Origin of the sequence: Bacillus yunxiaonensis (assembly GCF_037104695.1) — a bacterium.
GTDB lineage: Bacteria > Bacillota > Bacilli > Bacillales > Bacillaceae_G > Bacillus_A > Bacillus_A yunxiaonensis.
The window spans coordinates 1-87069 of the sequence record NZ_JBAWSV010000013.1 but is presented as its reverse complement, the minus strand read 5'-3'; the positions used below and the strand labels follow the sequence as shown (position 1 = coordinate 87069).

At 37.0% G+C, this 87069-nt stretch carries 81 protein-coding genes, 22 tRNA genes, 2 rRNA genes and 1 pseudogene; 23 read left to right on the top strand and 83 right to left on the bottom strand.

The genetic code is table 11. The features are described from left to right. The 15 genes from WAX78_RS24035 to WAX78_RS23965 all read right to left on the bottom strand — a co-directional run. Positions 1 to 124, bottom strand: a 16S ribosomal RNA gene (locus WAX78_RS24035); the annotation flags it as partial. A gap of 74 nt (positions 125 to 198) precedes the next feature. Continuing rightward, a tRNA-Gly gene (locus WAX78_RS24030) sits at positions 199 to 269 on the bottom strand. 1 nt (position 270) lies between these two features. Next, positions 271 to 347: transfer RNA gene (locus WAX78_RS24025), tRNA-Pro, on the bottom strand. A 4-nt stretch (positions 348 to 351) separates the two neighbouring features. Then, a tRNA-Arg gene (locus WAX78_RS24020) sits at positions 352 to 428 on the bottom strand. Between the two features lie 84 nt (positions 429 to 512). Next, positions 513 to 598: transfer RNA gene (locus tag WAX78_RS24015), tRNA-Leu, on the bottom strand. A 3-nt stretch (positions 599 to 601) separates the two neighbouring features. Beyond that, a tRNA-Leu gene (locus tag WAX78_RS24010) sits at positions 602 to 682 on the bottom strand. A 13-nt stretch (positions 683 to 695) separates the two neighbouring features. Beyond that, positions 696 to 768, bottom strand: a tRNA-Lys gene (locus WAX78_RS24005). A 5-nt stretch (positions 769 to 773) separates the two neighbouring features. Further along, positions 774 to 848 (bottom strand) — tRNA-Gln (locus WAX78_RS24000). A gap of 132 nt (positions 849 to 980) precedes the next feature. Continuing rightward, positions 981 to 1056 (bottom strand) — tRNA-Asp (locus WAX78_RS23995). 3 nt (positions 1057 to 1059) lie between these two features. After that, positions 1060 to 1136 (bottom strand) — tRNA-Met (locus WAX78_RS23990). Positions 1137 to 1148: 12 nt separating this feature from the next. Next, positions 1149 to 1224 (bottom strand) — tRNA-Val (locus WAX78_RS23985). Between the two features lie 4 nt (positions 1225 to 1228). After that, a tRNA-Glu gene (locus WAX78_RS23980) sits at positions 1229 to 1303 on the bottom strand. 7 nt (positions 1304 to 1310) lie between these two features. Beyond that, positions 1311 to 1401 (bottom strand) — tRNA-Ser (locus tag WAX78_RS23975). Between the two features lie 8 nt (positions 1402 to 1409). Next, positions 1410 to 1484, bottom strand: a tRNA-Asn gene (locus WAX78_RS23970). Between the two features lie 105 nt (positions 1485 to 1589). Further along, a complete protein-coding gene (locus WAX78_RS23965; protein ID WP_336484542.1) occupies positions 1590 to 2054 on the bottom strand; it encodes a SprT family protein in 465 nt (154 codons plus the stop codon). 107 nt (positions 2055 to 2161) lie between these two features. Between WAX78_RS23965 and cmpA the strand changes: the two genes are divergently transcribed. Beyond that, on the top strand, positions 2162 to 2281 hold the full coding sequence (gene cmpA / locus WAX78_RS23960) for a cortex morphogenetic protein CmpA (RefSeq protein WP_154709412.1): 120 nt from the start codon (positions 2162 to 2164) through the stop codon (positions 2279 to 2281). Positions 2282 to 2363: 82 nt separating this feature from the next. Here cmpA and WAX78_RS23955 read toward each other — a convergent pair whose 3' ends face one another. The 6 genes from WAX78_RS23955 to acpS all read right to left on the bottom strand — a co-directional run bounded on the left by WAX78_RS23955 (position 2364) and on the right by acpS (position 8396). Next, positions 2364 to 4532, bottom strand: a complete 2169-nt coding sequence (locus tag WAX78_RS23955; protein ID WP_336484541.1) for a Tex family protein — start codon at positions 4530 to 4532, stop codon at positions 2364 to 2366. Positions 4533 to 4597: 65 nt separating this feature from the next. Continuing rightward, on the bottom strand, positions 4598 to 4948 hold the full coding sequence (ndoA, locus tag WAX78_RS23950) for a type II toxin-antitoxin system endoribonuclease NdoA (RefSeq protein WP_020063273.1): 351 nt from the start codon (positions 4946 to 4948) through the stop codon (positions 4598 to 4600). Positions 4949 to 4952: 4 nt separating this feature from the next. Then, positions 4953 to 5240 carry an antitoxin EndoAI gene (locus tag WAX78_RS23945; RefSeq protein WP_000004571.1) on the bottom strand — a complete coding sequence of 96 codons (288 nt, stop codon included), beginning with the start codon at positions 5238 to 5240 and terminating at the stop codon, positions 4953 to 4955. A 247-nt stretch (positions 5241 to 5487) separates the two neighbouring features. Then, positions 5488 to 6657, bottom strand: a complete 1170-nt coding sequence (gene alr, locus WAX78_RS23940) for an alanine racemase (protein WP_336484540.1) — start codon at positions 6655 to 6657, stop codon at positions 5488 to 5490. Between the two features lie 275 nt (positions 6658 to 6932). After that, positions 6933 to 7880: a LolA family protein gene (locus WAX78_RS23935; protein WP_336484545.1), complete on the bottom strand. Its 948-nt coding sequence runs from the start codon at positions 7878 to 7880 to the stop codon at positions 6933 to 6935. A 156-nt stretch (positions 7881 to 8036) separates the two neighbouring features. After that, the gene (gene acpS, locus WAX78_RS23930) at positions 8037 to 8396 is read right to left on the bottom strand and encodes a holo-ACP synthase (RefSeq protein ID WP_336484539.1); all 360 of its coding nucleotides are present in this window, start codon (positions 8394 to 8396) and stop codon (positions 8037 to 8039) included. An 88-nt stretch (positions 8397 to 8484) separates the two neighbouring features. On the opposite strand from acpS, the gene WAX78_RS23925 reads away from it, so the two are divergent. Beyond that, positions 8485 to 9042, top strand: coding sequence for a rhomboid family protein (locus WAX78_RS23925; RefSeq protein ID WP_336484538.1), 558 nt, complete (start codon positions 8485 to 8487; stop codon positions 9040 to 9042). A 12-nt stretch (positions 9043 to 9054) separates the two neighbouring features. Here the strand turns inward: WAX78_RS23925 and uvsE are convergent, their stop codons facing one another. The 11 genes from uvsE to WAX78_RS23870 all read right to left on the bottom strand — a co-directional run bounded on the left by uvsE (position 9055) and on the right by WAX78_RS23870 (position 22248). Then, positions 9055 to 10017 (bottom strand): UV DNA damage repair endonuclease UvsE, encoded by a 963-nt coding sequence (gene uvsE / locus WAX78_RS23920; RefSeq protein ID WP_336484537.1) that lies wholly within the window; start codon positions 10015 to 10017, stop codon positions 9055 to 9057. Positions 10018 to 10121: 104 nt separating this feature from the next. After that, entirely contained in the window at positions 10122 to 11681 is a 1560-nt protein-coding gene (locus WAX78_RS23915) for a DEAD/DEAH box helicase (protein ID WP_336484536.1), read from the bottom strand. A gap of 655 nt (positions 11682 to 12336) precedes the next feature. Then, positions 12337 to 13713, bottom strand: coding sequence for a UDP-N-acetylmuramoyl-tripeptide--D-alanyl-D-alanine ligase (locus tag WAX78_RS23910; RefSeq protein WP_336484535.1), 1377 nt, complete (start codon positions 13711 to 13713; stop codon positions 12337 to 12339). 61 nt (positions 13714 to 13774) lie between these two features. Continuing rightward, positions 13775 to 14863: a D-alanine--D-alanine ligase gene (locus WAX78_RS23905; protein WP_336484544.1), complete on the bottom strand. Its 1089-nt coding sequence runs from the start codon at positions 14861 to 14863 to the stop codon at positions 13775 to 13777. Between the two features lie 156 nt (positions 14864 to 15019). Beyond that, complete coding sequence (locus WAX78_RS23900; RefSeq protein WP_336484534.1) at positions 15020 to 16294, bottom strand: MDR family MFS transporter; 1275 nt, start codon at positions 16292 to 16294, stop codon at positions 15020 to 15022. Positions 16295 to 16398: 104 nt separating this feature from the next. Beyond that, positions 16399 to 17814 carry an amino acid permease gene (locus tag WAX78_RS23895; protein ID WP_336484533.1) on the bottom strand — a complete coding sequence of 472 codons (1416 nt, stop codon included), beginning with the start codon at positions 17812 to 17814 and terminating at the stop codon, positions 16399 to 16401. A gap of 306 nt (positions 17815 to 18120) precedes the next feature. Then, entirely contained in the window at positions 18121 to 19290 is a 1170-nt protein-coding gene (locus tag WAX78_RS23890; RefSeq protein WP_336484532.1) for a homogentisate 1,2-dioxygenase, read from the bottom strand. Continuing rightward, the gene (locus tag WAX78_RS23885) at positions 19256 to 20212 is read right to left on the bottom strand and encodes a fumarylacetoacetate hydrolase family protein (protein WP_336484531.1); all 957 of its coding nucleotides are present in this window, start codon (positions 20210 to 20212) and stop codon (positions 19256 to 19258) included. Before WAX78_RS23885 ends, WAX78_RS23890 begins: the two co-directional genes overlap by 35 nt. A 181-nt stretch (positions 20213 to 20393) precedes the next feature. After that, complete coding sequence (gene hppD / locus WAX78_RS23880; protein ID WP_336484530.1) at positions 20394 to 21512, bottom strand: 4-hydroxyphenylpyruvate dioxygenase; 1119 nt, start codon at positions 21510 to 21512, stop codon at positions 20394 to 20396. Positions 21513 to 21939: 427 nt separating this feature from the next. After that, positions 21940 to 22053 (bottom strand): DUF3948 family protein, encoded by a 114-nt coding sequence (locus tag WAX78_RS23875; protein WP_413789236.1) that lies wholly within the window; start codon positions 22051 to 22053, stop codon positions 21940 to 21942. 84 nt (positions 22054 to 22137) lie between these two features. Next, a complete protein-coding gene (locus WAX78_RS23870) occupies positions 22138 to 22248 on the bottom strand; it encodes a DUF3948 family protein (RefSeq protein WP_336484529.1) in 111 nt (36 codons plus the stop codon). Between the two features lie 328 nt (positions 22249 to 22576). Here WAX78_RS23870 and WAX78_RS23865 point away from each other — a divergent pair, with 328 nt between their 5' ends. Then, positions 22577 to 23446: a Cof-type HAD-IIB family hydrolase gene (locus tag WAX78_RS23865; protein WP_413789235.1), complete on the top strand. Its 870-nt coding sequence runs from the start codon at positions 22577 to 22579 to the stop codon at positions 23444 to 23446. Positions 23447 to 23500: 54 nt separating this feature from the next. Here WAX78_RS23865 and WAX78_RS23860 read toward each other — a convergent pair whose 3' ends face one another. From WAX78_RS23860 to WAX78_RS23830, 7 genes are all read right to left on the bottom strand, one after another. Further along, on the bottom strand, positions 23501 to 25426 hold the full coding sequence (locus tag WAX78_RS23860; RefSeq protein WP_336484527.1) for an N-acetylmuramoyl-L-alanine amidase: 1926 nt from the start codon (positions 25424 to 25426) through the stop codon (positions 23501 to 23503). Between the two features lie 218 nt (positions 25427 to 25644). Next, positions 25645 to 26610, bottom strand: coding sequence for an ABC transporter ATP-binding protein (locus tag WAX78_RS23855; RefSeq protein WP_336484526.1), 966 nt, complete (start codon positions 26608 to 26610; stop codon positions 25645 to 25647). After that, positions 26607 to 27587 (bottom strand): ABC transporter ATP-binding protein, encoded by a 981-nt coding sequence (locus WAX78_RS23850; protein WP_336484525.1) that lies wholly within the window; start codon positions 27585 to 27587, stop codon positions 26607 to 26609. Before WAX78_RS23850 ends, WAX78_RS23855 begins: the two co-directional genes overlap by 4 nt. 10 nt (positions 27588 to 27597) lie before the next feature. Continuing rightward, positions 27598 to 28521 (bottom strand): oligopeptide ABC transporter permease, encoded by a 924-nt coding sequence (gene opp4C, locus WAX78_RS23845; protein ID WP_336484524.1) that lies wholly within the window; start codon positions 28519 to 28521, stop codon positions 27598 to 27600. A gap of 13 nt (positions 28522 to 28534) precedes the next feature. Continuing rightward, on the bottom strand, positions 28535 to 29491 hold the full coding sequence (locus tag WAX78_RS23840; protein ID WP_336484523.1) for an ABC transporter permease: 957 nt from the start codon (positions 29489 to 29491) through the stop codon (positions 28535 to 28537). 107 nt (positions 29492 to 29598) lie between these two features. Continuing rightward, positions 29599 to 31323, bottom strand: a complete 1725-nt coding sequence (locus WAX78_RS23835; RefSeq protein WP_336484522.1) for an ABC transporter substrate-binding protein — start codon at positions 31321 to 31323, stop codon at positions 29599 to 29601. 428 nt (positions 31324 to 31751) lie between these two features. Beyond that, positions 31752 to 31889, bottom strand: a complete 138-nt coding sequence (locus tag WAX78_RS23830) for a hypothetical protein (protein ID WP_336484521.1) — start codon at positions 31887 to 31889, stop codon at positions 31752 to 31754. 291 nt (positions 31890 to 32180) lie between these two features. On the opposite strand from WAX78_RS23830, the gene WAX78_RS23825 reads away from it, so the two are divergent. After that, positions 32181 to 32381 carry a hypothetical protein gene (locus WAX78_RS23825; protein ID WP_336484520.1) on the top strand — a complete coding sequence of 67 codons (201 nt, stop codon included), beginning with the start codon at positions 32181 to 32183 and terminating at the stop codon, positions 32379 to 32381. A 16-nt stretch (positions 32382 to 32397) separates the two neighbouring features. Here WAX78_RS23825 and WAX78_RS23820 read toward each other — a convergent pair whose 3' ends face one another. The 8 genes from WAX78_RS23820 to WAX78_RS23785 form a co-directional block, all read right to left on the bottom strand. Next, positions 32398 to 33543, bottom strand: a complete 1146-nt coding sequence (locus WAX78_RS23820) for an ABC transporter permease (RefSeq protein WP_336484519.1) — start codon at positions 33541 to 33543, stop codon at positions 32398 to 32400. Positions 33544 to 33555: 12 nt separating this feature from the next. Further along, a complete protein-coding gene (locus WAX78_RS23815; RefSeq protein WP_336484518.1) occupies positions 33556 to 34752 on the bottom strand; it encodes an ABC transporter permease in 1197 nt (398 codons plus the stop codon). A gap of 12 nt (positions 34753 to 34764) precedes the next feature. Next, positions 34765 to 35697, bottom strand: a complete 933-nt coding sequence (locus WAX78_RS23810) for an ABC transporter ATP-binding protein (protein ID WP_336484517.1) — start codon at positions 35695 to 35697, stop codon at positions 34765 to 34767. Between the two features lie 138 nt (positions 35698 to 35835). Then, positions 35836 to 36498, bottom strand: coding sequence for a response regulator transcription factor (locus WAX78_RS23805; protein WP_336484516.1), 663 nt, complete (start codon positions 36496 to 36498; stop codon positions 35836 to 35838). Beyond that, complete coding sequence (locus WAX78_RS23800) at positions 36495 to 37688, bottom strand: sensor histidine kinase (RefSeq protein ID WP_336484515.1); 1194 nt, start codon at positions 37686 to 37688, stop codon at positions 36495 to 36497. The genes WAX78_RS23805 and WAX78_RS23800 overlap by 4 nt, the downstream gene beginning before the upstream one ends. 234 nt (positions 37689 to 37922) lie before the next feature. Further along, positions 37923 to 39812, bottom strand: coding sequence for a ribosomal protection-like ABC-F family protein (abc-f, locus tag WAX78_RS23795; RefSeq protein WP_336484514.1), 1890 nt, complete (start codon positions 39810 to 39812; stop codon positions 37923 to 37925). Positions 39813 to 39944: 132 nt separating this feature from the next. Further along, complete coding sequence (locus WAX78_RS23790; protein ID WP_098309333.1) at positions 39945 to 40079, bottom strand: RAxF-45 family protein; 135 nt, start codon at positions 40077 to 40079, stop codon at positions 39945 to 39947. A gap of 299 nt (positions 40080 to 40378) precedes the next feature. Then, positions 40379 to 40582, bottom strand: coding sequence for a hypothetical protein (locus WAX78_RS23785; RefSeq protein ID WP_336484513.1), 204 nt, complete (start codon positions 40580 to 40582; stop codon positions 40379 to 40381). Between the two features lie 92 nt (positions 40583 to 40674). Between WAX78_RS23785 and WAX78_RS23780 the strand changes: the two genes are divergently transcribed. Continuing rightward, entirely contained in the window at positions 40675 to 40980 is a 306-nt protein-coding gene (locus WAX78_RS23780) for a YciI family protein (protein WP_336484512.1), read from the top strand. Between the two features lie 31 nt (positions 40981 to 41011). Beyond that, complete coding sequence (locus WAX78_RS23775; protein WP_336484511.1) at positions 41012 to 41779, top strand: DUF4931 domain-containing protein; 768 nt, start codon at positions 41012 to 41014, stop codon at positions 41777 to 41779. 18 nt (positions 41780 to 41797) lie between these two features. Here the strand turns inward: WAX78_RS23775 and WAX78_RS23770 are convergent, their stop codons facing one another. The 4 genes from WAX78_RS23770 to WAX78_RS23755 form a co-directional block, all read right to left on the bottom strand. Then, the gene (locus WAX78_RS23770) at positions 41798 to 42331 is read right to left on the bottom strand and encodes a transglycosylase SLT domain-containing protein (RefSeq protein ID WP_336484510.1); all 534 of its coding nucleotides are present in this window, start codon (positions 42329 to 42331) and stop codon (positions 41798 to 41800) included. A gap of 164 nt (positions 42332 to 42495) precedes the next feature. Beyond that, on the bottom strand, positions 42496 to 43254 hold the full coding sequence (locus WAX78_RS23765) for a TatD family hydrolase (protein WP_336484509.1): 759 nt from the start codon (positions 43252 to 43254) through the stop codon (positions 42496 to 42498). A 768-nt stretch (positions 43255 to 44022) separates the two neighbouring features. Next, positions 44023 to 44631 (bottom strand): lysophospholipid acyltransferase family protein, encoded by a 609-nt coding sequence (locus WAX78_RS23760; RefSeq protein ID WP_336484508.1) that lies wholly within the window; start codon positions 44629 to 44631, stop codon positions 44023 to 44025. A gap of 227 nt (positions 44632 to 44858) precedes the next feature. After that, positions 44859 to 45788, bottom strand: coding sequence for a helix-turn-helix transcriptional regulator (locus WAX78_RS23755; RefSeq protein WP_336484507.1), 930 nt, complete (start codon positions 45786 to 45788; stop codon positions 44859 to 44861). 164 nt (positions 45789 to 45952) lie between these two features. On the opposite strand from WAX78_RS23755, the gene modA reads away from it, so the two are divergent. The 3 genes from modA (at position 45953) to WAX78_RS23740 (ending at position 48025) form a co-directional block, all read left to right on the top strand. Then, positions 45953 to 46753, top strand: a complete 801-nt coding sequence (gene modA, locus WAX78_RS23750) for a molybdate ABC transporter substrate-binding protein (RefSeq protein ID WP_336484506.1) — start codon at positions 45953 to 45955, stop codon at positions 46751 to 46753. Between the two features lie 8 nt (positions 46754 to 46761). Then, positions 46762 to 47436, top strand: a complete 675-nt coding sequence (gene modB, locus WAX78_RS23745) for a molybdate ABC transporter permease subunit (RefSeq protein WP_336484505.1) — start codon at positions 46762 to 46764, stop codon at positions 47434 to 47436. A gap of 100 nt (positions 47437 to 47536) precedes the next feature. Then, positions 47537 to 48025 (top strand): NUDIX hydrolase, encoded by a 489-nt coding sequence (locus tag WAX78_RS23740; RefSeq protein WP_336484504.1) that lies wholly within the window; start codon positions 47537 to 47539, stop codon positions 48023 to 48025. Between the two features lie 23 nt (positions 48026 to 48048). Here the strand turns inward: WAX78_RS23740 and WAX78_RS23735 are convergent, their stop codons facing one another. Continuing rightward, positions 48049 to 48591, bottom strand: coding sequence for a GNAT family N-acetyltransferase (locus WAX78_RS23735; RefSeq protein WP_336484503.1), 543 nt, complete (start codon positions 48589 to 48591; stop codon positions 48049 to 48051). A 381-nt stretch (positions 48592 to 48972) separates the two neighbouring features. On the opposite strand from WAX78_RS23735, the gene WAX78_RS23730 reads away from it, so the two are divergent. The 3 genes from WAX78_RS23730 (at position 48973) to WAX78_RS23720 (ending at position 51598) form a co-directional block, all read left to right on the top strand. Next, entirely contained in the window at positions 48973 to 49824 is an 852-nt protein-coding gene (locus WAX78_RS23730) for a GRP family sugar transporter (protein ID WP_336484502.1), read from the top strand. Between the two features lie 135 nt (positions 49825 to 49959). Next, a complete protein-coding gene (proC, locus tag WAX78_RS23725; protein ID WP_336484501.1) occupies positions 49960 to 50763 on the top strand; it encodes a pyrroline-5-carboxylate reductase in 804 nt (267 codons plus the stop codon). Position 50764: 1 nt separating this feature from the next. Beyond that, positions 50765 to 51598: an aldo/keto reductase gene (locus tag WAX78_RS23720; RefSeq protein WP_336484500.1), complete on the top strand. Its 834-nt coding sequence runs from the start codon at positions 50765 to 50767 to the stop codon at positions 51596 to 51598. Between the two features lie 163 nt (positions 51599 to 51761). Here the strand turns inward: WAX78_RS23720 and WAX78_RS23715 are convergent, their stop codons facing one another. Next, positions 51762 to 52901 carry a YhgE/Pip domain-containing protein gene (locus WAX78_RS23715; RefSeq protein WP_336484499.1) on the bottom strand — a complete coding sequence of 380 codons (1140 nt, stop codon included), beginning with the start codon at positions 52899 to 52901 and terminating at the stop codon, positions 51762 to 51764. Between the two features lie 53 nt (positions 52902 to 52954). Further along, positions 52955 to 53536: a TetR/AcrR family transcriptional regulator gene (locus WAX78_RS23710; protein WP_336484498.1), complete on the bottom strand. Its 582-nt coding sequence runs from the start codon at positions 53534 to 53536 to the stop codon at positions 52955 to 52957. A gap of 182 nt (positions 53537 to 53718) precedes the next feature. Between WAX78_RS23710 and WAX78_RS23705 the strand changes: the two genes are divergently transcribed. Both WAX78_RS23705 and WAX78_RS23700 read left to right on the top strand, forming a co-directional pair. Further along, positions 53719 to 54180 (top strand): YusW family protein, encoded by a 462-nt coding sequence (locus WAX78_RS23705; protein WP_336484497.1) that lies wholly within the window; start codon positions 53719 to 53721, stop codon positions 54178 to 54180. A 305-nt stretch (positions 54181 to 54485) separates the two neighbouring features. Then, a complete protein-coding gene (locus WAX78_RS23700) occupies positions 54486 to 56312 on the top strand; it encodes a glucosaminidase domain-containing protein (protein WP_336484496.1) in 1827 nt (608 codons plus the stop codon). Between the two features lie 86 nt (positions 56313 to 56398). Here WAX78_RS23700 and WAX78_RS23695 read toward each other — a convergent pair whose 3' ends face one another. From WAX78_RS23695 to WAX78_RS23685, 3 genes are all read right to left on the bottom strand, one after another. Continuing rightward, positions 56399 to 56623: a hypothetical protein gene (locus tag WAX78_RS23695; protein ID WP_336484495.1), complete on the bottom strand. Its 225-nt coding sequence runs from the start codon at positions 56621 to 56623 to the stop codon at positions 56399 to 56401. 1 nt (position 56624) lies between these two features. Further along, positions 56625 to 56948, bottom strand: a complete 324-nt coding sequence (locus tag WAX78_RS23690) for a YbjQ family protein (RefSeq protein ID WP_336484494.1) — start codon at positions 56946 to 56948, stop codon at positions 56625 to 56627. A gap of 196 nt (positions 56949 to 57144) precedes the next feature. Further along, on the bottom strand, positions 57145 to 57669 hold the full coding sequence (locus tag WAX78_RS23685; RefSeq protein ID WP_336484493.1) for a hypothetical protein: 525 nt from the start codon (positions 57667 to 57669) through the stop codon (positions 57145 to 57147). 237 nt (positions 57670 to 57906) lie between these two features. Between WAX78_RS23685 and WAX78_RS25290 the strand changes: the two are divergent. Continuing rightward, a pseudogene (locus tag WAX78_RS25290) lies at positions 57907 to 58005 on the top strand (glycosyltransferase); the annotation flags it as partial. A 71-nt stretch (positions 58006 to 58076) separates the two neighbouring features. Here the strand turns inward: WAX78_RS25290 and WAX78_RS23680 are convergent. The 4 genes from WAX78_RS23680 to WAX78_RS23665 all read right to left on the bottom strand — a co-directional run bounded on the left by WAX78_RS23680 (position 58077) and on the right by WAX78_RS23665 (position 62567). Further along, positions 58077 to 58700 (bottom strand): hypothetical protein, encoded by a 624-nt coding sequence (locus WAX78_RS23680; RefSeq protein ID WP_413789234.1) that lies wholly within the window; start codon positions 58698 to 58700, stop codon positions 58077 to 58079. A gap of 174 nt (positions 58701 to 58874) precedes the next feature. After that, positions 58875 to 60155 (bottom strand): C4-dicarboxylate transporter DctP, encoded by a 1281-nt coding sequence (gene dctP, locus WAX78_RS23675; protein WP_336484491.1) that lies wholly within the window; start codon positions 60153 to 60155, stop codon positions 58875 to 58877. A 122-nt stretch (positions 60156 to 60277) separates the two neighbouring features. Next, on the bottom strand, positions 60278 to 60976 hold the full coding sequence (locus tag WAX78_RS23670) for a response regulator (RefSeq protein WP_336484490.1): 699 nt from the start codon (positions 60974 to 60976) through the stop codon (positions 60278 to 60280). Next, the gene (locus tag WAX78_RS23665) at positions 60966 to 62567 is read right to left on the bottom strand and encodes a sensor histidine kinase (protein ID WP_336484489.1); all 1602 of its coding nucleotides are present in this window, start codon (positions 62565 to 62567) and stop codon (positions 60966 to 60968) included. The genes WAX78_RS23670 and WAX78_RS23665 overlap by 11 nt, the downstream gene beginning before the upstream one ends. A gap of 88 nt (positions 62568 to 62655) precedes the next feature. Here WAX78_RS23665 and WAX78_RS23660 point away from each other — a divergent pair, with 88 nt between their 5' ends. The 4 genes from WAX78_RS23660 (at position 62656) to WAX78_RS23645 (ending at position 66710) form a co-directional block, all read left to right on the top strand. Then, a complete protein-coding gene (locus WAX78_RS23660) occupies positions 62656 to 63723 on the top strand; it encodes a TRAP transporter substrate-binding protein (protein WP_336484488.1) in 1068 nt (355 codons plus the stop codon). Between the two features lie 400 nt (positions 63724 to 64123). Continuing rightward, positions 64124 to 64273: a six-cysteine ranthipeptide SCIFF gene (gene scfA / locus WAX78_RS23655; RefSeq protein WP_079999468.1), complete on the top strand. Its 150-nt coding sequence runs from the start codon at positions 64124 to 64126 to the stop codon at positions 64271 to 64273. 162 nt (positions 64274 to 64435) lie between these two features. Further along, positions 64436 to 65842, top strand: coding sequence for a thioether cross-link-forming SCIFF peptide maturase (gene scfB / locus WAX78_RS23650; protein ID WP_336484487.1), 1407 nt, complete (start codon positions 64436 to 64438; stop codon positions 65840 to 65842). Between the two features lie 361 nt (positions 65843 to 66203). Beyond that, positions 66204 to 66710, top strand: a complete 507-nt coding sequence (locus tag WAX78_RS23645) for a mismatch-specific DNA-glycosylase (RefSeq protein ID WP_336484486.1) — start codon at positions 66204 to 66206, stop codon at positions 66708 to 66710. A 121-nt stretch (positions 66711 to 66831) separates the two neighbouring features. Here the strand turns inward: WAX78_RS23645 and WAX78_RS23640 are convergent, their stop codons facing one another. Then, on the bottom strand, positions 66832 to 67689 hold the full coding sequence (locus WAX78_RS23640; RefSeq protein ID WP_336484485.1) for a putative protein N(5)-glutamine methyltransferase: 858 nt from the start codon (positions 67687 to 67689) through the stop codon (positions 66832 to 66834). Positions 67690 to 68010: 321 nt separating this feature from the next. On the opposite strand from WAX78_RS23640, the gene WAX78_RS23635 reads away from it, so the two are divergent. Further along, positions 68011 to 68934 (top strand): NAD(P)-dependent alcohol dehydrogenase, encoded by a 924-nt coding sequence (locus tag WAX78_RS23635; RefSeq protein WP_336484484.1) that lies wholly within the window; start codon positions 68011 to 68013, stop codon positions 68932 to 68934. A 334-nt stretch (positions 68935 to 69268) separates the two neighbouring features. Here WAX78_RS23635 and WAX78_RS23630 read toward each other — a convergent pair whose 3' ends face one another. The 3 genes from WAX78_RS23630 to WAX78_RS23620 all read right to left on the bottom strand — a co-directional run bounded on the left by WAX78_RS23630 (position 69269) and on the right by WAX78_RS23620 (position 71890). Continuing rightward, entirely contained in the window at positions 69269 to 69649 is a 381-nt protein-coding gene (locus tag WAX78_RS23630; protein ID WP_336484483.1) for a VOC family protein, read from the bottom strand. Positions 69650 to 69905: 256 nt separating this feature from the next. Continuing rightward, on the bottom strand, positions 69906 to 70271 hold the full coding sequence (locus tag WAX78_RS23625; protein WP_336484482.1) for a VOC family protein: 366 nt from the start codon (positions 70269 to 70271) through the stop codon (positions 69906 to 69908). 437 nt (positions 70272 to 70708) lie between these two features. Continuing rightward, positions 70709 to 71890, bottom strand: coding sequence for an FAD-dependent monooxygenase (locus tag WAX78_RS23620; RefSeq protein ID WP_336484481.1), 1182 nt, complete (start codon positions 71888 to 71890; stop codon positions 70709 to 70711). A gap of 353 nt (positions 71891 to 72243) precedes the next feature. On the opposite strand from WAX78_RS23620, the gene WAX78_RS23615 reads away from it, so the two are divergent. Then, positions 72244 to 73680 (top strand): APC family permease, encoded by a 1437-nt coding sequence (locus WAX78_RS23615; protein ID WP_336484480.1) that lies wholly within the window; start codon positions 72244 to 72246, stop codon positions 73678 to 73680. 522 nt (positions 73681 to 74202) lie between these two features. Continuing rightward, positions 74203 to 75582, top strand: a complete 1380-nt coding sequence (locus WAX78_RS23610) for a catalase (RefSeq protein WP_336484479.1) — start codon at positions 74203 to 74205, stop codon at positions 75580 to 75582. Between the two features lie 79 nt (positions 75583 to 75661). On the opposite strand, the gene WAX78_RS23605 is transcribed toward WAX78_RS23610, so the two are convergent. Further along, positions 75662 to 76033, bottom strand: coding sequence for an iron chaperone (locus tag WAX78_RS23605; protein WP_336484478.1), 372 nt, complete (start codon positions 76031 to 76033; stop codon positions 75662 to 75664). Between the two features lie 207 nt (positions 76034 to 76240). Then, the gene (locus WAX78_RS23600; RefSeq protein ID WP_336484477.1) at positions 76241 to 76384 is read right to left on the bottom strand and encodes an SDR family NAD(P)-dependent oxidoreductase; all 144 of its coding nucleotides are present in this window, start codon (positions 76382 to 76384) and stop codon (positions 76241 to 76243) included. A gap of 269 nt (positions 76385 to 76653) precedes the next feature. Between WAX78_RS23600 and WAX78_RS23595 the strand changes: the two genes are divergently transcribed. Then, a complete protein-coding gene (locus tag WAX78_RS23595) occupies positions 76654 to 77100 on the top strand; it encodes an AraC family transcriptional regulator (RefSeq protein ID WP_336484476.1) in 447 nt (148 codons plus the stop codon). A 250-nt stretch (positions 77101 to 77350) separates the two neighbouring features. Here WAX78_RS23595 and glmS read toward each other — a convergent pair whose 3' ends face one another. The 16 genes from glmS to rrf form a co-directional block, all read right to left on the bottom strand. Then, positions 77351 to 79153, bottom strand: a complete 1803-nt coding sequence (glmS, locus tag WAX78_RS23590) for a glutamine--fructose-6-phosphate transaminase (isomerizing) (protein WP_336484475.1) — start codon at positions 79151 to 79153, stop codon at positions 77351 to 77353. A gap of 483 nt (positions 79154 to 79636) precedes the next feature. Then, positions 79637 to 80983 carry a phosphoglucosamine mutase gene (gene glmM, locus WAX78_RS23585; RefSeq protein WP_336484474.1) on the bottom strand — a complete coding sequence of 449 codons (1347 nt, stop codon included), beginning with the start codon at positions 80981 to 80983 and terminating at the stop codon, positions 79637 to 79639. Positions 80984 to 80985: 2 nt separating this feature from the next. Next, complete coding sequence (locus WAX78_RS23580) at positions 80986 to 82302, bottom strand: CdaR family protein (protein ID WP_336484473.1); 1317 nt, start codon at positions 82300 to 82302, stop codon at positions 80986 to 80988. After that, positions 82295 to 83119, bottom strand: a complete 825-nt coding sequence (cdaA, locus tag WAX78_RS23575) for a diadenylate cyclase CdaA (protein ID WP_336484472.1) — start codon at positions 83117 to 83119, stop codon at positions 82295 to 82297. The genes WAX78_RS23580 and cdaA overlap by 8 nt, the downstream gene beginning before the upstream one ends. A 204-nt stretch (positions 83120 to 83323) precedes the next feature. Continuing rightward, entirely contained in the window at positions 83324 to 84217 is an 894-nt protein-coding gene (gene rocF / locus WAX78_RS23570; protein WP_336484471.1) for an arginase, read from the bottom strand. A 160-nt stretch (positions 84218 to 84377) separates the two neighbouring features. Continuing rightward, complete coding sequence (locus WAX78_RS23565) at positions 84378 to 85529, bottom strand: glycerate kinase (RefSeq protein WP_336484470.1); 1152 nt, start codon at positions 85527 to 85529, stop codon at positions 84378 to 84380. A 449-nt stretch (positions 85530 to 85978) separates the two neighbouring features. Beyond that, a tRNA-Ala gene (locus WAX78_RS23560) sits at positions 85979 to 86051 on the bottom strand. 10 nt (positions 86052 to 86061) lie between these two features. Then, positions 86062 to 86133, bottom strand: a tRNA-Gly gene (locus WAX78_RS23555). 5 nt (positions 86134 to 86138) lie between these two features. Beyond that, positions 86139 to 86214, bottom strand: a tRNA-Lys gene (locus WAX78_RS23550). Positions 86215 to 86219: 5 nt separating this feature from the next. Next, a tRNA-Gln gene (locus WAX78_RS23545) sits at positions 86220 to 86294 on the bottom strand. A gap of 67 nt (positions 86295 to 86361) precedes the next feature. After that, positions 86362 to 86445, bottom strand: a tRNA-Tyr gene (locus WAX78_RS23540). A gap of 15 nt (positions 86446 to 86460) precedes the next feature. Further along, positions 86461 to 86536 (bottom strand) — tRNA-Val (locus WAX78_RS23535). A 5-nt stretch (positions 86537 to 86541) separates the two neighbouring features. Further along, positions 86542 to 86616: transfer RNA gene (locus WAX78_RS23530), tRNA-Glu, on the bottom strand. 23 nt (positions 86617 to 86639) lie between these two features. Beyond that, positions 86640 to 86712: transfer RNA gene (locus WAX78_RS23525), tRNA-Thr, on the bottom strand. Between the two features lie 3 nt (positions 86713 to 86715). Continuing rightward, a tRNA-Asn gene (locus tag WAX78_RS23520) sits at positions 86716 to 86790 on the bottom strand. Between the two features lie 9 nt (positions 86791 to 86799). Continuing rightward, positions 86800 to 86915 (bottom strand): 5S ribosomal RNA (gene rrf, locus WAX78_RS23515). Positions 86916 to 87069 lie beyond the last annotated feature (154 nt).

Below are 87069 nucleotides of genomic sequence, written 5' to 3'. Positions count from 1 at the left end.
TACGTGTTACTCACCCGTCCGCCGCTAACTTCTTAAGAGCAAGCTCTTAATCGGTTCGCTCGACTTGCATGTATTAGGCACGCCGCCAGCGTTCATCCTGAGCCAGGATCAAACTCTCCAATAAAGTGTTTGTCTAGCATCATAAATAAAAATTGACGTTTCACGTTGTTTGTTTCGTTCAGTTTTCAAAGAACTAAAAGCGGGTGAAGAGAATCGAACTCTCGACCAGAGCTTGGAAGGCTCTTGTTTTACCACTAAACTACACCCGCGTGGTCGGGAAGACAGGATTCGAACCTGCGACCCCCTGGTCCCAAACCAGGTGCTCTACCAAGCTGAGCCACTTCCCGTAATTGGCGCGCCCGAGAGGACTCGAACCCCTAACCTTTTGATCCGTAGTCAAACGCTCTATCCAATTGAGCTACGGGCGCTTAATGTATGTTGTTTGTTTTTTGCGACTTTATTAATATACCATGGTGGTAAGATTAATGCAAGTGTTTTTTTATTTCTTTTTTTGGTGCGGCCGAGAGGACTTGAACCTCCACGGGGTTGCCCCCACTAGGCCCTCAACCTAGCGCGTCTGCCATTCCGCCACGACCGCATATGCGGGTGAAGGGAGTCGAACCCCCACGCCAAAGGCGCCAGATCCTAAGTCTGGTGCGTCTGCCAATTCCGCCACACCCGCGAAATGAAATAAATGAGCCATGAAGGACTCGAACCTTCGACCCTCTGATTAAAAGTCAGATGCTCTACCAACTGAGCTAATGGCTCGTAAATGGCTGGGCTAGCTGGATTCGAACCAGCGCATGACGGAGTCAAAGTCCGTTGCCTTACCGCTTGGCTATAGCCCATCGATTTAATCGAATAAATTAACATCTTTGAGGATATCACTTAAATTCGCTTCACAAGATTTTTTAGTGAAGAAATACATTTTATCATACCCTCTAACAAAAAAAACAACTTCCATCTATTAGAAGTTTAAATGGCGGTCCCGACCGGGGTCGAACCGGCGATCTCCTGCGTGACAGGCAGGCATGTTAACCACTACACCACGGGACCATTTGGTTGCGGGGACAGGATTTGAACCTGCGACCTTCGGGTTATGAGCCCGACGAGCTACCGGACTGCTCCACCCCGCGATAATATTTATATGGTGGAGGATGACGGGATCGAACCGCCGACCCCCTGCTTGTAAGGCAGGTGCTCTCCCAGCTGAGCTAATCCTCCGAAGTGGTGACCCGTACGGGATTCGAACCCGTGTTACCGCCGTGAAAGGGCGGTGTCTTAACCACTTGACCAACGGGCCAAAATTATGGCAGAGAAGAAGGGATTCGAACCCTCGCACCGCGTAAGCGATCTACTCCCTTAGCAGGGGAGCCCCTTGAGCCACTTGGGTACTTCTCTATATTATATGGCTCCGCAGGTAGGACTCGAACCTACGACCGATCGGTTAACAGCCGATAGCTCTACCACTGAGCTACTGCGGAATAAGAAAGACATTTTTTATCTTATAAAAAAGCATCTTATAAGTCAAGCACTTCTTACAATATCTTGTAGCGAGCTGACATGTTTATACTATACTGGATTGATTTTTAACTGTCAAGGTGTTTTTCCATCTCTTTCAAACGTCCTTTACACTTTCCACAAACATAGCGATTTGTATTTATTCTTCTCCTTCTTATGTATTGGAAACCACACGATAAACAAATATATATGTATTGTTTTTTCTCTTTCCTCTCATCAGGAATCCTTTTACAAAAACGCGGCGCATCTACCTTATTCAACAACTCACGAAAATCCCTGTCCCTATGTTGATACCCTTTCCCCATAAGATGCAAATGATAATGACAAAGCTCATGCTTAATTACTGCAATTAATTCCTTTTCTCCATACGCTACATAATAATGATAATTCAGTTCTATATTATGAGTACTTAATATATATCGTCCACCTGTCGTACGTAAACGTTTATTAAATATCGCCTTATGCAAAAAAGGTCTCGCGAATTTTTTTATCGATACTTCCTCCACTAATCTCTGAATATCTATCTCATGCATCCTTATCTCTCCTACCCACTAAAATAAATCTACACGTCTTGTTTGTCTCATGCATACATTAAATAGTACATATACCCATCCTCATTTCTGTAAAAGGAGGGATTCATATGCCAGCATGGCTTCGTAAACAAATGCGGCGTGCTTATTATGAAAAAAACCGCTATCAAATCAAACTACTTAACGAATGTTGGTTTTTTTATAAAAAAAGCAATACCCTTAGTAAATAAAGGGAGCGGAACACCCTCCACTCCCTTTTCATGTTAACTCTCAGCGCAGACCGAAAAGGCCACAATGATTCCTTTTACTTCATTACTCTATTGGTAACATAGATAAAGCGACACGTCCTTTTTTCATATCAACTTCATCAACCCACACTTTTAAAATTTGCCCCACAGACACGATATCTAATGGATGCTTTACAAACTGCTTACTCATTTTTGAAATATGAACTAATCCATCTTGCTTCACACCAATATCAACAAAAGCACCAAAATCGACCACATTACGAACCGTACCTTCCAATTCCATGCCTCGTTTTAAATCTTCTAGTTTTAAAATACCTTTTTTAAGAAGCGGCTTCGGTAATTCATCACGTAGATCTCGCTCCGGACGAATAAGAGCATCAATAATATCTCGCAATGTCGGTTCACCAATGTTTGTTTGCTCTGATAACAAAGGAATTTCTACTTCTTCTAAACGCTTCTGCAAATGAAGTTGTCCAACATCTGCAATAGATAACCCTAAGCTTTTCAATAACAGTTCTACATTCTTATATTGCTCCGGATGAATACTTGTTCGATCAAGTGGGTTTTCACCTTCTACAACGCGTAAAAAGCCGATACATTGTTCATATGTCTTCGCACCTAATCGTGGTATATCTTTCAGTTCAGCACGTTTTGTAAATTTCCCGCTCTCTTCACGTTTTTTTACAATGTTTTTCGCAACTGTTTTCGATAGGCCAGAAACATATTGTAATAATGAAATAGAAGCAGTATTTACGTTTACCCCAACTTGGTTTACAGCCGTTTCAACAACAAATGTTAATGATTCATTCAACTGTTTTTGTGATACATCATGTTGATATTGACCTACACCAACAGACTTTGGATCAATCTTTACTAATTCTGCAAGCGGATCTTGCAAACGTCTTCCAATAGACACCGCACTTCTTTCTTCAACTTGCAAATCAGGAAACTCTTCCCTTGCTAGGTCTGATGCTGAATATACACTCGCACCAGCTTCATTGACAATAATATAAAATACATCGCGTGTGACTGCTTGTAATACATCTACTACAAATTCTTCCGTTTCACGAGAAGCTGTACCATTTCCGATAGCAATTACTTCTACTTCATACTTTTCTAAAATTGAAATACATTTCTTTTTCGCTTCTTCATATTTCCGAACAGGCGGATGCGGATAAATAACATCGATATGAAGCACTTTACCCGTATCATCTACAACAGCAAGTTTACATCCCGTACGATATGCTGGATCTACAGCTAATACAACCTTCCCTTTCATCGGCGGTTGTAATAATAAATTCCTTAAGTTCTCTGAAAAAATATGAATCGCTTGTTCTTCCGCTACCTCTGTTAACTCTTTACGAATTTCTCTTTCAATAGACGGTTGAATTAAACGCTTATAACCATCTTCAATAGCTTCCTGTACATAAGAAGTACTTGGCGCGTATGATTTATGAATTACTTTTTTATGTAAAAACTGAAGAATTTCTTCAACTGGGGGAACGATTGCCACTTTTAAAACTTCCTCTTTTTCACCGCGATTCATAGCTAATACACGGTGAGGTACAACTTTTTGTACCGGCTCTTCATAGCTATAATACATTTCGTATACATTCTTTTCATCTTTTTCTTCATCTTTTACAACTGCTGAAATGGTTCCTTTTCTAAAAGTAGCATTCCGAATCCAACTGCGATAAGATGCTTCGTCAGACACGTATTCTGCGATAATATCTTTTGCACCTTGTAACGCTTCTTCTGGTGAATGAACTTCCTTCTCTTCATTTACGAATACTTTTGCTCTTTCCAACGCATCATCCTTCGCAAACGTTAATAGCCAATCCGCTAAAGGTTCTAACCCTTTCTCTTTTGCAATTGTTGCTTTTGTTCTTCGTTTTTCTTTATATGGACGATATAGATCTTCTACTTCTTGTAGTTTTGTTGCAGATACAATGTTACGACGCAGCTCTTCTGTAAGCTTTCCTTTTTCTTGAATCAAACGCAACACTTCTTCTTTACGATTTTCAAGCTGAGTGATATACTGCCATCTTTCTAAAATCGAACGAATTTGTACTTCATCTAATGAGTTTGTCCATTCTTTCCGATAACGAGCAATAAATGGAACTGTATTACCCTCCTCTGTTAATTGAATAACATGGCGTACTTGCTTCTCTGAAAAATTCAATTCTTTCGCTAACATTTTCATTAATTCTTGGCGGTCATCTACCATTTCCATTTGCAACAAAACCTCCTTAATAATAAAAAAAGTTGCTCTTAAAAGAGAGCAACTTCAATGTTGAACTAAAAATCTATCAGTCCTAAACTAATTTGCAGAGCTTCATCTACACGATTCATCATCAAATCGTCTAACTGAGTGATTTTGTCCGTTAAGCGCTGCTTATCGATTGTTCGAATCTGTTCGAGCAAGATAACAGAATCTCTCTCAAATCCATACTTTTTTGCATCAATCTCCACATGAGTAGGCAATTTCGCTTTCTGGATCTGCGCAGTAATGGCCGCCACAATCACAGTAGGACTAAAACGATTCCCAATGTCATTTTGAATGACCAGAACCGGACGAACGCCTCCTTGCTCAGAACCAACAACTGGGGAAAGGTCTGCAAAATACACGTCGCCGCGTTTTACAATCAAAGGATTACCCCCCGCTAACTAAGCGTTCTACTGTATGAGCTGCTTCATACTCCGCTAAGAAAGCTTCAGATGCAATACCAAGATTAATTTTTCCCATTTCAATGTACCCACGTCGCATTGATTCATGCTGGTAGCGCTTCTTTGTTTTATGTTGGCGCAATAGCAATTGTGTTGCCTGACAAATAAGCTCATGGCGATTCTTATTCTCTTGTTTTCCAATTCCGTCTAATTCTGTTACCACTTGTTTTGGCAACCGAACAACGATTTCAGTAGTTACACTTGATTCGGACACAAAAATACACCTCCACCGTCAACTACACACACACATATATATATGACACCTATTGTAATAATAACATTGTATGAAGCCTGTTGCAAAGACTTCCTGATTTCTTGTTTTATGTTTTCCAATTTGGAAATAAAACATTCACTTCCTTGTACTTTTCTATGTTCTTCTTCCAAATTGAGTTTCTCAGCTTGTCAAAAAGGAACATACTCACCTTATTATAAGTGTACACTCGAACTACGAAAGTCTCATCTTATATGTCATTTAAATAATTTACAACCTCTATAACTTTTCCATTTTTCACATATACACGCGGAACACGAAAACTGATTGTTGCAATAATTTCATAGTTAATTGTCTCCGAATACTCCGCAACCTCAGTAGCACTAATATGCTCATCATTTTGTCTTCCAATTAGAGTAACTTTTGTTCCAAGCGGCACTTCATATGGTACACGAATCATCAGCATATCCATTGTAACCCTGCCTACAATCGGCACCCTTATACCATTCACAAGTACTTTGAAACCCTGTAACCTACGTAACCAACCGTCTGCATATCCAACAGGCAATGTTGCGATCCATTCTTCTGTTTCCGTTTGATAAGTAACGTTATAACTAATTCCAGCACCTTTTGTTACCTGTTTCATATGCACAACGGTTGTATGCCAAGATAACGCAGGAGTAAGCTTAATCGATAAAAAAGGGTGAATTTGTATAGATGGGGTCAATCCATACATTGCAATCCCTATTCTGACAGCGTTAAAAGTAACACTTTGAAAACGTAAAGTTGCCGCACTATTAGCTGTATGAATAAGTTTTGGGGTCAATCCAAATTCTTTTAGCCAACTTAGTTGTTCTAAAAACATATTATACTGTTTATCAAAATAGGCTGTCTCCACTTTATCGGCTGTTGAAAAATGAGTGTAAACTCCTTCTAGCTTAAAAAAAGGGGCATCTTGTAAACTCTTTAGAAACTCTTTCAATTCACCTTTTTCACGAATTCCAATTCTACCCATTCCGCTATCGAAGCTAAGGTGAAAATGAAATAAACAAGAAGAATTCCAAGCCTTTTTCGCTATTTCTATCCACTCTTTTTGAAACACAGTTAATGTAACGTCATTCTCCGCTGCCTCATTAACGTCTTCTGGGCGTGAAGGACCTAATACTAAAATAGGCGCTTTAATTCCAGCTCTTCTTAAGACAAGAGCTTCATCCAAGAATGCAACAGCTAGTCTTGTGGCCCCTGCTGCTAACGCTGTATTTGCAACTTGCACTGATCCATGACCATATGCATTTGCTTTCACAACAGCAAAAATTTCCACATTTTTCGGAATGATGGATTTAATACGAGTCAAATTATTATAAATTGCATCTAAGTTTACCTCTACCCACGTATCACGATAAAATGGCGATTTTTCCATCTAGAAAAAACACTTCCTTTATACGATATGCAAAGCTTATTCTTTTATATTCACTTTTTTTCTTCCCATTATTCCATCAAATTAAGCGCCACTCTCATCAGCAAATGTTACACATCAAAATACCATTTATTAAATCGTGACAAAGTGAAACCTCTATTAGTGGGGGTTTTCTTCATCCCCCACTAATGGAAAGCTCTCACCAATCATGGGCTTACTGCCCGCAAATAGCGGGATAAAAAACGTGGTGTACACTGTAGTCACCACGTCTTAGTCGTTTACTTCACTTGTTTTTGAGTCACAGAGCGCGCTACCATTAACAACTCATCTTGTTTCAAACCTTTTGATACAAGCATATATTCGACTCCATTATGTGACCATGTAACAGAATCTTTTGCTAATGCACCAATTGCAAACCCTAAATCAACAGGTTCCCCGCTCATATTTTGTAGTGCAATAGTTGGTGCTACCTTCGCTTTTTCTTGTATTAATGTAAAACTCTTTTTATCGCCAGTGTACGTAAGAATATTACGCTTACCACTGTCTGTCTTAAATTCTTTCTCCTCTTTTAAAGTCATACCTTGCGGCGTATCACTTGGGTATAACACAGCAAACGGCTTCTCTCCTTGTGCTGTCGTTTGTATATCGACTTGCGCTCTAGACATATTTTGCTTCGTATCGAACGCACCTTTATCAAATTTTGTATCAAACTTTACTTTAGAAAAATCTACCTGCACAAGAATATTTTGATCATTGTCCATCAATTTCACCGAGACAGGCGTTAAATCTTTTTTATTAAATGTAATTTGTTGCTTCGGCAACATATTTTGATGATGATAGTTTGTTTTTGTTTCAAACACATAATATTTGTCTGTTTTCTTAAACGAGCGGTCCTTATCATTCAAAATATCCCTTACAAGTGATTCATATAAATATGCTTGGCTGCTGTTTTGCGGCCAATCACTTTGAAAACGAAAACTTTTATTTAAAGACGGGGTAAGAACGAATACACCTTCATCATTTCTTAAAATAATCTGGCTTTGATCTTTCTTTGCATTTTTCAGGTTCACTCGATAATACGAGGGTTTCTTATACCAAACCTCAACATCATATACTTGCGGTTCATTTCCCGTTTTAATCGTTAACTTCGCTTCTGCTTGATAACTTTTCATATCTTTTACTCTTTTATTCAAATCTTGCACAACATCTTCATTCTTCTTCTCCATACAGCCCGCTAACAGAAAAACGGTTAACAAACCGACAATAAACAAACCTAGCCGCCTTTTCATATGTTCAGCCCCTTTGCCTCGATAAGTAAGTGGAAGAAAACCTCTTCCTTAACGCTACTCAAATATATGAGACAAATATATGAAATATGCAGACTAGCTTGACGGGCTTTCTAAAATGACTTGCGCCACCGCAAACTCTCGGCTATGGCTAATCGAAAGATGGATAGTATGATTTGTATTTGCAAGTAAAATAGGTTTTCCTCTTTCATCATTTGTGATTTCAATATGCAAAAAACTAACCTCTTTTCCAATTCCGGTACCAAGCGCTTTCGAATATGCTTCTTTTGCCGCAAAGCGTCCTGCAACAAATTCACTACGCCGCTTTCCTTTTAACGAACATGCTACTTGGCGCTCTTTTTCTGTTAAAATACGCTCTATAAATTTCGGTTGCCCTTCTATCATCTTTTCAATTCTTTCAATTTCAATAATATCGATTCCAATTCCTACAATCATATCCTTACGTTCCTTCCTTCTATTTTCTTTCTCATTTTCATATTGTAAGAATAACAGACAATCCGTTAACAGCAAAAGGAGTGAGGATATGAATACTCCATTAAAATACTCATTAACTTCTTTTCCTCCGATTACTACTGCATTACTTTTCATACAACTTGTTTTACTATTATTAGGGAATAAGATACTATCGATTGGAATCGCCTGTAATGAGTGTATCGCTGCAGGGGAATGGTGGCGAATTATTTCTTCATTATTTATCCATACAACATTTTCTCATTTTCTATCCAATAGTATTTGCTGCTTAGCACTCGGTTTTTCATTAGAAAAACAACTGCGTAGCATTCGATTTTCACTTGTGTTTCTTATATCTGGAGTCACTGGAAATATCATCTCTTACTTTATACTGCCAATTCAGTATGCTCACACAGGAGCTTCAGGTGCTATTTTTGGATTATTAGGTCTGCAGCTTTATATATTCTATATGCAATACCACCCTACTAGAAAAAAAGAAGCTCTTCTCTTTATTATTATTTTATCCATTCTTCTAGCGTTTACATTTCTCGACAAAGCAACAAACCCAATCAGCCATCTCTTCGGATTACTCACGGGTGCTTGCTTAGGTCCATTACTCATAAAAAAATAGATGGTGCATCGCTTACTTTACAAAAAAGCTTGCACCATCTACTATCTCTATCTCAGCCTTATCTTTCATATCTCTCATCAACTGAAAGAGCGCCTCGTCTTTTTGTTTTGCCTCTATCATACAATGTACTTCTGAGACACTATCTTTTATATGCTGCAAAAAAGAAAAAAATTGATCGGGATTAATAAAATCCGCATGTGCTCTTAGATCATTTCCTCCCCTTGGACTAGAAATATGCATTTTAATTGGCAACGGAGATTGCTCCCACGTTCGCACAACACGTTCCCAATCAGTCACCCACTCTTCAAAGTCGTGATTCACCATATGATGATGCAAATCAAAAACTACTGGGATTCCAAGTTTTTCACCTAAATACAGCACTTCTTTTAAAGAAAATGTTGTATCATCATTTTCTAACATAATCATCTTTTGAATCCCCACTGGAACAAGAGACCAATTCTCAATAAATTGTTCTAACGCTTTCTCTTTATCCTCATAAGCTCCCCCAACATGCAAAACACAGCGATGCGTTCTATCAATCCCCATTCCTTTGAGCAATTTTCCATGCATCTGCAATGTTTTAATGGATTGCTTTAAAATCGGAGGATGTAATGAATTTAACACAACAAAATGATCAGGATGAAAGTCAATTCGCATTTCTTGGCGTTTTGCATACTCTCCAAGCCGTTTTAAATTTTCTCTTAACGGCTTTATATAATCCCATTCTAACAACGCCTCATGATTCGCCAAAGGAATTAACTTCGAACTTAAACGAAAAAACGAGACATCATGCCCATAATTATGTTTTAACAACCGAAGACAATTCTCTAAATTAGAATTAGAAATCCTTTCTAATTTTCTAATTGCCGCTTCCCGGTCCTGTATTCGCCGAAACTGCGCGTACGTCATTGTTTGCGAAGGAGAAGCATTCTTTAAATGGACACTCATTGCAACATACCCAAGCTTTACAAGCATTCCATTTCCTCTTTTCCAATACAAGTTTCTATGTAGTATACCCAACTAAAAAAACAAAAAAGACAGCCTTTATGAAAAAGACTGTCTCTCTTCTATGAATTTAATTAAGCTTGTGGCTTACGGCTTGTGTGCTTTCTTTCGCCACCGCGTCCTCTAGGAGCTCCAGAACGACCTTCACGACCTTCACGTCCTTGACCTTCTCCTTTACGACCTCCACGATTGCGGTTACCATCGCGGTTACCATCGCGATTACGACCGCCTTCACGATTACGGTTACCATCGCGGTATCCACCTCTTCCATTTCCACTTCCGTTTCCGTTTCTCTTTCTAGAACGATCTTTTGAAACTACAGGTGGTTCTGATGTTAAAGAAACTGGCGTTGCATCCGGCTCTTTTGTCATCATTTTTAAAGCAGCTGCTACAACCGCTACAGAATCATGCTCTTCTAACAGCTCTTCTGCAATACGTTTGTAGTATGATAAGTTTTCACTTTCAATCGTGCTTTGAAGTTTTTCAGCGATTAAACGTTGTTGTCCTTCTAAAGCTTCATCTAACGTTGGCGGAGTCATACGATCCATTTTACGTTTTGTTGTACGTTCAATATTTTTTAATTGACCCGTTTCACGCGGTGTTACAAACAGCATCGCAAGACCTGTTTTACCTGCACGGCCCGTACGACCGATGCGGTGTACGTATGATTCTGGATCTTGTGGAATATCGAAGTTATATACATGCGTTACACCTGAAATATCAAGACCACGCGCTGCTACGTCTGTTGCAACAAGAACTTCGATTGAACCTTCTTTAAATTTACGTAATACAGAAAGACGCTTCGCTTGAGTTAAATCACCATGAATGCCTTCTGCTGCATAACCACGTAAGTTTAATGCTTCTGATAATTCGTCAACGCGACGTTTTGTACGACCGAACACGATTGCAAGCTCTGGAGATTGAATATCTAATAAGCGTGTTAACACGTCAAATTTCTTTTTCTCTTGCACTTCTACATAGAACTGCTGAATGTTTGGCATTGTTACTTCTTTAGCTTTAACCTTAATATGTTTAGGCTCGCTCATGAAGCGTTCAGCAATACGACGGATTGGGTCTGGCATTGTTGCTGAGAATAATAATGTTTGGTGTGTTTCAGGCACATCCGTTAAAATTGCTTCAATATCTTCAATGAAGCCCATGTTTAACATTTCATCTGCTTCGTCAAGAACAACTGTCTCTACGTTTTGCAGGCGAAGTGTTTTACGTTTAATATGATCTAAAATACGTCCTGGCGTACCCACGATAATGTGTGGACCTTTTTTCAATGCACGGATTTGACGGTTAATATCTTGACCGCCATAGATTGGTAAAATGCGAACGCGCTTATGCTGACCAATTTTGTATAGCTCTTCACCTACTTGAATTGCTAACTCACGAGTTGGCGCGATAACGATACCTTGAACAGTATCTTGATTTGTATTTACTTTTTCTAATAATGGTAATCCAAATGCAGCTGTTTTTCCTGTACCTGTTTGAGCTTGACCAATGATGTCATCACCTTGTAAGGCTACTGGAATTGTTTCTGCCTGAATTGGTGTTGCCTCTTCAAATCCCATGCTTTCAACAGACTTTAACAAAGAACTGCTTAATCCTAATTCTCGAAATGTTGTCAATGTTACTTCTCCTTTTCTATCTAAAATAGCCCAGATTATTCCTTCTTCTAATATTCACAGGATATACAAGTAAGGTTGGACTAAGTCTTCTTCAGACAAAATACGTCATTAACGAAAAATTGCCTGACAATTATAATAAAAACTAGCTTTTGAAAACTGAATGTAGAAAGTCGCAACAAAAATATGCGCCATATAAGACATTCAAACGTAAAGCTAGACAAAAGTAGTCCCTAAAAAATTTACCGACGGGATAGAGGGGTTAGGCGGAAATCACTCCCAACTCCACTAACGCCAAGCGCCGAGCAAAAATGCCTGGCACGCTAGAAACCCCCACTTCAAACAATTATAACTTTCAAGTGGTGGGAGCATTTTCCTAACTATCCATTCAAAAAAGACATTTTCCGTATTTGCGGAAAATGCCCTTTCCCTTATGTTCACGTATATAAACGGGCCTACATTTATCACAAAAATACTCTACAACGTTATTACACCCTATCAATTATAAGTTTTGTATGTGTAAAAAGCAAACCCAACTCTTCCCTTATTTTGCATATAGACTTTTCTATCCTTGTTCTAACTTTTCATTCCCTTGTTGTAAGCGCTTCTTTATTTTATCCCTTATTAACGGGCAATAAGCCACCTACTAATAGAAGTTTCACTTTATCATCGCAATAACTTCTTCTAATTTCATTCCACGAGATGCTTTTACTAATACAACGTCTTTCACATCAACGACTTCTTTTAAATCTTTAACAAGTTCTTCTTTATTGTCATAAGCTTTTACGCGTTCACTAGAAAAATTAATTCTTGCACCTTCTGCCATTTGTGCCCCAAGCGTACCGTAAGTAAATACATATGCAATACGAGCTGGATCAATTAATTTTCCAACTTCATAATGAAACTGTACTTCTTGGTCACCAAGTTCTAGCATATCGCCAAGTACAAGGATTTTTTTAGAAAATCCATTTAGTTCATTCATTAAATGGAACGCCGCTTCCATCGCTGTCGGACTTGCGTTATATGCATCATTAATAATCGTTAATCCTGCATCTGTTTTTAAAACTTCCATACGCATGCCTGTCATTTTCAAATTCATTAAACCTTGTTTCATTTCTTCCCATGTTACGCCGAAAAATTCAGCAACCGCCATTGATGCTAATGCATTATATACATTATGCTTCCCAAGAACGGGTAAATAAAATACTACATTTTGTGCTTGATTCATCGTAAATTGTGTACCTGTCGCTTCTACTTTTACAGATACCGGGTGATAATCGTTCGCTCTTGCATCACCAAACGTGATTGTCTTTGCTTGTAAGTTCATACTCGGTACACGTGTAGTTAACAACGGTTCATCCCCGTTATAAACAAATACACCAGTATCCTGTAAACCTGTGACAATTTCTAGCTTCGCTTCTGAAATTGCATCACGAGAACCCAAATCCATTAAATGTGCTTCTCCAATATTTGTAATAATTGCCGCATCAGGACGAGCCAGCTTTGACAAAAATTCAATTTCCCCGCGGCTTGACATACCCATCTCTAATACAGCCATTTCTGTATCTTCTTCTAAATTTAAAATCGTCAAAGGAAGTCCAATATGGTTATTAAAATTCCCTTCTGTTTTTTGCACTTTAAATTTCGCTCCAAGTAAGCTTGTCACAATATCCTTCGTTGACGTTTTCCCGTTACTACCTGTTACACCAACCACTTTCACGTTTAACTGGTCGCGATAGCTCTTCGCCAATGTTTGCAGCGCTTGTAATGTATCTTCTACAAAAATAACCGGTAAATTTGCTGGCGGGTTTGGTACACCTTTCTTCCAAAGTGTTGCAACTGCACCACCTTCTATTGCTTTCTCCACAAAAGCATGACCATCGAAACGTTCTCCTTGAATTGGGATATATAAGTTTCCTTTTTCAACCTTTCTTGTATCAATGGAAACACCTTTTATAGCTACGTCATTCCACTGCTCTGCTAAGCTACTTCCACATACCATTTGCTCAATTTGCTTCATTATTCTTTGTATCATACAAAAACACTCCTTACATGGAAGAAACACTATTCATTTGAATAGTGCTTCTCCTTTCTTGTTAGATTGTATATTTAATTTTTTGTTTTTCATCGTGACGCTCAATTGCTAGACGTACTAGCTCTTGAATAAGCTCTGGATACGGCAATCCCGTATTTCCCCATAAAAGAGGGAACATACTAAAAGGTGTGAATCCTGGCATTGTATTTACTTCATTAATAAATACATCGCCATCTTTCGTTAAGAAGAAATCTGCACGCGTTAATCCCGCACCATCTAAAGATTGAAATGCACGAATCGCATACTCTTTAATCTTCTCATATTCCGCCTCTGTAATTTCAGCAGGAATAACCATTGCTGTATCGCCATCAATGTATTTTGATTTATAGTCATAGAATTCTTTTTTCGCCACAATTTCGCCTACAACAGAACATTTCGGTTCATCGTTTCCTAATACACCAATTTCCACTTCACGACCGATAATATTCTCTTCTACGATAATTTTACGATCGAATTGGAACGCTTCTTCAAATGCATTCTCTAACTCATCACGATTTTTGCATTTATTAATTCCAACGCTTGAGCCAAGATTTGCTGGTTTCACAAAACATGGATAGCCTAATGTTTCTTCAACTTTTTCATACGCTGTTGTGCGATCTTTTTCCCATACACTGCGAATAAACGAAACATATTTTGCTTGTGGCAATCCCGCTTCTGCGAAAACATTTTTCATAATAACTTTATCCATACCTGCAGCCGATGCTAACACACCGTTTCCTACATATGGAATATTCATAAGTTCTAACAAGCCTTGTACTGTTCCATCTTCACCATTCGGTCCATGTAATAACGGGAAGATGACATCGATTGCATTCTCTTTATCAGAAGCTGCCATCGGCATAATTTCTGAACTTAATGATAAAGGAGAAATTGCATTTTCTTCTCCATTCAATTGCAATTCTTGAACGCTTTTTACTTCACCTTCAATACGCTCACCGCGCACCCATTGTCCTTGTTCAGTAATATAAATTGGATGAACCTCAAATTTTTCTTGATCTAACGCTTTGCTAACAGCAAGAGCCGTTTGTAAAGAAACTTGATGCTCCGCTGATTTTCCACCATATAATAAACCTAATTTAATTTTCATAATGAAATCACCCTAATCGTCTGTTTTCATTTTTCTATTGTAGCACTTTTTACGAAAATAGGTAGTTCCTATTTAAAATAACCAGGCTGACGAAACATTTTTTCTAGTTATATACCTAATAATATGAAAAAAGGAACCTATTCGTGTATGATGAAAACCCTATGACGTTTGTTTCACCACATTATCCTTTTGTCTTTGTTCTACAAGTCGATCTAATGATATGTAAACAAGTCCTGCTATCACACATCCAATCCCTAAAATCGTAAATAAAACGTGCCCCAACAAACGATCAAGTAAAACACCACCCAGTAAAGGCCCGAACGCATTGCCTGTAATCCATTGTAAGCTAGCTGCGCCCATATACGTGCCTCGTAAATGTTCTGGTGCTAAATTTGCTACAAACGTCATTTGCACAGGAGACATGACCATTTCTCCTAATGTATAAATTGCATATACAATTAATAATGTAATAAGAACTACAGTAGCATTCGTCCCTGCCCCTCCAAACCACTTCGGAAGCCAACCAATGGCAAGAAGACCTATCCCAAACAACCAAGCACCATACAGCATCGTTTTCCCTACCGGTTTATCTGTCGCCCATTTCGAAATTTGAAATTGAAACAAAACTACCAAAAGTCCATTTACTGCCATTAAATAAGGAAACGGATTATCGGTTCCAAATATCCCTTTCATTTCATTATCAAAATGAAGTGGAAGCATACCCTCTGTTTGCGAAAATCCCATCGAAATAACAATTCCTGCTAATAAATAGGTTAGTAAAATTTTATCTTGAAACACAACTTTCCATACAGATTGTCTCGTTTCCTCTCCCTCACTCATTTGTTTTACTGCACCTTTTGGCATTGTTTCTTTAATAAGCAGTAAAACTAGCAGCGCATAGAATAACATAGAGGATGATGCGATAATAAAAATAACAGTTTTAGAAAGAAGTGCAACCGAAGCACCTAGAATCGGCCCAATTGCCGCTCCAATATTATGCCCCATCCGCAGCAAGCCATATGCTTCTGTTCGCTTTTCAGGTTCTGTTACATCTGCTACCATCGCGGAGGCCGCCGGGTGAAACAGCGAATTACTAAGCCCTAAACAAATAGATAGAATAGCATACGGTATGAAACCATCTATAAATAAGAAACCAAGCATTAAAACCGCATTGCTGGCCATTGAAAATATCATAATTGGCTTTCGTCCATAAATATCTGCAATTCGTCCACCTATAAGGGAACCAAAACTTGCTGCAATAGGAGACAGCGCCATAATAATTCCCACTTCTAGTAGTGAATCCACTTTATCCTTTAAATATAATGCAAAAAACGGCATTAACATCATCATCGCAATTCCGTTTAATGTTTCACCAATAAATCGAATCCAAACATTACGATCCATTCCCTTTAACTCTTGCCATGTCTTCTTCACATTTCCACCCCTTTTATCACCCACCATTCATCTTATATTAATTTTAGAAAAATGTAAATTTTCAAAATAAAAAAGCCGTTCTTTTGGTAAGAACGGCTTTTTACTTATAAATTCACAGTTTTTTTATCATCTTTTTCTTTATTTAATGCACTATGCTTTTTGCTATATAAGAAATAGACTATAACTCCAATCGCCAACCAAATACCAAAACATTCCCATGTAATCGCTGGTAATTGAAGCATTAAGTATAGACAAAAAATCACTGCTAACGCTGGTAAAAACGGTACAAGCGGCGCTTTAAAGGCACGCGGTAAATCCGGATGTGTTTTTCTCATTACAATAACTGCTATTGCAACAAGTACGAATGCAGATAGAGTTCCGATATTCACAAGGTGAGCCAATACACTTAGATCAACAAGCCCTGAAATAAGAGCTGCTACAATACCTGTTATCCAAGTATTTAAAAATGGCGTTTTAAACGTCGGATGTACTTTCGAAAAACGTTTCGGTAATAGACCATCACGGCTCATCGCATACGATACACGCACTTGACCATACATCATAACTAACATAACGGTTGTAATCCCTGTAATAGCACCTACCGAAATAACACCAGCCAAACCATCTTGTCCAATAAATTGAAGCGCAAATGCTACTGGATCTGATCTATCCAATTGCCCAAACGGTACAATACCTGTCAAAACAAGAGAAACAGCAATATATAGGACTGTACAAATTAATAGAGATGCGATAATACCGATCGGTAAATCACGCTGCGGACGTTTTACTTCCTCCGCTGCTGTTGAAACAGCATCAAAACCAATAAAAGCAAAGAATACTGTCGCTGCACCTACCATTACACCATTAAAACCAAACGGCATAAACGGTGTCCAGTTTTCTGGTTTTACGTATTTAAACCCAGCGAAGATGAATAATAGTACAACGGCTAATTTAATGAATACCATAATGTTATTTACACGGGCACTTTCACGGACACCTCGTGATAAAAGAATAGTCATAATTAAAATAATAAGAACAGCTGGTAAATCAATAATTCCGCCTTTTCCTGCTCCTGGAGCAGAAGCTAAAATCGTTGGAATATGAATTCCGAATCCATTTAATAAAGACTGAAAATAGGCTGACCATCCATTAGCAACAGCTGATGTCGCTAATAAGTATTCAAGCATTAAATCCCATCCAATTAAAAAGGCAAATACTTCTCCCATCGTTGCATATGTATACGTATACACACTACCAGATACCGGTACACTGGAAGCAAATTCAGCATAACAAAAGGCAGCAAAGGCACAAGCTAGTGCAGCTAATGCAAACGATAAAATAACGGCAGGCCCAGAATGTTTCGCAGCAACTACCCCTGTCAGCACGAAGATCCCTGTTCCGACAATTGCTCCTACTCCTAACAGAGTTAAGTCTAATGCCCCTAATGTTCTATTTAATTTTTTCTCACTTCCTTCTTGTAACAGTTGTGTCAGTGGCTTTTTTTGAAAGATTTGCTTCATACTCTGCACCTCAACATTTTATAATTTTCTGAAAATTTTAATATTTATTTTTATTGTACTTATTACATCTTTTTTCGTCAATAACTTCTGTCGAATTTAATGGAAAAATCATATTTTTACATGAAATAAAAATTTTGCACGAAACAGATTGCGGTAAGTTACCATACTAATCGTTATAGTAAAATAGAGGTAAGCAGATCCTATAGTTATATTTTTATATCATTTTATAGGTATTTTTGGTATTTTATATAATGTCGATTCTTTTATTAGAACAAGCACACTCATAAATGAGCGTGCTTGTTTTGTTTATACAGTATATGAGCCTCGTTCTAGCCAACTATACATATATTGTCCATCTTCCATCTCATGTGCATGTTTTATCACACGTAGCGGACGGAATGTATCAATCATAACTGCTAGTTCGATTGTTTCTTTTTTACCAAGACTAGCTTCTGTTTTCCCAGGATGCGGTCCATGTGGAATACCGCTTGGATGAAGTGTAATGGAACCTTCCTCCACACCTTTTCTACTCATAAAATTGCCTTCTACATAATAAAGGACCTCATCACTATTTACATTACTATGATAATACGGTGCCGGAATTGCTTCTGGATGATAGTCATATAGACGCGGAACGAATGAACAAACGACAAAGTTATGTCCCTCAAATGTTTGGTGTACTGGCGGCGGCTGATGGATACGCCCTGTAATAGGTTCAAAATCCTCAATATTGAATACCCATGGATATAAATGACCATCCCATCCAACAACATCTAACGGATGATGCCGCAAAACATGCTTATGCATATAGCCTCTAGACTTTGTCATCACAACAAAGTCACCTTTTTCATCATGCGTTTCTAACGTTTGTGGTCCACGAATATCACGCTCACAAAATGGACTATGTTCTAATAATTGTCCATACTCATTGCGATAATTACGCGGTGTGGTAATTTGGCTATTTGCCTCAACAACGAGGAATTTCGATTCTCCAGCTTCAGGGATTACACGGTAAATCGTACCGATTGGAATGATAATATAATCTCCTTTTCGATAATGAATCGTACCGAACATCGTCTCAATTTTCCCAGATCCATAATGAACAAATAGCATTTCATCTCCATCGCCATTGCGATAAAAATAGTCCATTTTCTCCGTCGGATTGACAACCCCGATTAGTAGATCTTCATTTCCTAATAGAAAATTCCTTCCGTTCACGGCATCTCCTGTTTTTCTATATTCTTTCGTACGAAAATGACGATGCGCTAACGCCGCGTCTTCTTCATACTGCAAATGACAAGATTCAGCTAAAGAAGCATGACCGACTTCAGTTGGCATGTAATGATGATACAAAATAGATTGCGTACCAGAAAAACCTTTCGTCCCCATTACTTGCTCACGATAAAGCGACCCGTCTTGTTTACGAAATTGTACATGTCGTTTACGAGGAAGTTCCCCCATGCGACGATAATACATGCTCATCCCCCGCTTTCTTTTCTGCTTTTACCGTATTACGCAATGTTCCTAAGCTAGTAATCTTTAACTCTACCACATCACCAGCTTTAAGCCATTTCTCTGTTCCCAGCTCTAAAATACAGCCGCTTCCAACCGTACCAGAACCAAGTATATCCCCTGGGTACAACGTAACATCTTGAGATGCTCTTTCAATCATTTCAGCAAACGTATAATAGATATCTTGAAAATTACCTTTTGACCATTGTTCTCCATTAACATGAGCTGTCATTTCTAATTTGTAACGATCGTCACTTTGATATACGTCTAATTCATCTTTCGTCACAATATACGGCCCAAGTGAAGTAGCAAAGTCTTTTCCTTTTGCTGGTCCAAGTCCAACCTTCATTTCATGCGCCTGTAAATCTCTAGCGCTCCAATCATTCATAATGCAGTAGCCAAAAATATATTCATGAGCTTGTTCACGCGAGATATTTTTACCCTCTTTACCAATGACACATGCAATCTCTAACTCATAGTCAAGTTTCTTTGTTGCGCTCGGGCACAAAATAGCTTCTTCCGGCCCAATAACAGCACGATGATTCGTAAAATAAAAAACCGGAATATCATACCATTCTGGAACAACATCTAAACCGCGGCGGCCACGCGCTGTTTTTACATGTTGTTCAAAAGCATAGAAATCACGAATACTCCCTGGATTTGGTAAAGGTGCACAAAGCTGTACATCCGTAATATGATAAGCACCGCTCGTTGGTGTGCCCATCTTACGAATTATTTCCATATATTCATCTGATTTCTCTAAAAAAGAAATCATTGTAGAGGGAAGTATCCCCCCACTTGCTATATGCATATCAATAACCTTGTCACCTTCAAGCCAACCGGCTCTCATTTCTTGTGAAGGAAGACGAAATGTAATAAACTTCATCGTTTTCTCTCCTCGCTTTGAAAGTAAAATCGCGGGCGGAAGGAGTATCTCTCCTAACCGTTATCCCGCTCTAACAGACAGCATAATGCCTATCTATTTCCTGACAGGCCAAAGAAGATAGATCTCAATACGAGTCCGTTTGATTCAACTAGCCATCAACTTGGAATCACTAAGTTTCACCTTATAGATTTCCTCGACGCGCCTGTTCTCTTTCAATCGATTCAAATAATGCTTTAAAGTTTCCTTCACCAAATCCCCTTGAGCCTTTACGTTGAATAATCTCAATAAATAAAGTTGGACGATCCACAATTGGTTTTGTGAAAATTTGTAATAAGTAACCTTCCTCATCACGATCCACAAGGACTTTCAGCTCTTTTAATTTTTCAATTTCCTCATCAATTTGACCAACACGTGCCGTTAATTCTTCATAATACGTATCTGGCGTATCTAAAAATTCCACACCATTTGCACGAAGTGCAGAAACAGTTTTTACAATATCATTTGTTAATAATGCAAGATGCTGTACACCCGCTCCGTTATAGAACTCTAAATACTCTTGGATTTGTGATTTTCTTTTCCCTTCTGCTGGTTCATTGATTGGAAACTTAATACGACTTCCGTTTGTCATTACTTTCGACATTAAAGCAGAATATTCCGTACTAATATCATCATCGTCAAAATGAATCATTTGTTTAAAGCCCATTACATTTTCATAATAACTTACCCATTCTTCCATTTTTTCAACGTTACCCACAACATGGTCAACAGCAATTAGTCCTGTTTCTTCAAAAGGAATAGTAGATTCTAGTGGTTCATATCCTGGCATAAACACACCTTTATAACTTTTACGTTCTACAAGCGTGTGAATTGTATCACCATATGTGCCAATAACTGCCTTTTTAATTGTTCCATGTTCATCAGATAGCACTTCCGGCGGAGCAATCGCAACTGCACCGCGTTTTACAGCCTCTGCATATGCTTTCTCTACATCTTCTACAAGAAGTGCCACATCTTTTACACCATCGCCGTGCAGCTTCACGAACTCAGCAATACGGCTATTCGTGTTTAAAGCACCTGACACAACAAAACGCATATTTTTTTGTACAAGCACATAAGATACTTTATCTCGGTTTCCTGTTTCCAAACCGGAATATGCGGCTATACGGAAACCAAATGCTCTTGCAAGATAATAGCTTGTTTGTTTTGCATTACCAACATAAAATTCTAAATGATCAACATCACGTACTGGGAAAAAATCCTCCATTTGTGCTGCTAAAGTGTCCATAGATTTTTGTTCCATACTTTCCTCATCTCCCTGTAATATAATTTTCCAATTATTTCTCCCAAAAACGAAAACGCTTCCAAATATCAGTAAAAAATAATTGCAGACCAATTATTTTTTGTCAATTTTAAATTTTCTATTTTTTCCGCCAAATACCTCCCTTTTTCTTACATAGAAAATTCGACTTTTTTCTGTTTTTTCTCTCTATATTATATAAAGTGAAACTTCCATCAGTTCCTCTTTACTGATGGTTAGTTGAATCAACCGGTCCTTACAGGCAGTTTTCCTTCATGAAATATCCCGTACATAATGCCTGTTAGAGCGGGATAAGGTAAAATTTCTATTAATTGCTCTTTACTGATAACTCAACGAAAACACAAAGAGGGACTTCGTTTTTTTCGAAGTCCCTCTTTCCATTCACGTTCAAATTCACATAGAGTTTAAATTATACTAAAGCATTTGAAAGAAACATGATAAGTGCTGTTAATGCTGTTGCTACTCCTGCCGATCCTAATAAATCCATTTTTGTTAATCCTAACACTTCTTTATTTTCCATCATTCTCATTCTCCTTTTAATAGACTTATATATAACTTGCACTTTGTAATAGTTTTCCGTTCTACTATGTACAAAAATTAATATGAATTATACTAACACGCTTGCAAAAAATACGATAAGCGCTGTTAATGCTGTTGCCATTCCTGCTGATCCTAGTAAATCCATTTTTGTTAATTGTAATACTTCTTTATTTTCCATTACTCTCATTCTCCTTTTTATAGATCTTTATATTAAATTCCCAAGAAATAATTTATTTATAGTTTTTAACTTAATGTCATATTCAATCATATAATGTAACGTTTGTAACATTAATGTAACATAACTTTTTTGTTTAAGCAATAGTTCGTATAAAATTATTTATGTTTTTTTCAACAAATATGGAGTGCAGATAGACGATACCTCTCATATTTTGATCATCTCAAACATATTAAATGGTCAAAATAAATGAGGATATTTATGTAACAACAATGTAACAGTTTCGATATAGCATTTAATTTAGTATGATTGAAACAAAGAGGTGATCAGCTTGAAATTAATTGCACTTGATATGGATGGTACGCTCTTATCATCCAATCTAGAAATCTCCCAGGAAAATTTAGAGGCAATACGCAATGCTGAAGAAGCAGGACATATCGTTATGATTTGTTCTGGTAGAGCAAAAGAGGATATTTTAAAACTGCTCGAGCAATACCGCTTATCTCTTCCTCTAGGAGCTAGTAATGGAGCAGTGGTATATGCTGATGGAAAAGTAATTCATTCGCGCACTTTACAAAAAGAAAAGGTATATGAGATTGCGAAAAAGCTCGAAGTTGCGGGATTTCCGTATAAACTCTATACAAATAAGGGTGTATATGCGCCGTATAATTGGAAAGAACAAGTAACAAAATCTTTTCAACTAAACAAAGATTCCCTTGATGTTACCATTGAAGAAATTGAACGAATTAGCGAGAAGCAACTAAAAGCTAATTTAATTACAACTTTCCAAAGTATTGAAGATGTAGTATTTGACTCAACCATTGAAATTTCAAAATTTTTCATCCTTACATTCCATAAAGAGGAGCGTACACAATTGCTACAATCTTTAGAGAAAGATGCAGCAATTATGGTGACAGCTTCCGCTCCAACAAACTTAGAGATTATGGACAAACATGGCCATAAAGGCAATGGATTGCAAGAAATGGCAAAATATTTTCACATTCCTTTAGAAGATACTGTTGCTATTGGAGATAACTTTAATGATGTCCCAATGTTAGAGGTGGCAGGTTTATCAATAGCGATGGGAAATGCAGAAACCGATGTCAAACAACTATGTGACATTGTAACAGCGACAAATGATGAAAATGGCGTAGCTTATGCAATTAAGCAGCACATTTTACAAAAAGTAAAACAAGAATAATAGAAAAGGAGAAACCATTAAACTGGTTTCTCCTTTTCTCATAATATATATGATTTATTTAGAAAAATAATTTTGAATTCCTTCAAAAATAGATTGTGAAAGTGTATTTTGATAACTATCAGAAGTTAATTTTAATCTCTCTTCTGTATTAGATAGGAATCCTGTTTCTACTAAAATAGGTGGTGCTTGATTATCCGATTGTAATACGCGAAGTTCTGGACGCTCTACCACTTTTCTATCAGTAGCATTTGTGTTTGCAATTAAAGACTTCTGCACAGCACTTGCTAATGCATAAGCTTGAGTATTTTTTGGATGGTTAGGATTATATAATGTTTCAATCCCTTTTGCAGTTGTAGCGTCTGCAGAATTCACATGAATACTTACGAAAATATCAGCTTTATTATCGTTTGAAATACGAACGCGATCTGCCAATGGAATGAAGACATCTGTTGCACGTGTCATAACCACATTTACACCGCTCTGCGCTAATACTTTTTGTAACTTTAAGCTTACTGACAATGCAATATCCTTTTCATATGTACTTCCATATAATGTTCCAGAGTCATATCCACCATGTCCAGCGTCTACAACAATTGTTTTTCCGAATAAAATTGGATTTTCAATCCAAGTACCATTCGTAGCAAAGTAATACCACTTTCCATCTACTTCAATCCAACCTGTTTTCATTGTTCCATCTGCTTGGAAATAATACCATGCACTTCCGTATTGTAACCAACCTGTTTTCATTGCTCCATTACTTTGCAGATAGTACCATGTATTCCCGGATTGAAGCCAACCTGTTTGCATGGCACCGTTACCTTGTAAATAGTACCATGTATCCCCTAGTTGTAACCAACCTGTTTTCATTGCTCCATCTGCTTGCAGATAGTACCATGTATTCCCTAGTTGCAGCCAACCTGTTTTCATTGTTCCATCTGCTTGTAGATAATACCATGTATCCCCTAGTTGCAACCAACCTGTTTTCATTGTGCCGTCTGCTTGGAAATAGTACTTCTTATTACCATCTACAATCCAACCTGTCTGCCTAACACCAGTATTGTCCAAATAGTATGTTACACCGTTAACCTTTACAAAGCCTGTTTGCATCACACCATTTGAATCAAAGTAATACCATTTATTATCTTGTTGGAACCAACCTGTTTGCACTTGACCATTTTCTAGTAAGTAATACTTTTTATCACCGTCTACTACCCAACCTGTTTTTAACGTTCCATCTGGATTAAGATAGTATTTCTTATCTCCATCTACAATCAAACCTGTTTTCATTGTTCCATCTGCTTGGAAATAATATTTTTTGTCACCTTCAGTCAGCCAACCTGTTTTCATTACACCATTAGTTTGTAGATAATACTTTTTATCGCCATCTACAAGCCAGCCAATTTTCATTGCTCCGTTACTCTGCAAGTAATACCATACAGATCCGTCTTTTAACCAGCCTGTTTTCATTGCTCCATTACTTTGCAGATAGTACCATGTACTTCCTTCTTGTAACCAGCCTGTTTTCATTGCTCCACTATCTTGTAGGTAGTACCATGTATCTCCTAATTGCAACCAACCTGTTTTCATCGCACCGCTATCCTGTAGATAGTACCATGCGGTTCCTAATTGCAACCAGCCTGTTTTCATTACACCATTACTTTGCAGATAGTACCATGTACTTCCTTCTTGTAACCAACCGGTATAAAACTTACCGTCTTTGTCCACGTAGTACCAGTTACCATCCTTTTTCATCCAGCCACTTTGTTGCTTTGATGCTTGTAGTACTACATTCCCCTGCGTTTGGCTTATTGATGTCTCATTCAAAGTCCCTTGTGTACTTCCCGTGCTTGCTGGTCCTGTCGAGTTCTCTATTGGTTGTTGTTCAGTTGATAGTTTCACTTGCTGTGTTTCTGCTAAACTATGTATTGGACTTATAACATAACTTAACGTCAAAGCCACAGCCATGGCTTTTTTTAGCATATACTTTTCACCTTACTCCCTTTCATAGAAATATAATCAAATAGTCACAATATTTATTGTAACAAGGTGGTCAAAAAATACAATATTCATCAAATTTATAAAAAGATTCAGAAAAAATATTATATCTTTTTATGTATACAGCAACTATATTTGCATAACGTATTCCATCTTCATACATCATAAACCCTCACTTCATAATGAAGTGAGGGTTTATTCCCTTATACATGATGGCACGAAATATAATGCTCACTACCAACATTCCGAAATTCCGGTACCTCTTTCTTACAAATATCTGTCGCAAACGGACAACGTGTATGAAACCGACAACCTGCAGGTGGATTTGCTGGACTTGGAATATCACCTTGTAAAATAATCCGTTCCCGCTTTATAGCTGGATCCGGAATAGGAACCGCAGACAACAGCGCCTTCGTATATGGATGGAGCGGATTTGCAAATAATTCATCACGCGGTGCTGTTTCTACAATCGTTCCTAAATACATAATCCCAATTTTCGTACATAAATGCTCAACTACACTTAAATCATGGGAAATAAATAAATACGATAGTCCTTTTTTTCGCTGCAGTTCACTAAACAAGTTAATAATTTGCGCTTGAATCGATACATCAAGAGCCGCAACTGGTTCGTCTGCTACGATGAAATCTGGATTTAGTGCCATCGCTCTTGCAATAACAATACGCTGACGTTGCCCTCCAGAGAATTCATGTGGATAACGATCGATATGATACGATGCTAAACCACACAACTCTAATACCTCTAGTACTTTCTCACGAACATTTTCCTTCGTCGCAAGGCCATGTGCAAGTAATGGTTCACCAATTGCATCACCAATTCGCATTCTCGGGTTTAATGAACTGAACGGATCTTGGAATACGAGTTGCATGTTTGGACGAAGTTGCTGTAATTCCTTCTTAGACAACTTATGTACATCTTGTCCTTGAAACTTCACTTCACCTTCTGTTTTATCAACTAAACGAAGAATCGTTTTGCCAATTGTCGTTTTACCGCTACCAGACTCACCGACAAGACCAAATACCTCGCCTTTATTAATAGTGAAACTTACACCGTCAACTGCTTTTACATGGCCTACTGTTCTACCAAAGATACCACCTGAAATCGGAAAATATGTTTTTAAGTCTTTTACTTCTAATAATGGTTCACTCATTGCCCTGCACGCTCCTCATATAACCAACAAGCTACTTTATGAGTCCCTTCATGCCCTTGAAGTTGTGGTGTTTGCGTTTGGCAAATTTCCATGCAATGCTCACAACGATCGCTAAAATAGCAAAATTCTCCCAATCCTACTAGATTTGGTACTTGCCCTGGAATCGAATATAACCGATCTTTCCGCTGGCCCATAACAGGCTTTGATTTTAGTAACCCTTGTGTATATGGATGCTTTGGATTTTTAAACAACTCTAGTACAGGCGCTTCCTCAATCACTTTACCACCGTACATAACAACTACATAATCTGCCATTTCTGCCACAACACCTAAATCATGTGTAATTAATAGAATAGAAGTGTTAAACTCTCCTTTTACTTGTCTTAGTAAATCTAGTATTTGCGCTTGAATCGTAACATCAAGCGCTGTTGTTGGCTCATCCGCAATTAATAGCTTAGGGTTACAACTTAAAGCTATGGCAATCATAATTCGTTGCAGCATTCCGCCACTTAGCTGATGTGGATAAGAATGAACAATTTCATCCGCACGCGCGATGCCTACTTTACGGATTAATTTAATTGCCCTTTTATATGCTTCTTTTTTACTAATAATTTCATGCTCCATCAATGCTTCTACAAGCTGTTCTCCTACTGTAAATACCGGATTAAGCGAAGTCATTGGCTCTTGAAAAATCATTGCCATTTCATTTCCTCTTAGTTTCCGAATCTCTTTTTCATCCATTTCTAGTAGGCTGCGATTTTCAAATAAAATATCTCCATCGACCACTTCTCCTGAATCCGCAATTAACCCCATAATAGAAAGGGCTGTTACACTCTTTCCGCATCCAGACTCACCGACAACACAAACCGTTTCTCCTTCTCTTACAGAAAAACTAACATGGTTAACCGCTTTTACAGTTCCTTCCTCTGTATGAAAGTGTGTCTGTAAATCCTTTAGTTCTACCAATGTTTTACTCATGATTTCTCACCTACCGCTTCAATTTTGGATCTAATGCGTCTCGAAGCGCATCACCAAGTAAATTAATAGATACAACTGTCAAGAAAATCGCAAAACCAGGCGGTATCCAAAGCCATGGGCGTTTTTGAAAATCAATTAATGAATTTGCTGCATTAATCATATTCCCCCACGATGGTGTGGGCGGCACAACACCTAATCCTAAATAACTTAACGCTGACTCACTTAAAATAGCTCCTGCTATATTTAATGTTGCGACAACAATTAAAAGCGGAATGGTATTTGGAATTAAATGATATAAAATTTTCCGATAATCTTTTAATCCTAATACCTCCGCCGCTTGCATAAATGCTTGCTCACGAAGAGTTAAAATTTGACCACGCACAAGTCTTGCAAGACCTGGCCATCCAACTAAACTTAGCATAATCATCACAACATAAATCCGATATTCAGACGGCAATTTCCATTCTGATAAAATTGCACCCATAATGATAAGTAACGGCAATCCAGGAATAGACATTAGCACATCTGCAATACGCATAATAAGATGATCAACCACACCTCGATAAAATCCTGAAATAGCTCCTAATAGCGTGCCGATTATAACAGATAAAAACATGGATGCGAGACCAATTGTTAATGAAATTCGCCCCGCTAACATTAATCGAGTTAAAATGTCTCTTCCAAGTTGATCTGTACCAAGCCAATGCGAAAATGTTGGCGGCTTATTAATTTGGCCCACTTGCACAGTTCCTGAAACATAAGGAGAAAAAAATGGGCTGATAAAGGAAAATACAAGCATAAAAATTAAACTATAAAGACCGAATACTGCCAGTTTATTTTTCTTTAATCTGCTATATGCTTGACGCCACGGGGAAGCTGATTTTATCCTTTTCTTTTGCAGATTCTTGTTTGTACTCTGTGTTACGCTCTCCATGTTATCTCCCTCCTCATTTCAATCGAATCCGCGGATCTACAACTGCATACAATATATCCGCTAGAAAGTTTCCGATAATAGTTAAGAAAGAAAGAAACATTGTGAATGCCATTAACACAGGATAATCGCGGAAACTTAATGCTTCTAATTGAATATGGCCAACACCTGGCCAGTTAAAAATTTGTTCGATAATAATTGCCCCTGAAAATAATCCCGGCAGTTCAAAAGCAAGTAATGTAATCGCTGGTAAAATTGCATTTTTCAAAGCGTGTTTATAGATAACAACCTTTTCTTTCAATCCTTTTGCTCTTGCAGTTCGAATATAGTCTTGGCGCACAACTTCCAGCATGCTTGTTCTAAAATAACGAGTTAATGATCCTATCCCAAGAAGAGTCAAAATAAATACAGGTAAAATCATATGTCTTATAACTTCCCATATATATGTAAAACCTGTCGAGTTACTTCCGATATCAATCATTCCACCAATTGGTAATAATTTCAAATCAACAGCAAACACTTTAATCATAAATAAACCAATAAAAAACGATGGAAACGACATTGCTGCAAATACACCAAGTGTAACAAGCCCATCAAACAGTGAATATTGCTTTGTTGCAGAAATAACGCCGATAATAAGTGCAATTAACCATGTGAAAAATAAAGCTGCAGCTGCAACAATAAACGAGTTCCAAATAAACTTATTCAATAAGGATGTAACAGACTCTTGGTATTGTAATGAGAAACCAAAGTTCCCTGTTATTGCATTTCCAAACCAATGAAAATAACGTTCGATAATCGGTTTATTTAATCCGTATAATTCCCTTAGCTCTTGTGCCCTCTCTGGTGTTAACTTCGGATTTGAATCCACGTAGTCACCAGGAAGCAGTGCAAATAAGAAAAAGATAATAATAGAGGCCCCAAGTAAGGTCGGAATCATCTGGAAAAATCTACGAATGATATACGTCTTCACCGTTCCGTCTCTCCAATCTTATATACTTAAAAATAGAAGAACATTTTCCCAACAGCATCCGCTTGCTTACTGTATGAAAAAATGCCTTCTATCACGTTTATATATCTTTATTCTTCAATAGATAAAGCAGGTAAGTTTGAGATGATGCTATCGTATTTTTCTGGATCGATACCTTTTACGTGAGCATTGTGTGCATACAGAAGTTTACGATAGCTTAATAAAATAACCGGTGGATCATCATTTAATTCTTTATAAAGTTCTTTATAAATCGGCTTACGTTTCTCAATATCTACCGTTTCTAATCCTTTTTTAATAAGTTCATCTACTTTTGCATTTTTATATCCTGAACTATTGTTCGGACTTGTAGATAAGTAGTCAGCTACTGGTTCACTTGGATCAGAGATACCTGGTGTTGCGACGGCTGCTAAGTCATACTCTCCTTTGTGTAATTTTGCAACTAATGTGTTAAAATCCATCATCTCTGGGTTAAATTCCACACCTAATGCTTTATAGTTTTCTTTCGCGATTGGAATAAATACCTCTTCCTGTTTTCTTCCACTTGCAGCGTAATAACTTAATTTTAATTTTTGTCCATCTTTTTCACGAATACCGTCAGAACCAACTTTCCATCCTGCTTCGTCTAATAATTTCTTCGCTTTTTCTAAATCATATTCGTATTTGTTTATACCTTCATCTGTATACGCCCAAGAAACTGGTGAAATTGGTACATTAGCTACAGATCCATATCCTTGGAAGAATGTATCAACATATTTTTTACGATCCAATCCGTAGATCAATGCTTGACGCACCTTTTTATCTTGTAAATATGGCTTTTTACTGTTCATATCAATATAGGAGAATGAACTAGATGTTTCGAGATTGATATTAGCAAAGCCCAAGCTTTTTAATTGTTCAACATTGTCTCCATTTGCAGCAAATCCATCGTAATCTGTTTCACCTGTTTGGAACAATTGGAAGTTTGTATCAGCAGTTGTAATCTTATAAATAAAGTTTTTTACTTTTGGCTTACCAGCATAATAGTTCTCATTTGCTACGAAACGAACTTCTTGACCCGGAACATACTGCTCAAATTTATAAGGACCAGCCGCAATCGGTTTACCATATAGATCTTTCAAATAATTTAAATTTGTGTTTTGCTTATAATCTTTTCCATAATATGCTTTTGACAGAACAGGTCCACCAAGATGCAATAGCGCTTGAGAATTTACTTTTTCTGTCGTAATTTTAATCGTTTGTGGATCAACAACTTTAATACCTTCAATTGATGTCGCTGTTCCATCTTTATACGCTTTTCCACCTTTAACCGCAAACTGTAAAATATCTTCGTCACCTTCATACGCTTTATCGTGTAGTAATGTCAATGTGAACGCAACATCGTCTGCTGTTAATGGTGAACCGTCGCTAAATTTTAAGTTTTTACGTAAGTGGAATGTATATGTTAATTGATCGGAAGATACATCCCATTTCTCTGCAAGATCCGGGACTGGCTTTCCTTGTTTATCAGTTGTGACAAGTGAAGCAAAGATAACTGATGTTACATTTCCATCCCAACCATTTTCTTGGAAGTATGGCAAGAAAACCCCACCTGGCTTAGAAATACCTGCAATAATCGTATCTTTTCGCTGTTTTGCTTTTTCTGGATTTTTTGATTTATCAGTTGCTGCGATCTTTTCTACTTTCGCTTCTTTTAAATCTTGTTGTTTTACAGGCTCTGAAGATGCCTTTTCTTCCTGACCACATGCTGTTAATAGAAGCGAACTACTCAGTAAAACCGAAAATACTCCCAACCATTTCTTTGATTTTCCCTTCATTGTCCCCACCTTAACTTTCTCTAGAATATTACACCTCATGAACTACCTTTCTAATTTTCCTTCTTCCATGTATGTCTCCCTAAAACACACATTATATTCCATCATAAAAGTCGGGTTTTATTTTATAAAAACATACTTTTCATGAGGGGTAACTACCTTATTCCGACTTTTCCTATATACTTTATGTACATTAGCTTATATCCGTTTCTTTATTTTGTCAATTCTTTCTATATCATATTTTTCCAAAGACTTATTGAATTGTTATTTTTGATAAAGTGAAACTTCCATCAGTGGGGGTTTTTTCATCCCCCACTGATGGCTAGAACCAATCGGGCTTTTACTGGCAGTTATCCCCCACTTATATTCTTCGATTTTCTCTGAATCTTGAGGTGGGGGTCTTACTGCCCGCGAATAGCGGGATAAACTATTTAAAATTCCATCAGTTCACCTTTTACTTTTAGTACGTTTACTTTTTCATTTGAACTTGCTTCCTTTTGCCCGCATGATGTTAATAGAAAAGAAGTACTAAGAAATGTAGCAAGGGCAGCTGTAAGTTTATTATTCATTTCTCCCCATCCTAACCTATGTATTCTACAGTACAAATTCTATATATCCTTCCTCCTTTCTCACTAAACCTATAATTCATACAAAAATAGTATGAATTAAGTCCCATATTATCCTTTTCACATTTATATGTAAACAATTTACAAAGTAGTACAAAACGCTTTTAACATATAAAACGCTTTCAAGCATAACTATTTTTCTATCAACATACAAAAATCTCACTTGAAAATTTATTCTATTTCTTATAAAACGAGCATACGATAATAACAGATTCTTAATAAAGGGGAGAAAACATGGACAAGTTATTCCTATATGTTTTGAACTATATTTGTTTAATGCTCGTTATTTTAGGAGCATTACTCTTATTCCCGTTCTTCCCGACGTTCGTCCTCTTTTTAGTGTTTCTCTTCATGTTCGGGATTGCTATTATCATTTCACTTGGGTCATCGGAAGAACAACAAAAAGAAAGCAGAATTCAGCGTGCAAAGCTGTAAATTCTGCTTTCTTTTTTCAATCATAACGTATTCTTGTTAAACCGATGACAAAGAATATACCAGCAAAAAGAAGTAACACTCCAACATATCCTGTTATATCTGCCAGTGCTCCTCCCTTAGCAATTAATTCCGTAAAACCACGCATTGCCCATGTTTGCGGGACAAAGTTAGCAATCTTTTGCATAAACTCCGGTTCTATTTCAATTGGCCAATACAGTCCACTAATCATACAAGTCGAAATAATGACGATGTTTCCTAATGCTGATTGTTGTTCTGTCGTTTTCACAACACTTGCTAACAATAAAGCTAAACCAATTACAGCAAGTAGTAGCACCGAGACAAGAACGATAAGCCCTAACATATCTCCCCACTGTACACCAAATAATAGATTTGTTAATATCATAAGTGTTCCAAATTGAAACCAACCAATTAGGAAGAATGAAAAAATATATCCAGCTAATACTTGGGCTCTTGTAACAGGTGTTTCCAACAAGCGATGCCACACACCCACTTGCTTTGCTTTTAAAATGGTTCCTGTTGCACTGAGCATAACAATCATTACAAATAAAATTGAAAATCCTGCTGCTCTAGCTGATACACCGCTGATCTCTTTCTGCCCCGTTACAATAGATTCTTTTTGAACATGAACAGATTCCGCTTTTGCATGAATGTTGTCATACATTATCTCCCAAGACTTCCCGCTATTTTGACTCCATTCATTTGCCCCTTTTACTTCTATTTCCATTTTTTTTAATGTAGTCTCCAACGCTTGTTCTACAGAAGCACCTCCTGTAAAATCGGCGCTAGATTGAAACCGAACTTTTGCATTTTCTCCATCTAGTATATGCTTTTGAAAGCCCTTCGCAATCGTTACAATACCGGAGGCTTTTTTATTTTCAATTTTCTTCATTGCCTCTTCATATGATCCTTTTTCCACACTTACAAGATCGCTATGCGTTAAGGATTCGTAATAGGAAGCCGATAATTTTGATTGATCCTCATCAATTAAAATTATTTTCACCTTATCATTACCACTTCCACCTAGAAGTCCGCCAAAAATTAACGTAAAAACAATTGGCATACCTAACATAAGAAAATAATTTTGTGGCTTCATCAATATTTGTTTTAACTCTAGTGAACAAATCGCCCAAATTTTTTTCACTGCTCTCTCCTCCTATCTAGTACGTAACCGTAATGTTCCAATGATAACGGAAAGTATGCCAGCACTAGATAAACTTAAAATAATTGGTAATAACATATTCCAAGACGTTCCTGACATAATATCTAGGAAACTCGTAAGTGCCCATTTATTTGGCGCAACATTAGCAACCTTTTGTAATGTATCTGGAAATACATAAATTGGTAACATAGAACCTCCTAATATCGCTAACAGTTGAATACCAATGCCCCCCATAACATCTGCTGTTTTTTCATCTCGAATAAATGCAGCAATCAACATCGATAAGCCCGATACACAAATTGCATAGGAAATTCCTACTACAGTAAGCTGCGCAATATCATCACCCCAATTGACACCAAATGCATAATGGGTTGCAATGACAAACACGCCAAATTGAATACACGCAAATAGTAAGGTTCCGAAAAATTTACCTAACAAAACAGAATAGGAACTTGTCGGTGTCGTTAATAACCTCGCTAACGTTTCTGTTCTTTGTTCCCCTACAATTGATTTTGCGCCAACTGTTACGTTATATAGTAGAAACATAACTAACATCGCTGCAGCATAATATTGCATAGCAGTAACTGTCTTCTTGCCAATTGTACCTGTTTCAATTCCACTTTTATTTGAAGTTGCAATAGCTTGTAAATCGGTTCCGACATTCTTTGCTACTTCTTGCACATTGCCTTGCTGAGATTGCGCTAAATCAGTTACCACACTCTTTGTAGTAAAGGCTGTTGTTTGCACCCGTTCAAAAAAGGAACGAATCAATGAATCTGCAATCTTTGCTTGTATGTCTTTTGCAGGATCAGTAAGCAGTTCAACTTCTTTGAGTTTCCCCTCTTGTATATGCTCACTCCACTGCTTCGGGATAATAATCCCAACATCAATTTTTTTCTCCTTCAACATCTCTTCTAAGTCAGTTCGTGAGGAGACTTTCTTAACTTTCACATCATCTTTTATTTCTTTTGCCTCTAATACATCTGTTCGAAACATATTAGTAAATGTGTCTTCATCTTCTTGGTAGTATCCAATTACCGTTTTTGGTAATCCACCCTCATTTAAGAAACCACTTAAAGCTGATCCTAAAATAGCTGTTAATAAAAGCGGCATAAGTAGCATCATCATAAAGCCGCGCCGATCTGTAAATCGTATCTTAAAATCTTTCCATGCGATAATAAAACTTTTCATACTCTCTCCCCCCTAATCACGAAGTGAACGACCCGTTAATTGTAAAAAGAGCGCTTCTAAATTCGGTTCTTGTACTTCAAGCTTCACAATTTGCACCCGATTGCCGACAACCTCTGAAACTACCATACCAACTGCATCACCATTAATGAGAGCAATATCAATGGTATTAGAATCCTCATCGACTACAATACGTTCTACAACAGGGAGTGCTTGTAATTTCTGCAATAATTCTTGATTGTAACGATTAACCTGTAGCCTCACCATAAAACCATCTGTAAGACGATTGCATAGTTCGCTTTTCGTTCCAAGCGCAATTACCTTGCCATGATCTACAATTGCAATGCGTTCACATAAATATTCAACTTCCTCCATGTAATGACTTGTATAAATAACTGTCATTCCCTTTTCATTTAACCTTTTCACCGTTTCTAAAATATGATTCCGTGATTGCGGATCAATCCCGACTGTTGGTTCATCCATAATTAATAGCTCAGGTTCATGCATAAGTGCTACACCAATATTTATGCGGCGTTTCATACCACCTGAAAATGTTTCAATTTTATCTTTAGCGCGGTCTTCTAGACCAACATATGTTAGCACCTCATCTGCACGCTTCTTCGCCGTTGCTCCGCTAAGGCCGTACATTTTCCCCCAGAAAATTAAATTTTCTTTAGCTGAAAGTGTAGGATATAAAGCAATATCTTGTGGAACAACACCAATTTTTTGTTTCGCTTCCATCGGATACTCTTTCACAGATTTCCCTCCAACACGTATATCCCCGCTATCATATGGAAAGAGCCCGCAAATCATGGAGATTGTTGTTGATTTTCCTGCACCATTTGGACCAAGTAATCCAAAAGTTTCCCCTTTCTCAATCGAAAATGATACGCCTTTCACAACCTCTTTTTTCCCAAAGGATTTTGTAATATGATCTACGACTAACATGTCGATTCAACCCCTTTAATGTAATCTCATTCTGATTGTAAAAGAATTCCATCGCATTTCCATCTCTCTTTAGATAGAAAATACATAATAAAAAAGCAGCATTATCTGCTGCTTTTTCATACTTATCTATGCCAAAAGTCATATGTAAGCTGTCACACCATATCGCACAGCAAAAATAGCTGCTTGTGTTCGATCGCGAAGCTCCAATTTACTAATAATATTGGAGACATGATTTTTTACCGTTCCTTCTGTAATAAATAACTTCTCCGCAATTTCTTTATTATTTAATCCATATCCTAGTTCCCGCAACACTTCTATTTCTCTCTCTGTTAACTGTCCTATTTGTTCTGGAACACGTTGCTCAGCAATACTATCTACTTTCGTTCTCTTTAATTCTTTCACAATTTGAGCGGTTATATCTTGCGGAAGTACAACTCCGCCTGCATGTGCAGTCAATATTGCCTGCACAATTGTATCTGTCGCCATATCTTTTAATAAATAGCCGCTTGCTCCTTGTTCAAGTGCTTCAAAAATAAGTTCACTATCATTAAACGTGGTCAACATCAGTACTTTTATGTTAGGAAACTGTTCCTTTATTAAACGTGTTCCCTCTACACCATTTGTATGAGGCATGCGAATATCCATTAAGATAATTTCAGGCTGAAATTCCTCAGCTTTTTGCACAGCTTCCATCCCGTTATTTGCAGTTCCAACCACTTCAAGCTCTGGGCGTAAATTTAATAACATCGCTAATCCATCACGAACTAACGACTGATCGTCAACAATCATAATTCGAATCATACCGTTCCCCCTATTACCCACGTCTTTTCTCGAAGTGGGAACTCCACTTTTAATTGAAACCCTTTCTCTTTTTCACTTTCAAACCGAATCATGCCCCCGCGTTCTTCTACACGTTCTTTCATATTAATAAGTCCAAAACCAGGATTCACTTCATTTACACCTGTTCCATCATCAGAAATAGATAAATGCACTTTTCCATCCAAACAAGAAAGCATGATTTCGCATGTAGCTGCCTTACCATGACGTTTTGCATTTGTTAATGACTCCTGCATAATACGCAATATTGTTGGATGGAGTGACAACGGAATGGTGACTGGATCACCATGTAATTTAAATGTCGTTCTCACATTTGTTACCTTCGAAAATTCACTTAACATCCTCCTAATATTACCAACTAAATCCCCTGCATTCTCTTCTTCTTTCAAAGTTCGAACCGATGCCCTTACTTCTTGTAAGGATTTCCTTGCTAACTCATGACATGTTTGCAAAACCGCTCCAGTTTGATCTGATTTCTGTTTCAACAACTCCTCAGCAAGCTGTAATTGAACAAGTAATGCCGTCATATTATGACCGACTGTATCATGAATTTCACGTGCAATATCATTTCTTTCTTTAACTGCCGTTAACTCTTCTACTTCTTTTGCATATAGCCGCAATTGCTCATGTGCTTCTTGAAGTGCTGCATGTGATGAATTCAATTTTTCATACTGTTCATCTACTGTTTGGCGAGCTAACATTAATTTTTTAATTAGCCCTCCACTAAGAGCACTAAATACAACGAACATAAATGTTATAATATTCCCCCAAATTTCAAGCTCTCCAAAATATTGATACGAATATATTAAAATAGCAAACCAGCATATAAAGAAAAAACCTATAAAAAAGCGAACTATAACTTTCGATTGAATATTAACAAATAAAATTACTGCATCTACACCAAATAAGATTAAATACAGGTCTACCTTTGGAAATAAAAATCCAAATATAACTGTTACAATTCCATTAGATAATAATATAAAAAATATCCGCCGCTCCCTGTTATGCGACATCATAAGTAAAAAATGATTCACAGCATAAATCAAACAGGCAGTGCCAACAAATATTTGTAGTCCTAGTACTCCATGTGGAACCTGCAGAGCATACACAATACAAATGAGAACAATCGTAAGTAGCCGGGCATATCCTAGCATACAGTTTCACCTCGTATTCAAACAAAATATACAAATTTCATATTCTCCCCCTCTTTATGAACCTCCTTTTTAGAAATAAAAAAAACGATAATCAAAACATCTTAATAATATACTAAAAGGAAGTTAATAACAATAAATGTAAAACACTGCGAAACTTTCATTAATGCAGATCTTACCGCCTATTAATGCGGAATGAATACACACGAACTAAAAAAGCTGGCATACACCAGCTTTTTAATTCTTCATATCCATACTATTCTCTAAATCCTCATATAATTTTGTTCTTAATAATTCTTTTTGCTCTTTTTCATTATATAGGCTCTCCAACTCTACAACATTTGTCGTTTCAGACATTTTGCATTCTAACTCGTATATACTTTTCTCCACACTTATAAGCTGCTCTTCCAAATTTATAATGCCTTTATCTATAGGTATTTGTTTTGACACAGCTACTATTTTTTCCTTTTGTACAACAGTAACAGTTTGTTGTTCTTTTTCTCTTCTCTCCTGCCACTTCTCGCGTGCCCAAGCATAATTCCCAGCAAATCCATACACTGTTTGATTATCAATCCAATACGTTTTCGCAAACAATTTATTTAAGAAATAACGGTCATGGGATACAGCCAGAATCGTTCCATTATACTGTTCAAGCGCTTCTTCTAATACTTCTCTCGATTCAATATCAAGATGGTTTGTCGGTTCATCGAGTACAAGAAAATTAATATCTTGATGCATAAGCTGCGCTAACCGCAAACGCATTCGCTCGCCCCCGCTTAATTGATTCACCTTTTTAAATACAGCTGGTCCGTAGAATAAAAAGCGAGCAAGTATATGGCGGGCTTCTCCTTCTGTTACTGCTATCTGTTCTCGAAACATTTCTAACACCGTTTGTTTACCGTTAACGATCATATGTTGAGACAAATAGCCTAGCTTTACTCCACTCCCGATACGAATTTTACCCACATCTGGATTCATTTCTTGTAGTAATAAATTCAATAATGTTGTCTTTCCTGTGCCATTACGTCCAACAATCGCAACTCGCTCTTGAAAACGAACATGTAATTCTACATTTTGAAATAAAATACGTTCACCAAAATTCTTTCCGACTTCTTTCATGATAACAACATCTTTCCCACTGCGTTCTTGCCCTTCAAACTGAAGCCCCATTTGCTTATGCTCTAAGACAGGCTTCTTCAATTTTTCCATACGCTCTAAAGCACGTTCCATATTGCGGGCGCGTTTATGCAATCCTTCATTAGGCGGATTCGCCTGGTTAGCCCACTCCCTAAGTCTTTTGATTGCCTCTTTCATTTTCTTTATTTTCTTTTGCTGCTCTTGATACGCTTGGAACTCTTGCAGTAATCTTTCTTCTTTCTTCTTTACAAACTGTGAATAGTTCGTATGATATACATGCAATTCTCCATCTTCTAAATCAAAAATCTTCGTTACGACTTCATCTAAAAAATAACGGTCATGTGAAATCACAACAACTGTCCCACCGTATTCCTTTAAAAATTGCTCAAGCCATTCCACCGCGAATAAATCTAAATGATTTGTCGGCTCATCGAGAAATAATAAGTCTGGCTTCTTAAGGAGCATATAAGCTAGGCTTACTTTCGTCTGTTCACCACCGCTTAGCTCTATAAAACTTCGCGGAAATAATTCTGTTATTTGCAGTCCATTAGCGACTTTCATGATATTCGCTTCGACTTCATAACCACCTAAAAAGGAAAACTGCTCCTGTATTTCTCCGTACTCCGTCATCATTTTTTCCGTAACACTCGCCTCATGCTCTTCTGCCATCTTCTGTTCGAGTTCACGCATCTTCCTTTCTAATGCTTGCTCTTTCGCAAATGCAGAACGTAATACATCATATACAGTCATCCCTTCAGTAAATTTCGGAATTTGGGCAACATGACCAATACGCGTACCTTTCTTCATATGAATAGCACCGCCATCCACATGTTCTATTCCCGTTAACAGTTGAAAAATTGTTGTTTTACCACTACCGTTACGACCAACTAAACCAATGCGGTCGCCTTCCTTTATCTCAAACGATATATTTTCAAATATAATATTTCCACCAAATGTCTTCGCTATATTGTTTACACTACAAATCATCATCTGTTCCGTACTCCTTTCAACGTAAAAAAGCCATGAGTAAAGAACCTTACCCACGGCTTTTATTTCAAAATAGAAAAGGGAACCACCATAGTTCCCTTTTCACACGTTTCTATAAAATGGGTGAAGAGACCTCTATCGTTCAATAGTTGTTATGAAATTGCTAAAAAAGGGCATACGTATCCCGTTAGCAACTACACGATGAAAAATTGCACGACAAATGTAGATAAAATCTAAAAATTGCGTGCGTACAACTATAGAACGATTCATCTCTTTCACCTCTTTCGTACGGAATTTTATACTTACCATTTTATTATACTCTCCTAAAATACGTTTGGATAGTCATTTTTCTGAAAATAATGTAAATAGACACATTCATACATAAAAGACAGCTGTGGTTCAAAAATAAAAGGAGGCATAGCACATGATAGATATTGTAAAAACTGTTATTCAAATTTTAGTTGATGCAAAACCAATTGTTGATGAAATTAACAATTCATGAAAAGACGACGAAAAAAGTAAAGACGAGATATCCTAAATTAGGCAGGGTATCTCGTCTTTGTTTTGCTCTACCACAAATTGCTGTTGTACAATTTTTTGTAATATGCATGATTCTCCATAAGTTTCTCATACGTACCTACACCGGTAATATTCCCATCCTCTACTACAAGAATTTGATCCACTTGTAGTATTGTTGATAAGCGATATGCGATGACAAACCTCGTTTTATTGGAAACGACACATTTCTTTCTTCTTTCATATGATAATTCCATTCTCTAATTTTTCCCTAATCCCACTATAAAGGATTTAAAATGACTTTTCACGAATATGTACTAGTTGGAATATGGCAAATAGGGGGAGAAATATGTTTTTAACAATGGTAAATTATATCCAACCACTTGAAGTTGTAGAGCATTATCTGGAGGAGCATATTCAATTTTTAGATAAATACTATGATCTAAACAAGTTTATATTTTCAGGGCGCCGTAACCCTCGCGTTGGTGGAATCATTTTAATGAATGCTGTATCTGAACAAGAGGTAGAAACAATTATTGCAGAAGATCCTTTTTATATTCATAACATTGCTCGTTATGAAATTATTGAATTTACACCAACAAAATACGCAGACCCTTTTCAAATATTCATTAACGATACGCCAAATATAGGATAATTCATATACATACGGTTACAGGGGGAGAAAAATGGAGACACAACAACAGCTATTCTTTTTAAATCAGATTGGACAACAAAAGCCAAACAGCATGCAAAATAAAGAAACAGCTTGCCCATTTTGCGATCAAACACAACTAAGCAATATTTTAGAAACGGATGAAACAATTATTTGGCTAAAAAATAAATATCCGACATTACAAAATACATTACAAACGGTCATTATCGAAACTGATAATTGTCACGATCATATTGCAACCTATACACAAAAGCATATGCGAAAGCTTATCCGATTTTCAGTTAAGCACTGGTTATCATTAGAAGAAAGCGGAAAATTCCAATCTGCCATTTTATATAAAAACCATGGACCGCTATCAGGGGGAACAATCCACCATGCACATATGCAAATTATTGGTATGGAGCAAGTCGACTATCGACAAAATGTAAGAACAGAGCATTTCCAAGGAATCCTTGTAAGCAAAGAATACGGAATTGAACTAAATATTTCTACTCATCCAATTATCGGTTTTACAGAGTTTAACATTATAATAGAAAATATGAATCAAATTGATCTGATGGCCGACTATATTCAAAAAACTGTACGCTACGTATTACACGATTTTCATAAGGGGTGTAATAGCTATAACATGTTTTTTTACAAACTAGATAGACAAGTTATATGCAAAATTGTTCCTCGTTTCGTTGTTTCACCGTTATACGTTGGCTACAACATTCCTCAAGTTTCTACACAATTACAGGGAGTAAAAGAACAGTTAAGGACATATTTTATAGAAAAATAGAGTAGGTCATCATACAACCTACTCTTTCATAACACCTTTATTTTTATAATACACATCCTCTAACCCGATGTTGTAATTCATATTTTTATCCGTCCACTCCGTTCCAAGATTACCAGGCCAGCCGGATGTATTCGCTGTATATTTTAGTAACTCAAATTCTGTTAAACCCTTCTGTATACCTCTTTTATACCCTTTTGCCAAATGAGGCATGGCAATTTGAGCATTTGTTCGCGGATCTTTTAATTGCTCATCTGTTACATGCTCAGGAGCAATTCCACCACCGCGATGCAATTGAAATAGCCCAAATGATGTTCCATGATCGCCAACGGCTCTTGGATTTAGACGACTCTCATGCTCGGCAATTGTAAGAGGTATCCATTCTGGGAGATTATATTTCTTAGCCTCTTCGCTAATAATTTGTTTCATCTGTTTTGCTTCTTCTGAATCAACATAGCTTGGTTGATTTATAGCTCTTTCCATTCCTTTTGATTCGCCCCGAAAAAACATATATATTCCCACAACTGCTAAGAACCCTATAAAGAACTTCTTCACGTATCTTACCTCTTCTTTCGCTGAAATTTGTCCCCTTTCAGCCTTACATATATACAATTGCTTCATTATCTATCATACCAAGAATATTCAATACCGACATCCTTCTGAGGTCTGATTTTGTGATGCAGAAGATACGAAACATACATGAAAAAGTAATATTCCTATTATATTTTATAAAATTGAACTGTATTTTTATAAATAGTTTCCGCTGCATCTTCAAGTGCTAATCCTTTTACTTCACTCACACTCTTTAACACTTGCAAAATCATATGCGGATGCGTCATTTCATCATTAAATTTCCACGGCCCATCCGTTTCTACCATAATGTGCGATAATGGATAAAAAGCAACAATATCCTTAATTTTTTCTTTGTATACAATGTCAGGTGTAATAGAGATATAATACCCATTCTCTATCATTCTCTCCATCGTTTGTTGACTCCCCTTAAACCAATGAAAGTGAGCTCGGCGTATTTGATAAGATTCAAGTAAATCACAAACAACCTCTGCGTCGGAATACACAGCGTGTAATACAATTGGCAAATCATATTTTCGAGCCAAGTATATGAACCTTTCTAGTATTTCAATATATGGTTTCAATAACAAATTTGGATTTTCTTGTCGTAAATAATAGGGTAAACCAACTTCTCCAATCGCTACAATGTTATGTGCTTCTTTTTCAATTAGTTGATAAATTTTTTCACATTGTTTGAAATCAATGTCCTGCTCAGGATGATATCCAAGAGCTGGATATATAAACGAATAGTTCTTTGCTAACTCCAACGTTTGTTGACAAGAATGATAATTCATGGAAACAGCAATCATTCCTGTGATTTCCTTCGCCTTTTGTATATCTTTAATTAACTGTGTTTGCTCTTCTTTTTTATATTGATCCAAGTGTATATGACTATCGATCCATCTCATTTCTATCACCTCTTTCTCTTATTTTAATATAATTTTCTAAAGTTCTAAAAGGTATGTATAATAAAAAAACAAGAAGGCTATCCTTCTTGTTCATCTATCTATTAAACAATGAAATTGGTAATCACATCAAAAATCCCAATACATGCAATCGCAACGCCAAAGTAGCTAAAACACTCTACAAATGAAAACTTAACTACTTCTTCTTTTTGCATCCCTCTTGTCTCCCTTCTATAATCTCCCTAACTTCTTGTATTTGTTTTCATTATGAGCGAAATATGACAAAAGAGCCATCGAATTTACTTACGTTAACCTTACATTTTTGTAAGGTTTTAAAAAAATAGCCCCATCTCTCTTGAGATGAGGCTTACAATTAGTTGGTTGTTAATCCTTTTCATCACATCATTGTTTCAGACAGAAAGACATATTTCATTCTTTCTGCCTTTATTGTAAGCAATACTACTAAGTACAACCATCGAATTACATTACACGTACCTTACAAAAATGTAATGCTACTGTAAGCTAATTCGATAGTTATAACTCCTCCTATTTCGTACAATTAAGTCAGAAACAAAGCATCTAAAAACTGTTTTTACTATATTAAACAAGTAAGGAGAGATTCTAATGGACTCGCTAACAGTGCGGCTCTTCTTACAGCATGAATTTATACTACCGCAATGAGTCTTATATAATTTTGTGTTCCCCTTTCCCCTTATATAGATAAAACCGAAAAGACGACCTTTTATGCCAGGTCGTCTTTTCCCATTTTCCTTATGCTATTTTACCCTCTTGTAACGCTTCTTTTAACTGTGCAAACGTCTCATTTAATTTTTCTGTCATTAGTTGCATCACTTCTTTACGATCCATCTGCGATGCTTGCTCCACTTTAATCGGATCACCAAAAATTAACTGCGCCCTTTTTCCACGAAACAAGTCTTTTAAATTATTAGGCCCAATGTATGCAGCTGGAACTAACGGAACATTAGAGCGAAGGGCAATCGTAACAGCGCCAGCTTTCAGTGAAGTCGCTTCTGCAGATCTCGTTCCGCTCGGAAAAATCCCAACAACTTTTCCTTCTTTTAATAACCTAGATGGAATTTTCAGTGTACTTGGCCCTGGATTTTCACGATCAACCGGGAAGGCATTTACATTCTTAAAAAACCAATTCCCAAATTTACTTTGAAACAATTCTTTTTTCGCCATGTAATGAATTTTCGTTGGTAACATTCCCGTTGCTAGCATTACAACGTCCATCCAGCTTGTATGCGTACAAGCTACAACATACGCTCCGTCTTGCGGTAATTTTTCTTTTCCATATACTTCTACTTTTCCGAAAGTTTTAAATATATATTTCAACGACCTTGTAATGAATGTATACATTCGATCTGTTCCTTTCTACAATTCAATTTTTTATAACTGTATCTACTTTCAATTATAACACTAAGTATTAATAGTTAGTAATAAAAATAAGTGACAAATTTTAAAATGTTATCCATAATTCCTTACGAACAATGAAATCTTATCCCCCGATTCTTATGCTAGAACAAAAAAGTATCCCTTAATATACATATAAAAAGTGCTGCTTGTAGGATGACAAGCAGCTCTTTTTAATTTGTTTCATACATAATTTTACCTGTTTTACTTATATCATAACCACCAATAGCACGCAGTTCATTTTGAAATTCAGAAGACTGTAATACTTTTTTTACTGTTTCAATCAACGCAGTATTTTCTTCTGTTTTTAAAATCACTAAATCATAACGTTCTTGTATAAGTGGAGCAAAATCTATATTTACAATTTGCGCTACCTTTTCTGTCCCTATCCCTACATCCGCTTTTCCATTCGCTACTTGAGAAGCAACGCCAATATGGTTGGACTCTTCCCAGTCATACCCGACAATACTCTTTTTAGATATTCCATTTATGCGCAATTGTTCATCAATAAGGACACGAATACCAGATCCTCTTTCCCTATTTACAAATTGAATGGATGCATCACATAAATCATGTAATGTCTTTATGCGTTTCGGATTTCCTTTTTGCACATAAAAACCGGATGTTCTTGATAATAAATTAATAACAATACAAGGTTGTCCAACTAAAATTCGTTTCACATACGGAATGTTGTATTCTCCTGTATCTCCATCGAACAAATGGAGACTTACAATATCTCCTTTTCCTTGATACATTTGAATTAAACTTGCTAAGCTCCCTTGATATGCCCTTAGTATATTAGGAGCTTTCAAATGATTTTCTAGATGTTTGGTTAACATATCTAGAGACAGATCTTGCCCGCTAATAATACAAGAATGGGATTTGTTCGTTTGATTTATTACCTGTATAGATGATGAATCAGCTTGTATCTTCCCTGTTTTCATCTCTGTAATATATCGCTCTAAATCACTCGCATCAATACGCATTTGCCTACCAACTCGATAAGAGGGCAAATCACCTTTTTTAATCAAATCATACACTGTTAATTTCGATACTTTTAATCGTTTCGCTACTTCTTCTGTTGTGTAGGAATGATGATCCATAAGCCGATTCCTCGCTTTCTGCCTTCATTGTAACAAAAACAACAGTTTTTCTTCTATTTATTTTTACTATCGTGAGAAAAATCACAACATATCTAATTATAACTATTTATAATTAGATATAATTAGTTATAATTAAAAAGGGATGAAAGAAAGGAGAAATGAAGATGAACAAGCACATATTTCGTTTTATTTGCAGTATTTTACTCGTGCTACTTCTCGTAATAAGTACGGGATGTACAAACACAAGTAAACAAGAAAAAACGACTGCTAAAAAAGAAAACATTGAACTTACCATTTCTGCTGCAGCTAGTTTACAAGACGCACTAAAAGACATTCAAACACAATATGAAAAGAAAGAACCAAATGTAAAGTTGTCATTTAATTTTGGAAGTTCTGGCGCTCTTCAGCAACAAATTGAACAAGGAGCTCCTGTCGATCTATTTTTCTCGGCCGCAGAAGACAAATTCCAAACACTTGTGAGCAAAGGAATCATTGATCAAAAAGAAGGAAAAAATCTACTCGGCAATGAGTTAGTATTAGTTGTCCCAAAAGATAGTAACATAAAAGATTTTCAAACATTAAAAGAAGAACAAGTGGCAAAAATTGCATTAGGTACACCTGAATCTGTTCCAGCAGGCAAATACGCTAAAGAGGCCCTTACTCACCTAAATCTTTGGGACAATCTCCAAAGTAAAATGGTATACACAAAAGATGTACGCCAAGTATTAACATATGTGGAAACAGGAAGCGTTAATGCAGGGATTGTTTATAAAACAGATGCACTTATTTCTAAGAAAGTAAAAATCGCTAACACAGCACCAACAAATTCACACGAACCAATTCACTATCCACTAGGTGTTATAAAAGCAACGAAACATAAAAAAGAGGCAACCGCTTTTTATGAATATTTACAGTCTAAAGACGCTATAGCGATCTTTAAAAAATATGGTTTTACAGTGCTGTAGTAATCATTATGATATTTGATGCATTTTGGTCGCCTATCATTCTTTCACTAAAAGTTGCTGCACTTGCCACTATAATCGTGATGGTGTTTGGAACAATTATTGGACGTGTTCTAGCTCGTTCGTCAAAACGCTATAAAGTTTTATTAGAAACATTTTTCTTATTGCCAATGGTACTCCCGCCTACTGTAATTGGATTTTTTCTTGTTATTATCTTTGGAAAAAACAGTCCCATTGGCCAGTGGATAGAAACTTTGTTTCAACAATCTATTATGTTCACATATTGGGCCGCTGTTATCGCTTCAACTGTGGTTGCATTTCCACTTATGTACCAATCAGCAAAAACAGGGTTTATCATAGCTAATGAACAAATTGAAGATGGTGCTAGAGACCTCGGAGCAACTGAAATACAAGTGTTCTTATATGTAACATTACCACTTGCTTTCCCTTCTCTACTTGGCGGAATGATTTTAAGTTTCGTACGTGCCCTAGGAGAATTTGGTGCAACGCTTATGTTTGCTGGAAACATTCCTGGTAAAACACAAACAATTCCAACTGCAATCTACATGGCAATTGATGCGAGTAACATGTCACTTGCGTGGGCACTCGTTCTCACAACTGTTGGTATGTCGCTTATCTTTCTGTTATTCATTCAGCTTATAAACAAAAAAGTAATATCTTCCTAAGGGCAGCTTTCGACAAAGCTGCTCTTTTTTGATTATTTCCCGCGAAATGAGATGAAAATACGACTTCCTTGTAGAATTATAGAAGAAAAGGAGGAATTTCATGTTTAATCAAACACTTTGTTTTATAAGAAAAGATGATGAAATATTAATGCTAAATCGAGAGAAAGCACCACTGCAAGGCCTTTGGAATGGTGTTGGAGGTAAAATGGAAGAAAACGAAACACCAATGGCATGCATTCTACGTGAGATTGAAGAAGAAACCGGGCTACAATTAACAAACCAAGAAGTTACCTATAAAGGAACGTTATCATGGAAAACTGACAATGCAAATTTCAGTGGATTATACCTTTTTACCGCAAATCTCCCAGCTCATATTTCTTATCACACTCCGAAAAAAGTGGTTGAAGGAATTTTAGATTGGAAACACATTTCTTGGATTTTATCTAAAGAAAATAGAGGAGTAAACTCTTTAACAAAACAATTTTTACCGACGGTTTTACAAGAAGAAGGCGTATATGACCATACTTCTGTTTTCCACAATAATCAGCTTGTGCACTACGAACAAAAGGAACATGTAAATGTAAAATAGCCTCTTTAGCGGAGGCTATTTTGCTATATATTTCGGCAGTACCTACAAGATACAGCCGGTTCTTCTTCTGTACTTCCTTGACTCGGACGTTCAAACTGTTTTACAAATCCTTTTGCTTCATAAAAGGGTATTCCTTTTTTATTCCCTTCGGCAACCGACACCCACTGCTCTAAAATCCCTTTTTCTTTTTGAATTTCTGTAAAATAATCTACTAACAATGTCCCAATCCCTTCTCTTCTTCGGTTCGGATCTAAATATAAGACAAAAATTTCTCCTCGCTTTTCACCTGTCGTTCCTCCGCCAATCGCTCCAACAACTTTTTCGTTTTCCAATGCGACGAACCATCCATACCAATTTTCATTATCTGTCAGCACTTCCTTATGAATACGCTCATGATTATAGTACTCTTCAATTACACGATCGATATATTCTTGACTATGTAAACCATCATATGTCGCTAACCATCCATCTGTACAAACCTTCGCAATCCCTTCAACATGACTTTCGTTTGCTCTTACAGCTTGAATTTTACCTATTCCCTTCTCTTGAATTGCATGAAATTCCAAATCTCCCCCCCCTTTTTAATTAAGTCTCTAAATTAATTATACAGAATATTCCATCACCATTCAAAACTCTAGTCCCCTTTGAACCTATCTACCTTTTCATACCTTTATAAAATATTAAAATTTTTCACATTCATAGAAATATACATTCTATTTGAATTTACTTTCTAAACGAGATACTTTCCTGTTATTATATGAGGGTGCAAAAAAAGGAATAAATGAAAACGCATTTATATAATGATAGTGCTCTTCTTATTCACAGCACTACTTCATAGATGTGGAGTCATGTTTTAACAATCGGTAATCCTCTACTTCTTAAGTAGGAAATTACCGATTGTTAGAACGGAATGCATTTTATTGATATAACAAGAAGGGAGTCTTGTAATGGACATTTTATTAGCACTTCTTCCTGCATTAGCATGGGGAAATATTTTATTAATAAGTGTAAAAATGGGCGGTGGTGCATATAGCCAAACGGTAGGTATGACAATTGGTGCTCTAGTCTTCGCAACAATTATGTATGCATTTACAACACCTGCATTATCCTTAACTATATTAATTGTTGGCTTTATTTCAGGTTTATTTTGGGCTTTAGGGCAAGTCAATCAATTAAAAACAGTTCAAACAATAGGCGTTTCAACAACTGTTACCATTTCAACAGGTATGCAGCTTGTAGCTACTACTATCTTTGGGGTTATCGCATTTCATGAATGGACAACAACTACTACAATCATTCTGGGAACGATTGCAATCCTTTTAATTGTGATTGGTGTTGTTTTTACTTCTTTAGATGATAAAGAAAATGCACAGCCACCTGGACAACTAAAAAAAGGAATCGTTACTCTAATTACCTCTACTTTTGGTTACCTTGTATATGTAGTCATTATTCGCTGGTACAACGTTGATGGCTGGTCTGCTATTTTACCTCAAGCAGTTGGTATGTTCGTTGGAGCTGTTATACTAACAGCTAAACATAAACCATTTAACAAATATGCAATTCGTAATATCTTATCTGGTTTATTATGGGGTACAGGTAACTTATTCTTATTCCTTTCTCAACCAAAAGTTGGTGTTGCAACAAGTTTCTCGTTATCCCAAACTGGAATCATTATCTCAACATTTGGTGCAATCATCTTCTTGGGTGAAAAGAAAACAAAACGCCAAATGGTATTTATCGCACTTGGTAGTGCATTAATTATTGGCGGTGCAGTTCTTCTTGGTATGACAAAGTCTTAATGATATATCCTAGTTTCGGAAATGATACTTTCTGAGACTAGGATTTTTTTATGCTCAAGTCTTTTCTTTTTACAATTATCTTTCATCAATGTTATCGTTTTGTTACTACATTTCCTATAGGAAGGATTAAAGGATATGCAAAAGAAACAACGAATTTTATTTATTGGTGCCGGACGTATGGCAGAAGCAATATTTACTGGTCTACTTAAGACGAGTAAAGAATACATCGAAGAAATTATTGTATCCAATCGAAGCGATACAGAAAAACTCAAGCAATTAGAGCAACGATATGGCGTATCAACTACAAATGATTGGAAACAGTACATCAAAGTTGTGGATACCATCGTTTTAGCAATGCCACCAGCTGCACATGAACAGTTATTAGCGGAATTATCTCCTCTTCTAACTCATCAGTTTGTAGTGACTGTTGCTGCTGGAATTGGCCCATCTTACTTAGAAGAAAAACTTCCTCAAGGTACACCAGTTGCCTGGATTATGCCAAATACAGCTGCGACGATTGGACAGTCTATCTCCTTATATACGATGGGACATTCCGTAAGTGAAGAACAGCAAGAAACACTGCAACTGCTTTTAAAAGGCATTGGTACATCACAACTTTGCACAGAAGAAGAAATTCATCAACTAACTGCTGTTACTGGCAGTGCACCAGCCTTCCTTTACCACTTTGCTGAAGGTCTAATTGAGGCAACAAAAAGTTATGGAATTAATGAAGCAACAGCAAAACATCTTGTCATTCAAATGATTGCAGGTTCTGCTGCTATGCTCGAGCAAGAACAAGATCCAGCTATGCTGCGTGAACAAGTGACAACGCCAGGTGGCTCAACTGCAGAAGGTTTAAAAGTTTTATATGAGCATAATTTCTCAAAGATCCTTCACCAAGCAATTGAAGCAACAAATAAAAAAGCTAGGGGGAATTAAAGTGAAATTAACGAGCTTACAAGATTGCACAACTTTACATAATGGTGTGAAAATGCCATGGTTTGGTTTAGGTGTCTTTAAAGTAGAAGACGGCTCAGAAGTTATTCATTCTGTAAAAACAGCGATTAAAAATGGCTACCGCAGCATCGATACAGCTGCTGTATACAAAAATGAAGAGGGTGTTGGGCAAGCCATTCGTGAAAGCAACGTACCTCGCGAAGAACTATTTATTACTTCAAAAGTATGGAATAGTGATCAAGGTTATGAATCTACGCTACAAGCTTTCGAAACAAGTCTACAAAAGCTTGGCTTAGAGTACCTAGATTTATACTTAGTACATTGGCCTGTAAAAGGTAAATATAAAGAAACGTGGAAAGCATTAGAAAAGCTTTATAAAGATGGTCGTGTTCGTGCTATTGGTGTAAGTAACTTCCAAGTTCACCATTTACAAGACGTATTAGAAGATGCGGAGATCAAACCAATGATTAACCAAGTAGAATATCACCCGCGCTTAACGCAAGAAGAACTGCATACTTTTTGTAAAGAACATGGCGTTCAATTAGAAGCATGGTCACCATTAATGCAAGGCCAATTACTTGACCATCCAACATTACAGAAAATCGCAGCAAAGTATAACAAATCAACTGCACAAATCATTTTACGCTGGGATCTGCAAAATGAAGTTGTGACAATTCCAAAATCCGTAAAAGAGAATCGCATTATTGAAAATGCAGACATCTTTGATTTTGAATTAACTACTGAAGATATGAAAGCAATTCAATCTCTAAACGAAAATCACCGTGTTGGGCCAGATCCGGATAATTTTAACTTTTAGAAAGAAAGCCACTATATATACATAGTGGCTTTCTTCTCTTTAAAAAACTGAATACAACTTACTTGTTTACTCATTGTATCTATGATGCTTTAACAAAAACGGATACCCTTTTCTTTATCCCGCATTAACGGGCAGTAAGACCCCCACTGATGGAAGTTTCACTTTATGCTTCTTTTATCACACGTCTCTTCCCTTTTAATACAAATGATATTCCTATCGCAATTAGCGCTACAATTTGTGTAATGATAATTATAAATAATAGAGAAATAATATTTTCTTTTAAATTTCCGCCGCCAAATATTATTGTATAATAGCCATTCGCAGCGTATGTTGCGGGTAATAATTCACCGATTGTTTGGTATGTTTTGGATAACATTGCATGTGGAACCATAACACCAGAGCTTACAAGTTGTAATGAAAGCGAAATAATATTAAAAAGCATGCCTGCATTTCCAAATAAGGTAATAAACATTTGTGTTAATGATAGGAAAGCAAAAAAGACAATTGCTTGAAATATCCATACATTCCATACTGTTTCTTGCACTTCAATTTGAAATGCTTTCATTAAACCAATTGTAATGCATGCAAGTAGGATCGATACCGCGGTGTTAATTACTTGTCGCGATAAGTAATTAACACCGCTGCCTCCTACCTGTTTTGCCACTTTAGATAATTCCATACTCATAATCATCGCTCCTACAAATGAAGCTAACACAATCATAAGCGGTACCATGTTTACAGAAAATCCTTTTGCATCATTTACTTTATGAATCGTAAATCCAACTGAGTCTTCAGTTAAGCCTTTTATTGCTTCTACGCTTCCTGGTCCCATGGCTTGTAATTTTCCAGCAACTGCTTGCTGTTTATAATTTGATACTTCCTTATTTACATTGTCACGAACTTGTTTCGCGACTCCTTCCATCATCTGCTTTGCCATCATAGCGTTTGCTTGGTTAATATGAAAGGTTAAATCTGTTTTCCCTTTTTCGCTTACATCCTTTGAAAAAGAAGTCGGAATTTCAATAATCATATCGTATGCATGTGCATTCATTTCTTCTTTTGCTTTTTCCATAGATTTTTCTTCGGTTACTTGAAAAGGTAGGTTCTTCTGTAAACCTTCTGCTACTTTACTTCCCATGTTCGTATCCTGATTCACAACAGCAATGTGCATTTGATCCGCTCTTTCATTTACTCCATCATACGCTGTAAGCCAGACGCAAAAGAAAATAAGCTGGAATGCTAATGCCACTACAATCCCTATATATGTACCCGGTATTTTTAAAAATTGTTTCAATGTATTCATCTTTTCACCCTTCCGCAAGCAAGTACACACTTGCTTTTAATTTTAAATAAATACTAGGGTCTTAATGCCCTAGCATATAAGGTTATATTATTTTCAATAAAATTCTCATCATTGATCTCTATAAGTCGATTTTCAAAACGCAATTTGGATAGAAAATAACCAAAATTAATCCATATAAAATTCATTACTTGTGCTTCAATATTTGTATGAATAATTTTTCCTTCTTGCTGCATCTTTTCAAAATAAATCATCAATTCTTCTTTTAATCCTTTTGGTATCTTAGAAATTTCATCATCTAATTCGGGAAATTCCCCTGCTTCACGTATACCAATAGAAATTATGTCTTTCGCTTCATTCAAAAATTTATGATAGTGCCTTGCTAAATTCTTCAAATCCGCTTCTAATTCCCACACAATTTCTGTTTGTAAAAACTGTTTTAAATGCGGCACATATGAAAATTCATAAACAGCTGCTTCAATGATGCCCTTTTTATTTTTAAAATTACGAAATATCGTTACTTCATTTACACCAGCACGCATCGCGATTTCTTTCGTCGTTGCTGCTTTATATCCTCTTTCTTTCACTAACTCAATTGCTGCTTGAATAATTTTGTCTGCTGTCTTTGAGCGCGCCATACAATCCTCTCTTCCTTATGCAAGTGATCACTTACATTTAGATTATATAAGTTTTCTAATTATTGTCAATCCAATTTTTCTTTATGCTTCATTTCCTTATTACAAAAAACATTACTTTTTCTTACATAAAAAGATAAAAATTGGAAAAGCTTTTATTGAAAACTACTAAGGAGGCATACAAAATGAAAATCTTATTTTCAATTCTTTTAGCATTCATGCTAGTACCTGCAATGACAGGATGTACAACACCAAAACAGGATCCAACTACTAATAAGAAAACGACAGAAGGAACAAAAGATGCAGTAAATCAGGATTTAAAATTAAGTTTTAATGAATTCGATTTAAAGGCAAATTATCAAGATACAAAGAAAGACTACGAAGCAGACTATAAACAGAAAAAAGCAACTGACAAACCAGAAGCAAAAGTAGACGATAGTAAAACAAATGAAAGATTGGCTGGAGATGAAGCAATGAATAAATTGGCTCCACTCTTACAACAGCTTAAATTTGATAAGGACACAAAAGACCAAGATGTCGTTAATCAAATAGTGGATGTATTCCAACTCGATAAAGATTATCAAAAATTCGACTTAAAAGTTGTCTTTACAGATGGAACGAAAAAAGAATATAAAATGCCAAAATAAAGTGAAACTTCCTTCTGGGAACGATTTTTTCCCAGAGGGTTAGTTAAACCAATCGGGTTTTTACGGGATAAAAAGCTGACGCTCCAAGTCAGCTTTTTATTTTTCATATGCCTCACTTAACTACCTCATTTTTATATTTACATTTTCCTAGATAGGCATTTCATTATTATCTAAATATAAAATTATTTTAATATCATTCTATTAAATATCCACAATATTGCATTTGTTTTTTCCTCCTTCCTTGTTACAATAGTAGTTAGGTTAATATGAAACTAAAAAACTACTAAAAGGAGTATTAGTAAAATATGTTTAAAAAAGCTACAGCAATTATTCTAGCATCTAGTATAATTTCTATTCCTATAACAGGTTTAGCTGAAACCGTAACAACTTACAATAAGACAACTACAACAAATGAAAATGCGACTTCTACAACACAGACTGGATGGGTTCAACAAGATGGAAAATGGTATTACTTCAATCCAGATGGCACTGTAAAAAAAGGTTGGTTACAAAATAATAATAACTGGTATTACTTCAATTCAAGCGGAGTGATGCAAACTGGATGGTTCTCGGATGGTAGCACTTGGTATTTTTTCAATTCTAGTGGTGCTATGCAAACCGGTTGGCTTCTTGACGGGAAAAATTGGTATTACCTCAATTCTAATGGAGCAATAAAAACAGGATGGCTTCTTGATAATAATAATTGGTACTATCTAAATCCAAATGGAACAATGAAAACTGGTTGGTTATTAGACGGAGATAAGAAATATTATCTTGACCAAAGCGGTGTGCTAAAAAATGGTTGGCTACAAATAGATAATAAATGGTATCATTTTGACAATTCAGGTATCCTTCAAACTGGATTTATAACAGTGAACGGAAAAACTTATTATTTCGATAATAATGGCGTAATGAAAACAGGTTGGTTACAACAAGGAAATAACCGATATTACTTCCAAAATGACGGGGCAATGAAAATCGGTTGGCTTCTTGATAATAATAATTGGTATTACCTCAATTCTAAAGGAATAATGCAAACGGGATGGCTACAAATAGATAGCACCTGGTATTATTTGCAAAATGATGGTGTGATGCAAACTGGATGGTTCTCGGATGGTAGCGCTTGGTATTATTTAAATTCTAGTGGAGCGCTGCAAACTGGATGGTCATCCATAAATGGAAGCTGGTATTACCTGCAAAGCAACGGTGCAATGAAGACAGGATGGCTGCAAGAAGGAAATACATGGTACTATTTACAGTCAAATGGTGTGATGCAAACTGGATTTGCTTCAATTAACGGAACGACGTACTACTTTGACAATAGCGGTGTTTGGATTCCTGAAAATGACATTTCCGCTACATCATACATAAATCTTGATTTAACATATGCTTCAAATGTTACTGGAGCAGAAATTGATGCAGATATTAAAAAATATCATCCAGATAGTCCATTGATTGGGCATGGAAATGACTTTGTTGCGGCTCAAGCTAAGCATGGTGTTAATGCTCTTTATTTAGCTGCACACGCTATCTTAGAGTCGGGATATGGTCAATCTGAAATTTCATATCGCAAGCATAACCTATTTGGATTACGTGCTTACGATTCTGATCCATTTAAATATGCGAAATATTTACCAACTTTCGGTGATAGCATTTCTTATAATGCCAATTATGTAAGAGAAAAATATTTAGAAGCAAGCGGACCTTACTTCAATGGTCCAACATTACAAGGTATGAATGTAATGTATGCAACAGACCCAGATTGGTCTCCTAAAATTGCAAAGATTATGGAACGTATTAAACCTTTCAATAAACAAGACTATTTATATGCAAAAAAATTACCAAAGAACACAAGTACCTTAAACGTGGACGCATTATCTAGTGATATTCCATACAAAACATATTCACAAGGAACAACAGCAACTGCCAAACTACCTGCTTTCTATTACGTTGTACCATATCCATTTGATGGGGTAATCAAAAGTCAACCTGTGACAGAAAACTATCAAGGTACATTAGCAGCGGGCACACCTGTATTTGTTTATCGTGAAGATCCAAACGGATGGATTGAATTCTCTCTTACAATGACGGGAGAGAAATATTGGGCATTAAAAACTGGATTAAATATGTAAAACCAAAACAGCTCTTTTAGCTTCCGTCTAAAAGAGCTGTTTTTATGCAGTAAAAGTTATTTCTATCGATTTCATATAATAATAAACTAACATTTTTTATGAAACCTTTTTCCGTTCATTTCGTTATAGTATACTTCATATTTCTCTCTCGTAATTGGATCAAAATATATTTCTTCTGTAAACAAATACCCATTTGGTACTTCTGTGCCATGATTATCTTGTAATCTTTTATCTTTTCTTTTAGAAATCATTAAAATAATAAGAAAAATAACCAGCTGTACACAAAAATATATGAAAATGCCTTTCCACATACTATTCAACCTTTTCTACAATAACAGCTGTACCATATGCTACAATTTCGCTCATATTATGACTAAGACTTCCAGAATCAAAACGAACCATAATAATTGCATTTGCCCCCATTGCTGCAGCATTTTCAATCATACGATCTAACGCATATTTCCTTGCATCCTCAAGCATTTCTGTATACTGTGAAATCTCTCCGCCAAATAAACCTTTGAGTCCAGCCATAATATCTTTTCCTAAACCTCTTGCCCGTACTGTTAACCCAAACACAGTTCCTAATGTCTTTTTTACTTCATAACCTGGCACACTTTCCGTTGTTACAACAATCATTTCGTTCAACTCCTTTAAAAATATTATTATTATCAATAATGATAATAATATATGCAAAGAATGTCAAATATTCTATTATTCCATATCAATTTTTTTACAAAAGAACACAAAAAACCCTTACCTTGATTTCTTCAAATCTCACGGTAAGGGTTTTACTGCTGTTACATGGTCAAAATAGCTTTGCTTGTAAACAAAGTTATTTCGCTCCCTGCTCTTCTTTTTTAAAACGATCATAATAATTAACTGCTGTAGAAAAATGTACTTCAACATCACGAATTAACGAAGAATTTTCTTCTTTCGCTAATTGTGCTAATTTTTTCATCGCCTGTTCTGTTTCATTTAAAAAACCTACATACTCGTCGTTTTCTCTTTCTTTTGATTTTGGAACCCGAATTTCTTTACGCACACTCTCAATATCTGCTAACGTACTTTCTGTTACCTTTTGTACGTCTTCTTTAAACTTCGGAGATTTTAATGTCCCTTGAGATCCATCTTTAGCTTCTTTCCAAATATCCATAGCCTGATTTACTTCGTCATTAATTTTTTTCTCATATTGACTATGTACAGAATTATACACTTTCACATCTTCTGGATTGTCTTCTTTATGATCTATTTGTTCTACTTTTTCTTTCGTTTCTTTTTTTGCTTCTTTATTACTAGTACATCCTGTTAATAGTAATGCACTACTAAGCAGAATCGCACCCCAAGCTTTTTGTTTCATTTCAAACTACTCCTTTTATCCGCTGTATTTCTTCTATATATTATATGACAATAAGTAAAAAATTACATGTTTCCAGTATCTTTTGTATCTATGGCGATTTCTATTTCACAATATTGTCACTTTATCTACACTACTTATACTAAAAACCTATACATCTACTACCATACAACAGGATGAAACGTTCTTTTTTTAGAAGTTACAAATAAGGCAGTAATAAGGATTAAACAGGATTAGAATGCGGATATTATCGCCTTTGATAAAGATGAAGACCATATTATAATAATGGCCGACACACTTACAGAAGGCATTATAAAACAATTCCCAAATAAGTTTTAAAAGCTGATTTATTTGTTTCTAACAGTATAAAACTCCTTCAGAAGTATGAAGGAGTTTTATACTGTTAGAAGTCAATACTTAAATTGCGGCTCTGTTTGCAGATAATAGCCATTTCTCACATGCCCTATCCAGTTGGCAAAGAATTCTCTCCATGAAACACTATTAAAAAATGCGTCTACAGATTGTGTTTCAGAATTCCAGTCTAATATTAAAAATGGAGCATTTCCTAACTGCCAAATTCCCCTAGCAACATCCGTTCCGGTTTCTCGAATTAATAATAATGGTAACCCATATTGATAGCCCATCGATGGTTCAATTTGTGAAAAAGGAGTACCTTCCCAAAATGGTGTTTGAGGTTCAAACGCTCCTACATTTGTTTTTAATCCTTGAACAAAAAATCTTTGAAAATTGACCGCTACCAATCCATAACTAGATAATACCATTCTTCGTATACTTGTTAATGGTGTTTCAGGATATAGATCACTTCGAGGGATTGTACGAGGAAACAGAAGAGCTTGTTCAATTTCTAAAATAAGCCGCTCCAAAAATTGCTGTTGCAATTGATTCAGAGTATTTACTGTACTTAAAAATACAGGAATTCGAAAAGCTTGATCCATCGCTTGTTGTAATTTTGCAGAAGTGTATACACCTTCATCAGTATTTATATAAGGGCCGTTCGTCGTATTTTCTTCCATCTGCATCTCCCCTTTCATTTCGCTAATCAGTATATGTAATTCTATAGAGAAGGATTGGACAACTTTACAAAAAAACTACCCACCAATTATAGTGGGTAGTTCCTTCATGACCTTTGGTTATTTACCTTTTACCATTGTATTCTTCATTACCTTTAAAACAAACGCTTCCAACTCTTATGCACTAATTTCCTTCGTCTCTTTCAATACTTTCATCCCAGAAACTGCTTCTGCATATTTCACTTCATCAAATTCGTTTTCACTCTTTGCAACAATTATTGTAGCAATCCCGTTTCCAATTAGGTTTACAATGGCTCTTCCTTCACTCATGAAGCGATCGACTCCAAGAAGTAATGCTAATCCTTCTAAAGGAATAACCTTTAATGCTGCTAACGTAGATGCTAATACAATAAATCCACTTCCTGTCACACCTGCAGCCCCTTTAGACGTTAACATAAGCACTAAAATAATTGTAACTTGCTGTCCAATTGTTAAATCGACACCAAATACTTGTGCTAAAAAGACAACTGCCATGGATAAATAAATAGACGTACCATCAAGATTGAAAGAATAACCTGTTGGAATAACAAGACCAACAACAGATTTTGAACATCCATATTGCTCCATCTTATTCATCATTCTTGGCAGTACAGATTCAGAAGAACTTGTTCCTAATACGATTAATATTTCATCCCGAATAAACTTTAAATAATTCCATAAACTAAATCCATATATCTTACAAATAATATTTAAAACAACAAAAACGAATAGGAACATCGTTATATATACCGACATCATTAGTTTCCCAAGTGGTAAAAGTGAAGCAAGTCCAAAGTAACCGATTGTATATGCCATAGCACCAAATGCTCCGATTGGTGCAGCTTTCATTACATAACCAATAATGTTAAAGAATACGTGTGAAAGTTTATCTAAGAAATCAATCACTGATTTTCCTTTTTCTCCAAGAGCCGCTAGCCCTATACCAAATAAAATTGAGAAGAATAATACTTGTAAAATATCACCTTTTGCAAACGCATCAACCATATTAGAAGGAACTATATGGGTTACAAAATCAATCCAGTTAATGCCATGTCCCCCGCCTTGTGTATATTTTGATACGTCTCCCTTTGCAAGTTCATTAAAATTAAGGCCTTCCCCTGGCTTCATAATATTTACAACAATTAAACCAACAATAAGTGCAAATGTAGTCACAACCTCAAAATAAATAAGAGCTTTTCCACCGACCTTACCAACCTTTTTCATATCTCCCATTTTGGCGATACCGAGTACAATTGTTAAGAAAATAATCGGTGCAATTACCATTTTTACAGCGTTAATAAATGTATCGCCTAATGGCTTCATTTGTTTACCGACACTTGGCCAAAGTAATCCAACTAACACACCAAGTACAATAGCCGCTAATACTTGAAAGGTTAAATTTTTAAAGAGTCGTTTCACCTTTCTTCCCCCTCCTCTAATTTTATAAACTTTTCTACCTCTTTGTTTCTAACATAATGATAGCGTTTACATGAGAAAGAGAGAAGTTTATGGTCATAACGAATATTTTGTTCATTTTGGTCTTAGTTTTTCGTTTCGTGAAACACATAACGGTTAATTGGTCTTCCAATTCCACCATATTGAACTGCCAAATGAATTACGCCCCTTTTTTCTAAATAATCTAAGTAGCGCCGAGCCGTCACTCTAGCTATACCAATTGCACGAGCCACTTCTTCAGCAGAACGAGGTTCTTCTTGCTTTTTTACATACGTTACAATTTCATTTAATGTAAATTCGTTCAAACCTTTTGGCAAACTGCTCACAGTTTTCTCAGAACGCCCAGAATATAGTAATAAATCTAGTTGCTCCTGCGAAATAACTCCAGAATCTCTCAAACTGGTTCTATATTGACGGTACTTCTCTAACGCTTGCTGAATACGATACAACTTAAAAGGCTTAATAATATAGTCTAGTGCTCCATTTTGAAGCATGAGTTTAATTGTTTCCCTATCTTTAGCAGCAGACACAACAATTACATCCGTTTCTAATTCTTGCTTTCGAAATTCCTGCAGTACTTTAATACCGTCCTTTTTAGGCATAAAGATATCCAAAATAACAAGATCTGGATTCATTTTTTTGACAAAACAAATCCCCTCCTCACCATCGCTTGCAACAGCTATTACTTGAAACCCTTCTACTCTTCTTATAAACTCTTTATTCACTTCCTGAACCATTGGATCATCTTCTATCAACACTACTTTAAATTCCTCTTTACATGCCATACAATTCCGCCTCCATCTCCATTGGAAAAGTAATGATAAAAGAAGTTCCTTCATCTTGAAAAGATGAAATCCTAATTTCCCCTCTTCCCTTTTCAACAATTTGTTTTACTAGAAAAAGACCATAACCTGTCCCGCTACGCTTATTCACCGTAAACCCTTTTTCATATACCCTTGGTAAATACTCTTCTTTTATTCCGCAGCCATTATCTTCAATTAATATTGCACATACGTCCTCTGACTGCTCGATACTAATATCAATTCTTTTATTCTCAATCTCAATTTGTTCAAATGATCCAAATGCATTTTCTATTAAATTACCTAATAATACAACAAAATCGTGTTGATCTAATTGGTACGGAAAAGCTTCCAAATAACTATTTTGATCAATAAGGACCTGAATTCCGAGCTCTTTTCCTCTACTAATTTTACTTAAAAGAAGACCTGCAACGGCATCATTTTTAATTGTCTCATTTAAAAAATTTGTTACACTTTCCTGTTCTTCTGAAGTGTTATATGCAAGTTGTAATGCCTTGTCAGATTTACCAAGCTGAATTAACCCTGCTATTGTATGAAGTTTATTCATATGCTCATGGCTTTGCACACGCAATGCCTCTACAAAGTTCTTCACACCAGTTAATTCCTCCGCAAGCTTTGTTACTTCAGTACGATCTTGGAAAATTGCTACAGCTCCAATTAATTCATTACCCTTCTTAATAGGGATACGATTACTTAAAATAACCTGTCCGCTGACTTTTATCTCTTCATTGTACACTGCCTGATTTTTCTCCACGATTTCTGGAAGCCTTGTATCCTGTAACACTTTACGAATAGGCTTTCCTACAACATCTCCCTCTACATGAAAAACCTGCTTTGCTTTCTCGTTGAAAACCGTAATAATTTCTTGATTATCAATTGCAATCACACCCTCATTCATTGAATGGAAGGTTGCTGTCCTTTCTTCAAGTATCCGTTTAATTTCATATGGCTCTAACTGAAACATTTGCTTTTTTATATGGTTGGCAAGCATCAATGAACCTATCAATCCAAATATTAAAGTTAGTATGACTATAAAAAGAATTTCTCCTCGTAATTCAACCATAATCCCCCAAAAGCTTGGTATTTTATTTCCCACAACGACAACACCAATTTGGTTTAAGTTTTGATCTTTAATAGGCATAAACGCACGAATTACAGTACCTATATCTCCCTTTGCTTTTGAAAAATAAATATGCTCTGCAAATGCTGGTTCTTCATCCGCTCCTTTGGAAGGTTTCCCGATCATTTCTTTCACGGGATGCGAATATCGAATTCGTTCCATATTCATAACTACAATATAATCTGTTTCATTAATTACTCTGATCTTTTCAATAACAGAATTTAATGTAATCCATCCATTTGCTTCTTGAAGAGCCCTCTTTACATCTGACATTTCTGCTACCGTTCGCGCTGTATTCATAGATCTAATTCTTAATTCTTTTTCTTCTTTTTGTTGAATATTTGCGATTATAATTCCTCCGCCGATCATAAGTGAAAATATAACTACCGCATAAGAAAGAATCGTAATTTTCCACCGGATCGGTAATTTTCTCACTTTTGGTCCTCCTTCCCTCTAAAAGCATCTTTACGAATAGAAATCTTCTCGGTATGCTTACAATAACGACCTCAAAAGGAGGACTAAGATGAAAAAAGCAGCTACTTTTATACTCCTTTTCATCACTTTAATTGCAAGCACTTTATTTATTAAATATCAAGGTTATTTTTCTCAAAATAAACTCTCATATGATGATGACCAAGAAGGACTAAAAGACCAAATCGTCTTTAAATTTAGCCATGTTGTAGCAGAAAACACACCAAAAGGACGTGCTGCCAACAAATTTGCTGAACTCGTTGATGAAAAATCAAATGGTAAAATAAAAATAGAGGTCTTCCCTAACGGAAGCTTATATTCTGATATAGAAGAATTTCATGCTTTACAATCTGGGCAAGTACAAATTATTGCTCCCTCTACATCAAAACTTGGAGCATTCTCCTCTGGATGGGGCGTACTTGATTTGCCATTTGCTTTTTCAAGTTATGAAGCCTTACAGGAAGGCTTAAACGGAAAAATTGGGGACCAATTACTTCAATCCTTACAAAAAGATGGAATAAAAGGGCTTGCCCACTGGTCTAACGGCTTTAAACAAATCACTTCAAATAAAGGACCCATTTATACACCCGAAGATATAAAGGGACAATCTTTTCGCATCATGCAAAGTGATGTAATCAAATCCCAATTTGATTTGTTAAAAGTTCACACATATCCTGATTCATTTAACTCTACATATCAATTAATTGAATCAGGAAAAGTTGATGGCGAAGAAAATACCATTTCAAATATCTACTCTAAAAAATTCTATAACGTTCAAAACTATTTGACAATTACTAACCATGGGTATTTAGGATATGCTGTCATGATGAATCAAAAAACCTGGGACAAACAAACGAAAAAAACAAAGCAAATATTAATGGAAGCAATGGAAGAAACAACTGCTTGGAATGATCAACAATCCATTCAAATGAACACAGAACAGCTTGAACTCATTAAACAAAACTCATCAATTCAAATTCATGAATTAAACGACGAACAACGCAAAGAGTGGGAAAAGACACTATCACCTATATACGACAAACTTGCTCCTACGATTGGAGAGAATTTGGTGAAGGAGTTGAAAGAATTACAACGGAAATACGACACACAGGTTCCATAATAGCAAAACACATAAATATTCAAAGATAGATGCAAAAAAATCCGTCTTTTCTTAAGATAATACCTTCGGCTATCTTAAGAAAGGACGGATTTACTATTATAATAGGGAATCCTAAATCATAATTACATGCGAACGTTTCGCTTTCTCGAAACTCTTTAAATGGTGATGAAGGAAAAGTAGAAGCGAAATCAAATGGCTGTTCCACAGTATCGAGACATCAGGAATGATTGACGTGAATCCATAGTGTTGTTAAAATTATTATTGGAATTAATGTGAAAGGATTCACAAGGTTTAATCATTATTGTGAAATTATTCACAATTACTACCTCTAAATGTGAAATACTTCACAATATTTAACTCTTATTTCTTCAAAAAACATTTTAAAAAGGAGTTATACGTTATGAAAAGAATCGTAACACTGAGCACTCGTAAACTGACGGATACTGTAAAGCACGGTGGATGCGGTGCATGCCAAACATCTTGCCAATCAGCTTGTAAAACGTCTTGCGGAGTTGCCAATCAGAAGTGTGAAAACACAATGAACAGATAGGAAATAAGAAATGTACCGCCCAACTGCTTACAGATGGGCGGCCATTTTTTCCCACTATTCGAGAACAATAATTTCCCACTCAATTCAACTAACCATCACTGGAGAGTAAAAACTCACTGATGGAGTTTTACTTTATGAATAAAAGGAGTTTGATTATTAAGTATGATTCATCAATATAAATTAAATGGATATAACATCGTGCTCGATACCTATAGTGGATCGGTGCATGTTGTCGACGACCTCGCCTATGAAATCATCGCGCTTTACGAGAATACTCCTGCGGAAGAAATCGTGACAATGATGCTAGAAAAGTACAAACATGATTCTAACATCTCCGAGGGGGACATTCGAGAAACAATGGCGGATGTCGAAGAGCTAAAAAATGATGGACAACTCTTTACTGAGGATGAATTTAAGGACCTCTCGATTGATTTGAGAAATCGTCAAACTTATGTAAAGGCACTTTGTCTCAATGTCGCGCATACCTGTAACCTATCATGCGAATACTGCTTCGCCAGCCAGGGAAAATACAACGGAAACAGAGCAATCATGAGCTATGAGGTTGGACAAAGAGCTATTGATTACCTATTGGAAAACTCTGGTCATCATCGAAACCTCGACGTCGACTTCTTCGGTGGAGAACCACTCATGGCATGGAAGGTTGTCAAACAGATTGTCGCTTACGCAAGAAGCAAAGAAAAAGAGTACAAAAAGACTTTTCGCTTCACCTTCACTACGAATGGCATGATGCTGAACGATGAGGTCACCGATTTCTTGAACGAGGAAATGTACAATGTCGTACTAAGTCTTGATGGAAGAAAAGAGGTTCATGATCACCTTCGCAAAACAGTCACTGGAAAAGGAAGCTACGATTATATCGTTCCGAAATTCCAGGAATTCATCGAAAAGCGTGGAGACAAAGAATACTACGTACGTGGAACCTACACTCGCAACAATGTCGATTTTACTAATGACATTTTTCATATCGCAGACCTTGGTTTCGATAAACTCTCAATGGAACCCGTCATCTGCGATCCAAGTGAACCATATGCCCTCACTGAGAAGGACCTCCCGGAGATTTACAACCAGTACGAAATTCTCGCCAAGGAAATACTGGAGCGCGAGGAAAAAGGCAATGGCTTTACCTTCTACCATTACATGCTTGACCTCTCAGAAGGCCCTTGCATTCAAAAAAGAATTTCCGGCTGTGGCTCAGGAACCGAATATCTCGCTGTCACACCATGGGGCGAGCTCTTCCCTTGCCACCAATTCGTTGGAGATGAAGAGTACAGCATGGGAAACATCTGGGATGGAATCACAAAACCAGAAACGCAATGCCAATTTAAAGAAAGCAACTGCTACTCGAAGAAAGAATGCCAAGACTGCTGGGCGAAACTCTACTGCAGTGGCGGCTGCCCTGCCAACGCGCTGCACGCAACCGGCTCCCTCAAGGGAACTTACGACTTCAGTTGTGACATCTTCTGCAAGAGAATCGAATGTTCTATGATGGTTAAAGTAGCCGAATCTATCAGAGCTATGGAACAAGGTGAACAGGCAATAGCTGAATAAACATAAAGATGCAAAAAGAGGCTGGGACATGAATCAGAAAAAAATCTGGATTATGCTCAGCCTTTTTGAAAATGTTTCAATGTCTTTGTTTAAATTTAAGAATTTACATCTGATATGTCTATCCTTAGAACAACTTAAATCTATCTCTAAAAACAAGAATGATAAAAACACTTTTTCAGCCTATAACTTTTTTAACGGCCAGAAGTATCATGAACTTTGTCCATTTTTAATTCACTTAAACTTCCCCTTTACATCTTTCTATAGGAAATTTAACCCAACAAATTAAGAAGAAACTGAAAAGGTTGTGGTAAAATAAAAAAACTTTATCAGTTGGTATTCCATATAAGGAGGCAATTTAATCTTGAACCCAGTTAATGATCATATTAAAAAAGGTTTAAAAATTTTGTTTGTCGGCTTTAATCCAAGTATTCGTTCAAGTGAAACAGGGCATCACTTCGCCAATCCTAATAATCGTTTTTGGAGAATTCTTCATGAAGCGGGACTAACACCAAGAAAATATGATGCTTCGGAAGACTACAAATTATTGGATTTGGATATGGGTCTTACAAACATAGTAGCAAGACCAACTAAGGCAGCAGATGAGATTACCAAAGGAGAATATAAAGAAGGAAAAGAAATTTTAAAACAGAAAATTACACAGTTAAAGCCCGAAGTAGTCTGTTTTGTTGGGAAAGGCGTTTATCAAGAATATAGCGGTCAAAAGGTAGCTCCATGGGGACAGCAGCTTGAGCCAGTCATAACTGGAACAATTGATTTTGTTGCCCCCTCCTCAAGCGGATTAGTAAGAATAAGGCTTGAAGAAATTGTGAAGATCTATAAGCAACTGGCTCAATTAGTATGTAAGTAAGACACCGGTAGGTATTTAGTACCGTCGTTTTTTTGCAATAAAGTAAAACCCCCATCAGTGGGGGTTTTCTTCATCCTCCACCTATCTTCTTCGCCTTTCTCTGAATCTTGAGGTGGGAGTCTTACTGCCCGTTAGTATCCGATAAACAGGCGGGCCTAGTTCCGATGACAACGGTGGCATCCAGTTCATTAGAATGGGCCACCTGCGGTATCAACCCATTATGAGCAAAGATCTCGACAGTTTGCTTTGCCTGCCGTTCACTAGTCTCGATCAGCAAATGGCCGCCAGGTGCCAGCCAATCTGGCGCTGCGGCCGCCACCCGTCGCTGAACATTAAGCCCGTCCACACCTCCGTCGAGTGCCACACGCGCCTCATGTATGCGAGCCTCTGGGGGTAGTATCCTAATCATCCCAGTAGGTACGTAAGGTACGTTGGCGACCAGGATATCGACGCGGCCCCGCAGTGTGGCAGGCAACGGCTCGTAGAGGTCACCTTCATACACGTGACCACCGGTGGCAGCGACGTTGCGCAAGGCACACTGCACCGCGGCGGGGTCAATGTCGGAGGAATATAGCTCAATCCGTTCCTGCGCTGCCGCCAGCGCCGCGCCCAACGCGCCCGAGCCGCAGCACAAGTCAACCACGACGGCTCCTGGCCGTGTGAGGGCGGCAGCCTGGCGGACGAGAAACTCTGTGCGGCGACGAGGTACAAAAACGCCCGGGTCCACCGCTATCCGCAGACCGCAAAACTCAGTCCAGCCGATAATATGTTCAAGGGGCAAACCAGCTACTCGTCGGTCTACCATGGCGTCGAGATCCTCCGGTGTCCTGGCCGTAGAAATGAGTAACCGTGCCTCATCTTCGGCGAAAACACAGCCAGCAGCTCGAAGCTTAGTAACGATGTCTGTACAAACGATATCTCCATGACAACCGCCACAATTGACTTTCTCGAAGCTCAAAGATGCTTTCCTTGATTCCATCAATTCCCCTCATTCCCCTCTTCATAATCTGTCCGTTAGTTTAATAAATTAAATTGCAGTTCAGTCTAATTGGAGCTGAAATTTTTCTTATTACCCTTTACAAAAAAAACACACCAAAAGAGATGTCATTATGATATCTCTTTTGGTGTGTTTTAAATGACTTTATTGCCGATTGACATGACTGTGTAACTTTGAAATAACCTTTGATTCAATTAATCTTAATAACCTTGATAAAAGAATAACAGAGAAAGCATGTTTTGAAAACAGATTCAATATTATGAGATGAAAATGATTAAATGAAAGAAATTAAGGAGGATCGTTATGAAAGCAATTGTATGTACAAAATACGGATCACCCGATGTTCTTCAGCTCAAAGAGGTAGAAAAACCTACCCCCAAGGACAATGAGGTATTGGTAAAAATTCATGCAACAACAGTAACCTCTGGAGACTGTCGAATTCGAAGTTTCAATAGTCCTATCTTGTACTGGATCCCCATGCGAATAATCTTAGGTCTTAGAAAACCAAGAAAACCTATATTGGGGGTGGAATTAGCCGGAGAAATCGAAGTAATAGGCAAAAATGTAAAACAATTCAAGACAGGTGACCGAGTTTTTGCACTAACTGGGATGAATGTAGGTGCTTATGCTGAGTACACATGTATACCTGAAGATGGATTGATGGCAATAAAACCGGACAATGTGACTTATGAGGAAGCTGCTGCCGTTCCTTTTGGAGGAACTTCAGCATTACATTTTCTTAGAAAAGCAAATATCCAGAACGGACAAAAGGTTCTTATCTATGGGGCTTCTGGAGCAGTAGGGACTTCCGCGATACAGCTTGCCAAATACTTTGGGGCAGAAGTTACCGGGGTATGCAGTACTACAAATTTAGAATTGGTGAAATCTTTAGGAGCTGCTAAGGTATTTGATTACACTAAAGAAGATTTTACGAAAAAAGGAGAGCTTTATGATATCATCTTTGATGCAGTTGGAAAAAACTCAAAATCTAATTGCAAGAAAGCACTAACTTCGAACGGGACATACGTGTCAGTTGAAGGGATGATAGCAAGGGTACGTACTGAAGATTTAATTTTCCTCAAAGAGCTTATCGAGACAGAGAAAATAAAATCGGTCATAGATAGAAGCTATCCGCTGGAACAAATTCCCGAAGCTCATAGATATGTAGAAAAAGGACACAAAAAGGGAAATGTAGTAATAACTTTGGATCATAATAACAAAACCTAACAAAGCTCTGCACTCGACCGCTATTCGCTGTGCTTCATAGCGTCAGGAAAGTTTGGTCGTTATGTGTTCAATAATGCATATTGATTGTAAATATAAACATATCCTTCACTTATAAGAAACCCTTGTAGTATTAGTCTACTAGTATTGCCAACAACCTGTTCCGCGACCTTCTTAAATCCACTGTTCAACTTCAGATGTTCTTCTTCTTTTGAACATAAAAACACCCCTTTAGACAGTCATATCTAAAGGGGGAGAACATCGTAACTTTATTGTCACTCAACATGAAAACGACTAAAATTCGTTTTCATGTTTGTTTCTCCTATAATTTTGTGATCTACTTCTTTTCCATGACTGCAAAATAATTGTTTTCATTATCAGCAAAGTTAAATACTCTACCCGAAGGCATACTTACAATTTCTCCGACTGTAATTTTTTTATCCGCAAAGTCTTTATATAACTTATCAAGATCTTCCGTAAAAAACATCATCGAAGGTGTACCAAGATTTAATTCGGGCTGCATTTTAGCAATTAATTCTTTATCGTGAAGAACGATACTCGTTCCCGCTTCCTTTGTTGGAGAAATTTCAATCCATCTAAATCCTTGGCCGTTATCTTCTTCAGAAACTACACTAAAACCTACCTTTTCTGTCCAAAATTGCACTGCCTCATCTTGGTTATTTACATATAGCATAATTTGACCGACTTTATTAATCATTTACTTCTCTCCCTTTCTTCTGGTTTAGTTAATATTAATTTTTTTCGTTTAAGCATTCCGCTATACTTTGGTATTCATATCATATAATCGCCTAATAATGCTATCAAATATAAAGCCTAAACAATTTTTCATGGTTCCATTTATAACATTACTTGAAAATGAACAAATACAGTTAAGTCACTACAATTGTTTGTTTTAGAAATCCGCCCTGTTAGAGTAAATTTAAAATAATGTTTAATCAAAAATACCTAACTTTTTATGCTTCAGTATTAGCTTCAGACACTCCAAAAAGAAGTCCTTGATTATCTAAACAATAAGCAAAGTAACCCATATTAGGAATAGCTGTTTTAGGTACAACTACTTGTCCACCATTTTCAGTAACTTTTTTTATGTATTCATCAACTGAAGGTACTTCAATAGAATTAGTAGTTCTGGTAACACCGTCAGGGGACTTCATCAATCCACCATCGATACCAGGTTTACCGCTCTCACCCGTAATAATAAACCAGTAGTCTTGTCGTCCAGGCATCTTTTCAAACTTCCAACCAAAACTATTTGTATAAAATTCTATTGCTTCTTCAGGGTTGGGAACTTGAAATTCAAACCTTAAAACTTTACGCATTTTCATACCTCCTTTTGTTTTACATAATAATTATACAAGAACGTATGTTCTAATGCAATTTCAATTAGAATTACTTTCAAAGTATTTCAAGTTTTAATGCGCTGCACAATCTCTTATTCCAGAGACTAGCCCTTTAACGAAACAATTCTATCATCAATCAACAGTTCCTTAACTCATCTTTTAATTCAGATGTTCTTTTCAATGTAAAAAGCCCCCTTTAGATAAACCATATCCAAAGGGGCAAACGATACCACTTTTTTATAAACATCGCGACTTTATGCAAATGTTACCTTAAAATAAAGTTTGTTCAAAATACGTTCTTTTATAAAAAAGTTTGATTATTTTTATAATCCTTCCCCCCCCATTAAAATGCTCGATTGCGGAAAAGCAACAATATTATTAAAGGTGCTCTGAAACTTCCCTCTTAAATATCTATATTAATAATCTTTCAGTTCAATCTCATTGGAAGCTTTCACTATCATTTTCGTAATCAGCTTAAACATTGCACTCATAAGGATGGGTATACGTAACATTAAATTACGAAGCAAGATTTTGGATTTTGAGCTTTCGATCATGCCTCCAGCAGCTGTTAGCCCTATTTTTTGATTTTTCTCAACAAAATTTCTCATCTCTTTTTCATAGGCAACAAAGGCGCAGTCATAATTGCCATGCGCAGCTTTCAGTTCCCCAGCTAGTACATAAGCTCCGACAAGTGCGAGACTAGAGCCTTGACCCGAAAGTGGTGATGGGCCATACGCCGCATCACCTACCAATGTAATCCGCCCCTTTGACCATGTCGGCATATGAATCTGGCAAATCTCATCAAAGTAAAAATCTGTCGCCTCTTTCATAGCTTTGAGTAGATGCGGAGTTTCCCAACCCGTATCATCTTGGAAAGCATTGTCTACAAGTTTCTTTTGGGCTTCCACATCATAGCGATCGTACTTCAGTGCCTCTGATTTGAACACGAACATACCCTTTGCTTCAGTATTATCACGGGCACTCATACCTACAGTTTTACCTGGCATCGTATAAATCAGCTGGCGGCGGTCGAGGTTAAGGTAATTCTCTAGGGTAAAAATCGAGATATAACAGCCAAGAGTACGTTTAAATTGTTCTCTGTCACCAAAAATTAAGGTGCGCACATTGGAATGGAGCCCGTCCGCACCGATGACCAGATCGAATGTCTGCGGCTTGCTACGAATAAATTGGACTTCTTCACCTGCTTCAGTCTCATGTATAGCGGTAATCGAATCGTCCCAAATATATTCGACCGTATCCTTGGTCAAGTCGTACAAAATATTACTAAGGTCCTCGCGCATGATTTCGATATCTAGCCCCTGCTGATTCCCCATACTCGCTTCGCTTATTTTACCTTCGATTTTGCCTTTGCTATTCACGAAGTAAACACCAGTCATGTGCGTGTCAGCTGCACGAACTTGATCGAGTATCCCCATCCGCTTAAGCACCGTAATGGCTACACCACGAATATCAACACCATATCCACCTGGGCGCAATGCGGGCGCACGTTCTACCACAGTCACATCGAAGCCGTAGCGGTGAAGCCAGTAAGCTAATGCCGGCCCAGCAATGCTCGCACCGGAAATAAGGACACGCATCGTTTGTTCACTCCTATCCTAATTAAAGTCATACAACATATCCACAGTATATTCACGGCCTATTTTATTTATGTAAAGCAGGAAAATAGTAGAAATCTAATTATTTAACAAAACGGCGGAATATGAAATTTTGAATAAACTATTCAAAATTTCATAATGGGACAACATTTTAAACAATGAAGGGCTTACAAAATTCAAGCATGACGCGAATTGTATAATTGGTATGGTACTTGCAATAGAGAAGAGTGAATGAAATCGCCCGAAAAAAAGACTGAATTTTCAGTCTAAAGGGAAAGGAAAGAAACAAGCTAGGAGCGTATACAACGTACAGGAAAATCGGAAGGAGGCTTTTTATGCAAACAAAAATCGAACAGGAAACGAATAACGTGCAGCAATATTACTACAAGCAAGAATTAAAGAGGTCTTTAAAGTTTTTTAGCTCTTTTGCAGTCGCGTTTTCATTTATGTCCATCACAACGGGCATTTTCACAAATTTTGGTTTTGTTTTAAACAATGCGGGGCCCGCAGGTATTTGGACATGGCCAATCGTATTAGCAGGCCACTTACTTGTCGCTCTTGTTATTGCCGAATTGGCAGGAAGAATGCCACTCAGCGGTTACTCGTACCAATGGGTGACGCGGCTGGCAAATCAAGGATTAGGGTGGTTTTCCGGCTGGCTCGGATTTTGCTTTTTTGTCATTGTCATTCCTGCCGTCGATTTCGGCCTGTCTCCACTCATTGCTGATGCATTCGGCTGGAATATCGGAGGAAAAACCCTTTTGTATATTACACTCGCAACCCTACTGCTACAGGCTGTCCTCAACATTTTTGGCGTAAAACTTGCTTCTCGTCTCAATGACATTGCAGTATATACCGAGGTGATCGGTCTGGTGGGCATTCTTGTTATTCTTGCTGTTGTTGCGCTATTCACAACTCCGAATTGGGATATGCTAACAAATATTGGCGAGCAGAAAAGCGGCACGTACCTTGGCAGCTTTGTGATTGCTATGCTAATGGGATCGTGGACCATGGTCGGCTTTGAAGCCGCAGCGAACCTTTCGGAAGAAACAATTGATGCGAGTAAAAATGTACCACGTGCTGTATTTTTCGCGTTACTGATTGGTGGTATCATTGGGTTTGCTTTTCTTTTTACTGTTACAATTTCCATTACGGATTTAACCGGTGTGACAGCTTCTGCCAACCCACTTCCGCTTATTATTAAAACAAAGCTCGGCCAATTCATTGGCACTTTGTTTATGCTTCTTGTCATCATTTCCATTTTTGCATGCGGATTAATCGGAATGGCTTCCGCTTCCCGGGTTATTTATGCGATGGCGCGGGACGATGTATTTTTTGCTTCACGTTATTTTAAAAAGGTAAACCCAGGAACATCCGTACCGGTAAATGCAATTTTGCTTGTATTAGTTCTCGATATTATAGCGATCCTATTCTCTGATTCTTTAACTTTACTAGTCGGATCAACATCAGTTGTTCTTACCGCTTTATACTTCATAACAGTTTTGGCTTACTATTTGCGTAGAAAAGACTTGCCTGATGCGGAGACGTTCAATTTAGGGAAATGGAGAGCACCTGTCACGTATGGCGCTTTAATATGGCTCGTGTTCGAAATGGGGGTATTGACTATCCCTGATATGTTTCATGGAGTGGCAATTGTAGGCGGAACACTATTTGCAACGGGGGCCCTTGTATATTTTGTGTTGTTCCGAAGCAAGATTAAAGCAGGAAAAATCGGGATTCAAAATACAAGCATTGATGAAGGACACTCGTGAGCAATCCCATGAAGTGAACCCTGAAAATGGACAAACATCAAAACACTGAAATTACCTGTTCGCTATATTCTTTCGTGGACAGGTAATTTCATTTTTCTTGAACTCGTACACAATTAATTGTAGTAATTAAATGTTTACCCCAGATTTAAGTGTCGGTTTTATAAAAAAGTTTGATCATTTCTTATAAATACTTTTTTATTAGCCTTTTGATACTCTTTTATCACACAAAAATAAGCTTCTATTTAAAGAAGCTTTCCCTTCTTCATATTCATATTCATCTTCATCCTTTCATAATTCTACCTGTGCAAAAAGCTCCACTGCATAGGGGTTTTCTTTAACTAGCGGTCCGTTCACACATCGGTTCAAATTCACTTTATATTACAATTCCCTGAAAAATGCTACTAACTTTAAGAAACTATATTTCTAATGAATGTTGAAAATAAAAGCAGAAGATACATATTCGAGCCTTAAAAATCATATTTAGTAACGATTGATGGAAATTAAATTTTGGGGGCTATAATAATGAATGAAAAACATCATAAACAGAGGCAAACCTTATCTGAGGAAAGCCATTATGAGAATCGAAGCCTCTCCAATGAGCCCGCTAAACTTCATTCCCAGACAATTGGCTCTGGGGGACCTGTACTGGAACAAGATGGTGTACTACACGAAACTTTACAAGAATTTATTCATGAAAAGATTTTAGAAAGACCTGTTCATGCAAAAGGATTTGGTGCATTTGGTTATTTTCAAACGATATATTCGATGTCCGAACATACAAAACTGAGCTTTTTACAAAACCCTAATCAGAAAGTTCCTGTTATGGTTCGCTTTTCGTTAGCTGTCGGTACGAAAGGAACACCTGATACATCTAGAAATGTACGTGGTTTTGCTACAAAGTTTTATACAGAAGAAGGCGCTTTTGACCTTTTATGTAATCACATTCCTGTCTTTTCTGTTCGTGATGCGATACGATTTCCGGAATTTATTAAAGCATTCTCACCTTCACCAAAAAATAATTTAATTGATCCTGATAGGTCTTGGAGCTTTGTAGCAAGAGCTCCTGAATCGATTCATTTTGTTATACGTTTATACTCTGATGCTGGTACGGTAAAAAGTCTTCGCCGCATTCCAGGACATAGTGTAAATACATATGTTTGGAGAAACGCTCAAGGTATTAGAAAGTACGTTAAATACCATTGGTACCCATTTGAAGGTGTACAATACATTGATCGCGAAGAAGCAAATAGATTAGCCGCTGAAAACCCTGATTACACTGGCAAAGATTTATACGATGCGATTGCGGGTGGTAAACCGGTGGTATATGGCTTATATGTCCAGCTCATGGATCCAAAGGATGAAGCAAATCTTTCTTATGATCCTTTAGACGCTACAAAAGTATGGGATGAAAAAGAGTATCCCCTAATACCAGTAGGCAAAATGATATTAAATATAAATCCTGATAATTATATGGAACAAGTAGAAAAAGTCGCCTTCTCCGTTTCTAATTTACTAGACGGCGCAGAATTATCTGATGATAAAATACTGCAGGGCCGTGCCAATATTTATAGTGATTCTCAAAGAAGAAGAATTGGAGCTGAATTTCGTAAATTACCGATTAACCAACAGCAAAATTGGACGCCAGCTAATCAAATTACAAGTGGTGATGGAAGATACGTTGAAGGCAAACTAGAAAGAACTTCTATAACAAAGCAAGACGACTTTGGGCAGGCTGGTGAATTCTATACGAGGTTAACCCAAATAGAAAAAGAACATCTTGTCGAAAATTTAGCTAGTGATTTGAAGGTTATATCTGATGATATTAGAAAGAAAGTTATGGAGTATTTCAATAAAGTATCATCTGACTTAGCAAAGAGAATTGAGACTGAAATGAAAAAGTGATAAGAAGATTAAAAAACGTCATTTTTACGATTAAAATGACGTTTTTTTTATCATGCGTTTTTTGATAAGGGGTGATGTATTATTTCCGCCAAAAATTCGTATATTCTGCTTTATCCTGAATATTAAATTCAATCATTTTCTCAAGCAATTCGTAATTTACCGGCTCACTCCACGGAATTCGAAACAAGCCTTTTGTAGCGCTGTAGCCAGCTTGGGCAATGTCATCAGCAAAGTGCGCAATGCCTACTTCTTCGGGTGAAATACTCAAATGATGCTTCGTTGTGGAAAAGCCGATGATAAATGTGCCGTGATCGGTAAACATTGGCGTATTCCACTTGATTTGTGGTTCCAAATTTGGGAATTTATTAGCAACCCACGCCAAAATTCCCTCTGTTCGGCCCTGGTGGTCGGGGTTATCGATACCCGTTAAATATTTTGCAAAAACTTCCATTTCTTCCTCCTTCGGTATTATGCTATTGCCGCCAAAAATTCGAATTCTCAGCCTTGTCCTTGATATTCAATTCAATTATCTTCTCTAGCAATTCGTAATTAACTGGTTCAGTCCATTGAATTCAGAACAAGCGTGAAGAAGCGCTGTAGCCAGCCAGGGCGACTTCATAGGCAAAATGCACCATTGTCTCTTCTTCGGGTACAATTTTCAATCATTTAAGGAATGCTCATTAATATCGCATGCAATTACTGAAGCACCTTCACTTAAGCACTGTTTAACAATTTCTTTTCCAGTTCCAGAAGCTGCACCTGTTATTATTTTTTTCTCCGTTCCAATTCTATATAACCTCAAATACTACTATGAAACCAATTGTAACATGATCCTAACCCCTTTACTTTTTAAATTAACGCGCCCTAAACATAAAGAAAGATCACACAATGCTTATTGAAGAATTGCGCCCTTTAATTGAATAACAGAGGAGTTTCTATTAGCTAGTTTAGTTGAAAAAGGAAAATCACTATTTGGAAAAATTTTAAAAAATAAAATGTATATATTTTTAAAGCGTGTTACATTACGAAATGTAACAAACAAATATAAATAAAGAAAGGAAGAAAGAAACTATGAAATTTAAAGTCGAAACACTTCCAAACTATCGCATCGCTTATGTACGACGAGTTGGTCCATATGGTCCTGCAAATATTGATGTAATGGGGAAGTTAAAAGAATGGGCTAAGGAGAAGAATCTTCTTAAATCTGCAATTCTACTTGCAATTCCACAAGATAACCCTGAAACAACACTTCCTGAAAACTGTAGGTTTGATGCTTGTATTGTGATTTCAAAAGATTATCAAATCGATGATTCAATTTGTGAAAGTGAACTTTCTGGTGGAAAACACCTTATTTTCGAGGTCAAGCATACAGCAGAAGATATTCAAAAAGCGTATGCTGATATTTTTCCAGCTCTACAAAGCAATGGATATCAAATTGATAACAGGCCCATTTTGGAAAGGTACACTGGTGATATGATTAACAATCCTTATTGCGAAATATGTGTGCCTGTAGTTTGATTAGCTTTTTTACTTGTTTGATACTTCATCATTAACAAAAAGTAAGAAATAAAAAAAGAAGAACAAGTGGCTTATCTTCTTGTTCTTCTTTCATTAACTTGCCTATTGTTAAAGTGTAACCCTTCATAATATCATCCTGAATAATCCAATTCACTTATTGTGCAACAATATGGCCCGATTGCGGAACAAAAAAAGTCCTGCATATCATACAGGACTTTTAATCAAACTTTATTCCAAATCTATAAAACTCTTACTCAACAGTAACTGACTTAGCTAGATTACGAGGCTTATCAACGTCACACTCACGGTGAAGTGCTGCATAGTATGCAATTAACTGTAATGGAATAACTGCTACAAGCGGTGCTAGTGCTTCGTGTACGGCTGGTACGATGAAGCGGTCGCCTTCCATTTCTAAGCCTTTCATTGCGATGATGCAAGGGTTTGCTCCGCGTGCTACTACTTCTTTTACATTGCCGCGAATACCTAAGTTTACGTGCTCTTGTGTAGCAAGTGCGATAACTGGTGTACCTTTTTCAATTAGCGCGATTGTACCGTGTTTTAACTCTCCGCCAGCAAAGCCTTCTGCTTGGATGTAAGAGATTTCTTTTAGCTTCAATGCGCCTTCTAAACCAACATAGAAATCAACGCCGCGGCCAATGAAGAAACAGTTGCGTGTTGTTGCTAAGTATTCTTTTGCAATTGCATCCATTTCATCTTTTTGATCGCAAAGTACTTCCATTGCGTTTGCAACAAGACCAAGTTCTTGGATTAAATCAAAATCAACTGCTAGGCCTTTTGCTTTTGTAATATCAGCTGCTAAAATCGCTAGTACTGCAAGCTGTGCTGTATATGCTTTTGTAGAAGCTACTGCGATTTCTGGGCCAGCATATAATGGTAATGTGTAATCAGCTTCACGAGACAGCGTAGAGCCTGGTACGTTTGTAATCGTTAATGCCTTATATCCCATTTCATTTGTTTGTACAAGTACTGCACGGCTATCTGCAGTTTCACCACTTTGTGAAATGTAGATAAAGAATGGGTTTTCTGTTAATAATGGCATGTTGTAAGAAAATTCACTCGCTACATGTACTTCTACTGGTACTTTTGCAAAACTCTCAATGAATTGTTTTCCAACAAGACCCGCATGATAACTCGTTCCACATGCGATGATATAGATACGATCACTTTCTAAAATCGCATCACGAATCTCTTGATCTAGTTTGATTTCGCCATCTTCATTTTGGTACTTTTGAATAATGTTACGAATTACAAGTGGTTGTTCATCAATTTCTTTTAGCATGAAATGAGGATATGTTCCTTTTTCAATGTCACTTGCATCTAATTCTGCTGTAAATGGTGCACGATCAATCGTTTCACCTTGTAAGTTTTGAATTGTAATCTTTTCTTTTGTTACAAGAACCATTTCTTTATCCATTAATTCGATAAATTGATCTGTAACTTGTAACATTGCCATTGCATCACTTGCAACAACATTAAATGTATCTCCAGTTCCCACTAATAGCGGGCTTTTGTTTTTAGCAACATAAATCATGTCTGGGTTTTCTGCATCAAGTAATGCCAATGCATATGAACCATGTAATAGTGTTAACGTTTTACGGAATGCTTCTTCTACCGTCAAACCTGTTTTCACTTGCTTTTCCATAAGCTGAACGATTATTTCTGTATCTGTTTCACTTACAAAGTTCACATCTTGAAGATATTCATTCTTTAATAGCTCATAGTTTTCAATTACACCATTATGCACAAGGGTAAAGCGCTCTGAAGCACTTTGATGTGGATGTGCGTTCACCTGACTTGGTACACCATGAGTTGCCCAACGTGTATGACCGATTCCCACGTTAGCTGCAACATTTTCATCCACGATTTCGCGAAGCTTTGCAATACGACCTTTTTCTTTAAATACAACAACACCATTTGTTGCTTGTACTGCAATACCAGCTGAATCATATCCACGGTATTCTAGCTTCTCTAAACCTTTTAATAAAATTTCCTTTGCATCTTGTTCACCAATAAATCCTACGATTCCACACATGTTTTGTCGCCGTTACAACATACTTATGTTCTCACATAAACATGTAACGACATAGTCCGATCCTTATTATTCATATACAAAAAACGGATTTTACATATCGCTAGCTTTGTAAGCTTGTAACGGCTTTCACCTTCCTCTCATTTTGGTTTCAGTCCGTATACTTATACTGCTAGTGTAATCCGTTCCTCTTCTCTCATCACACTCTCACCTTTGTCCATAGAGTCACCTCAATGCTTTAAGTAAAAGTTTTCGGTTGTGATGAACAACCGGGAGCCATCCGCCGAAATCTCGATAAACTCCTCCTCGTCAACTACGTCTTAGGTAGTTCTGGCGCTTCTTACTTCAATCTATTTTGCTGAGAAAAAGAACAAAATCATCTTATAACAAATGGAATAAAGCGTCAATGAAATTTTTTCATTGCAGATAAAAATTATATGCAAAAGGAGCACAAAGTGTGCCCCTTTTGCATATAAAATTCCGCTGTTATTCAGCTCCAACTTCTGCCTTCACAACTTCTACAATACGATTTACATATTGATTACAAAGCTCCTGTGTTGGCGCTTCTGCCATGACACGAATTAATGGCTCTGTACCAGAAGGACGAACAAGAATACGGCCATCGCCATTCATTTCTTCTTCTACAACATGAATGATTTCTTTAATTTTTTCATTTTCTAATGCTTGTTTTTTATCTGTTACACGAACATTCACAAGTAATTGCGGGAATTTTGTCATTTCACTTGCAAGCTCAGATAATGATTTTTTCGTCATTTTCATAATGTTTACAAGTTGAAGTGCACTTAACATTCCATCGCCAGTTGTAATGTAATCCAAGAAAATAATATGACCGGATTGTTCACCACCGAGGTTATAGCCACCACGTTTCATTTCTTCCATTACATAACGGTCACCAACAGCTGTTTGATCACTTGTAATACCATTTGCTTCTACAGCTTTGTAAAAGCCTAAATTACTCATAACTGTTGAAACAACCGTATTATGTTTTAACTTTCCAGATTCGCTCATATACTTCGCACAAATGTACATAATTTGATCGCCATCTACAATATTTCCTTTTTCGTCAACAGCAATTAAACGGTCACCGTCTCCGTCAAATGCTAGACCGATATCAGCACCTTTTTCTTTCACAAACTCTGCTAATACTTCAGGGTGCGTAGAACCTACGCCCTCGTTAATATTCATACCATTTGGCGCTGTTCCCATTGTGGAAATATCCGCTTCTAAATCAGCAAATAAATACGGTGCTAAGGAAGATGTCGCACCGTGCGCACAATCTAATGCGATATGTAAGCCCGCAAAATCTTCATCTACAGTTTGTTTAATGTACTGTAAGTATTTTTGTCCGCCCTCAAAGTAGTCGTTTACTTGACCTAATGCTGTCCCCACAGGACGTGGAAGCTCGTCTACTTCTTTATCTAATAATGCTTCGATTTCTTCCTCTTGCTCGTCTGTTAATTTAAAGCCGTCTGGGCCAAAGAACTTAATTCCATTATCCTGTACAGGGTTATGAGATGCAGAAATCATTACACCAGCTTGCGCATCTAATGCTTTCGTTAAATAGGCAACCCCAGGAGTAGAAATGACACCAAGGCGCATTACTTCCGCTCCAATTGATAATAATCCAGCTACTAAAGCACCTTCTAACATATGACCAGACACACGTGTATCACGACCGATAATGACTTTTGGACGCTCTGTATTCTTTGTTAATACGTAGCCGCCAAATCGACCAATTTTAAATGCTAATTCAGGCGTTAATTCTTTATTCGCAATACCGCGTACGCCATCAGTACCAAAATATTTTCCCATTACTATTCGCTCCTTCTTTCTTGCTCATTTCCTTTATCCGGCTTCTGCTCCGGTTGACCTTGTACTTCTTTTCCCGCTTCTTCTTTCTTCTTTGCAAGTTCTACCTTCGCATTTTTTTGTTTTAATTCTAATGTGACATTATCGGGACCAGTAATTTGAATTGGAACATCGGGTGTTCCTACATCCATATTTCCTAAATTAATTGATGCTTTAATCTGTGCTGCATCTACTTTTGCTACAGCACTTGCATCCCCAAAAATATCAACACTGATTTTCCCATTTGCCGGGTCTAAAAGTTTCATTGTTAATAAATCCGATAACCCATTTACCTGTAAAGGAATACCGTCTATTGTTTTGCTCTGTTGCTTTTGTACTTCAACCGTTACCTTTACTTGGCTAGGTTCTGCTTTTGTAACACCTTTAGGTAAAGAAACAGAGGCATCGAAGGTTGTAGACTCTGTAATTTTACTTAAGTCTACTTCGACGCCATCAAGAGATGTAATATTATCAAGTACTTCTTTTGAACCATAAATCGTTACTTCACTTGGTTCAACTTTTATATTCGTTACAGTTACACCTTCTTGTAAGCTCCCCTTTTTTGTTACACCTAAGGAAACTGTTTTTTCAGGTGTTGAAACTGGTATAGTGACATTGACAGTAGAAGAACCTGTTTTCAAATCCAAACGATTCCCATCTTTATCATACAATACAATTTTCGCTTCTTTTGTGACTGTTTTATTAACACCTTTCAAATCAACATACGCTCGCACAAGTGCAATTCGCGAAAGCTCTTCCTCTGTACCGGCTACTTCAACCGTACTTGGCTTTACAGTAGGTTTGTCTACACTCGTTCCTGCCTGTAGTTGATTTTCATTTAAATACTTCACTTCTACAGGAAAAGATTTTACTTCTTTCTTTTGAATTGTAACTTTTATTTTCGCTGGCTGAACCTTCAAATGCAAATTGCTCGGAACACCACTATATTTTAAAGGAATCTCATATGTCCCCGGTGTATACCCTCGCAAATTGATAAACACCTCATACTGTCGTTTCACTTTAGCTGCAGCTACAACATTATTTTGTCCTTCAAGAGTAACTGTTACATTTTCCGGAATACCGCTTACAATATACTTATCCTCGTCATAGTAAGCAGATACAGGAACTCCTGATATTGTTTCTGTTGTATCTCCTACCGGAAAAGGCGATGGATTAAAATTACCTGATACATTTTTATCTAGGTTTGTTGACATGTAGAGCATAATTGCCAACAATAATGAAATTCCCCGTAAAAACCAATGGTTATCCATTAACTTATCCATGACGTTTTCTCCTCCAATTCCATAAAGATGAAGAAGATTCTTTTATATTTCCACTTAGCTCTTTTATAAGCATTTCCTTTAATTGTTCACTTTTCAAATCACGATGTAACTCACCATTTTTTGTTAAGGAAATTTGCCCCGTTTCTTCTGACACAACAATTGTCAAACTGTCTGTTACTTCACTTACTCCCATCGCTGCCCGGTGACGCGTTCCTAATTCTTTAGAAATAAACGGGCTTTCTGATAATGGCAAGTAACAACCAGCTGCTTTAATACTATTTCCTTGCATAATGACTGCCCCATCATGAAGAGGCGTATTCGGTATAAAGATATTAATTAATAGCTCTGAGGAAATATTTGCATTTAGTGGGATTCCTGTTTCAATGTAATCTCCCATACCAGTCTCTCTAGCCATTGTAATAAGTGCACCAATGCGACGTTTCCCCATATATTCTGTTGCCTTTACAACAGCATTGACGACAGACTCCTGTTCATCTTCCTCTTGGTTACCTCCACGTGAAAATAAACTTCCCCGTCCAAGTTGCTCAAGGGCACGTCTTAACTCTGGTTGAAAAATGATAATAATCGCTAAAAATCCCCAAGTTAACGCTTGATCCATAAGCCATTGCAAGGTATGCAATTCAAAAACATAACTTAAAATGCGAACAATAATAATTACTGTAATCCCTTTCAAAAGTTGTACAGCTTTTGTACCACGGATTACAAGAATCAATTTATATATAACAAACCACACAAGGGCGATATCTACTATAGTGCTGAGATATTTCAAAAGAACATTCATATCTCCAAAAGGCATTCTGACCCTTCCTCCATCTATATGTAATTTACAACAACTAGGTTAATTATAACATACATTATATGAACCACAATTTCAAACCTCCTTCCTAAACCTAACATACAATCGTTAGATATCAGACTTTAAAAAGGGGTTATTAACATTATTTGTTGCTATACCTCTATTTTAAAATAAAAAAAGCAGCATTTCAGCTGCTTTTTAAAATTATTTCAACTTTTCACCAAATAAAGATCCCATTAATGCAACGGCTGCAATTGCAGTTTTATTTTTCTCATCTAAAATTGGATTTACTTCCACAAACTCAGCAGATGTAATCATACCTGATTCAGCAAGCATTTCCATTGCCAAGTGGCTTTCACGATATGATAATCCACCCATAACCGGCGTGCCCACGCCAGGTGCATCATGCGGATCAAGACCGTCTAAGTCTAAAGATAAATGTACGCCATCTGTATGTGATAAGTATGCAATTGTTTCTTCCATAACTGCCGTCATTCCCATACGATCAATTTCATGCATAGTGAAAACTTTAATGCCCTCTTTCTGAATAAGTTCTTTCTCTCCCTCATCTAAAGAACGAGCACCAATAATAACCACATTTTCTTTTTTCACTTTCGGATACTCACCGTATAAATTAACAAGTGATGAATGACCATGTCCTAAACTTGCAGCTAATGACATGCCATGAATATTACCAGACGGAGAAGTTTCTTCTGTATTTAAATCCCCATGCGCATCATACCAAATAACGCCAAGATTTTTATAATGTTTTGCAACTCCAGCAAGTGTTCCAATTGCAATGCTATGATCCCCGCCCAATACAAGTGGGAAACTTTTTTTCTCAATAATGTTATCAACTTTACCTGCTAGTTCGTGACATACTTTTACAACTTGTTCAAGATTTTTTAACTTTTCATTTTCATTTATTTGAAATTCTCTTTCAATACATATATCCCCTAAATCTTCCACGTTATATCCTATATTTTGAATTCTCTCAACAACTCCAGCATAACGAATTGCACTCGCTCCCATATCAACACCGCGGCGCGTTTGTCCTAAATCCATTGGTACTCCCACAATTGAAATTTCTTTCTTCATAGATGATCTCCCCCTTTTATGCTTTCACTAAATATTTTAAATCTTTTCTATTGTCTGACTCAACTTAACATTTTTTTGTATTTATATACACTTAATGCAATATAAAGAAGCGATAAAATCAGATTTTTCCGTTAAAATATGCATAAAAAAAAAACATCTCTTACGAATAGAGATGTTTTTTTAATCCAAGTTTCCATACAGCTGCAATATTTCGTGCTGTAATATAAATATTTTCTTTTCCCATTTCATACGCTTCTTCTAATGTCATTACTCCTGAAACAATGCTAAATACAGCATCAATACCTTCTTCATAAACAGGAGTATGATTCGAATGAACAGCTCCAGCAATTGCAATAACAGGAAGATTATGCTCTTTAGCACGTTTTGCTACTCCTATGGGTGCTTTCCCATACACTGTCTGTCCATCAATTCTTCCTTCTCCCGTAATCACTAAATCCGCATCTTGCAAATGAGCATTAAAATTCGTGTAATCAAGTACAATATCAATACCCTTTCTAAGGGTACCATGTAAAAAGGCAACGATAGCCGCTCCAAGTCCGCCCGCAGCACCTGCTCCTGGAATAAATTCAATATCAATATGAAGAGTTTGTTTGATTAATTGAGCATAATGCTTCAAATTACAATCTAACCTCTCTATCACCTCGTCTGTGGCACCTTTTTGTCTTCCAAATACAAACGATGCTCCTGTTCCTCCTGTTAACGGATTCGCAACGTCACAAGCTGCTTCAATTTTAACCTTCTTTAAACGAGAATCCAGCTGTGATATATCAAAAGAAGTAATAGAATCTAAATTCCCACCATTCGGCTCTATCACACGATTGTCACTATCAAAAAAACGCACACCTAAAGTAGATAACATTCCTGCTCCTCCATCATTTGTAGCACTTCCTCCAAGCCCTAAAACAATATGATGAACTCCTTGTTCTAGCGCATGTAAAATGAGTTCCCCTGTTCCCCTTGTTGTCGTGAGAAGTGGATTTCTTTTATCAAGTGGAACATGCTGTAAACCAGAGGCTGCAGCCATTTCAATAAAGGCAGTCCGTTTATCTGAGGAGAGACCGTAAAATCCTTCTACTAAATCTCCTAACGGACCTGTAACAGGAATATTCACGATTTTTCCCTGTGTTGCATCAACAAGAGCTTGTACTGTCCCTTCCCCACCATCTGCAATAGGAATTTTTACATACTCTGCTTCAGGACATATAGAGCGAAATCCTTTCTCTACTGCTTCACATACTTCTAATGCAGTTAAACTTTCTTTATAAGAATCAGACGCAATGATAATCTTCACATGAAACAACTCCCTTTCACTATATGAAAAACCATTAAACATTTCACAAGATATATCTCACTCTAATTTATCGAAAAATTGACAAGAAAGCTCTATCTCTAAAATGAGTAAGATAGTGGAATAGAGTAAAACTTCCATTATTAGATATTCATTCTCCAATAATGGAAGGCTCTAAGTTATCTTCTTTAACTTCTCAAAATCCTGAAATGAGAAGCTTACTGTATATGAGTAGATGGGTGGATAAAGTGCAACTTCCATCAGTAGAGGTTTTCTCCATCCCCACTAATGGAAAGCTCTTACCAATCGGGTGCGTGCCAGCAGTGATCCTCCACCTAGCTTCTTCGATTCTCCCTCAATCTTGAGGTGGGGGTCTTACTGCCCGCGAATAGCGGGATAAACAAAAAAGCTTGAAATCCAGTATTGGACTTCAAGCTTTTCCTTTATGTGTATGGAGCCTAGCGGGATCGAACCGCTGACCTCCTGCGTGCAAGGCAGGCGCTCTCCCAGCTGAGCTAAGGCCCCGAAGTAACAAAGCGGAAGACGGGATTCGAACCCGCGACCCCAACCTTGGCAAGGTTGTATTCTACCACTGAACTACTTCCGCAAAAATGGTGAGCCATGAAGGACTCGAACCTTCGACCCTCTGATTAAAAGTCAGATGCTCTACCAACTGAGCTAATGGCTCGTAAATGGCTGGGCTAGCTGGATTCGAACCAGCGCATGACGGAGTCAAAGTCCGTTGCCTTACCGCTTGGCTATAGCCCATTAATATTTACTAGTATGCTTGTCTCACCAAAAAAATAAACCTTTGTAAGGTTAATTTTTTAAAAAATGGTGGAGGGGGGCAGATTCGAACTGCCGAACCCGAAGGAGCGGATTTACAGTCCGCCGCGTTTAGCCACTTCGCTACCCCTCCGACATTAAAAAATTATGGTGGAGGATGACGGGATCGAACCGCCGACCCCCTGCTTGTAAGGCAGGTGCTCTCCCAGCTGAGCTAATCCTCCAAAAGTGGTGACCCGTACGGGATTCGAACCCGTGTTACCGCCGTGAAAGGGCGGTGTCTTAACCACTTGACCAACGGGCCAAAAAGTTTTGATGCTTCGCGCAAGCTTCCAACCGGGCTTGAACCGGTGACCTCTTCCTTACCATGGAAGTGCTCTACCAGCTGAGCTATGGAAGCATATGGCTCCGCAGGTAGGACTCGAACCTACGACCGATCGGTTAACAGCCGATAGCTCTACCACTGAGCTACTGCGGAATAATACAAGCCTGGCAACGTCCTACTCTCACAGGGACAAAGTCCCAACTACCATCGGCGCTAGAGAGCTTAACTTCCGTGTTCGGTATGGGAACGGGTGTGACCTCTCTGCCATCATTACCAGACTTTTATTATTATAAACATTCTTTTCAGAATGTCAACAGGAATTTTTAAAAATATATTCCTTCAAAACTAGATAACATTTGCTTCATATTATATGGTTAAGTCCTCGATCTATTAGTATTCGTCAGCTCCACATGTCACCATGCTTCCACCTCG

Bases quoted from the DNA above. Each gene is read 5' to 3' on its own strand.
- WAX78_RS23965 (WP_336484542.1), bottom strand. From the start codon at position 2,054: ATGCATGAGATAGATATTCAGAGATTAGTGGAGGAAGTATCGATAAAA.
- cmpA (WP_154709412.1), top strand. From the start codon at position 2,162: ATGCCAGCATGGCTTCGTAAACAAATGCGGCGTGCTTATTATGAAAAA.
- WAX78_RS23955 (WP_336484541.1), bottom strand. From the start codon at position 4,532: ATGGAAATGGTAGATGACCGCCAAGAATTAATGAAAATGTTAGCGAAA.
- alr (WP_336484540.1), bottom strand. From the start codon at position 6,657: ATGGAAAAATCGCCATTTTATCGTGATACGTGGGTAGAGGTAAACTTA.
- WAX78_RS23935 (WP_336484545.1), bottom strand. From the start codon at position 7,880: ATGGAGAAGAAGAATGAAGATGTTGTGCAAGATTTGAATAAAAGAGTA.
- acpS (WP_336484539.1), bottom strand. From the start codon at position 8,396: ATGATTGTAGGAATTGGAATCGATATTATTGAAATTGAAAGAATTGAA.
- WAX78_RS23925 (WP_336484538.1), top strand. From the start codon at position 8,485: ATGAATACTCCATTAAAATACTCATTAACTTCTTTTCCTCCGATTACT.
- uvsE (WP_336484537.1), bottom strand. From the start codon at position 10,017: ATGCTTGTAAAGCTTGGGTATGTTGCAATGAGTGTCCATTTAAAGAAT.
- WAX78_RS23910 (WP_336484535.1), bottom strand. From the start codon at position 13,713: ATGATACAAAGAATAATGAAGCAAATTGAGCAAATGGTATGTGGAAGT.
- WAX78_RS23895 (WP_336484533.1), bottom strand. From the start codon at position 17,814: ATGAAGCAAATCTTTCAAAAAAAGCCACTGACACAACTGTTACAAGAA.
- WAX78_RS23890 (WP_336484532.1), bottom strand. From the start codon at position 19,290: ATGTATTATCGTCGCATGGGGGAACTTCCTCGTAAACGACATGTACAA.
- WAX78_RS23885 (WP_336484531.1), bottom strand. From the start codon at position 20,212: ATGAAGTTTATTACATTTCGTCTTCCTTCACAAGAAATGAGAGCCGGT.
- hppD (WP_336484530.1), bottom strand. From the start codon at position 21,512: ATGGAACAAAAATCTATGGACACTTTAGCAGCACAAATGGAGGATTTT.
- WAX78_RS23875 (WP_413789236.1), bottom strand. From the start codon at position 22,053: ATGATGGAAAATAAAGAAGTGTTAGGATTAACAAAAATGGATTTATTA.
- WAX78_RS23870 (WP_336484529.1), bottom strand. From the start codon at position 22,248: ATGGAAAATAAAGAAGTATTACAATTAACAAAAATGGATTTACTAGGA.
- WAX78_RS23860 (WP_336484527.1), bottom strand. From the start codon at position 25,426: ATGCTAAAAAAAGCCATGGCTGTGGCTTTGACGTTAAGTTATGTTATA.
- WAX78_RS23855 (WP_336484526.1), bottom strand. From the start codon at position 26,610: ATGAGTGAACCATTATTAGAAGTAAAAGACTTAAAAACATATTTTCCG.
- WAX78_RS23850 (WP_336484525.1), bottom strand. From the start codon at position 27,587: ATGAGTAAAACATTGGTAGAACTAAAGGATTTACAGACACACTTTCAT.
- opp4C (WP_336484524.1), bottom strand. From the start codon at position 28,521: ATGGAGAGCGTAACACAGAGTACAAACAAGAATCTGCAAAAGAAAAGG.
- WAX78_RS23835 (WP_336484522.1), bottom strand. From the start codon at position 31,323: ATGAAGGGAAAATCAAAGAAATGGTTGGGAGTATTTTCGGTTTTACTG.
- WAX78_RS23830 (WP_336484521.1), bottom strand. From the start codon at position 31,889: ATGAATAATAAACTTACAGCTGCCCTTGCTACATTTCTTAGTACTTCT.
- WAX78_RS23825 (WP_336484520.1), top strand. From the start codon at position 32,181: ATGGACAAGTTATTCCTATATGTTTTGAACTATATTTGTTTAATGCTC.
- WAX78_RS23815 (WP_336484518.1), bottom strand. From the start codon at position 34,752: ATGAAAAGTTTTATTATCGCATGGAAAGATTTTAAGATACGATTTACA.
- WAX78_RS23810 (WP_336484517.1), bottom strand. From the start codon at position 35,697: ATGTTAGTCGTAGATCATATTACAAAATCCTTTGGGAAAAAAGAGGTT.
- WAX78_RS23805 (WP_336484516.1), bottom strand. From the start codon at position 36,498: ATGATTCGAATTATGATTGTTGACGATCAGTCGTTAGTTCGTGATGGA.
- WAX78_RS23800 (WP_336484515.1), bottom strand. From the start codon at position 37,688: ATGCTAGGATATGCCCGGCTACTTACGATTGTTCTCATTTGTATTGTG.
- abc-f (WP_336484514.1), bottom strand. From the start codon at position 39,812: ATGATGATTTGTAGTGTAAACAATATAGCGAAGACATTTGGTGGAAAT.
- WAX78_RS23790 (WP_098309333.1), bottom strand. From the start codon at position 40,079: ATGAATCGTTCTATAGTTGTACGCACGCAATTTTTAGATTTTATCTAC.
- WAX78_RS23785 (WP_336484513.1), bottom strand. From the start codon at position 40,582: ATGGAATTATCATATGAAAGAAGAAAGAAATGTGTCGTTTCCAATAAA.
- WAX78_RS23780 (WP_336484512.1), top strand. From the start codon at position 40,675: ATGTTTTTAACAATGGTAAATTATATCCAACCACTTGAAGTTGTAGAG.
- WAX78_RS23775 (WP_336484511.1), top strand. From the start codon at position 41,012: ATGGAGACACAACAACAGCTATTCTTTTTAAATCAGATTGGACAACAA.
- WAX78_RS23765 (WP_336484509.1), bottom strand. From the start codon at position 43,254: ATGAGATGGATCGATAGTCATATACACTTGGATCAATATAAAAAAGAA.
- WAX78_RS23760 (WP_336484508.1), bottom strand. From the start codon at position 44,631: ATGTATACATTCATTACAAGGTCGTTGAAATATATATTTAAAACTTTC.
- WAX78_RS23755 (WP_336484507.1), bottom strand. From the start codon at position 45,788: ATGGATCATCATTCCTACACAACAGAAGAAGTAGCGAAACGATTAAAA.
- modA (WP_336484506.1), top strand. From the start codon at position 45,953: ATGAACAAGCACATATTTCGTTTTATTTGCAGTATTTTACTCGTGCTA.
- modB (WP_336484505.1), top strand. From the start codon at position 46,762: ATGATATTTGATGCATTTTGGTCGCCTATCATTCTTTCACTAAAAGTT.
- WAX78_RS23740 (WP_336484504.1), top strand. From the start codon at position 47,537: ATGTTTAATCAAACACTTTGTTTTATAAGAAAAGATGATGAAATATTA.
- WAX78_RS23730 (WP_336484502.1), top strand. From the start codon at position 48,973: ATGGACATTTTATTAGCACTTCTTCCTGCATTAGCATGGGGAAATATT.
- proC (WP_336484501.1), top strand. From the start codon at position 49,960: ATGCAAAAGAAACAACGAATTTTATTTATTGGTGCCGGACGTATGGCA.
- WAX78_RS23715 (WP_336484499.1), bottom strand. From the start codon at position 52,901: ATGAATACATTGAAACAATTTTTAAAAATACCGGGTACATATATAGGG.
- WAX78_RS23710 (WP_336484498.1), bottom strand. From the start codon at position 53,536: ATGGCGCGCTCAAAGACAGCAGACAAAATTATTCAAGCAGCAATTGAG.
- WAX78_RS23705 (WP_336484497.1), top strand. From the start codon at position 53,719: ATGAAAATCTTATTTTCAATTCTTTTAGCATTCATGCTAGTACCTGCA.
- WAX78_RS23700 (WP_336484496.1), top strand. From the start codon at position 54,486: ATGTTTAAAAAAGCTACAGCAATTATTCTAGCATCTAGTATAATTTCT.
- WAX78_RS23695 (WP_336484495.1), bottom strand. From the start codon at position 56,623: ATGTGGAAAGGCATTTTCATATATTTTTGTGTACAGCTGGTTATTTTT.
- WAX78_RS23690 (WP_336484494.1), bottom strand. From the start codon at position 56,948: ATGATTGTTGTAACAACGGAAAGTGTGCCAGGTTATGAAGTAAAAAAG.
- WAX78_RS23685 (WP_336484493.1), bottom strand. From the start codon at position 57,669: ATGAAACAAAAAGCTTGGGGTGCGATTCTGCTTAGTAGTGCATTACTA.
- WAX78_RS23680 (WP_413789234.1), bottom strand. From the start codon at position 58,700: ATGGAAGAAAATACGACGAACGGCCCTTATATAAATACTGATGAAGGT.
- WAX78_RS23670 (WP_336484490.1), bottom strand. From the start codon at position 60,976: ATGGCATGTAAAGAGGAATTTAAAGTAGTGTTGATAGAAGATGATCCA.
- WAX78_RS23660 (WP_336484488.1), top strand. From the start codon at position 62,656: ATGAAAAAAGCAGCTACTTTTATACTCCTTTTCATCACTTTAATTGCA.
- scfA (WP_079999468.1), top strand. From the start codon at position 64,124: ATGAAAAGAATCGTAACACTGAGCACTCGTAAACTGACGGATACTGTA.
- scfB (WP_336484487.1), top strand. From the start codon at position 64,436: ATGATTCATCAATATAAATTAAATGGATATAACATCGTGCTCGATACC.
- WAX78_RS23640 (WP_336484485.1), bottom strand. From the start codon at position 67,689: ATGGAATCAAGGAAAGCATCTTTGAGCTTCGAGAAAGTCAATTGTGGC.
- WAX78_RS23635 (WP_336484484.1), top strand. From the start codon at position 68,011: ATGAAAGCAATTGTATGTACAAAATACGGATCACCCGATGTTCTTCAG.
- WAX78_RS23630 (WP_336484483.1), bottom strand. From the start codon at position 69,649: ATGATTAATAAAGTCGGTCAAATTATGCTATATGTAAATAACCAAGAT.
- WAX78_RS23625 (WP_336484482.1), bottom strand. From the start codon at position 70,271: ATGCGTAAAGTTTTAAGGTTTGAATTTCAAGTTCCCAACCCTGAAGAA.
- WAX78_RS23620 (WP_336484481.1), bottom strand. From the start codon at position 71,890: ATGCGTGTCCTTATTTCCGGTGCGAGCATTGCTGGGCCGGCATTAGCT.
- WAX78_RS23615 (WP_336484480.1), top strand. From the start codon at position 72,244: ATGCAAACAAAAATCGAACAGGAAACGAATAACGTGCAGCAATATTAC.
- WAX78_RS23610 (WP_336484479.1), top strand. From the start codon at position 74,203: ATGAATGAAAAACATCATAAACAGAGGCAAACCTTATCTGAGGAAAGC.
- WAX78_RS23605 (WP_336484478.1), bottom strand. From the start codon at position 76,033: ATGGAAGTTTTTGCAAAATATTTAACGGGTATCGATAACCCCGACCAC.
- WAX78_RS23595 (WP_336484476.1), top strand. From the start codon at position 76,654: ATGAAATTTAAAGTCGAAACACTTCCAAACTATCGCATCGCTTATGTA.
- glmS (WP_336484475.1), bottom strand. From the start codon at position 79,153: ATGTGTGGAATCGTAGGATTTATTGGTGAACAAGATGCAAAGGAAATT.
- glmM (WP_336484474.1), bottom strand. From the start codon at position 80,983: ATGGGAAAATATTTTGGTACTGATGGCGTACGCGGTATTGCGAATAAA.
- WAX78_RS23580 (WP_336484473.1), bottom strand. From the start codon at position 82,302: ATGGATAAGTTAATGGATAACCATTGGTTTTTACGGGGAATTTCATTA.
- cdaA (WP_336484472.1), bottom strand. From the start codon at position 83,119: ATGCCTTTTGGAGATATGAATGTTCTTTTGAAATATCTCAGCACTATA.
- rocF (WP_336484471.1), bottom strand. From the start codon at position 84,217: ATGAAGAAAGAAATTTCAATTGTGGGAGTACCAATGGATTTAGGACAA.